This window comes from Pseudochryseolinea flava (genome assembly GCF_003286915.1).
Lineage (GTDB): Bacteria > Bacteroidota > Bacteroidia > Cytophagales > Cyclobacteriaceae > Ohtaekwangia > Ohtaekwangia flava.
In genome coordinates this window covers 288,358-382,393 of sequence record NZ_QMFY01000006.1, presented here as the reverse complement: position 1 = coordinate 382,393, position 94,036 = coordinate 288,358, and the positions used below count along the sequence as shown (strand labels likewise).

The following is a 94,036-nucleotide window of genomic DNA, read 5'->3' as shown; positions in this document are numbered from 1 at the left end:
GTTGTCGATCGCCTTGGGTGACGATGTCAGGTACGTGGATTGACGTTAGCAAGTTCGCGCGGAGTGCCTTCGCGATTTTTCGGCTATCAACCGGATCGGTTTTGCTGGACGCGTCTTTATCGGATGTTGGAATATCGGCAGCGTTTACGACAAGGCATTCAAATCCGAAAGCTTTGAGCTCCCTGTAAATCCAGTAGCCAAGTTTGGTGGCTTCGTAAGCACAGATGACCGCAGCGCCAGGGAAGTTTCGATCAAGGTATGCTTTCAATGCCTCCGGCGAAGGCGGTTGCGTGAATGTACGATGATGTGCCGCGTCAGTGAAGATGCTGACACTCCACTGCTTCTTATGCACGTCAATACCGACATACAATTTGAATAGATGTTGAGAAAGTGTTTCCATATCTCCGGTGTTTTGAACAAATTTACGAACGCACAAACGGAGCCGGGATGATTACATGGGAACTATAATCCATAGCGCTGATAAGGAGGATATTTTTTTATTTTTGCTCAGCGCCACGGCTTATACATAAACGTTTGTAGAGCATTTACTAAATGGCACAGCAAGAATTTAAAACTAAATGGGCGAGTGAGTTGCCTCCTTGGGGAGCGTTTGACGACTATGTAATTCTTGAGTCATCAATTACGCATGATAAATTTATTACTCGACCTGAAGAGTTCAACTTTATGATGGATAATTTATTCGCTAAATGGCAAGAGAAAAAAATCGAATACATACAGGTTTTAAAAGACTGGAATGAATGCCTTGGAGCTTGGAGTGTCGAAGCAAGTCTCACTGTAATTGAGGATTTGCCAAATTTTATTGACACAATTAAATTGATAGACGGTGTTGACAATGGAGAAGCATATGGGATATTGGAAAATCGGGACCTCAAACGCTTGATGGAATTCTTAATTCATCACCAGGACGAAAGAATTTCAATTCGAGAGGAGTAAAACGCTCTACAATCGAGTAGACGGCCCCGCCACTAAATAGCAGCGAGGTTCGCCTCTCACACCATCCCGAGTACTCGGGACGGTTCATTAAGTTGTGGAGATACTTTTTCGTAATACGAAAGTAAAGATTCGTAACCGCATTTTGCTAGTCGTTCTACGATCGTCGCCCCTACTAATAACAGATTGTTGGTTACTGACCTTGTGAAGTTGTGCTCACTTATCCTTTACTATCAGCTCACCAACTCGCCAGTGAGAGACTTTCACCCTCTGGAATATTAAAGGTTTCTTCCATACCTTGCGCATGCTGGGCGCACACAAAAGCTATAAGTCATGGCGGCACGGTTGATGTTTAATTTTTATATTTCGGTGTGCCTTATAGCTAGACGTTGTACGCAAGGCGTTTGGACAAATCGATCAATACATAAATGACTGACAAGGAGAAACAAAATCAAGACACTTGGAACATTGTATTAATGGCAACATATTTTTTCGTTCCGTTTTATGGACTTCGTATTGCTGCCGAGAATTATTTAATGGAGGAGGACTTAGGAATGGGTTATAGTATGCTATTTGGACTTATTGGAGGCATTGCAGTTACAATCTATCTGACTGTTCTTGCAAAGAAGTCAATGAAAATAAGACTAATTGGACTTGGCGTTATCCTATTATTAGTGACCTTGGTGAATGTATTGACGAATTGACGTGTGACTAATGCCCAGTCCACAATCGAGTAGACGGCCCCGCCACTAAATAGCAGCGAGGTTCGCCTCTCACACCACTGTACGTACGCGCCTCTTATACAGCGGTTCACTAAGTTGTGGAGATACTTTTTCGTAATACGAAAGTAAAGATTCTTAACCGAGTTTTGCTCGTCGCTCTGCCGTAATCGTTGTTCCAGTATCAGACTTTGAGCCACTGCTCAGCCTCCATTTTTGTTCTGCTCGCGCATGACCTTGCCCCTTCCACGGATTTCTAACCGAATCAGATTATTTATTTTTCGTTCACGAACGCATATAAATCATAACAGGCAGAGTTTGATGATTAATTATTAATTTGGTGTGCCTGCACGCTTTACATCCAAGCGTTAACGCTCATACCTATGAGACAGTGTTTAGTCATATTGATTTTTTTGATAGTGTCCGATGTCCTTGGACAGACTCCGTTAAACAGACACAATCGTTTGACAAAGGACGAATTTACTGAGCTGAGAAAAAGTAAGGACCAGTTTTTACCGACCGATATAAAAAATGACACGCTAGTGATTGTCAAATATAGCCCATCTCATTTAGGACAACTTCAAACAAAAGCACGAAACACTGAATTTGCTTCGAATGGAGAAGACACGACCGGTTATACGGACGAGAAATTGTTGGGGCCTAAGCAAGCTGAGCGTGGACGACTAGCAATGAAAAAGATGTCAGGCAACTTCCCTGCTGACCAAGCTAAAGCATTTAAGAAAAAAGGAATAATGTCAATTATTGTTGACGAAGCCGCACTAATGACCACCGATAAGTATCAGAACAAGTACTGGCTGACGACGGTGTATTTGTGCGATCAAGATGGGTTTAAAGGACCCTGGGTCACAACAATAACGAACAGAATCTATGACCCTCGGACGGGAAAGTATTTCGAGACATTTCTTCCGATGAACTATGAGCTAATAGACTTGGTGGACTAAGTCCGCGCACGAACAACAGCCCCCATGACGAGTTTACATTTTCTATTCTCCGGATGCATATTAACGTTCATTTTCCAGCCAATGCAGTGTTCGAAGCAAATGAACGATCTGAGAGAATTAATTCTAATTTGCCGACGGAAAAGCCTATTACATAGCATTATTGGTTTCAACATCATGCAGGACTGGAAAGAAATAAAAGACGAAAAAGATATTGAGACGTTACTCGACTTATACGGTCACTTCCACGACGGCTGTTTGAGAGAGGTTCACATCGTGACCAGAGAATCTATTACAAAGGAACTTTCAATGACTTTTGACGGGCACCTGACTGCGACATTATTGTTTCAAAGACAGTACAAAAACCCGACTGTTATTGAGTTAAGGTTTGACAACGTTGAAAAATTAAACTTTAATCCGCCCGCCTCACAATTCAACTCAATAATCTATGACGTCACATTTAAGAAGGTCGACAATTTGTTTTATTGGGCGAGTGAAGATAATTGGGAGATTGGCGACAATGACGCAGTTTGGATCTCGGGCGAAAGCGTTTTTTGGAGAGAACGACCGGAACTAATTGGACAAGTAAACAGATTAAATGACGAGTAGAAATTAAATCTGCACACTACAGCCATAAATCATGCCGACGCTCGGATTTATTATATTAGCAGTGCCACAATGCGCAAACTCAAACGTTGAGACTCATTTAAAAAAACACCTTTCAAACGAGATGGTCAACAAAGAATTCATAGCGGAAATCAACATTAGATTAGAAACATTGGCCATTCTTAATTCATTTATAGATGACGGAAAAACCTATTACATCGCATTATTGAACAAAGAAGAAAATGACATTACCCTGACTTTACGAAAACATTTTAATGTTAAGCGTTGGACTTTCGATTTGAAAGAAAATCCGACAGATTGGAATGTAGTTTTAAAGGATGAATTGTTAAGCTATTTCGGGCAATACATTTTGCAAGCAAAACAACCGTACATTAAAAATGAATATGAAGGAAAACGAAATGATGAATTTGACGACATTTCAAGACGAATAATACTCGAAAGTCAAACAAATTGCGAGTTCCTATTAGACACTTTTTTAATCAGCATAAAAAAGATCATTGGTGATCGTTATATCTTCTATAAAATGAAAGTCAATTGGAATACCCCTAAAGGATATGAAGTGTGGTATGAGTGCTATGAAAATGATTATCTGTTTGATCTAGGTGAACAAGTATTGTTTCTACATTTTGGAGGAAGTGACTGATTAAAAAAAGTGACGTTTAGAGAATGGCACTTTGACACTGCTATCAAGCCGGTCTGAAAGAATTCTTATAAAATCGACAGAACATGAAGACACATTCAACAAACTATTTTGACACTTTTATAGAAGTTGCCGAAGATACAAAAGCAGACTCGGGTACAAAGCCTCCAAGTAAGGAAACGAAGACCGTCGCAGAGATGCAGTATGAGTTGATTGCAAAAAATCCTTATAAGTACACGTCTGATGATGTCTTATTTCAAGTTTATGCGAACAGAAATGACCTGACTAAAGCCGAGTACAAACAAGCAAGAATAGATTTTTTCTCAAAAGGACAACCCTGTTTTCGCGCATCACCCTTAACAAAAACCTATGGATTTGGCATTCACAGTAATGGTGAAGGAAAAATTGCACTCTTCGGAATGGAAACAACCGCGTATCAAAAGTTTTTAGACGACAAAAAAGTAAAAAAAGTTAAAGCTATGAGAACAAGTAAGTGAAGCATAGTTGAAACAATTAAAGCGTCATTGCGTTGGCTTGATACAACTGCCGACGATTCGAAGTGAGCACTCCAACCGTTGTCCTTATAAAAATTAATACATGAATAGAACAATCGTCTTCAAAATACTTCTTCTTATCAGCTTACGTACGCAAGCTCAAGTCAGAAAAGAACTCTTCGCGTTTGACTTTGAAGGTGTCGTACTGCATGGTGTACTGAATATTCCGGAAAACAAGGATTCGAAAGGGGTCGTACTCATTGTACATGGTTCCGGCCAGACAAATGCCGTGGAACAAGAGTGGTATGATGATGTTCGGAAGACAATTGCTGATGCCGGGTACACCACCTACATGTGGGATAAGATGGGATGTGGCAAAAGCGGTGGTACCTTCAATTATAATCAGTCCGTTGAAAATAGTGCATCAGAAGTTATTGCCGCGATCAATAGCCTCAAGCAAAAACGAGTACCTGGTTTCAACAAAATCGGACTGTGGGGAATTAGCAGAGCGGGCTGGATCAATCCAATAGTGATAAACCGATATAAAGACATTGCCTTCTGGATTTCTGTCAGTGGTGTCGACGATAAGGAGAACTTCAAATATTTGTTGCAAGAGAATTTACGAATCAATGGACATCCAAAAGATTCTGTCGACTTAATAGTTGGTGAATGGTTGGCCGGCACAAAGATTTGTCATTCGGGAGGCAGCTTTGAAACTTATCGACGCGCGACGACGAACCTTAGCAAAAACAAATTTTGGTTACGATTTACCAACGGCGGCATCACCGCAGACGCTTACGATGATTATCAAAAGATTTTCATGAAAGAAGAACTCGATACAAGAACGGGATTGCAAGTATATATTAAAGATTTTGAATCTTATTTATCTAACATACGCTGTCCTGTCTTGGCTTTGTTTGGAGAAAATGATATGAATGTTGATTGGAAGAAAACTAAGTTGCTGTACGAAAAGACCATGGCCTCCAAGACCAACCTGACTATAACGTCATTTGCGCATTGCAACCATAATTTGTTCAAAGCGCCAACGGGAGGTTTTTACGAGATTGAAGACAATAATCTACCTTGGACGAGATGTGATGGTTTCTTGGATAGTTTGTCCGAGTGGATACATGAAAGAGAATAACCACGCAGTTCATGCTAACAAAACATTTTAAGATGAAAAATAGAGTATTCTTTCTGCTGTTAACTCTTCTTGCTCTTGTAATCGCGTGCTCACCATCGACAAACAACCCTCAAGATAATTTTTCATTTCAGGTTAATGATGTATTCGAACTCTCTTCCGGGCAACTTGTGTTGAGTGGGCAGATTAAAAGTGGCGAAATCAAGAAAAGCGAAAAACTTAAAATAACCATCGATAACAATGCCACAACCGTGACAATCGAGAATATGGAAGTTTTCGCAAAGCCAAGTCAAACCGACGTTGGATATAAAGACGATTATGCCGCCTTTACGATTTCTGGATTATCGAAAAGTCAGATCACAAAAGGCATGATAATCACAAAATAGAAGTTTGAAGCATCGCGCGAATTTGCCTATTGGCAATACGCTTTCTATACAAGCATAGCCTCACGCTGAACCTTCGATTCAAAATTCAACGAACTAAAGAATGAAATACCAAAAAATCTTGCCATCAAAAAACATTCAGGGTATCGTTGATTTCTTTTGGGACTTTGAAGGAGACTTTTCAACCTCCGATATTTATCATCATTCGACCACGGCTTCAATCAACCCAAAGCTCGCGTTTCAATATCGGCGTGGTATGAAAATCGTTGACGGAGAGAACAGCAAGGAGTTGTTTACAAGTGGGTTTCAATGTCAGACGAAATCATTCTACAACATCTCCGCTAGCCAAAAAACTGGCGTATTTGGTATTTGCTTCAAGCCTTACGCCATTTCATTACTTTTCAATATTCCAGCATGGATACTCACCAACCAGAATATCGAAATATCAACACTGTTGGGACGTGAGGGCGAAATACTTGAAGACAAGATGTTAGCTTGCCCACACACCGATGCGCGGATAAAACTTATTACAGGCTTCATTGAAGACAAACTAAAAAAAGCAGACAACAGACAAGACAATGTCGTATTCTCGATCGATCAAATCTTAGCGCACAAAGGAAACATCAACATACCAGCATTGGCCGAAGAACATTTTCTATCACAAAGACAGTTTGAGCGACGATTTAAAGACTTGGCTGGTTTTAGTCCAAAGACGTTTGCCAGAATTGTTCGTTTCGAAGACTGCCTCACCAAAACCTATAACACAAAATACTCTCTTACAGAGATCTCGCTTTTATCCGGGTATTATGACCAATCTCACATGATCAAAGATTTCAAAGAATTTACCGGTAGTATTCCTCGCGACATTCCATTCGACGCCAACGCCATATTCGTCTAAACTTTGTCGAATTTTTACAATTTTCAATCCATCGTCTTCAACAGTTTTGCTCGCTGTAAAGATGGTCGCGGATAGATTCACTTTCATTTGCACATCCATTGTTGCCATGAACTTGTGACTGACTACTCTTCCATTTTTTAATAACACAACTATCAACCAACGCAAGCATTAAGATGGAAAGTCAACGCATCTCGGTATCTGCAACAATACACGCAGATAAAAAAACAATTTGGAACTATTATACAGATCCTGTGCACATTGTGCATTGGAATTTTGCAGATCCGTCGTGGCATTGCCCGGCGGCAACGAACGACATTCAAGTAGGCGGAAAATTCTCAGCAAGAATGGAAGCCAAAGACGGTAGCTTTGGGTTCACGTTTGAAGGCGTTTATATCGAGGTAGAAAAAAGTGAAAGACTTGTTTACACGATGACAGATGGAAGAAAGGCAACCATTACTTTCACCGGTTCGCATCTTGACACAACGATAACAATAACATTCGACGCAGAACTTGAGAACCCAGTCGATATGCAACGAGACGGTTGGCAAGCAATCCTCAACAACTTTAAAACATACGTTGAAGCTAACCGTAGCGCCATTTAAAGAACCAGTTCACTCATTACAATCTATCAACATGAAAATCTTAATCACTTGGTGCGTGGCATTATGCGCCAGTACATTATTATCTATTCCTTCATTAAGCCAACAAACGCAAGCTTTCAAAAGTGGATACGTGAATGTTAACGGTTTAAAAATGTATTATGAAACACATGGTCAAGGTGAACCGATGATCTTATTACATGGTGCATACCAGAGTATAGACAAAATGTTTCGCAATGTGATTGCCAAATACGCCGGAAGTAGACAAGTAATTGCGTTCGAATTTCAGGGGCATGGACGAACTGCGGACATTGACCGAGACATTACCTATGAAAACCTCGCGACGGATGCATACCACCTTCTTGAACACCTTAAGATAGACAGCGCGGATGTCTTTGCCTTTAGCATGGGCTCGAATGTAGGAATTCAATTGGCGATACAGCATCCGGAGAAAGTAAAAAAAATGGTTCTGATCTCGGGCGCATATAGCCATGAAGGATACCAACCCTCATACACAGCAATCGTACCGAGCTTAACGCCTAGTATGTTTGAAGGCTCGACGTTTAAAAAAGAATATGATAGCCTCTCTCCTCGCCCAGACAAATTTCCGGTGCTGGTAGCGCGGATGAAGAAGTTGGACCTCGCTCCTTTCAATTGGGAGAAAGCATACGTTAAAATAAAAAATCCGATGTTTCTTATATACGCAGATAACGATGTCGTTACGCTCTCACACGTGAACGATATGGTAACAAAAGTTGGCGGTAACGTCATGGGCGACATGGATCCATGGCCTCGTGTTCGATTAGCTGTGGTACCCAACTGCTCTCATGTCGGATTGATGACTCGATTCAAGTCTATTTATCCAATGATCGACGAGTTTCTGCAGCAAGGGAAGCGTTGATCAAATTACGAAGTCTAGTACACGAAAATGCTCAGTGGTAAGTAGGTATTATCAGAACCAATTTGATGATTAATTAGTAATTTGCTGAAGACGAATCGCATCAAGCTGAATACTGCGTGATGCGTTAAACTGATTCACTACCAAACACGCAAATAAAAAATGTCGGTCTATGCAATTGGAGATATCCATGGAAGTATCGAAGCATTAAGAACGATTTTTAACCAAGGGCTCATTAAGCGTGACGATAAAATAATCTTTCTCGGCGACTATGTAGACAAAGGTTCTAACAGCAACGACGTTATTGAGTGGCTGCTTACCCATCGTAAATTATTTGACTTTGAATTTATTCTCGGGAACCACGAAATCATGATGAATACTGCTAGAAGGTCTCCTGAACGACTTTTAGAATGGCTATATTTCGTGGGTGCAAGTACTTTAGATTCATATCAGATAGGCGATGACAAAAATTGGGCAGATAAAATACCTAAATCCCATTGGGCATTTATCGATTCTTGTAAACACTATATAGAGATTGGAAAATTCATTTTCGTTCACGCCGGACTTGAAAGCGGTAAAACACTAAACGATCAGGACCAGGATCATCTCTTTTGGAAGAAATTTGAAGAGCCCGAAGCGTATTCGTCTGAAAGAATTGTAGTCTGTGGTCACACTTCACGAAAAGACGGTGAGATTGCAAATTTTGGACACACGATTTGCATCGATACCTATGCACATGGCGGCATGTGGCTGACTTGTCTGAATGTTGAGTCCGGAGAATTTATAAAAGCAAATAATAAACGTGAAACTGTAATAGGAAATTTGAATATTCAACACGCACCATCCAGCAACAATTTCATATAGCTACTACACACATATGATTAAGCCTATTCTTTCAATCATTGTATTCTGTTTCATAGTGCGTTCGGTAAATTCACAAACTAGCGATAAAGGCGTAGGGCTGGACGTATTAACTTACACCGTAAACCTTGACGTTGACATTGAGAACAAATCTATTCAAGGTGATGTAGTCATTGCTTTTGAATTGGAACCGAAGATTACTAAAGTGATTTTCAATTCAGGTAGTTTAAAAATCACCAACGTTTTTGGAGCCACGGTGACGAACTATGAAGCACGTGATCAAAAATTAATTATAACATTAGCGAAGAGAACCACAAGCGCAGGTCAGGTGCAGATATTTTATAATGGCAAACCCAGCAATGGTCTCGTGTTCCCTGCACCGGGTCAAGCGCACACAGTTTACTTTACGAGTGAATGGATGATCTGCAATGACACACCTTCGGATAAGGCGAAGTGTGCGTTAAACTTAACGGTACCCGCAGCGAAAACATGTGTTGCAAGTGGTACGTTTGTCAATAAAAAAATGACCGCCGACAAAGTTTTATATTCTTGGAATCAAGATTATGAAACACCGCCTTACACCTATGGTTTTGCGATCGGCACGTTCAATACATTCGAAGAGAAACACGGTGCGGTTGTATTGCAACATTATTCCGACAATTATACGCCACGCGAATTAGAAACAATCTTCCAGAAGACAGGTGACATGATTGATTTTTTCGAACAACGATCCGGAATCCGTTACGTTCAAAATTCCTATTCACAAATTCTTATCGGAAATCATTATCAAGAGATGTCGGGGTTCGCCGTATTGCGAGACTCCTATGGTAAGATGGTACTACAAGACAGTACAGAAACAAGCCTCATTTCGCATGAACTTGCCCATCAATGGTGGGGCAATTCGATCACGTGTGCAAGTTGGAATCACTTTTGGCTCAATGAGGGATTCGCTACGTTCATGTCGGCGGCGTACAACGAGCATCGCTTCGGCAAGCAAAAATACACCGCAGACATAGATTCTTATTTCAAAGTTTACAAGACAATCAAGGATAGTGGGAAGGACAAATCATTGGTATTCACGGATTGGTCACGTGCAACAAAAGATGATCGAAATCTCGTTTACTTCAAAGGCGCGTATGCACTCCATTTGCTTAGAATAGAATTAGGAGAACAACATTTCTGGGAAGGGATCAAACGATACAGTCAAAAGTATTTTGGAAAATCAGTGGATACTTTTGAATTTCAAAAAACCATGGAAGAGACCTCCGGCCGAAGTCTACAAGTATTCTTTGAAAAATGGGTATATCTGAAACGAACACAACACTAATACTTTATTGGGCAATGTGAAGAAATCCTTACTTCTTACTTCTTACTCCTTACTCCCTACTTCTTACTACTTCCCTCTTCCTTAAACGCCAACAGCGGCACCTTGCTATGGAACGCCATCCGCCGCGTGATACTTTTATCAAACAGCCTCTCGTAGAAATTCGGCTTGTGCGTAAACATCACCAATAGGTCAGCTTTGTTGATGCGAATGTAATCGGCAATGGCATCATCAATACTTGCATCGGCTAAGACCATCGTCACAATTTTATCATAGCCTGCGCGAGCAACCGCTTTCTCCATCTTCTCATCAACCTCAGCAAATGACTCCCCATTGGTAACGACGTGAACGATGTGTATGGTGGAATCAAAAATGGTAGCGTAAGGAATGAGTTGTTTCAGCTCTTTCTTAATGTTTCGCATATCGCACGCATAAACAATATTGTGCAGCCCTTTGAACTCGGCTTCCGCGGGCACGGCTAATACAGGAATGTGGCTATCGCCAATCATAGCTGTGGTGTTGCTGCCCATTACCACTTTCTTCAATCCACTTGCACCTTGCGTTCCCATGACAATCAAGCCTGTATGTAATTTCTTTGCTTCGCGCAGGAGTGTTTCACTGAAAGGTGATCCGATAGCGACATCGTATTGAACGGGCGCCGCGAATCGAACATATTTCACTACAGGTTTTAACGATTCAATCATTTCTTCCTGTGTCCGGCGGAGTAGACCTTCCTCCTCTTGCTTCAGCTGGCGTTGGTACGCGCTGCGAACGGGAACAACAATCGTGACGACGTGAATTAAGGTTAGGTTTGCCTCAAGCCTATTGGCCATCTTCACGGCATAATTCGCGGCTACTTTCGAAACGTCTGACAGATCTGTTGGGACAAGAATATTAACCATGTAAAAATGTTTCCTTCAAGATACATTCTTCAACTTGTTTTTCGGCACTACTTAAATCTTTATTTTCACGCCGATCATTAACCTTTTTTCATGATAAAGACTTTTGCAAGTGACAATTACGCTGGCGCGCATCCCGACGTGATGCAGGCAATCATCAACGCAAATGTAGGCCATGCAGCAGCCTATGGCGCTGATGATTATACGACCAGCGCAATCAATAAATTCAAAGCGCTGCTCGGCGACGATATTGAAGTCCATTTTGCTTACAACGGCACCGGTGCAAACGTGCTAGGGCTCGCATCCCTCACCAACGCTTACAACTCCATCATCTGCTCGGACTTGGCCCATATCAACGTTGATGAATCCACGGCGCCTGAAAAATTCACGGGATGTAAGCTTGTTACCGTTCCGACAAAAAATGGTAAGATTTACCCAGAACAAATTGAAGAGAAAATAATCCGTATCGACGACCAGCATCATCCGCAGGTAAAAGTTATTTCGATTTCGCAGTCGACGGAGTACGGTACAGTCTACACGATCGACGAGATCAAAGCCATTAGCGCTGTAGCGAAGAAAAACAATCTATATCTTCATATGGATGGTTCGCGTATCGCGAATGCTGCGGTAAGTCTGCAAGCAGAAATCAAAGCGATCACGCGTGATGCAGGAGTAGATGTACTTTCCTTCGGCGGAACAAAAAACGGTATGCTCTTCGGGGAAGCTGTTGTGTTCTTCAATACTTCCGTAGCAAAAAACTTCAAGTACATCCGAAAACAAAGTATGCAACTTCACTCGAAGATGCGTTTCATCAGTGCTCAGTTCGATGCATTGTTAACAAACAACTTGTGGAAGAAGAATGCTACGCATGCAAACAAGATGGCGCAAATTCTTAAACGTCGATTACAAGAAATTCCTGGCGTAACCATCACCCAATCTGTCGACGCGAATGGGATCTTCGCATTACTTCCGCCAGCCATCATCGCCAAACTTCAAGCCGTACATTATTTCTATGTTTGGAATGAAAAAACTTCCGAAGTGCGATTGATGTGCGCATTCGATACCACGGAAGAACAGGTGAATGCTTTTGCAGATGTAGCGTTAAAGTTGGCTACGCAGGATACTGGCCTGTAGACATCTGCTACAAGCAACGCTATACGCAAAACTGATTAACCAGAAACCGGCTAACAAGGCACTGGCCAACCAGAAACTGACTAACCAGAAACTGGCCAACCGGAAACCGGCTAACCAGAAACTGATTAACCAGAAACCGGCTAACAGGAAACTAACTAGCTGCAAAACGGACACTCCACCAAGTAAAATCGTACAGTTCGCGCCATCGAACATGCATTTCATGTCAGTTTTAGGAGAAATTCATCGTGGCATGATTTGTATGTATTAAGGGCAAACAAAAAATCCTTGCTATGAAAAAAGTTATGATTATCCTTGGCGTGTTCTGCGCTGTCGCCGTTGCTGTGTTCGTTATCCGAAAGAAATCAGATCAAAATATCAGCATCTCTATTGCAGAATCGCGCGATGCAATAGCGCTCACGGTATCGTACCCGGAAGAGAAATCGGCGATGGTACACGACTATATAAGAGAACAAATGAAAGCAGATTTGCCCGACCTAATCGACGCTTTTGTAAATCATCCACGCACAACGGAAGAACCACTACAATTTGAACTCACCTCAAGCGACGGCGATCTGAAAATCGTGATGGACAAAAACGAAAATAGTTCTGCTGCGTGCCGACATCTTAAACAAGTGGGTAATGAGATCGGCGCTATTGTGAGTCGGTAAAAAACGAATCCCGATAGTCAAGTTTCGGAATTCGTTTTTCAGTTTTAAGATTACAACTTTGCAAGCCGAATACTAACGGAGTCATTTTTAAATGTACCCGTAAGCTGCACTTCCCCTTTCCCGAGTTGCTGTAACACACCTTGGAATTGTCTGTCGATTGCCGACGGAGGATAATGCCACTTCGTTGACATAGAACCTTTCGTTTCTTCCAATGCATATGTCCCATACATGCGGCGTTTTTGCCCATTAAATTCAAACACACATTCATTGGCGATATCAAAGTACACGAGTGTGAGCAAGCTGTCCGTACAGGTTTGTGCGATGCCTTCCGTACCATTGACAATCATATTTTTTACGGCGTACTTTCCGGTGAGTGTAGGATGCTTATCGGGCGAACCAAACAGTGCTATCAAAAAAAGCGGAATGATTAGCACCGACAATCGTGCTGCTTCCTTAACCGAACGCGGCATTTGTAGCGACGTTTCCGCTGAGCGAAATCTTAAAAAGAAATCCACGAGCCGCTGATAATCGAGTGCGAGTAGATATACAATACCCAGGAACAAGATTAGCGCATGAAGCATTACGCCCGGATCTAGCTCATAGAAGTAATCGATCAATATGATATTTAGCATCACCGGGAAAAGTACCACAACCCCCAACAGTCGCGTTCGATTAAACAATAGCAACAGTGATCCAGCGATCTGCGATAATGCGATGACGCAGGCAAATCCATAAGAGCGCCCGAAATAACTCCACGTAAGCCACTGGCGTGAAAAACTACTGAAGGGTTCATCCAACATTGCCAATGGTGCGGTGAACTGCAGATGAAATATTTTTTGGAAACCGAACATGATGAGGTCGAAGGCGATACCGTAGCAAATGGCACCCACCCAAAAGGCAAAGACTTGCTCCGATGCTACACGCGTTTTCTTTTCTCGCGCATGCCAGATGACCGCGTGGAGTAGTGCGCCGACTGCCATGGCTACAGAAATTCCGATGACGATGGGCACGGGGATAAAGGCGCCTAAAAATCGATCGCCGACCCGTAAAAAGGTTTCGCCACACACCAATCCGGCCATGAGACAAATCAATAGTTTTTGAATTAAGGATTTTGGTTTCATCACTTTAGCATTTACGTAATGCTCAAAAGTGACTTGAATCTGCGTCGTTTTCGTTCAGCTTTATCCATCTGAACATCATTTTGAACGTTTTACGCAGCTTTTTCCGTGTCAGGCTTTGCTGACGTCATAAATTCAGAAGGTGAAACGCCCGTGAGTTTTTTAAACGTAGTATTGAACGTCGACTTAGACCGGAATCCACACTCATAGGCAATCCCTAAAATATTCAGGTGCTTATGATTTGGTGATGTCAGCAACACCTTTGCCTCCTCGATGCGATATCGGTTGATAAATTGAAAGAAGTTTTCGCCAAATCCTTCGTTAATCAAATATGAAAGATCATGTGTTGACCATTGAAGTCGTGCCGCCAGTTGGGGCAATCCTAAATTCGGATCAAGGTATAGCTTCTCAGATTCAACGGTCTGCACGAGTTGTTGTTTTGCCACGCCTAGCCGTTCCGTTGTGAAGCGCTGAACACGGGGAGCCTTATCATTCCCTTCAATAAGATTTTGAATGTCGGCGACGGCTTGTGGCTGATAAGGATAAACTTCTTGTTGGCGAAGTGAAAAGTATGCCAGGTAAAAGGTAAGCGCGAGGTATCCAAAATGAGTAAACGGAACCAGTGCCGGTATCCAAAGCAAAACATCATTTAACGACAACACTAATACGGCACCAAGACCCAGCAGAAAATAGCGAAGCCACGAAAGCGAGATGGATTCTATTGTCGACGCAAATAGTTGAACGTTTTTAAAATGTCGCCGAAGACTTACATACGAGAGCACCCAATACACGATCATCTGAACTTTGAGCGCCACAAATATGCCGAAGCCGATGCCACGACGTAGTTCTAACGATAATGTGTAGTACCAGGAGAATAGTCTGGATTCATTTAATCCTATGACGATCGCCAAAACAAACAGGATGAATAGCGCGGCAGGAACAAAATGCAGATAGTCGGGCCGTTGAAACTTACGTTCAGGTGTTGTGAAGTAACATACGCTGAAGTACAATGCTGGGGCCATCGCGAAACGTGTCACTTCAAGATATCCCGCCAACATGGGATAAGCTCTGTATACCTGCAGATCATACAACGCATGGTCGAGCATAATGCACGCGAACGAAAACAGAAATAAGGCTAGCCAAAAGTTAGCTGACACGTTGACTTTGCGCGGTGTTGCAAGCGTGGCAAGAAGCAAAAGAAATAAGCTCCCGGAGGTGATGGCGTAGACGATGGTTGATTGCATGAAGATGCTTCAAAAGGGCAAGTTACTAGTTGAGAGATCAAATTTAAATAGTTGCGAGCTGCAAGTTTCAAGCTGCAAGTTTCAAGCTGTCGAGTTTCGAGCTGCGAGTTTCGAGCTGCGAGTTGCGAGCTGCGAGCTACGAGAAAAAAGGAAATGGTCATGATGGTTAGTATCGATTCAATGTGGCGTAAATTTGTAAAGCCCCACGCGCAGCGCGATAAGTGGAAACAAAAAAGACCACTGTTATATGGTCTTTCAATTATAGTTCGGTCGTGCTCGTAGCACTCACCTTTTCAAAAACTTGTATGTACCGCGGAAGTTTAGTTTTTCATCGCGTACGGCAATGAGGTAATACCCTGTCGCGAGGTCTTTTACTTTGACACGGAGTTCGTGCTCATCAACGATGTCGGTCTCTACAGCGACTTGGTTACCGATAATATTATGTAACGTCAATTTCACATCGGCAGAATTTAATCTATCGACACGAATGTGCACAAATTCAATTGCAGGATTTGGAAATAGTTGAACGCTCTTGGCCAGATCAACAGTTTCTGACTGAGTTTCTTGAGGCGTCGTCCGATCTTGCGCAAAGAGTTCGAAGCACAAGAGGATCGCGATCACGGCAGCAGTAAAATTTCTCAATAATCTCATGTTAGTGTTTCAAATACTTCTTCAACGTCAAATATTAAACCAAAGTTGGCGTTATAGGTTGCCAATTGTTGTATACCTATAGATGTGGTAACGGCCGAAAAGGTTTAAAGCTTTGCTATAAAAACATCTAAAATCGCCTGCCAGGGCTAAAACAACCGTTTTAAGCCTATTTTGAGTATTAAATTAGCATATAATTTAATCAACTTGCTCCGGAAAAATCCCGGATGTCGGCCTACATATCCGTGGAGTTGACGGCAGCGACCGGTTTTTCCATCTTTAAGGTGATTACGTATTCAGCCCTAATCTGCGGCATCACTACGATGAAGAAGACCACTATCCTTTCATTTCTACTCCTTCTCACTTCGATTATCGTTCTCCAGGCGCAAGGCGTTCGCGTAGCGCGGATCATTGCCATGAAAGGCAACGTGACTGTCGATGACGACGCTGCCAGCATTGGCCAAGAGATATTCGCGCACAACAAGAAAATCATAATTAGCGGAAAGGGAAGCTATGCGACTTTACTATCATCAGAGGGAGACGTAAAAACGTTCGATGCAGCAATCCTTAACGTACGAAGCATCGTCGCATCGGCCAGAACACGTCGTTACACAAAGCCATTTCATAGCCACGGTACGCCACTTGGTTGGACTTGTCACAACTTGTATCAACCTCAATTTATGGTTGGCGATTCCTTGTTGCTTCATTGGAAAACAAAAGTGCAGCCTCCTTTCATTGTTAGGGTACAGTCCATCTTCGGCGACGAACTGCGAACGATCACAACCGATAACGACTCTATCTACATGTCGTTAGTTGATTTATTTGCAACGGAGCAACACCTCCTGCTAACGGTTTCCGCCGGGCCTCATCACAAAACAGAAGTATTCTTACAAAAGACTACACCAGAAAAAACAATTCAATTGAACGAAGAACTCGCGGCGATAAATGCGAGTGCCGCAGATAAGAAAGTCATCAGACTTGCCTTACTCATCAAGCATAAGTTTATCGTCGATTATCTTTACGAGAAGTCAAGGCTCACGGCAACAGACATTGCAGCTTTATCTTCAGATACCAAGCAATTCGCACTAAAATCAGATTTGTATAAGTTCTGAAATGATGATCGGCTACACCAGCCTTCCATTGAGGATAACACGATCGACAACGTTGCTTCCATAAGCATAAGGTATGTATGCGAGCGATGGAATAGGTCGCGTGATAAATAGGTTAGCAAGTTTTCCTTTGCCGATGCTTCCCACATGATCTTGTAATTCCAACGACCATGCTGTGTTCACGGTTGTGGCATTGATGGCTTCTTCGGGAGTCATCTTCATTTTGATGCACGCGAGTGAAATCATTTGCGGCATATTGCCCGACGGAGAGCTTCCGGGATTAAAATCAGAAGCGATCGCGACCGGTAGGCCTTCCGTTATCATCTGTCGCGCCGGCGGAAATGGTAGCCCGAGAAAAAATGCGGCGCCAGGAAGTGCCGTAGGCATCACGTTGCTATTCTTCAATAACTGAATTTCTTCATCGCCTACATTTTCTAAATGATCAACACTGAGCGCATTCGTCTTCACTCCTACTTGCACACCACCTGATCGATGTAGCTGGTTCGCGTGAATGCGAGGCTTCATCCCAAATCGTTTTCCAGCTTCGATAATCGTCTCCGTTTCAGTCGGTGTGAAAAATCCGTCCTCACAGAAAACATCAATATAATCAGCGAGTTTCTCGGCTGCTACGGCAGGAATCATCTCTTCGAGGATAGACTGAATATAGTCTTCTTTTTGAATCCCTTGAGGCACAGCGTGCGCACCAAGAAATGTCGTGCGAACCGTGAGTGGTGTTTCGCGACCGATACGGCGGGCTACGCGAAGCATCTTCAATTCATCGCGTGTCGTAAGTCCATAGCCGCTTTTAATTTCAACGGTACCGGTACCGGTTTTGATGATCTCGGCAATACGTGGTAGCGTGCGTTGAAAGAGTTCGTCTTCAGTAAGTTCTTGTAGTTTTCGCGCCGAGTTCAAAATACCGCCACCTTTGGCTGCTATGTCGGCATAGGAAGCACCTTTAATCTTCATCACGAATTCTTCTTCACGACTTTGAGCAAACACAAGGTGCGTGTGCGAGTCTACAAATGCTGGTAGCACAAATGCACCTGAGACATCAATTGTTTCCTCAGCATCAAGAACAGGACATTGATCCATCGTTCCATAGTCGGCGATGCGATCGTTTTGTATCAAGAGCCACGCGTTGGAGATCGTTGGCAGGATGGCCATGGCATCGCCGCTTACGGGATGCTGGATTTTTTCTCTGACCTGCACCAGCGCTTTAATATTGATGATCAACAGAGCTGCCACAGGCCAGAGGTAATATTATTTTCCGAAGGATTCTACTTTGTAGTCGAGGTTTGTTCCAAAAACAGGGAAGGCAATTTTAAGTAGCGCATAGAACGTTCTGCCTTCGATGGCTGGGCGATAACCGACTTCGGCACCATAAGCCCAACTGAGTTGACGGTTAAAACGTCCGTCGATACCGAGGCGGAAGCCAAAGCTTTTTGTTTTTACAGCACCGATATCATAGCGGTGACTAGCTTCTGTTTTTGCGCCTGTTGTTGAATTCTTGGTCGTATAAAAAATATCATCCATTGTAATCATTGGCGAATAAAGGATATCGGCATAGGCCGTGAAGATCAAATCGTCAATACCTTCTTCAAACTTATCAAAGTTCACAGCAACGTTTTTAATCCATGCCATAGAGCCACCTACATAAAGACCGGCTGCATTGATATTGGTAAAGAGTCGCACATCCTGCATCTTGCCTTTGAGACCCATTTCTTGATCCGGAATAATCTCGCCGCCATCTTCGGGTTTGAGGTCAGCAAAAGTTAAATCTTGTGCATCGAGGGCGCGATTTAAATCGGTAGAGCTGTCCCAGATAATTGCACCGAGACGAATGCCATAGATTTTGCGGACTTTACAGGGAACATCTGCTGACAATGGTACGCGTGCAGCCCACTTGTCGCCTTTGTAGCTTTTTTTATACAGGAACATTTTGGTTTTAGAACTCTCTTCGAAGTCCTTTACGTGGTATGTTCCGCCGAATTCAAAATAGTTGAACACGTTAATATCGTTGTCGTTGCTGGCCTGATGGCTGGCAAGGTCTCTGGAAAAATCAAAAAAACGTTCGCTGTAAGTTTTTCTGAAATGTACTCGAAAATCGGCCTTATCGCGTAGATAATAAGCCGCTTCAGCACCAAATCCTGCGTTTACGTTAGCAACAAAGAGTTCACCATAGAGGGGCTGAATGCCAACAAAAAGCTTGTTGACCGAATAAGGCTCGTCGTAGATTTCTTCATAGGTGACGGCCGTTTTATCCTTTCGTTCGCCCTGCGCAAAAAGACTGGTGGAGCACACCAGAAACGCAGCCATAGAGACTAAAAAGCGATGGTTCATAATCCGGGTAATTAATAACAAGTAGTAAAAATAGTAAATATCAGGCGAAAAAATATCGTCCCTGCCTGAGGGTCGTCAATGTGATGTAATACTCCTCCTTAAAAAATAGCTATTTATTGCCTTTTTCCATCAACTTTCTCAACTCATCCAGTTCCTTCAGCTTGGCCTCGACATCGGCTTCCTTACGTTTTCTATCGGTGATGTCTTCAAACATCCCCAACACAGCGACCACATCTCCATGATGGTTAGTGACTGGTACTTTACTGGTCAGTACCCAACTTTCCTTGCCATCGCTATTCACGTTTTTCTCTTCCTGATCGAGTCTCGCCTTTCTGCTTTTCATCACGGCCAGGTCATCGGCGCGGTATGCATCGGCATGATCCTTCCAAGGCATCTCGAAGTCGGTTTTACCGACCAGGTCGCGTGTTGATCGAAGCCCAGCGACCTGTGCAAAAATGCGGTTACATCCTTGAAACTTCAGGTCTTTATCTTTCCAGAATACGGCACGCGGTATATTGTCGATAATGGTTTGCATCGTTTCCTGCGCATCATTCACCTGGTCGAGCATCTTATTGATCTTCGACGCGTTGTGCGTTACGGTAACGACGTCGGCGATGGCTTTCAAGAATTCCACGTCTTCTTCCGTCCAATCTCTCGTTTCATTTTGTTGTTCACAAATGATTGCTCCGGCGAGTCGGCCTTCACTGTAGTACGGCACAGCCAATAGCGACTGGATATCATTTATGTCGAGGTACGATTCACCTAGTTCTTTCGTCGCCGGATGTTTCGTTGCATCTTTTGCGACAAGCACTTCTTCCCGGGTAATGGCTTCAAAAAAGTCAGGCGCATCTTTTCCTAAGAGCTCGGCCTTGGTGTCAAAAGATTTCGCGCGCAACATGTACAACTTCTCGCACGTAAGCTTATTCCGAAGTTGGTTTAAACTCCATACACTACTGCGGGAAACATTCAGCTGCTGACTCATTGTGCTGGTAATCTTTTCGAGTGCATTGTTCCAATTACCAGACTGGATGTCGGCATTCTTAGAAATTTCCATCAACACCTTGCGATTGCGCTGACTGATTTCATTGCGCGCTTTTTCGCTGTCGAGCATATTTTGAATATGCTTTTCTTTCCGACGCATCTCTTCCTGAGTCGCTTCGAGCTCCTCCATATTTTGACGCATCTCTTCTTCTTGCGCGCGCATTTCCTCCGCTTGCTGTTGTGTTTTTTCCAGCAAGATGCGTGTGCTCTCGTTAACCCTTACCGTCGAAATGGTCGACGCGATACTTTCGGCAAGTTTTTCAACTAAGTCGATTTCATAGTCGTGATATTTTCCAAACGTTGCGAGTTCCAACACGCCGTACACTTTATCGTTGACTTTTAAGGGCACAATCAACAATGCATTCGGATTCGAGCCGCCCAATCCCGATGTTATGGTGATATATTCACGCGGCACCTCTTCGAGATACATTTTATCAGCTTCCAAGAAACATTGACCGATAAGCCCCTCGCCTATGACAACTTTTTTGGTGAGATACTTCTTGCGCTCAAATGCATAACACGCCATCAACTCGAGGAAGTGATCGCTCTCGTTGTCTTCATTCAGAATAAAAAGTCCACCTTGATTGCTATTGGTATATTTCACCACAAAGCGGATGATATTATCGAGGAGCTCTTCCGTTGTTTTTGCGGGTGTACGTAAAATCTCACCGATCTGCGCGAGCCCGGTTGTTGTCCAGTTGCGCTTACGATCATTGTCGGCGTTGTCGCGAAGTTTATCGCGCATCGTCACGAGTGTTCCCGTGAGATTGCTTTCGTCGTTATCGATCGTGATGTCGACAGTATAATTTCCACTCGATACAGACTCGATAAAGTTTGTTAGAGACGACACGGCGCGACTCTGAGATTCTAACCTTGTTTTAGCCTGAACCGTTAACTCATCGTTGCTACGCTGCGCGAAATAGAGCAACACGCCAAGCACGGCGAATGCGGTGACAAGGAGGGCTATCGACACCCATGAAAGAATATTTAAGAAGTTTGTATCCTCAGACACTTGTTCATTGATGTGCGCGATGAGGCGGTCCATGACTTTTTGAAAAGCCGAGTAACTTTTATCGAAACCATCATCCAAATCCATTTCTGCCGCTTTCGCGGATGCTGCCGATGCGCTATCGGCGCTTGCAGACTGCTCGTGCATTTTATAGCGTTCCTGCGCTGCTTCAATTAAATTATCGACGCCAACAATGGCCTCTTTGAGTGTTGCTTTAGTTTCTTCGTCAGTGATTTTGGCGAATGTTCCGATGTTTGTTTTCTCGCCATCGTAGGCGCTCTGTAAGATGCTGCGTGAGTAGTTTAGCTTGCCCAACACATCGCGATTAAATTCCCTTTGTGCTTCGCCCCCCAAAATTTCCTCTAACCATAAGTGCGCTTCGGTTGTGCTGTTCTTGACGCTCTCCCCCAACCGGATATAAGGGAGATTGGCGTCGTATGTCCGCACCGTGTCGCGTTCTACATAGGCGATGAGCAGAGACAAAATGGAACCAACTAAAGCAAAAATGAGGGTGTACTTGAGCGCGCGGTTTCTCATGCGTGAATGACAGATTTAAACCATTAACACAATGGCATTGGTCAAAAGTTAACAATATTAGCCTTGAAAGAAAAGGTATTACAACCATTTCGATTCGTGGCGGTTAAGATAGAAACTTCAAGCATTTCTAGAAACTGCATGTAATGTATCGGCGCAACGGAAAATAATTTGGATATTGAATGGCAAAACACTTCCTCATGCGACCACTTCTCGCCCTGCTAACCCTATTTTTTATAATGATCGGCTCTTCCGTAACGGCGCAGGAAACACCGAGCCAGAAAGGGTATCACCTGTTCAACCCGACCCCGCGGGAGAACATGCGTGATTTCAGTATCGACCGCCCGGACGTTACAGAGTCGCCCATCACCGTCGATGCGGGACATTTTCAGGTGGAAGCTGACATCGTAAAATATACACTTGATGATCGCGGCGACGGCTTTAGAACACTCACCTTTTTAAACGGCCTCTACAAAATGGGACTGTCCTCTTCGTGGGATATTCACGTGGGTGTAGATTTTTATAATACCTATCAAACACCTGACGGTAAATCCATCGATGGGTCAGAAGAATATGCAACGACCACCACGATCCGACTCAAACATAATTTCTGGGGTAATGATGGCGGATCGAAGACCGCGCTTGGCATGATTCCCTATATTGCATTATCGCGTTTCGGAGACGCGACGTTTGGACTCGGAATTCCTTTTTCTTATGGCATCAGCGAGAAATTAGACTTCGGCGCGCAGGCCCAATTTGATTTCATTCCGGGGAGTGACGATGGAGAAGACACCTACAACATGAGCTACTTCCAAACTATCGTAATGGGTGGTCCTCTCGTTGGTGATTTTGATTTTTATGTAGAGGGGATGGCCACGTTCTTCGAAGGTGAAGAATATATCTCCGCGAATGGCGGCCTCATCTACAATGTTAGCCCAAATGTAAAAATCGACTTAGCCACGAATACGGGGTTAACCGAAGGAACACCGACGCGTGTGTATCTCGGGTTCTCTTTTAGAATTTAAAAGCCGAGATGTAAGAAAAGAAACGTAATTGAACGCTAGACCTTCAGCTGAGCAAAAGCTTTTTCGCTACTTTCCAAAATACGATTTACGATGGCGTCGTCAACTGAATTTGAAATGAACATTGCCTCGTATTGTGACGGTGCCATGTAGATTCCTTGCGCCAACATCGCTTGAAAATACTTCGCGAAGGTTTGTGTATCGGAAGTTTTTGCCGTGTCGAAATCAATGACATGCTGATCGTTGAAAAACAAAGTGAACATTGACCCAACTGCATTGATTGAATAATTCAATCCTGCCTTTTTAATCTGCCCGTTAAGTCCATCAACCAACGTTGTAGTTTGTTTGTCGATATTGGTGTACACAGCAGGATTTGCTTTCAAATATTTCAACATTGCAAGACCTGCCGCCATGGCCAGGGGATTTCCTGAGAGTGTTCCCGCTTGGTAAACAGGTCCTACAGGCGACACGTGATCCATAATCTCTTTTTTGCCGCCATAAGCACCCACTGGTAAGCCACCACCGATAATTTTACCCATCGTTGTCATGTCGGGGCGAACGTTGTAGCGTTGCTGCGCACCACCGAGAGCAAGTCTGAATCCAGTCATTACTTCATCGAAGATGAGCACGACGCCATGCTTGTCGCAAATTTTGCGTAGTCCTTCGAGATAACCCGGTTGCGGAAGAACAGTTCCCATGTTCCCGACGACCGGTTCGAGAATGATTGCCGCGATTTGATTTTTATTTTGATCGATGATGTGTTCGATGGCTTTCAAGTTATTGAAAGGTGCGATCAACGTATCTTGCGCGGTTCCTTTTGTGACGCCAGGGCTATCGGGTGTTCCGAAAGTAAGGGCACCGCTTCCTGCAGCAATTAAAAATGAATCGCCATGGCCATGGTAGCAGCCTTCCATCTTGATGATTTTATCTCGGCCGGTAAAACCACGCGCTACACGAATAGCAGACATGGTTGCTTCTGTTCCTGAGTTGACCATGCGGACACGTTCTACCGATGGCAAGATTGAACAGATCAGTTCCGCCATTTCAACTTCACGCGCTGTAGGTGCTCCAAACGATGGCGACCCTGACAAAGCGGACTTCACTGCTTCTTCCACGATGGGATGCGCATGCCCAAGAATCATGGGGCCCCACGAATTGATCAAGTCTACATATTCATTGCCATCTTCATCATACAAGAAAGCGCCTTTCGCCTTTTGCATGAAAATGGGGTTTCCTCCTACTGCACGAAATGCTCGTACCGGAGAGTTTACACCACCGGGAATAAATTGTTTTGCCTTTTCAAAAAGGGACTTGCTCTTCGTAGTATCTGCCATGATCAGTGAGTAGACAATTATTAGTGTTTGACAACGTACGCGATCTTTCCGCGCTTAAAATTCACAAAGGAAAGATATTGGTTATCACGACTCAGTTGAAAATTATATCCTTGAACCAACGAGCCAGGGAAGAAAGATTTTTTATTGAGGTTGTCCTGGAAGTAAACACCGCCATCTCTGAATTGGTATCCAGCAAACAACATAAACTCATACCCGATGCGCACATAGGTATTGGGCAACTTGCCATGTGTCTTAACAAACTTCTTAAAGAAAGCTTGATAATAGCGATTGGTTTCGATGGCCGCATTTGGCGAGGTGAGAATGACGCCGAGAGTTTGAAATTTCTCGATATCGACAGCAGGTTGATCTAACCAATTTTCAGAACCCACAACAACGACAGAGTCGCCCCGTGTTTCTACACCACTTAATACCTTCGCATAAATCAACGCATCATCGGACGCGACAAAAATACTTCCCAAGCTATCTTTCTTTAGTGTGAACTGCTTAGGGTATTTAAATTCATCAAACTCTGTTGGAGACGCTAGCGTAGTCATAATTTTCGACACGCCTTCTTTGGTGACTTTATTAGACGAAATAATTTTTAAACCTTTTGCTGTTGCCGACTGAACGAAGTTCGCCGCCATGATCGAGTCACGTTTAGTGGTGCCATAATAGACGATGCAATTTCTCTTCTTTAGCTTATAGTTCGCCAAGAATTCACCGGTACGTTTTCCGATCGTTTCATTAGAAGGTTGATACAAATAACCATAGGGATTCAAGCCGTTGATCTCACTGTTGTTCGATAGTGGGTTAAATACATTGATTTGGTTGGCTTGCGAAAAATCTTGAATGAGTTTATTTTCTTCTTGAAAGAACGGACCGACGAGCAAGTCTGCACTTTTGAGTTCATCAGTCGTTAAGATCGTTTTTATTTTCTCAGGGCTTCGCTCTGTATCATACGCACGAAGGCTAATTTTCACGCCTTGTTTCGCGAGTGTATCGGCGGCCAATCGCATACCTTCATAAAGATCGAGTACAATTTGATTGGGTTTCCGACGGGGTGATGGATCGAGCGTATTAACCATAAAAGGTAACATCACGGCAACGCTGTAAGTATCTTTAAAAAAAGTCTTTGGTGCTTCCGGGATATAGGTTGCCTTATCAAGGTTGAATTGACGGATCAGCGATTCTAATTGCGCTTTGCTTTGGAGGTTGGCCAGATCCTTCGAGAGGATTGCTGCTAAACTTTTCGCGATGGCTTCATCTTTTGGATACGCTTCGTGCAGGCGCTTCAAAGTTTCAGCATCACCCACGGCACTCAGTGTTTTTTCTTTCAGTGCCATGATATCTTTTTCCATATCTTTGTCGCGGATCGCTTCGAGCGATTTTAATCCTTGGAAGTAATCTTTTCCTTCAAGATGAATTTTACCCAGCCAAAAATTCACTTCGTTGATCTTGTCCCACGTTGGATGTTGCGACTTGACTTGGTTGAACATATCTTTTGCTACCGCCGGATATTTTTGGTTGTAGGCTGACAAGGCGTAGTAGAATCCTGCATATGCCGAAAACTGATTACGTTGGTCATAGATCAACAACGGTTTGAATGTTTCCATTGCCAGGTTGTACTTGCCTTCACGAAAGAACTGCTTTCCTGCGAAGTACTGTTTGTTGTAATCAACAACCTGCGCTGTGGCTGTTTCACAGGTGAGCACGAGCGCTAACAGAACGATGATGAAACGGACGCATCGCAATGCAGATGCGTGGCATAATAAGATCATTTTCTCCATGAAAATTGAAATCTAAAACTACAATCCTATTGGGTATACAAACAATAAGCTAAAACTAATGCCATGGCACCAGCAATATTCGATTAATCGCCGAGCCGGTCGCGCAACAAGAGTTTTAGGGCCTTTAGGTTTACTCCCACTCGATGGTTGCAGGTGGTTTAGAGCTGATGTCATAAACGACGCGGTTCACGCCCTTTACCTTGTTAATGATATCGCTGGAAACATTGGCTAGAAACTCGTAAGGGAGGTGTGCCCAATCCGCAGTCATACCATCTGTACTCGTCACTGCACGGAGACTTACCACCTGCTCGTAAGTTCTTTCATCGCCCATTACCCCTACAGATTGTACGGGCAGCAAAATCGCGCCAGCTTGCCAAACCTTGTCGTATAATCCGGCGTTGCGTAAACTACTGATGAAGATGCTATCGACCTCTTGAAGAATTCTAACCTTTTCGGCCGTGATATCACCTAAAATACGGATGCCAAGACCTGGGCCTGGAAAAGGATGACGGCCTAAGATCAGCGGATCGATTCCGAGTGTTTTTCCGACAACGCGCACTTCGTCTTTGAAGAGTGTATTTAACGGTTCTACTACCTTAAGTTTCATTTTCGCAGGCAATCCACCCACATTATGGTGAGACTTAATGGTTACGGACGGCCCCATCACCGATACCGACTCGATTACGTCGGGGTAGATGGTACCTTGCCCAAGCCATTTTACATCGGTAAGCAAATGAGATTCTTCATCGAACACATCGATAAAAGTTTTACCGATCGCTTTGCGTTTTACTTCCGGATCGGTGTGCCCGTTGAGCGCTGTGTAGAATTTGTCCTTTGCATCGACACCTTTAATGTTCAAGCCCATGTGTTTGTATGAATCCAATACTTGCTCGAATTCATTTTTACGCAGGAGTCCGTTGTCGACGAAGATGCAATGAAGATTTTTTCCGATCGCTTTATGAACAAGAATAGCGGCCACGGTTGAATCAACGCCACCCGAAAGGGCCATGACAACTTTGTCGTTACCCAGCTTCTGCTTTAGGTTTGCGACTGTACTTTCGACAAACTGATCGGCAGTCCAATCCTGTGCGCATCCGCAGATATGGACGACAAAGTTTCTGAGTAGTTCCTTTCCTTGAAGCGTGTGCGTAACTTCTGGGTGGAACTGAATACCGTAAACTTGTTTTCCTTTTACACGGTAAGCTGCAACGTCAACAGAAGGTGTAGATGAAATGATTTCAAAGCTATCCGGAACGGCTTTGATAGTATCAGCATGTGACATCCATACTTGGGTGTCGAGAGAAATTTCTTTGAGTAGTTCGTTATGATGGTCGACTTTAGTGAGTTTCGCACGACCATATTCACGGCTGGTTGAGGCCATTACCGTACCACCTTTTTTGTGTGCAATGAGTTGGGCTCCGTAGCACACACCGAGCACGGGGATCTTGTCTTCAAAAAGCGAAAGATCGACATCGGGGGAACCTTGATCTCTTACCGAGCAGGGGCTTCCTGAAAGGATAACGCCCTTAATATCAGCACTAAGCGCTGGAATCTTATTAAAAGGATGAATTTCGCAATAAACATTCAGCTCGCGGACCCGACGGGCAATAAGTTGGGTGTACTGGGATCCAAAATCAAGGATAAGTATCTGTTGTGGCATAGGGTGCAAATATAAGAAAGCTGTTGGCTAATGATGGGGTTGCGGAAACCCATCGAAAAAAATTATAGAAACCAAAGCTTCCGGTCACCCGGATACCTTCAAAAAAGGAAAACGATGTTATCGACGGTTCATCAACAGGAGCCCTAACTGAAAGCCAGCGGTTCTAAAGCCGTCGAGCTCAAAGTACTCGCTTTTGTTGGTGGTGTAGTCGTACGTAAACGATAGAAATGCGCCGACAGAGCGTCCCATTCGCGCGGTGATGCCTACTTCCGGACGTGCCAAGAAACCCCACTGCTCATCACCTTCGGTGTAGATGTTGTAATAAAGCGCGTACTCATTGTGAACCGCCCCCAAGCCAAGACCCGCATAAGGAGAGAAGCGATCATTGTTGAGTTTAAAATGATATTGTCCACTAGCAGCGATGCCGAAAGAATAGATATACGCGAAGTAGTCGGTAGTCATATGCCCAGAGGTTGTTTCATATGTCGCGGTAGGCTCATAATGGTCATAGGTATTTCGGTTGAAATCCAAACCGACGGAGAATTTCTCGTTGATTGCATACCGATATCCCAACTTCACGCCACTTGAACTGGTTGATGTTACAAAATCAGGAGCGCTTGGTTTGCTCACATCCAATCCTACATATATATAACTACGTTGCGCTTTCGCGGAGACACCCATCGCCAGCAATGCAATAATGAAGATCTTTTTCATCACTTAAAGAGGTAAGAAGATTGTTTAAAAGCTTGTGCGATAGCGTCCACTGATTGTTTTTCATAGTCGACCGAACTGATGACATCGCCCATGTAGGCGCTCCACACGACCCGCACTCTATTTTGCGCATCTCTATTTTTCAAGTCGACCATTTCCACTACGAGCGTTGCAGTATTTTGGGCATAGGTGAGCGTGTAAGGGTAATAGTATCCTGAATATCCTCCGTAATATCCATAGGTTGGATACACTACTTGCTGATAGAGGTTCAACTCCGAAACAACATAAATGTTAATCCCAACGTCAGGATCTTGATCGATATTTTTTTGTTCGAGGTTTGTACCGATCGCTGACTTCACGGCATTGATCACTAACCGTGGGTATGGGAAATCGCCTTTGTACACACGAATTGTGTCCTTTGGATTGCCAGAGACGTAGCCTATTGTATCGGTAGCGATCGCATAACTTTGATATGCACTGAAATCGGCATCATTGTCGTATTGCGTTGAAACCACCAGTTCATCATACAGCTTAATGTCATCTGGCTCGTTTTGACAAGAACCGAGTACAAATACGACAGCAGGAAACAGGATAAATATCTTTTTAAACATTCGGTTGTAGTTACATTGACGCTTTCGGTGTAATCAAATAGGAACGTCCTAGGGAGTGTTAAAAGTATACGCCATGCGACGTCCATTAACAGCAGCAACGCGATCCTCTAGATTTAAATTATAGACACACAAAGGCGGCCATAGGTTTAAAACGTTCTGGCTAAAATTAGGCCTACACCAAACAGCACGACAAACATTAATGTTGAGATGGCCATTTGTTTGAGATACGGGTCTAATTCTTCAGATGGTCTCGATGCAACAGCCCTACCATTTTTTATAAAAAGCGGTGCCGATAACAGAAATAAAAACTGCCATGGCGAGGTATATTCAAGAATTGAGAATGAGAGCGCAGCAAGTTGACCAGCAATGAGTAAAAACCAATGATACCGAACAGCGGCATCACGACCTATCCTAACGGGTATAGAGTACTTACCAGCTTGTCTATCGGACGCTATGTCTCGGATATTGTTAATGTTAAGTACGCCCATTGAAAAAAAGCCGCAGCTGAGTGCAGGGAGTACATGTGTCCAACTGAGCTGCTTCGCGAAGAGGTAGTACGATCCCAAAACACCTACCAACCCAAAAAATATCAATACAGAAAGATCGCCCAACCCGATGTATCCGTACGGTCTCTTTCCTACCGTGTATGCGACAGCCGCGCCAATACTTACTAAGCCAAGCGCTAGAAAAAAGAGAATGCTATTCCAGTTCAGCCCGAATGATACGAGCAACAATGCAATGCCACTGGCAAGACAGAGCACGACAAACAAAAACACGGCGGCCTTCATTTGCTGCGCGCTGATTGCTCCACTTTGAACAGCACGAGAAGGTCCTTTACGAGAATCGCTATCGGCACCATGGATAGAATCTCCATAGTCGTTGGCGAGGTTTGAAAGGATTTGCAAGAAGATCGTCGTGGTTACACACAACAAAAAGATATCCCAACGAAAGGCGCCATTCGAAGCTGCTAGAAAGCCTCCCATGGCGATGCATGAAAGAGCAAGCGGTAGCGTTCGGAGGCGGAAAGCCTGAAGCCAAACTTTGGAATTCGTCATTGCGCTATAATTTTTTGTAAGATCTCGTCATCCATCGGCTTTACTTTCGAGGGATAAAACGTCACAACGTTACCACTTTTATCGACCAAATACTTACAGAAATTCCAACTTGGCGTTTTACCCGTTTTTGTCGCGAGCCATTCAAAGAGCGGATGCTGATCTCTTCCTTTCACCGAAATTTTTTCAAACATTTGAAAAGTGACGCCATAGTTGATCTGACAAAACTCGGCGATGTCTTGATTTGATCCGGGTTCCTGCCATAGAAAGTTATTCGCAGGAAAGCCGAGTACTGTTACTTTGTCGCCGTATTGATCGTGAATTTTCTCAAGTTCCTCATATTGATAAGTGAACCCGCACTTGGATGCCGTATTGACGATCAACATCGACTTACCCTTGTATTTTGAAAAATCTATTTCCGTTCCATCGAGCGCCTTCATCTTGAAATCGTAAATAGAACCTTGCGCGGCCGATGGTGTTTTATCGGGAGTAAATATCCTGGAGATGTAAGCAACAATGCCCATGATAAAAATAACGCCTGTGAATACTTTAATTGATCGCATCAACAATTTGTGGATCGAGCGGGCTAACCTTTGACGGGAAGAACGTTACCGTGCCATCTGCCTTCACAAGGTACTTGCAAAAATTCCAAGACGGCTCTTGCCCTGTCTTTTCTTGCAACCATTTGTACAGTTCGTGTTGGTCGTCGCCCTTTACAGATACCTTTTCAAACATCTGAAAAGACACCCCATAATTCTTTTGACAGAACTCAGCGATTTGAAGATTGCTTCCTGGCTCCTGCGCACCAAAGTTGTTGGCCGGGAATCCCAAGATTGTAACCTTATCGCCGTGGAGTTCATGTAGTTTTTCGAGATCGCCGTATTGTGGTGTATAGCCACATTTAGACGCAACGTTTACAATCAGCAAATTCTTGCCTTTGTATTTTGCAAAATCCACAGACTTTCCGTCAATGGAATTGATTTTAAAATCGTAAATAGAATTGATTGACAGTACAGCCATAATGAGGGTTAAGCTTAACAGTTTCATAAGTTGATTTTTGACAAAACTAAGGCTTTAACCAATTGACTTGAAATATTGTTCGACTAGCGGCTACAAATTTCCCGATATGGACACAATTTGCACTTCTTGTCATCCAAAGTTTGGTCGAACGGTACGGCAGGGTCGAACATTTCCTGGAGCAAGGCTTTCAAACCGTCTTCAAATTCAGCTAACATTGGCGTCGCATCGTCGACAAGAACACGATCCTTTTTCAAGCCAAACGTAAAGCTGTCATCAAATAGATTGACACGGTTCATTAAACCTGGAACGATCTTAACGGCCTCGGTCAGTTTCTTTGAATTTTTGTAGAACAACAGCGCATAAACCATTGTTTGAAACGCTGCCTTATTACGATCCACGTCTCGGTTCATCAAGTCGCGCACATCGCCGAAGAAACTGATGTCATCTTTACCAGTTTTATAATCGATCACGCGTATAACATTATCCTTCCGATCCGTTCGATCGATCGATCCGCTGATTAGCACTTCCGGATTTCCCTCGAGGTCAAGTCGAATAGCGTACGTATCTTTTTTACTTTCCACACCAAGTAACTCGAACGGTGCATACGCCTCATCTTTTTTCAGAATCTCGTGTGCGAATCGTTTCACTACTTCCCTTACGACAACGCGTTGGCCCTCATATTCAACCGCAGCTTCCGGATCGAGGTGATAGGTTTTCTTAAAAACATGATCAATCAACGCCTCAATAGTTTTTTCGGGATGATGAATATCCTCCTTCTCAATGAGGGCGTTTTTCTTCTGATCGATAAGGTCTTGATAGAATTTCTCCATCACACCATGTAAAAAATTTCCGAGCATGCGCGCATCGAGATCGTCTTCAACCTCACGTGCCTCGCGTATGCCAGCTACATACTTGAAATAGAAACGCAAGCGACATTCGATGTAATCGTTCATAGCCGTTGGCGACAATCCGTCTGACGCCGTACTCCCTGCAATAAATCGAGACAATGATTGAAATACGCGTTGATCTTTCACCACCGTAATCGCTTCCGATGGCTTGGGCTGCAATGCATTGTGCAGAATGCTGCGTTCACTCTTAACACCCGATTCGTAAAGCACTTGCTGGAGGTAGCGACTCATTTCTCCTTCACCCAAATCATCCGTTTCGGTCGTATAAAAAAGATGTACATTTTGTGCCCGCTGTAAGACTCGATAAAAAAGGTAAGCATACATCGCATCTTGATGATCCGGTGTTGGCAACCCGTAGGCGCTGCGTATGTTGTGTGGAATGTAAGAACCTTTACTCGCAAAGGAAGGAAATGCGCCTTCATTCAGCGACAAGATCAACACATTCTTGAAATCGAGATTACGTGTTTCGAGTACCCCCATGATTTGCAATCCACGTAACGGCTCACCCGTAAATGGAATTTTCTCGGCACGAATCAATTGTCTGAATAATCGTAAGAATGACTTCAGACTCTGCCGCTCTGATTTTGCCGTAACCTCTTGGTGAGATTCACTTTCTCCGATCACTTCCTCAATGCGGCTAATCAGTTTCAGAAAGTGCAAACAATACTCACGATCAATGTCGGTGAGAAATTTCAGATTGCCCAGTGCGACGATAATCTCACGAAGGTAATGAACCAGCGGCTTCACAATACCTTTGCCCGCGACTTCGTTCACCGGCACAAACATCAACTGATGTAACGGCGTGGTGGTGATCAAAAAACTTGACGGAATGCTGACCCAACTTTTATGAACGATCTCCTTCACTTTCGAACGGGCCCCGGCGGGGTCGGCTGCCACAACATAGGGATGCCCCAACAATGCTGTTACCGCACGGTGATTAAATTCATTCCCCTTCTTTATTAACTGCAATTCGATTAGCAGTTCAATCAAGTTGAACAGTGGCGTTGACGCCAATGGAAATCCCATGGTAACATTCAACTTTTCTACGGTCCCTGTTACGCTGTGCAGCACTGGCATCAGCAATTTTTCATCCGGTAGAACAATGACTGTATCTTCGGGAACGGCACCTTTGGCAAGAATATCCTTAACGATCTCGGCAGCCGCTTTAGCTTGCCCAACCGACTGTGACGCGCCAAAAAGCTTTACGTTACTGGTAGCATGATCGCCACGCATGTGGTTCAAAAAATTCGCTGGGATATCGGTATCAAAAGTTCGCTTGAGAACTTTGTGCTGCTCGTACTCGCGAAAGTATCTGCCTGCAACCTGCGTGTTGTTGTTAAAATAGTAAGCGTCTAAATCCCAGTGTACGTGTGCAACGCCGGCTTCAACAAGGGAGCTAATAATAACTTCTTCGGCTTTGGTTAATGCATTGAAGCCTGCAAAATAAATCGTCGGTGTAGCCGTGGCCGCTATTTTCAATTCCCCTGACTTGAATCGTTCTGCCACCGCGCGATGAACCATTCCATCGTAGGCATAGTTTGCGGATGCCAGCTCTTGTTTGAATGCATCATAAACTTCCGGAAGCTTGCGCCAAAGTGTTAAGAACTTTGCCTTATTCGCGGAATCCTTTTCATCAAAATTCAGCCAAAAACTTTTCAGAAATTCAATTTGCTCCGGCGTAAGAAAGTCGAACGTAGAATCTATTTCCTTTTGATGCGACAAGTCTTTAAACAAAAATCGCGCATCGACCATATACTTATCCACTTCTTCGAAATCACGAAGAAGCATTTCTCCCCAAAAATAAAATTGGTCGAACGATTCCCGTACTTGGTCGGCTGTGGTGATGGTCGCATAGACTTTGTGTAGCCTGTGAATCAATTCCAACTTATCAGGAACTTGCCAAGCAGAATAACCGCCAATAAAATCTTCGATGGTTAAAAACTTAGGGCTAAAAACTGGGCGATCGAGTTTTTCACTGAGGTATTTTCTAAAATAAAGTATGGCGCGGCGGTTTGGAAAAACCAACGTAATTCCATCAAGCGCGTGCCGATGTTTTGCGTAAATGCTTTCTGCTAATTCTTCCAGAAATGCCTTCATTGCTATAGTCCCAGACCAAGTTGTTGGTCGTCTTTCTTTTTAACTGCCTTAACTTTCTTCTGCACAACCGATACAAGCTCACCACTTTTTACATAGAGGAGGAAACCTTCCACTTCTGTAAAATTCATCTTCTTCAGTGTATCGATATAATCCAGTACTTGTCGCTGATCCGTTTTCTGAGGTTCGCCGGTTTTGAAATCAACGACCACAGCTCTTTTATTTCGTATCATGAGGCGGTCGATACGACTTTCGACGCCCGCAGGAAGAATGATCGGCACTTCAGTTCGAACTTCCCATTCTTTCGAAAACCAACTCGCGATCTCCGGATTCTTCAGCAACTCATCCAATTGATCCTTGAGATTTGCCTTGTCTGATTCAGCAATCATACCTTCGGCAACAAGATCATCAAACTTTTGTTGCATGTCTTCCGCATAATGCATACGCGACAAAATAGCATGCAAATGAATACCGTAGTTAATACGATCGCGTTGTGTAGACGTGCCTTGAAAAAATTCTTTCGCCGATTGTCGAATGACGAGTTTATCGCTCCACGCACTTGAGTGATAGTCCGACAAATGAATCATCGCTGCCGACGCTTCCGTTTTAGAATCCGCATAGGCCACTTGCGTCCCAACACGATAGAGCTGCGATTGAATATCGTAATCCTTTGCAAGGTTTTCGCTATCGATGATGCTGTTGTACAAGAGGTGCGGAATTTCGGTGACAGCCTTCGCCGTACCTTTCTTCCACGTTTCCTTCAATGGCGCCATCACCAACAAACCTACCTCTGCACGCGTCAATGCGACATATAATAAATTCAAATTATCTAAATACGAACGCGTAAACTCTTCGTCATAAAATTCTTTGAAGTAGGAATTTTTCAACCGGCTGGAATATTTTACTGGAATATATCCAGCTTGATTGAAAGGAGGCTCATTGGATTTCACCCAAAGTTTCGGCTCGCGCATATTTTCGTGATCTAACTTCCATGAACAGAATGGAATGATCACATATTTAAACTGAAGCCCCTTCGATTTATGTATTGTGAGGATCTGTGCACCATCAATATCGTCTGGCACTTTGATCACAACCTCGTGTCGTTTCGCTTCCCAGTATTCGAGAAAAGCACCGAGGTCATTTCGTTCGCGCGTTGAAAATTTCAATACAGCATCTTGAAATGCTTGCATATAGGCAAACTCACCAGATTGATGTTCAAGTTCGAATATTCTGATTAAGGCTTCGGTGAGTTCGAATAGTGGAAGTTTTTTTAAATACGCTTTTTGCTTGCCGAAAGATGGTGGCAATAATGAATCGAATACGGTCTGATTCGTAACCGAAAACATCTCCGTGAAGACGCGCTCTATTTTATGAATGCGATGATATTCGTAGGCAACTTCTGCGCGCGCGATATCGTCTTCCGGATTCAAAAGAAATCTCATCACCGCGGTGATCAATCGCACGGTGGCCGCACCATCGACGCGTAACGATTCATTGGACACCACGTCGTATTGATAATTCGGCTTCGCTTTATCCGAATTCTTGAAATCAATAAGATATTTTACAATGTCTTGGCCTTCTTCACGTCGACGTACCAGCAACGCAATATCTTTAAGACGCACGCCGGTATCTTGAAGTTTTTCCAACAATGCTGGAATCGACTCAAGGGCGGTTGCGCGCCAGTCATCATCTTTATTAGAATCGACAAATTGTACTTGTACAAATCCTTCATACGGTCGTGCTACCTGTTGTGCTACGTCTTGATATACACGATCACTAATGCTATTCGATGTTTCGCGCGACACAATAGCCGCCGCTGTTTTAAACAATGCATTATTGAAGTAAATCACCGCCGCAGAGCTACGATAATTTTTGTCCAGCAATTTTGGATCAATACGGTCTTTCCCGATTTGCGCTTCTACTTCTTCTTGGAGTAGCCGAAGGTCGCCACCACGCCAGCGATAAATTGCTTGCTTTACATCGCCTACCAACAAACTTCGATAACCCTGATCTAGGCTGTTCGCCAATAGCGGAAAGAAGTTTTTCCATTGTAAACCAGAAGTATCTTGGAATTCGTCGATCAAATAATTTCTATAAAATGATCCGACCTTTTCATATATAAAAGGAGTATCGCTGTCTTGGATTACGCCGTTGAGAAATTTCGGCGCGTCTGCGAGCAGCATCAAATTATTTTCGTTCTTATACTCACGAAGTTTACGCGACAAGTCTGCAATCAGCCCGAAGGAATAAAACTCATTCAGGGCAATCTCGGTAGAAACGGCTTTCACCAGGTTGGTCTTCGCATAATCCACAACCTCATTCAACACTGCGATGAGGCGTTCAGCGGCGAGGTTATTAATTGTATTGCGATGGGGCGACTTATCGCTACCCCAGTTGGCGCTTTTTTGGTACTCATTTGAAATACGTGCACCGTCTAACAAGTCTATGAACGCCGAGTTTAACGTGTTGTTCTCATATAGTTTTCGAAACACGTTGCTTACGCCGCCTGCCGCATATTTAAAATCCTTCGGTTCAAAACCATGCTTGTCGAACAGCCGCACCACCTCTCCTGCTTTTTCGCGAATAAATCCAACGTACTGGTTACGCGTCTTTAGCAATTCAGGAAGAAGTTTATTAAAGAAGTTCGGTTCGGTGATCTTCGTTTCTACCTCATCCTCGATGCTTTTATACCCCTCCTTGAAGATCTCCTTTGCAAAATCGCCAAGGCTTCTGCGGATATCCCATGCGCGTTCATTTTCGAGGTTGTCGAGCGCAAAACGCACCACCCATTCCGTGAGTTGTTGATTACTTCCAAGCTCATCGATCAGATCATCAATTACTTCCACCAGTACTTCATCTTGACTGATCTCGAGTCGGTAGTCACCGGCAAGTCCAGCTTCGCGCGTGAACGAACGAATCACTTTCTGAAAAAACGCGTCGATGGTGCTAATCGAGAACTGCGAGTAACCATGCAAAATAGCCTGCAGCACATCTAGCGATTGCTGTTGAAAGGAGAAGTCGTCGAGGTTGAGCTCGCGTTTGAGCTCTTCGGCCAAATCATCGGGAACACCATTTGCAAATTTGTTGAGATAACCGAGAATTCGATCCTTCATTTCCTGCGTCGCCTTGTTGGTAAAGGTAACCGCCAGAACGTGTTTAAATTCTTGAGACTTAAAACGCAAGGCTAGCAGCAAATATTCCTTTGCCAGGGTTCGGGTTTTACCAGAACCTGCAGAACTTCGATAGATGATGAACGGCTTAGACAAAGTCTTTGGAAGGATAATAAGTTGCGAAAATCGAAAACAACTTCGCAAATCTAAAATTATTCGGAAGCAAATCTTTTAACGTGAAAAACTTCGTAAATTGATTATACTTGTCTATGCTGCGAAAGCTCTATTTTTTAGCACCCCAGGTTGCATACTCCTTCCCTGTTCAGTTGTTGTTGAACAACTTCAAGCGTAATCATGTGTTGATCTTATGCTGGATCATTCTTTTTGCGATGATTACAGGAAGCTTTGGAAAATATTTAGGTATTCCCTACCTCTTTCTTGACCCTGAGTACCTCAACAAAGTAAACTTTACGAGCTTCTTCATCATGGGTGTTGCCTGTGCTGGATTTATCACCGCATTTCATATCACATGCTATATCAACGATGGTCACCGATTCTCCTTTGTAGGCACATTGCCTAAGCCTTTTACAAAATTCGCCATCAACAACAGTACGATACCAGCGCTGTTTATGGGGACGTATATTTATGAGATCATTCGTTTTCAAATCAACAACGAATACACAACGGGCAGCGATCTAGCCTGGAATCTTACAGGGCTAGTCACGGGTTTCTTCTGTATGACGCTGCTGTTTTTCGTATACTTCTGGCTCACCAATAAAGACATTTTTAAATATGTTGTCTGCCAGATCGATGAGAAGCTGAAGCAAAATGTAAAAGTGACGCGCGCGAGTGCGATGAAAAAACTCGATATCGCCCGGAAAAAGCAAGTCCACGTCGACAACTACATCGACTATAATTTAAAGATCAGAAAAGTTGAAGATTATCATTTCTACGATCGCGCAACCATCGTTCAAGTGTTCGACCAAAATCATTTCAACTTAGTGGTGATCGAATTGTTGATCTTGATCACGGTTATGATCCTCGGAATTTTCAAAGATTATGCTGCGTTCCAATTGCCAGCAGCGAGTAGTTTCATCATCTTCCTCACCATATTCGTCATGATGGCGGGCGCATTTTCGTATTGGTTTGGAGGATGGTCTGCAACTGTAGCTTTGATCCTTTTCCTCTTTGTAAACTACCTGGTTGGTGAAGATTATTTCACCAAGCGTTACGAAGCCTTCGGATTGAATTACCTGCGCGAACATGCCGAGTATTCTACACAAACCTTACAGCAACTCAACGACAGTGCACACATTGAAAAAGATCGACGGGCTACGCTGGTCATGTTAGAAAACTGGCGGGCGAAATTCGGCGCACAGGCAAAACCTAAGATTGTATTTTTATGTGCCAGCGGTGGCGGAAAGCGTGCTGCCCTGTGGACGCTAACAACGCTGCAGACAGCAGATAGTCTAACACAAGGTAAACTAATGAACCAAAGTGTTTTGATCACTGGCGCTTCTGGCGGACTGATCGGCGCGAGTTATTATCGCGAGTTGAAGCTGCGCGAAATAAAGGGAGAGCAAGTTCATCCATACTCAGTGTCACATCGACAGAAAATAGCAACTGACAATCTCAACCCATTAATATTTAGTTTGCTTGCCAACGACCTATTCGTAGGCTTTACGAAATTTGAGTATAGTGGCAATTACTACTATCGTGACCGCGGGTACACGTTTGAAGAGCAATTGAATCAAATCACCGAGCGCACGATGGACAAGCCAATTGCTGCATACGACAGCGCCGAACTTGCCGCGCAGATTCCGATGATCATTTTGACGCCCACCATTGTAAACGATGGACGTAAACTATACATCGCTGCACGCCCCGTAACATTCATGAATGCCGATATTGCCACGCTTCCCGGTTATCACGCATCCAAAGTGAGCGGCATTGATTTTCAAACTATTTTCGAGAACCACGGAGGAAGCAATTTGCGTTTCCTTTCGGCACTACGCATGAGCGCAACCTTTCCTTACATCACGCCAAATACCACGTTACCAACAAATCCTCCCATACAAATTATGGATGCTGGTATCTCTGATAATTTTGGACTCTCCGATGCCGTGCGTTTTATGTATGCCTATCGGGAATGGATAAGTGAAAATACATCGGGCGTAGTCATTGTTTCAATTCGTGATTCTCCAAAGCTTGCAGCCATTGCACCGAAGGCAAAACAAACGGTCATCGACGCTATCACACAACCCATCAGCAGCGTTTACAACAACTTCGAGAATTTTCAAGACATCACCAGCGACATGTTGATTAGTCATGCGGGCTCATGGTTCAAGCAACCTATTGATCGTGTCGATCTTCAATACCAAGCGGAAAGTTTCATTCCCATCTTGCAAAAGATGGACAGCATCCGTCAGAATAATTCACGTGCATCACTAAGCTGGAGACTCACGACTCGCGAGAAGCAGGGTATCGAAAACTCCATTCAATCGCGGGCTAACGAAGAGCAAATTCGAAGGCTTGTTCGATTGTTGGAATAGCGAGTATTCACTTTCGACCTTCGATTGTTTATCCATTCCGTAGGAAAACTTCATGCGGCTTGCCTTTGCGAAATGAATGGCCGCATTTGTATAACCATGGCCTTGAAACGTTTGCTGTTATTTTTGTTTGTAAGCCGAAAGGGTTAATGTTGCAGGTTTACTCGCTTTTACAACACGATTAACTTGTTTCATCCATGAATAGCCAACACCAGCTCGCTCATACGTTTGAATTGATCAAACTAGAACGGCAAGCTGACCTTGAATACTATCGTCAAAAAGTACTCCTTCGTTCACTGCAGCAACGCACGCAAGACGGAACGACTTGGTATCCGGTGAAACTAAAACGCGACTACATCGGCACGGGAGAGCGATTGATCATCGAGATTGAACGCACGAACCATTTAGAAAAACCACATGCTTTTCAAAGTGGAAAATCAGTGACCGTATTTTCAAACGCCGCGGGGAAACCACAAAAAGAAAACGTTCATGGTGTTGTGAACTATGTTCGCGACAATACGATGGTCATCACCGTGAATGGCGACGAATTACCTGAGTGGATTTACGACGGCATGCTTGGCATTGATGTAATGTTCGACGAGATGAGCTATCGCGAGATGGAATTTGCGTTGAAGGAAGTGATGAAAGCGGAAGATAACCGTGTGGCGGCGATCCGTGAAATTTTATTGGGAACGGCAGAAAGTGAAGTGCGTCGCGACGATGTTCCTGCACTTACTTTCTCTTCCATCTTAAATGAAAGTCAGCAGCGCGCGATTACTAAAATTATTGAAACCGCCGATGTTGCTTTTGTGCATGGCCCACCGGGCACAGGAAAGACCACGACGCTGGTTCAGGCAATTGCGATGACAATCAAGCAAGAGAAACAGGTACTCGTTACAGCACCGAGTAATGCAGCAGTTGATCTCCTTGCCGATAAGCTCAGCGAACAAGGATTGAATGTTCTGCGCATCGGGCATCCTGCACGCGTGACGGAACAATCGCTCAGTAAAACATTGGATGCACGCATCGCACAACATCAAAACTACGGCGAACTCCGTGAGTTGAGAAAGCGCATGGAGCAAGTTCGTTCGACGGCGCTCAAGTTCAAACGTTCTTTCGGCTACCACGAGCGGGAGCAGCGAAAGCAAATGCTACAGGAAGCAAAGTTATTAAAGAACGATGCCGACATGCTTGAATTCTATATCATCAACGACCTCCTTCAAAATTGCGAGGCCATATGTTGTACACTTGTCGGTTCCTCTCATCCAACGTTGCGCGGGAAGAAATTTAAGACCGCCTTTATCGACGAAGCTGGACAAGCCCTGGAACCGGCGTCATGGATTCCCATTCTCCGTGCCGAACGTGTCATCTTCGCAGGCGATCACTTGCAACTTCCGCCAACAATCAAGTCTAACGAAGCAGCAAAGTCGGGGTTAGCCGAAACGCTTTTTGAAAAAGGTATTAGAAAACATCCGGAACGTGCAGCCATGCTCCAAGTACAATACCGGATGCACGAAGACATCATGCAATTTTCTTCAGAACATTTTTACAAGGATGAATTGATTGCGCACGACTCAGTAAAGCGAAGAATACTCGCCGCGAATCAAGTCCCTGTTGAATTCATCGACACTGCCGGTGCCGGATATGCCGAAGAACAAGATCCAGAAACCCTCAGCCGTTTTAACAAAGAAGAAGCAGACCTGGTGATTCGTAAAGTTGAGAAGCTAATTCAAGAGATTGGTATTGAAGAATGGCATCAGCAAGGGTTCACTATGGGAATCATTACCCCCTATCGTGCGCAAGTCGACTACATCGTAAAATTAGCCGACGCTTCCGCCATTCTTGAGCCTATTCGTTCCTTGATCTCAATCAATACGGTTGATGCTTTTCAGGGACAAGAAAGAGACGTTATCGTTATCGGTTTTGTAAGAAGTAACGACAAGGGTGAAGTCGGTTTTCTCGGTGATATTCGTCGGACGAACGTAGCCATGACAAGAGCAAAGAAGAAATTGATCATGATTGGCGACAGCGCTACATTGGGTTCACATCCATTTTACCTTGCGCTACTCGACTTTGTTCAAGCGAAGGAATTTTATCGAAGTGTATTTGAAGAAACTTTTTAGTTTACCAGTGAAGACATACGCATGTTCAGCGACGACATTCTAAAGTTTTATAAATCATTAGAAATAACGGAACCCCTACCTGCTGAGTTGGATGTCATGAATCCATATCAAGACGACACGGCATGGTATTTAAGTTCGGCATTCTATAAAAAATTCTATGCAGACACCAATCGGCGGCGCTTAATCGTGGGCATCAACCCAGGAAGATTTGGTGGTGGGATTACCGGCGTTCCGTTCACAGATCCCGTGAAGCTCGCCGTTGAATGTGGCATTCCAAACGACTTAAAGAAAAAAGTAGAACTGTCTGCAGACTACATCTATGCAATGATTAATGCTTATGGTGGCCCAGCTAAATTTTACGCCGACTTTTACATCAGCGCCATCAGCCCCTTGGGATTTACCCGCGAAGACAAGAATCTTAACTACTACGACATGCCTGAACTTCAACGCGCGATTGAACCCTTCGTCATTCGCTGCTTTGAACAGCAACTTACATTCAATATTGATACGCGTGTTTGCTTCTGCTTAGGTGAAGGTAAAAACTTTCACTACCTGAGTGCCTTGAATACAAAACACAAATTCTTTAAATCGGTCGTACCCCTCGCTCATCCACGATTTATTATGCAATACAAACGGAAGATGGTGGCCACCTATATCCAATCATACTTGAAAGTATTGCAAGCAGACTATTGATGCCGTGTGTTTTTCGTCCGAATTCGAGCGTCTACGTTCACCATTGGTCGCCCAAAATTAGGCCGTATTGATTTTTGCTGTAAAAACGCTGTTTTAAAATGGCATCATCTTAGTATTGCTATTATCAACAGCATTAAGTAATTCTGTTTATAAACCTGGCCTATGCTACGCAACTTTCTTTTAATCTCACTTCGTAACCTGACGAAGAATGGTGTCTTCTCATTCATTAACATTTTTGGCCTAGCCGTTGGGATGACCAGCTGCGTGCTCATTATGTTGTGGACTGAAGACGAGAAGAGTTACAACCTTTTTCATGAGCATAGCGAGCATATCTACAGCGTTAAACGAAATGTGTTTGCGAACGATGAAATTGTTACCGATGATGCAATGCCACTGCCAAGCGTTGAAGCACTGCGAGCCGATGCGGGTATCCGGTACGTTGTGCCTACCGATTGGGCCGTCGATCATTTATTGAATTACAAAGATCAAAAGGTCATTCAGACCGGGATGTACGTTGGACAAGAATTCCTACAAATGTTCACGTTCCCCTTGCGCTCCGGTAGCATAGCCACCGCGTTGAAAGATCCATCGGCCATCGTGCTCACGGCATCAACAGCAGAAGCGCTTTTTGGAAAAGAGGATCCCATGGGAAAGGTCGTACGACTCGATGACATTCACGACATGACCGTAACCGGTGTATTGGACGATGTTCCTTCTAATTCTTCGTTATCATTTCATTATCTGATGCCCTTCTCGGCTTATGAAAATGCACAACCCTGGGTAAGAAATGTATCGACACAATGGGAGACCAATGCCTTTTTAGTTTACATACAACTTCACGATGCCGCCGCGATCAATGATGTCGCCAAAAGGAATAAGAATCTGATCAAACAAAATGCAACCGCTTCTTTGAGCGAACTGTATTTTCATCCATTGAAAGATTGGCGCTTGCTCTCGCGTTTTTCGAACGGACAACCTGTAGGCGGATCGATCGAGTTTATCAATTCGTTGATTATCGTTGGAGGCTTTATTTTATTAATTGCATGTATCAACTTCATGAACTTGGCAACAGCAAGGTCAGAGCGCAGGGCGCGTGAAGTGGGCATTCGTAAAACGATCGGTTCTATGAGAATACAACTTATTGCGCAGTTCATTTTGGAATCTATTCTCATCGCGGCCATGGCTTTCATTCTTGCTGTTGGATTCACCGAAATATCACTTCCTTTCTTCAACAACATCGTCGGCCGAGACCTGACCATTCCTTATGACAGCTTTACTTTTTGGAAGTATGCCCTCATCGTTGTATTTATTTGTGGCGTGGTCGCGGGAAGTTACCCTGCATTTTATTTATCATCTTTTTCTCCTGGGAAAGTTCTCAAAGGACTTACCGGTGGAAGACGATCTGCGTTACCGCGAAAAATTTTAGTTTCCTTACAATTTAGTTTTACCATTTTTCAAATTGTAGGTACGATTGTCTTTTATCAGCAAATTAAGCATGGCATGGAAAGATCACTCGGGTACGATCGCGATAACCTGTTGATGATCGATCAAACAAAAGATATTACAAAAAACATCACACCCATTAAAGAAGAACTACTAAGCCAGGGACTCATTACGTCGCTGACATCTTCTAATAGTCCGATCACTTCGTTATATGCACACATGAATGTGACATGGCCAGGGAGAGAAACGTCTACGAAAGCATCCTTTGCAACGGTAGCGGTATCGTACGACTACATGAAGACGATGGGAATTCAGCCGATCGAAGGTCGCGACTTCGATCCTGCACATCAAGATTCCGCATCCGTTATTATCAATGAAACAGCTGCAAAACTCATGAACCTGGAAAAACCTCTGGGCGAACGGGTACTTTGGGACGATAAAGAACTCACCATTGTGGGCGTCGTTCCAGATATCATGATGACTAATCCTTATGCGGCCGTAGATCCAACAATGTTCATCTTCGATCCGTCGTGGGTTTCGCACTACACGTTGCGTATTCCAAAAGGAAAAGATCTTCCGGAAACGCTCGCAAAAATCGAAACAATCTTTAAAAAATATAACCCAGCATATCCATTCACCTATGCATTTGCTGATGAACAATTCGACCAGAAATTCTCGACCATTCGTTTTATCGGCACAATGGCTAACATCTTTTCTTTTCTTGCCATCGTCATCTCGTGTTTGGGCTTGTTTGGTTTAGCTGCATTTACCGCAGAAAAACGCACGAAGGAAATTGGGATCAGAAAGGTTTTAGGCGCATCGGTGACCCAAATGGTGATGCTCTTGTCGAGGGAATTTTCCAAGTTGGTGTTCATTGCATTCCTGTTCACAGCGCCAATGGCATGGTTTGCTTTCAACATGTGGCTCAACAGATTTCCATATCGCATTGACATCCATTGGATGATCATCGCTGGGGCGGGCATCATTGCGTTGGCACTTGCCTTGATCACCGTAAGCTCGCAAGCCCTGAGAGCTGCCCTTGCGAACCCCGTAAATGCGCTGAAACGCGAGTAAAACCAACTTACAACGCTAGTCCTATGGGCTGAGGCTATCGCGAAAAATCCTATAGCGTTGTATATTGCGTACGGTTTTTTCGCTATGATCAAAAGCTATTTATCGGTTGCGCTGCGTTACATGGTACGTCATAAAGGTTTTTCTTTGATTAACCTCGCAGGACTTACTTTGGGAATTGCCTGTAGCCTATTGATCACGCTTTTTATCTATGATGAACTATGCTATGATACCTTTCACGCAAATGCCGACAAAACATATCGTGTAGGCTTCCGCGGAACGCTGCAAGGAAAAAAAATTGAATCGACGATGACCGGCTTTCCGTTGGCACCTGCGATTCAAAAAGATCTTGCTGACGTAGAAATGGTAACCCGAATTGCGAGCTGGGCTACCTTTCCGATGCGTTTTGAAGACAAAACTTTCACCGAGCCCAACCTGCTGCTTGCAGATTCTAACTTCTTCCGTTTTTTTAATTTCAAATTGATTGAAGGACATCCAGATAGTGTGCTTCATGGAAAGAAAAAAATTGTCATTTCTGTTTCTGCAGCTCGAAGGTATTTCAATTACCGAGGCGCTGGCGATACAACGCCAATTGGAAAAACAATGGTGCTCGCACAAGGATACACGGCACAAATTAGCGGAATCGCCGAAGACGCTCCTTCAAACAGCCATTTTCACTATAGCTTCATCCTCTCGCTAGACAGCTGGGATGACGAGCCTCACGTCAGTTGGATAACGGGCAAAGTCATTACATATGTCAAACTTAAGGACGGTGTAAACGAAAAAGTACTCACGGATAAACTCTCACAATTTGTAAAACATAACATCACGCAAGAATTAGAAGCAATGCGGCGTGTCAATGTTGATCGCTTCAAAATTCAAGGTAACGAACTTGGTTATTTTTTGCAGCCCTTAAAAAGAATTCATCTGCATTCTCACCTAACAGACGAGATCGAGGTAAACGGAGAAATTCAATACGTTTATTTATTCACCGCTATCGCCGTGTTCATTACACTCCTGGCATGTATCAACTTTATGAACCTTTCTACTGCGCGTTCGGCGAGTCGCGCAAAAGAAGTTGGCGTACGAAAAACCGTTGGCGCACAGAATATACGATTGGTTGGGCAATTTTTACTTGAATCATATTGCTATGTAATCGCTGCGGTTTGTCTTGCGCTTTTCCTCGCACTTGTTTTCATAACACCATTCAACCTACTTACACATAAGCACCTTCATGCCGCGACTTTACTTTCTGCACCTTTCCTGACAATCATCGTGATCTTTGTGGTGGTGTTAGGCGCGCTCGCCGGTAGCTATCCATCATTTTATCTCACCACATTCAGTCCAATCGACGTAATGCGCGGAAGAATAAGAACGCGTATGCGTTCCTATGGCATCCGAAACGCCCTGGTTGTTTTTCAATTTTTTATCTCATCAGGATTAATCATAGCAACGTTAACTGTGTATGATCAACTCCAGTTATTTCAGAAAGTGAGTCTAGGATTTGACAAACGGAATATTATCAATCTATTACATACCAAGAATCTCGGACAAAACGGCGTTGTATTCAAGAAGGAACTACTGAAGCACGATGCCGTTATTTCAGCGAGTTACTGCAACCGACTTCCTCCTAACATCGATTGGCAAGATGTATTTAGCACGACTGCACCTTCGAAAGATTATATCCTCTCCGTATATGAAATGGATTATGATCACCTGAAAACAATGCAATACAAGATGGTGATTGGAAGATTCTTTTCGCAAGAGTTCCCCACCGATACTGCGGCAATCATCTTAAATCAAAAAGCGATAGAAAAGTTGGGACTCGAACATTTTGGGCATCTTCGATTATTCAGTGCTTACGGCGGACCACATGGTGCAGAGAAAGAAGTAATCGGCGTGATGCAAGACTTCAATTTCCAGTCATTAAAAGATCCGATTCAACCCATGGCGATTGTACTCGGGAAACAACCGAATTGGGAGATGGCCGTGCGTATTAAAGATGGGCGCTACGATGAAATCATTTCTTACATGAAATTTCTTTGGAAGAAGTACGCGCCGAATGCACCATTCGAATACACATTCTTAGACAAAAACTTCGAAGCAAAGCATCGTACAGAAAAGCAAATTGGTTTTCTATTTTTCATCTTCACCGCATTAGCGATGGCTATTGCTTGCTTGGGGTTGTTCGGCCTTGCAACGTTTACTGCAGAGCAAAGGATTAAGGAAATTGGGATCCGAAAAGTTGTGGGTGCTACAACGACCAGCATCGTATTAATGCTCAACAAAGATTTTCTACGACTTGTACTCATTGCAAATCTCCTCGCCATCCCAGCTGCATGGTGTTTATTAACGGAATGGCTGTCACAATTCGCTTACCATACTCACGTACAATGGTGGATGATACTGATGGCCTTGGTCACTACAACGGCCATTGCATTTCTATCCATTAGTTTTCAAGCGATCCGGGCTGGCCGGGGCAATCCGGTCAATTCGCTGCGGAACGAATAAAATTCAAAACATCGTAGGGGTATTTCGCGGGGCGGTTGTCTCTAAGCAAACAATCGCACTATGAAAAAACTCCACGCTATACTGATCCTTGTGGCCGGATGGATTCCTGCCTCATTACATGCCCAAGAGATCACCCGTGACCTTCGCTCGTTCACCAAGATTATTGCGTCGCCGAAAATCAATCTTATCCTCGAAAAAGGTGAAACAGAACATATTCGGTTGGTCTATTCGAATGTTGCTGAAGACAAAATAAACATCGAAGTAAAAGGTAGCACCTTACGAATTTACCTTGATGACGCACGAGTAGTTGAAAAAACATATCGGTCTGATGGACGTCAACGCAAAAGCATTTACGAGGATGTGAGCATCACAGCTTACGTGACCTACACCGAGCTCAAACATTTAGAGATACGCGGACATCAAGAACTTACTTGCAAAGATGAAATTGAAGCTAAAAAATTCAAGCTTAAAGCTTACGGCGAGAACGAAATTAGACTCACATCGCTGAAAACAGAATATTTCAAAACAAACTTATATGGCGAAAATGATTTACGCATCCGAGGGGGTGTGGCTGAATATCAGAAGTACAAGTTGTATGGAGAAAACAAGATTGATTCTCGCGACCTAAAAAGTTTTGTTGCAACAACCACCATTTTCGGTGAAAGTAAAATCAAATTGGCGATTCAAGATAAACTTAACGTCAATTCTTTTGGGGAAGCGCAGGTTCGCTATGATGGCGATGCGCGAGTCAACCGTGGGCTCGTTTTCGGGAAAGCTGAGATCCGAAAAATGAATTAAACGATTGGCGGACCGGATACTTCACGGTGTCCGGTTTACTTTTTCAATTTTGAGTACATCGATCATAAATTTTTCCATGGCGCGATATACACCGTCGAAATCTTTGGATGTCATAGCACTACCGATTACATGTGCTCCCGCATTCGGAAAAGCTATCGCTGATTTTAATTCCCTCGGGGTCCCCAACTGCTCGTGCATTTCCAACATCGCGCTCACTTTCACTTCCGGATCTTGTGATCCTTCATCTTTATAGTAATACAAGGTGAGTGACGGTTGTTTTACACGCGAAAATGTATTCTTGGTCATGGTTGTTTCCAGTAGTTCCTCAAGCTGCGTAAGCGACTCTATACGATACTTCTTATTCCAATATTTAGCGTGTTCCGGTGAAGCGCCTGTCGTTCTATACCGATCACCAAGAACCGTACGTGCTATATACAACCCATAAGGATCATTCAACAAAAAGGCAGCACCATCGTTGATTGCAATGTTGGGTGAAAGATTGATTAACGCGTGCACGTCTTCAGGATATTCGGCCGCCAACTTCAACGCCAACGTTCCTCCAGTTGAAGTACTCAACACGATCACCTTATCCCCGATTTGTTTTGCAATTGCAATGGCCTGCTTGGCACTTTCCCAAGAACGATCTGCGGAATAGTACAGCAATGTCTCGGTAGTATCTACACCGTGATCAGCAAGTCGCGCAAGGAATAAGTTACATCCGAATGCCTTCGCAAGATTTCGATGCGCCGGCTCTCCTTCCATTTTACTCGCAGAGAAGCCGTGAAGGTATACAATGCCGTACGCAGTTTTCGTGCGACTACTGTCAACCCAAACAATCTCGGCTTCATTGCCTGGCTTGATCTTGTGCTTTGCATCTTCCGCACGTACAAATCTCTCCAACGCGACAGGGTCAGACGGTAGCGAAGGTTTTGTCAAGATATATTTCGGTTCCTCAGGCGTTGGTCCGAGAAAATAAATTCCTACCAATACAAGAATCGGAAAGGAAATTTTCATGAAGCGCTTAGATGTCATGCTCGTCATTAATGATTCGAATACAAATTCATTTTACAATCTCCCACTGCGGGTTTAAAATAAACGGTACGCTGTCACCGACTATTGTTTGTACAATTTCACCCGTTGATACATCAAAAGACCTAAACAGAAGTTCGCCGCTCACAGACAACTTTCTACCTACCATATTATTTTTCCAGTGGTCAATTCCGTCGAGGTAGTATCGTGCACTATCGGGTAACGAGATTACGACAGCACCTGCTTTACAATCGACCGCCATGCCTGTTACGGTTATGTTTTCACCAACTTGGCAAAACAGCATCGTGATTAGATTAACGATCGGCATATAAGAATATTTCTTTCTTACAATTTAGCTGATGTTATCGTGGATTGCAATGCCGCATGCGTATCGCTCGACACACAACGTATGATGATTTCGTTACGCTTTCGCTGATATCACCTTACGAACGGGCCGTGGGTCGTATTTAAGGCATCTTCAAGCCAATGTGGATTGATCAGCGCCATGGATGTGGGAAGGTGTTCTGTTGGAAAGAACTTAACCGCCATCGTCTCCTCGTTTGAAACATTTTTTGGGATCGCGGTTAGCAATTTTATTTCAAAGTATGTCGTTACGAAATGTACGATACGTTCATCATAATGATACGTTGCCGAATTTGGCGCAGAGTAAACGCCAATCAATCGCACAATCTCCGCCTCTGCATTCACTTCTTCTTTTATTTCTCTTAAAATCGCGTCTCTTACTGATTCACCAAATTCAACATGGCCAGAAATAATCGACCATTGTTCGACATCTCTTCTTTTGTGAAGTAGAACCTCTCCTGCTTCATTAAATATCACCGCCGCTACGGCTGGACGAATTTCTTTATTCATAACATTCACATCAAAATCCGAAGCGAAGACCTTGCTTTACAGCCTTTGCATATTTCTTTTTATCAAAACGATATAGATAGGGTGCTTTATGAGCGCCGCCAGTCTTGCGTTCTTTTAACCGTTCTAAAATTTTTAACGACAACATCTTCTTTTGGAAATTTCTGCGATCGAGTGTTTTATCCAACACAGTTTCGTAAAGACGCTGAAGCTCGGGCATCGTAAATTTCTCAGGCAGAAGATTGTATCCGATCGGGTGATCATTTAAACTTCGCCGCAATTCTGCCAATGCTTTACGCACGATATCCTGATGATCGTAAATGAGTTTCGGAAGTTTATGTATGTCTACCCATTTACATTCTTCGCTGAGCCAATCTGGTTGCGGGCTTACTTTTGAATATTCTACCAACGCATAATAACCAATCGTGATAAATCGTTCCATGAGCCACTTACCGCTTTTGCCTTGTATGCTGAGCAGCTCTTTATTCCGATCTCGAAAAGGATCACCAAAAGCATGGAATTGTTGAAGAAAAATATCATCGAGTCCCGTACGATCTTTTAGAATCCGGGTGGCCGAGTCATCGACGGCTTCATTTTTTTTTACAAATCCCCCCGGTAAACACCAGTGCCCACCGTCTTTCCATTTCAGTAATAATACTTTTAGCGAATCGTCGTGAAATCCAAAGATGACGCAATCAACAGAAAGATGACGAAGATAGAGGCGTTCACCCTTCGATACGAATTCTTGGAAGTCACGAATTTTCTTCATCATCGTAAATATCGAAAAAGCAAACAATTGTAAGCACGACTCTACCTACTTTCTTTAGGGCACATCATTGTGTTTGTTCAACACAATAATTAAAAAAATCCCTTGCATCATCGACATTAGCCGTCTAACTTGCTTGCATCCAATTCGAAACCAAACATTTCCATGAAGCTTTTTTTGCGAACATTATTACTCACATTACTTTGTGCTGCTGGTGCTGCTGCACAAACGCTACCCTCAGGACCTCAGGTGGTCACTTTTTTTTCTGATGCCGATGACACTGAGCAGCCTTATGGCTTGTACATACCCAAGAACTACGATGCCAATAAAAAATATCCGTTGGTCATCATGCTTCACGGCGCGGGTTCAAATCACCGGTTAGCACTTCGCCGCGTATTCGGAAAGAGTAACGCTGCTGGTGAGACCGATGTAGAAGCTACACGCTACTTTCCCGAGTGGAAAGATGTTGATTACATTGTTGCATCGCCGTACGCACGCGGCACGGCAGGGTACCAAGGCATAGCCGAAAAGGATGTGCTCGATGTTCTCGCCGATGTAAAAAAGCGATTCAACATTGACGAAGATCGTACATACCTTACCGGACTTTCTATGGGCGGTGGCGGAACATTGTGGATCGGCATGACACGTCCTGATATTTGGGCAGCCATCGCACCAGTTTGTCCTGCGCCACCCAACGGTACAGACGCACTGATGATGAATGCACACAACTTACCCGCTCATTTTTTTCATGGCGATGCAGATCCTGCTGTGAAAGTAGACATCTCGAGAACATGGGTAAAAACCTTACAAGAGTCTGGCGCCACAGTCGCGTATGCCGAATACCCGGGCGTATTTCATGACAGCTGGGTTAATGCATATAAAGATGGATTCATCTTTGATTGGTTCAGCAAATTCAAACGCAACCTATTTCCAGATCAAGTGAAATATGCGACAACGCAATACAAATTTAATCACGCTTACTGGATTACTATCGATCAGCTTACACCCGGTACATTAAACTCGATCGATGCAAAGTTCACCGACGTAAATAAAGTTACCATCACGACCAAAACACTGAACGGTTTTACACTGACACCAGATGGCCACAGCAAATTCAAAAAAAGTGAGCCACTCGAAATATTGATCAACGGAAAAAAAATAAAAGCTCCGGCGTCGGCGGTATTCCACTTCAAGTTTGAGAATGGCAAGTGGTTATCCGGCAAAATACCGAGTGAAGCAACTTCAAAAAAGCAAGGCGCAGAGGGTCCAATCAGCGCCGCATTTTCGTCTCGTCATATCTACGTTTTTGGTACGGGTGGTAATCCGTCCCCCGAAGAACTCAAAAATCGTGTAGCGCTTGCAAACCAAGCCGCCAATTGGTCCGAGTATAGAAATGCATTTTTAGGACGCATCATGTTTTTCCCGCGCATTGTTGCCGATCGCGAAGTGCGACCTAGTGATTTAGAAAGTAGTAATCTTATTTTATTCGGCACGGCGGAAACAAACAGCGTCATCGCAAAATACAGCGACCGCCTCCCGATAACGCTCAACAATAATGCGTTAAGCGACCATGGTCTATTCTACGTGTTCCCGATCGACGGACATTATGTTGCCATTAATTCCGGATTGCCTTGGTGGACGAATGTGCAACCGCAAGGATTTCCATTTCTACCTGCGCCATATCTTTCGCTCGGCGGGTTTAAAGATTTTCTTCTTTTCAAAAACTCCGGCGCGAATGTTATTGCCGATGGCTACTTCGATCACCAGTGGAAGTTCGATGAGAACGCGACAAAAAAATTAAAAGACTCTGGCGCGGTTACGATTAAGTAAAAATTCTGATCAACGCTATCAGATAGTCGATACAGGTTTAGAAAGGCTGGTTATGGTGACCAGCCTTTTTTTATTGTGCGGTTCCGAACAGTAAAGTCACGCGGTTCGAACATCACCACAATAGGATGTTGCGTTTTCGATGAGTAATGCAACTTTTAAAAATTAGTCTGGTCTTTGCATAAACGATTGCTTTAAAAAGTAGTATCACCTCCTACTACCGCTAAATGTAAACCGATGATTAAGAATTATCTAAAAGTAGCTATCCGTTCTATTTTCAGGAACAAGCTCACCGCATTTATAAACATCGCAGGTCTTGCACTGGCCATGGCTTGTGCGCTCCTCATCTTTCTTTTCATCGCCGATGAAATGAGCTATGAGAAATACCATGCGAAGGCAGATCGAATATATCGTGTTACCAGAAGCTTTCATTCACCTGAAGGAGATGTGAGTTTACACCTCGCGAATGTTGCGCCACCAATCGGTCCACTCTTAAAAAATGATTTCGGTGAAATTGAAGTACTCGCGCGCACACTGAACTATGGCGGACTGGTGATCGGGCTTGAAGAAAACGGCGAGCTCAAAATGACAAACACGGAAAACTTCATATTCCTCGCAGAACCTTCTATCTTTAAAATCTTCGATATCGAAATTACTTCTGGCGATCGTGAAAAAGCACTTGAACGACCATTCACACTTCTACTTTCGGAACGCACAGCGAAAAGATATTTTAATGAAGCCAATCCTGTAGGGAAACGACTACGCGCTAATAATCAATTCGATCTTGAAGTAACGGGTACCTTTAAAGATTTACCTGCGCAATCGCATTGGCATCCAGAATTTTTGATCGCTTTCAGCACATTAGAAAATGATCAAGTGTACGGCAAAGCGGCGTTGGAAACCAATTGGGGAAACAATGCCTTCGGTACATACATGGTACTACAACCTGGAACCGATGCACAAAAGTTGGAATCGAATTTTCCGGCTTTCATGAACAAACACTTTGCAAGTTACGTGAAGGCTAACTTCGGCGCTCCGGCAGATTTCGATGCATCAAAAACCACCTCACTCTATCTACAAAAATTAACAGACATTCACCTGCATTCACATCTCGATGATGAGCTGGAAGCGAATGGAAATATCAACAATGTATACATGATGGCTGTGATTGGTTTGTTTATCATTTTGATCGCCTGCTTTAACTTTATAAACTTATCAACAGCCCGCGCCACGAAACGAGCAAAAGAAGTGGGACTACGCAAAGTCGTTGGTGCTTTTAAAAATCAACTGATTGGTCAGTATCTAAGCGAATCCATCCTGATCGCATGCATGGCACTCGTTCTTGGGCTCGTTATCGCTCGCATGGGACTTTCATGGATGAACGCCTTCACGAGTAAAACAATCGCGCTAAATTTAGCCGAACAACTACCACTTTTTGCCGGACTTGTAGCCTTCGCTGTAATCGTGGGCATCCTTGCTGGGATATATCCTGCATTTGTGATCTCTTCTTTTAAACCTGCGTTAACGCTGAAAGGCAAATCGAATTCAACAGGCGGAAAAGGTAGTATCAGAAAAATTCTAGTCGTAGCACAGTTTAGCATTTCAATCGTGCTGATCATCGCTACGCTGATTACGTTCCAGCAACTCGACTTCCTAAATAATCAAAATCTTGGTTACAATAAAGATCAAGTGATCACACTCCCTTACTATAATGAGGTGGCCGAAAACTATGATGCATTTTACAACGAACTGACGAAGTCGAGTGCGATTGAAAATGTAGGACGATCATCACGCGTACCAACGGGGAGACTACTGGACTCCTACGGAAACCCAAGAATTACGAAAGGTGACAGTCTCGTGAACCTCACCATTAATCTAAAAACAATCGTTGCTGATCATGAATTCTTCAAAACGTACGGCATTGATTTGGTGGCCGGAAGAAATTTTAACCGGTCTATTCCAACAGACGACTCACTCGCTTTTATTATCAATGAAAAGGCAGCGCAAGAAATTGGGTGGACAAACTTCGAGACAGCCATCGGACAAGATTTCCAGTACAATGGTCAAAAAGGAAAACTGATTGGTATCGTCAAAGACTTTCACTTTGAATCACTTCATCAACATATTGTTCCGATGATATTCTTGCCACTCAACGGAAGTTACAATACGATATCGATCGCGATCGCGGGGACCAATACGCGCACGGGCATCGACCATGTAGAAAAAGTGTGGAAATCGTTTCTTCCTGCGCGCCCATTTGCTTATCAGTTTATCAGTGAACGATACAAGAACCTCTACGAAGCCGAACAGAAACAAAGCCAACTCTTTACCACATTTGCATGCCTTGCCATCTTCATCGCGAGCCTCGGATTGTTTGGCTTGGCAACTTTCAACACCATGCAGCGCATTAAAGAGATTGGTATTCGAAAAGTACTGGGAGCATCCGTTCCCAATATTCTGGGCTTGCTGTCGAAAGAGATCATTATCCTTATCGCCGCTGCGAACGTGCTCGCTTGGCCCGTGGCATATTATTTTACTGAAATGTGGTTGAGTTCATTCGCCTATCACATCGACTTCGATGTGCTGGCATACATCATCGCTGCAACGGGTGCGATACTGCTCGCTTTATTAACAGTGAGCGCGCAAACTATTAAAGCGGCCATGAGCAATCCAGCCAATACACTGCGGTATGAGTAGGAAATGGAATTTTAAATATGCATCAAAAAAAGCGTCCGTAATGACGCTTTCTTTGTTTTAAGCCAGCGACGAAAATAAAAATGTTAGTTCAGCTGATTAATCAGTATATTGTAAGACACCTGATCTAAACTAATGACATCCGCACACAACCTTACGCTTACGGATCCTGTTTTCAATCCCCACATTGCCTATAATCGCTTTGATAAGTTTTGGATTTCTAGACTGAAGGATGAACGTGATCTCCCTTTCGTCTACCTCACCATCAAGATCACAATCTTCATGCTGCCCCTTGGGATCTTGTTGTTCATACCATCGATCACCGGATGGCTTTGGTGGGCAATCGTTTTTGCCTATCACTTCGTGAACAACTTTGTTTTTAAAGGTCCCTTTGGATTAATGCTGCACTGCACGAGTCATCGGCCTTGGTTCAATGAGAAGATGAACTGGATGAATCATTACCTGCCTTGGGTGGTGGGGCCTTTTTTCGGTCAGACACCCGAAACGTATTCAGCACATCACCTGGCGATGCATCACCGTGAAAATAATCTAGAAGACGACTTGAGCTCAACCATGCACTATCAGCGCGATAGTTTCGTGGGATTCTTAAAATATTTCGGCAGTTTCTTTTTCACCGTTATCCCAACATTGGCACTTTACTTCGACAACAAAGACCAATTGAAGTTGAGAAATCGTGTAATTCGAGGAGAGCTTTTCTTTTGGTTGGTTTGCGGCGCACTTTGTTTTGTACGCTGGCAAGCAGTGCTGGCTGTATTCGTGATTCCGCTTTTGATTTCACGCCTGATCATGATGGTCGGAAATTGGGCGCAACATTCATTCGTCGATGCTGATGATCCTGGCAATTTCTACAAGAATAGCGTCACCTGTATTAACACGAAATACAATAACAAATGCTGGAACGATGGATACCACATCAGCCATCACATCAAGCCTAACTTACACTGGACATTACACCCTGAACATTTGCTCACCAACATCAACGAATACGCAGAGAACAAAGCTTTGGTATTCGAAGGAATTCACTTCCTGCATGTGTGGTGGTATTTGATGACAAACAATTATGAATCGCTGGCGAAACGTGTAGTCAACTTGAATGGAATGTTTTCCTCGCAAGAAGAGGTTATCGCATTGATGAAGGCGAGGACGCGGAAGATAGAACGTTAGCGTGTAAAGGTGTTACCGGTTTCCAGTGGCCAGTTTCCGGTGTTGGTTATCGACAAATGCAGAGACAAAAAAAATCACAGTCAATAATTGACGGTGATTTTTTTATCCTTATGATATTACGGGTAAACTGTATTCACTACTATTAACTGATAACAGTTAACCGATAACTTCCAAACCTAACGTTTGCTTCCGCCCCACTTGCCGCCTCTAGAAGAAGATGAAGAACGTTTACCGCCACTGCTTTTTCCGCCGCCTTTACCGCTGTAGCCGCCACTTTTTCCGCCACCAGAATATCGGCCTTTGCCTGAACCCGATGACGAGCGACTTCTGCCTGACGACTCTTTGCGTTCTGTAACTTCAACTCTGATCTGTCGACCTTCAATGGTTACGTTTTCAAAGCCCTTCAAAATCTCGTCTGCTTTTTCCTTTTCTATTTCAAAAAACGAATACGCACCTTTCAAATCGATCTTACCAACATAGCGCTTTTGAACGCCGCAATAATCATCGAGCATTTCCAGCAAGCCAGGAACATCGATGTTATCCATTTTACCAACATTGATAAAGAAGCGCGTACCAGTCGAGTAACGATCCTCACGTCCATCCTCAGCTGCGCGTTTGAACTCTTGATTCAAATCCGGCGCGTTGCGATAATAATCTAAGAAACGGTTAAACTCGATCGATGCGAAACGCTTGATCAAATCATTCTTCGTGATATCCTTAAACTCTTCGTAAACCGCAGGCAAAAATTCTGCAATCTCTTCTTCGTTCACTTTCACTTCATGCACCTTATGCATCAAGTTCAACAACTGCTTTTGACAAACTTCCGGGCCAGTAGGTACGAGCATTTTTTTGAATGGTGACTTCAACGTACGTTCAATCTGTTTTACTTTGCCCAACTCATTTCTGTTGATCATCGCGATTGAAACGCCTTTCTTTCCGGCACGTGCAGTACGACCACTACGATGCGTATAGAATTCCATTTCATCAGGAATGTTCAAATGAATCACGTGTGTGATATCATCGACATCGATACCGCGCGCTGCCACATCGGTAGCAACAAGGATCTGTAATGTTCTGCTTCTGAACTTCATCATCACACGATCGCGTTGCTGCTGCGTGAGATCACCATGAAGCGAATCAGCATTGTAGCCATCCTTCATCAACATCTCAGCAACTTTTTGCGTGTCAATACGTGTGCGGCAAAAAATCAATCCAAAAATATCAGGTGTGTAATCGAGGATACGTTTGAGTGCAAGATGACGATCACGGTCCTGAGTAACAACATAACAATGTTCGATGTTCTGATTGCCCGTGTTTTGTTCACCTACCGTGAGCTCAAAAGGATTACTCATGTAATTCTTCATGATCGCACGGACTTCCTTCGGCATTGTTGCAGAGAACAGCCACGTATTTTTATCATCTGGTGTGAACGCGAGAATTTTATCAAGATCTTCTTTGAATCCCATGTTCAACATCTCATCGGCTTCATCCAACACAACATACTTGATGGTGTCGAGCTTAATGGCGCGGCGGTCGATCATGTCGATAAGGCGGCCCGGTGTAGCGACGATAATCTGCGCACCTTTCTTCACCTTACGAATTTGCTCGCTGATGCTAGCGCCACCATAAACGGCAACGATGTTGAAGTTTTTGAATTTCTCAGAGAAGTTCTCCAAATCACTGGCAATCTGTAAACCTAACTCACGTGTGGGAGCAAGTACGAGCGCCTGAGTGTCTTTGCTTTTGTCGTCAACTCTATCGAGTAGTGGTAGGCCAAAAGCCGCAGTTTTTCCAGTACCGGTTTGGGCTAGTCCGACAAAGTCTTGACTTCCGGTGAGCAGCACAGGAATAGCTTTTTCCTGAATTGGTGTTGGTGTTTCAAAGCCAAGCTGCTGAACTGACTCTACCAACCCCTGAGATAGCCCCAGGGATGCAAAAGATTTCATTATGAATTTTTAATTGAGCCGCAAAGGTACGTTTTAATAACCACATTATGGCATCAACTTCAAAAGTGACTAAGCCCAGATCGTTGTTTTCAATCACATCCCAACATTATACGGCGATCATCGCCATTTACGATCGAATGGCCCAGTAATTCTAAACTTCTCGGTCAAATTCAGCGGACCATTCTTTAAATTCTTCTTTATATTCACGGCCGCAGAGCGGACTGCAATCGTCTGTTCACACTAAAATCGTCAATATCATACATCATGAAACTGAAACAAACATGGCGCTGGTTCGGACCAAACGACCCAGTTTCGCTTCAAGATATCAAGCAAACCGGAGCCGAGGGAATTGTTACCGCGCTACATCACGTGCCACATGGCGAAGTATGGACCATAGATGAAATTAAAAAGCGTCAAGCTGAACTGAAATCGGGCGGCTACCATTGGGACGTTGTCGAAAGTGTCACCATCCACGAAGATATCAAGACGCGCTCAGGCGACTACAAAAAATACATCGAACAATACAAAACGTCGTTACGCAATCTTGGTGCATGCGGTATCGAGATTGTAACGTACAATTTTATGCCCGTTAACGATTGGACGAGAACAAACCTCGATCTGATTATGGCCGATGGATCGAAAGCCCTTTACTTCAATTGGTTCGACCTCGCCGTGTTCGACATCTTCATCTTGAAACGAAAAGGGGCCGCAGATAACTATAGTTCAAAAGTGGTAGCCGAAGCTGAAAAACGATTTAAGCAATACACGCCCGAAGAACTGGAAGCCCTTACTGGAATTATTATGTTCGGCATCCCCGGTGAAAAGAAAAGTACGCTCGAAGGCATGCGACAAAAGCTCGCGTTATATGATGACATTAACCATAACGCGCTTCGAGAAAACTTGAAATATCTTCTCTCCGAGATCACACCGGTAGCTGCTGAATGCAACATCAATCTTGCCATACATCCAGATGATCCTCCATTCGACATTCTCGGATTACCACGTATCGTAAGCAACGCCAGCGATCTCGACTTCATTTTGAAAGCTGTTCCGATAGACAACAATGGAATTTGTTTTTGCACCGGATCGCTTGGCGCAAATCCTGAGAACGATCTTCCAACGATGGCACGAGACATTGGAAAGAGAATTCACTTCGTTCACCTCAGAAATACAAAGCGAGATGAAGATGGCAACTTTTTCGAAGCAGACCACTTGGGTGGTGACACTGACATGTATGCTGTGATGAAGGAAATTTTAAAGATTCAGCAAACGGTAAAAAATAAAATTCCATTTCGACCCGATCACGGACATCAAATGATGGACGACCTGAACAAAGTAACAAATCCCGGATATTCGGCTATTGGCCGTATGCGAGGTCTTGCAGAGTTACGCGGATTGGAGTTGGGAATTTGTAGAGAGAACGGATGGGAATGAAGCTTAATCGTTAATAGTGAAAGCGAATAACGAGATATTGTAGCAGTCTTTACATTGGTAAGAGGTATTATCGATCAAGATTTTTTTTACACAGAGACGCAGTGACGCCGAGGTTTCGCGGAGAATTCGCTGATGCTTCTGTTGTATAGGAGAAAATTATAATATATTTGCCGCTCAATCAGGGGGATTAGCTCAGCTGGCTAGAGCGCTTCCATGGCATGGAAGAGGTCATCGGTTCGACTCCGATATTCTCCACAAAAAACAGGCTGTCTCAAAAGGCAGCCTGTTTTATTTATAGTGATTAACGATTAACTAACCAACAGCAGCCGCATTGTCTCCAGAACAAATTCACCTCGCTACTACTGAATCTGATTCTTGTCAATCAAATCTTTAAATGCTTTGCGATAGGTATCGCTAATTGGAATCAGTGCTTGTCCGATTTGAATTTCTCCTTTGTGAACGGCATCGATCGCGTGAAGGGCGACAATAAAAGAATGGTGTACTCTGATGAATTGATCTGCCGGAAGTTGTTCTTCCAATGCTTTCAACCGCTGAAGACTTACAACCTTCTGTTGTTTCGTATGGATTGTAACATAGTCCTTCAACCCCTCAACAAACAGAATATCTTCCCACCTGATCTTTACAAGTTTGGTACCGTCTTTCACGAACACAAAAGGTTGTGATGGTAATGACGATTCACTGCCAATGTCCTTCGTTGTTGCTGGTGTTGGTCCTGCGTTGGCCCGTTGTGAGGCTTTATCTACTGCACGTAAAAAACGTTCGAACGTAATGGGTTTCAAAAGGTAATCTACCACGTCGTGCTCGTATCCTTCCAACGCGTATTCAGAATAGGCTGTGGTGAGAATGACCAATGGTTTTTTATTCAACGCTTTTAGCAGCGACAGCCCAGTAATCTCTGGCATTTGAATATCGAGAAACAATAAGTCTACGTGGTTCTTTCGTAAAATCTCTATTGCCTCTAGCGGATTCGCGCACGCGTCTATCAAACTTAAATAGGGTACTTTTCTGACATAGTCAACCATGAGGCTGCGAGCCAGTGGTTCATCTTCAACAATGACGCAGGTTAAGTTCAAGACAACATCAATTTTAATTCTACGGCGTAAGATTTCTCCGTCTCGTGCACCGTTAATTGATGACGCTCCGGATAACTTAAAGCTAATCTACGTTGAACATTTTGTAATCCAATGCCTGATTTTTCGCCTGTTTCCGTAGCACTTCGCTGAACTTTGCTGTTATCGACTGTAAACACGCAAGTGTTGTTTTCCACCTTCACAGCGACGTTTACCCATGCATCCTTACTTGTATTCGACACGCCATGTTTGAATGCATTCTCCAAAAAAGTAATCAATACGAGGGGCGTGATCCATACGTCATTCACATTTCCAGTAATCTTAAAATCAATCGGAATTTGGTTGTTGAGACGTAGTCGTTCAAGGCTGATATAATTCTGCATGTACTCTAGCTCTTTCGATAATTGCACCCGTGGTTGATTGGTGTCGTAAATCATGTAACGCATCATCTGCGACAGTTTCGCGATGATCTCCGTTGTATTGGGTGATTGTGAATATGCGAGATAGTATAAGTTATTGAGCGTGTTGAAAAGAAAATGAGGGTTGATCTGCGCTTTTAAAAAATTCAACTCTGCCGTGAGCTTCTCGTTTTCAGACATTTTTTGTTTCGCATCGAGTTCAAACCACTCGACAGCAAAGCGAAGCATGCCCACAAAAATGGCAATGAGAAACGTTACGGCAGAAACTTGAACGATGAAAAAACTTGAATAGAAGTAATCGGTTTTGTGATGATGACCGTCTACCAGCCAACGTTGCAAATGAACCCGCGCCGTAATGAATAAAGCAAAAGGCACAGCAAATTCTATTAAATAACGCCAAAGGTTTTTGTGCTTCAGAAACCGCGGAAACACGAAGAAATAGTTAAAGTAAGCGACGGCAGCGGTGAAAAAAATTTCAATGCTCAACCCCGACAAAGTCCTGCCCCAATCGACGTGGTTATCGCGACGGGTCTGCCACTGGATAAATTGATAAAGTGTAAACGAAATGTATACAGCCCAGTGCGAAAGGTGTACCAACAGTACACGATGACGTTGGAGAAAAAATTGCATAAAAACAAAGTAGACATGTAAATGTACGGAGCTCATCCTTGAACAGGCATGTTTCTGATGAATTTTCTACCGTTAACGGAATTCTATCGACCATTCCGTTTGCGACGCTATACCTTTGAGTTGTCGAATAATTTACCGGAGAGTCGAATCAAATGCCCCAACAATCTAATTGTAAATAGCAATCGCCAACTAACGTGCAATTTTGCCGTATGAATCCGTGAAATCGAATCGTGAGTAGTAGTCCACCTAATTTTAACATGAAACATTTTTTACCATTCTTCGCATTGATGATGTCTTGCGCTGTTGTATCGGCCCAACAATCGGCCTTCAGTACCGGCACTACCTCATCTACAACTACTGGTGTTACGCCAAAAGGAAATACAAAAATCTCTGGCCAAGTCCTAGATTCTTTGTCCAGTAAACCAGTCGAGTTTGCAAACGTAGCCCTCATCGACGTCGTCACCAAGAAACCTGTTAACGGGACTGTTTGTGATGCTGACGGAAAATTTACCATCACTAAAGTTGCTGAAGGAAACTATTCCATCGACATTTCTTTTATCGGGTACGAAACAACCACGATCGGCAACATCAGCGTTGAAGAAAAAAAGAACGAGATCAATCTCGGCACGATCACTTTAAGAATGAAAGAAGAGATCCTCAAGGAAGTTGTCGTTGAAGGCCAGAAAGCAATTATCGAAGAAAGAGTTGACCGCACTGTTTACAATGCTGAGAATGATCAGACGGCGCGCGGTGGCGATGCAACAGATGTATTAAAACGTGTACCCATGCTGTCTGTTGACCTTGATGGAAATGTGTCGATGCGTGGAAGCTCGAATGTTATGGTGCTTATCAACAATAAGCCATCAACAATTGTCGCGTCAAGTGTGGCCGATGCCCTGAAACAAATTCCAGCAGATCAAATCAAATCAGTCGAAGTAATTACGTCTCCTTCTGCGAAGTACGATGCCGAGGGTACAGGTGGTATCATCAATATCATCACCAAGAAAAATACCTTGCAGGGTGCTACACTCAACGTGGACGCCGGTGTTGGTTTGAGAGGATCGAACCTCGGCTTAAATGGAAATTACCGCACGGGCAAGATGGGATTTTCCCTCGGCGGATGGGGTCGCGCGAACTATAATGTAAATGGTCGCTTTGAAAATGAACAGACGTCCCTTAACGATGGAAACACAACCGTAAGTTCTCAGAAAGCTGATACACGAAATCAAGGTCTCTTTGGGAATTATACCCTCGGTTGGGATTATGACATCAATGAAAAGAACTCACTCGCCGCCTCTGTAAGACTTGGTGCTCGTAACAACAATTCATGGCAAGATGATTTGTACAGCCAGAATTTATTCAACAATACGTCATCATCGTCATTACAGAATGTGAAGACCATCGATGAGTCCAATAACGTCGATGTGAATTTGACTTACACGAAGACATTTGAAAAGCCGCAGAAGGAATTTAGCATCCTCGGATCATATAGCAGAAACAATCGTAACAACGACTTCACCAGACGTACGCTGGAAGTTAATGAAGCGGCGGCGCTATCGGGTATCAAAAACAATAACGATAGTTACAATGAAGAGATGACGATTCAGGCGGATTATGTTTCTCCGATCAACACCAATCAGATTGTTGAATTTGGCGCGAAGAATATCACGCGAAAAGTATTCAGTGATTTTAAATACGCAGAAGACCCTGAAGGTGACGGAAGCTACACAACAATTGTTGATGCTATCCGATCAAACAATCTGAACTACAATCAAAATGTGACGTCAGGGTATCTTTCTTATACATTGGCGATGCAGAATGGTTATAGTATCAAGGCCGGATCGCGCTATGAGTATACAGTAATCGATGCCTACACCAAAACAGAAGATGATATTGACATTCCAGCTTACGGTGTGTTCGTACCGAGTGTAAACCTGTCTAAAAAGTTGAAACAAGGCAACATGATCAAGGCTTCCTATAACAGAAGAATTCAACGTCCGTCTATTCAATTCCTCAATCCTAACATACAAAACTCGAACCCGCTAAGCCAAAGTGTTGGTAATCCTCAATTGGATCCTGAATACACCAATAACTTTGAAATTTCTTACAGCACATACATTAAGGGTACTTCACTTAACTTCTCTACGTTCTGGAGAAATACGAATAACTCCATTCAAAGTATCAGAACACCAAAACTGCTTTTGTCAGGACAAGAAGGTATCGAGACAACTTACGCTAACATCGGACAAGAAGACGCATATGGCTTGAGTACGTTCGCGAACGTAAACATCGGCAAGCTTTCATTGAATGGAGGTTTTGATGTGTATTACTCGATGCTGGATAATAATATTGAAACCAATCCCGATGCGGGCGCTTACAGTGCAAGCAACGAAGGATGGGTAGCCAGTTACCGACTCTTTGGTAACTATAATCTGAGCAAAGGCTGGGGCTTTCAATTCTTTGGATTCTATCGTGGTCGCCAAGTACAATTACAAGGCTATCAAACAGGTTTTGGAATTTACAGCTTAGGACTGAAGAAAGATTTCAACAACAAGAAAGGCAGTGTAGGATTTGGCGCAGAGAACTTCTTCACACCAGCATTTAAAGTAAGAGGTGAATCGTCATCGCCAGTATTCGAACAGAAAAGCTTGAACGTGTTTCACAACATGAGTTTCCGTGCAAACATCAGCTACCGTATTGGTAAAATGAACATGGACGCTAGACCGAAGCGCAGAAGATCGATCAACAACGACGACTTGAAAGATGGTGGCGGCGACGGTGGCGGTGATATGGGCGGTGGCCAACAACGTGGCGGAAATTCAAGTGGATTTACGCCTCAAGTAACGCCAAAAGCTAAAGCGCCTGCGGCGGCAACTGCAAAACCAACAACGCCTGGCGACTCAACCGCGGTTGTGAAAGCTGAAGGTAAATGGGCCTACACCATCGAGTCTCCACAAGGTGGCGAAGGGGTTCTTACAATCACGAAAGAAGGTGAACAATATGCAGGAACGATATTCAACAAGCGTTTCAATTCAAACCTTCCCTTAACGTCAGTGACTGTTTCAGGTAATGAACTCTCCTTCTCTTACCATGTTTCGTTTGGCGGAAATGAGATGGACATCATGGTTAAAGCAATTATCAATGGTGATGCCTTTAGTGGCAACATGGCTGTTGGACAATTCGGAACATTCCCGATCAACGCAACGCGCGAACCTTAAACGTATCTTGGTAAAAAATAAAGAGGCTGTCTCAACAATTGAGGCAGCCTTTTTTATTATTCCGCATTGCTTATACTACTACAATATCGCGGCATCGTACCCGCTTGGCTGTGATTGATGCTGAACTCGACGTCATTGCAACATCATCACATGGTCCGTAATCTAATGCAGTGGTTGCTATCCTATAAGAGACCTCACGCTTTTGATAATCTGTGGATCGACGGTTCTGAGCATATACTCTGAACCTTCGTCGGATCCCATTCCCGCGATGTTTGGATTTTTATATTGCATGGCACCCGGGCGACATGCCACTGCCGAAAAGTGTATTTCGCTAGCTTTCGTTTTTGCTACTAGCTCTTTTACGTTACCCTCATTCACGCCAGAACCCGGCATAATAATAATTCTTCCTGCGGCTTTCTCTACGAGTTCCGCAAGAAGCGAAACGCCTTGGATTGCCTTTGCTTGATGTCCAGAGGTAAGAATGCGATCAAAACCAACTTCAATACAATCTTCAAGTGCTTCGAACGGATCACGTGTCATATCGAATGCGCGGTGGCAAGTAACTTTTAACGGGCGCGCTTTATCGATCAACTCCTTACAACGTTTCTTATCGAGTGTTCCATCTGCATTTAAAATGCCTAACACAATGCCATCAACACTCAACTTCTGACACTGGGAGATATCACGTTTCATGGCGTGATATTCGTAATTGGAATAATGGAAATCGCCTCCTCGTGGGCGAATCATCACATAGACATCAATACTCACATTTTGACGAATAGATTCAATGGTGCCATACGGTGGTGTGATGCCGCCTTCGCCGGGACTTGCACATACTTCGATACGATCCGCTCCCCCTTCTTGCGCACGTAACGCTGATTCTATGTTGTAGACTACAATTTCGATCTTCATGCAAACTTGCTTTTACCGTCGTATAGATTATTTCCGGAAATGTCGTGTACAGCGTAAGTAAATCCTTTTTGCAAGCAGTAGGCACCGTATTCACCTTGCTTGTTCAACGCTAGAAATCCGACTTGAACTTCTTTTGCTTTCTTGGGATTCTTTGTCGCGATGCGCTCAACGGCCAGTCTACACGCATCTTCCGGTGAATTCCCTTGACGCATCAACTCCACTACAAGATGACAACCGACGATCTTAATCACCTCCTCACCTACGCCAGTTGCCGTTGCTGCGCCTATTTCGTTGTCGACGTAGAGACCAGCACCAATGATGGGGGAATCTCCGACGCGACCGTGCATCTTAAACGCCATCCCACTAGTCGTACACGCCCCCGATAAATTTCCAGCGGCATCAAGCGCGATAATACCAATGGTGTCGTGATTTTCAATGTTGGCAACAGGCTTGTATTCCGCTTTCTTCAACCATTCGCGCCAAACCTTCTCCGACTCTTTCGTTAATAGTTTTTCTTTTTTGAAACCATTGGCCAATGCAAACTGCAGTGCACCATCACCAGACAACATCACGTGTGGTGTTTTTTCCATTACTAATCGGGCAACAGAAATAGGATGAACGATATGTTGGAGATAGGTAACTGCACCACAGTTTCCATGCTCATCCATGATGCACGCATCTAAGGTAACTTTACCATCACGATCAGGCAAACCTCCCAGACCAACCGATGTTTCCTTGGGATCACCTTCGGGCACACGCGCTCCTGCCTCAACGGCATCAAGTGCACGCCCATTCTTCGAAAGAATTTTCCATGCTTCAACATTCGCGGCCATGCCAAAATTCCAAGTCGACAGCACGATAGGCTTCGATGCCGACGAGTTTTTTTCAATAAGTTTTGGCGCTGCTAACAACGACGTACTCAGCGCCGCTGTTTTTAGAAAATCTCTTCTGGTAGTCATGGCCGTCGGGATTGTTTGTTAAAGATCGTCGTTCCTCAATTCAATATTCAAGTATAGAAACAGTTTTTGAAACTTCTCAGTACACACGAGAACACGATGCTATAAAACAAAAAAAGGAACTCTCGTGGAGTCCCTTGATATCGTTAGCGCGTAAACGTGCTTATAAAATAACGCGGCGTGCGCCACGAAAACGCTTCTGATAATATTCTGCGTAAAGGTTGGTTTCAACCACACCCAACGAACTTGATGCATGAATAAACTTCACGTTGTCTTTACCCTTGCATTCGGTAACAAGGCCAACATGTGTAACACGTTTACGTTTTTTTCCTGTTGCAAAGAACACAAGATCACCAGGCTGTAGATCACTCATCTTAATCTCCTCGCCAATTTTGCTTTGATCTTCTGAGCTACGTGGTAAACTCACCTGAATTTCGCGAAACGAATTCAACAATAAACCAGAGCAATCCATGCCAGACCGGGTTGTTCCACCGTACTTGTAGGGCGTTCCTAAAAAGCTTCTCGCTGTAATGATAACTTTGTCGATTTTCTCTTCACGCACAGGCATGGAGCGATGTGACGCACAAGAGAGCAAAAAAACTGATGATATAACAAAGGCCGCGAGACGAAGCTTTTGCTTACTTTTAATGCCGAAAAATTGCTTCATAACTTAGATCAAAAAGTTTCCAAATATACCAGATTCATGCCATTTGCAGAAGTTTCGACCGACATCATTACCCAATTTACGGCCATCGTGGGCAACGAAAACGTAATTGTTGACGCTGAAAAGCGGTTTGCCTACTCGCACGATGAAACTGAAGATTACTCTTTTTTACCTGATGTCGTGCTAAAACCAACTACGCCGGAAGAGATCAGCGCCATTATGAGGCTCTGCAACCAACACCATATTGCGGTTACACCTCGCGGTGGCGGAACAGGATTGAGTGGCGGTGCATTGCCCATTGAAAAGGGAGTTGTTATCTCGATGGAACGTTTCAATAAAATCATTTCGATCGATGAACTCAATCTGCAAGCGACAGTAGAACCCGGCGTCATCACCGAAGTTTTTCAAAATGCAGTTAAAGAGAAAGGATTATTTTACCCGCCTGACCCTGCCAGCAGAGGTTCGTGCTTTATTGGTGGCAACGTTTCTGAAAATAGTGGTGGCCCGAAAGCGGTGAAGTATGGCGTAACCCGCGATTACGTTCTAAACCTGGAAGTCGTGCTTCCTACAGGCGATATAATTTGGACTGGCGCGAATGTTCTAAAAAATTCTACAGGCTACAACCTCACGCAATTGATGTGTGGCAGTGAAGGAACATTGGGCATTATTACCAAGATCGTTTTCAAGCTACGCGGTCTTCCTCAAAAATCCGTGCTGTTGCTAATGCCTTTCGTCACCAATGAAGAAGCATGCAAAGCGATCGCAGAAATCTTCCGTGCTGGCATTACACCTTCAGGCATGGAGTTCTTTGAACGCGAAGCGGCAATGAAAACGATTGACTATTGCGAAAAGATTTACGCTGCAAAAGTTACAACTCAGTTCCCAGAAAATATGGATGCCTACCTTCTCTGCGAGCTCGATGGCAACGATGATGAAGTGCTCATGCGTGATGCTGAACGTGTAATGGCCGTCGTCGAAAATTTTCAGGCAGGAGAAATTCTATTCGCGGATTCTGAACTACAAAAAGAAGAACTGTGGAAGATCAGAAAAAATATTTCACCAGGAGTACAAGCTTATTCGCTTAACAAAGCCGAGGATGTTGTTGTACCGCGCGCCAACCTACCGAAATTGATCGTCGGCATCAAACAGATCGGCCATCGTTATGGTTTTAACTCTGTTTGCTACGGTCACCTTGGCGATGGCAACCTGCACATCAATGTATTAAAAGAACAAATGAGCGACGAAGATTGGAATACAAAAGTGAATGACGGTATTGCGGAAATCTTTTCGCTCGCGGTAAGCCTCGGAGGCACACTGTCAGGCGAACATGGCATTGGCATTGCCAAAAAACCGTTTATGAATATTGCCATGCGAGAAGCAAATCTTCACGTGATGCGCGGGATTAAAAAAGCATTTGATCCAAACGGCATTCTCAATCCCGGTAAGATTTTCTAAATTCACAACCATGCAGCTTATCCTCATCATTATCGTCGTTGCACTTGTAGTGTATATTCTGTTCAAGGCAGCAAAAGTCATGATTAAAGTCGTCGCCGTATTAGTGATCCTTCTTGCCGCATATTTTACCAATCCAGATATCGATGCACACCGTGACGCGGCTATTGTAAAAGCTTCTCATGAAGAGATTGAACTCGCCCGGCACGATATTGCAACGAAGGACTTAAAGATTATTTCCTTCACAGAAAGTCCAAAAGGAATTATTGGTGTTGGTGCTTTTACAAAGGTGTGGATATTTAGACTATAAGAACAAATCATAGCACCATCCTACGGAATACATTTAAGTACATTAGCAAAATATGAAAAAGATCGCTCTATTCATTTTCATCGTAAGTTGTTTCATGGCTTGTCAAAAAGCAAAGGTTAAAGAAGAGATAAATCCTGACACTGAAAAAGAAATAAAGCTTACCGCCGACGCTGTTGTGGCTGACAACGAATTAACAGCAGAAGAAAAGGATGCCGGATGGAAATTACTTTTCGATGGAAAGACACTCGACGGTTGGCGCATGTATAAAGATAAGGAGAACAACAGTTGGGAAGTTGATCACGGCACATTGCATTGCAAAGCGTTCGAACCAAAAACTGCGGAGAAAAGAGCAGACCTTATCACGACAGATCAGTATGATGACTTCGAACTATCCTTCGAATGGAAAATTCAAAAGCAAAGTAACAGCGGCGTCATGTTCCGGGTGCGAGAAGATTACGAAGAGCCTTACGCTACAGGACCGGAGTATCAAATTCTCGACGATGTTGCCTATGCCGATGTACACGAAAGTAATTTCACAGGATGCTTATTTGGAATGTACGCCGCCGGAAAAAAAACGCTCAATCCGGTTGGTCACTGGAATCAATCACAAATCTTGAGCAAGAACAATCACGTTGAACATTGGCTTAATGGAGAAAAAGTGCTGCAATACGACATCAATTCTCCCACATGGAACGAGGTGAAATCGGCAAGTAAATGGAAAACATTTAGCGATTACGCAAAAGCGGAAAGCGGGCACATCGATCTACAAGATCATGGCAACGAGGTTTGGTTTAAGAACATAAAAATCAAAACAAATTGATCGCCGTATCATTCCATCCGATAACCACAAAGCGAGCTGTCTTCGGGGTCGTTCTGATGGAATGTTTGATTATTCTTCACGCTATTGTCGCGTATGATCACGCCACCGAGGTTTGGCAAGCTATCGCACGTTTATCCGGACGATTATCGCTTCTTGTATTTAGTGCCATCTTTGTTTTAAAAGGAAGCACATCATCGCAGTGGCTGCCTCCAAGAGCCTTTTTTGTTTTCGCTATCGCGCATGGCATTCATCTTATTGAACTGTTGATATATATTACGCTGTCGCAACGCGAATTGATTCCGATTCGACTTGCAGGAGGATTCGTGGCTTACCTCATTGTATTTGTGATGCCCTGGATTGAACATCAATTTGAAAAGGGGAAACTATCATCATCTGCGATGGAAATCTATGAGAACGTAAGTCTGTATTACATTTGGTTCATCTTTTTGATGGCTTACATCCCGCGCGTACTTGGAAAACTTCCCGGCGTCGGTGGAAACATGATTGAGTTCATTACTTTGCTCGGCATTACACTGGCCATTTTCGTTTGGCGTTTCACCCGGCAGATACGCAATTACATCGTCAAAAAGTAAAGCCGCTTGAAAAGCATTCGGTAATTGCCACGCAGCTGTTGTCGAAATTTTATCGCGATTCCAATTCAATCCATTACCTTTCAAACATCAAAATATGTCGTGACACTATGTGTGGTATTACCGGAATATTCGCTTTTAATCTTGTCGGAAAATTTAATCGCATTCATGTCACCAATGCGACCATGGCCCTTCATCAACGCGGTCCCGACTTTCAGGATATTTATACTGATGAATGGATAGGCTTAGGCCATCGTCGCCTTTCCATTATTGACACACGTGCTGTTGCTAATCAGCCCATGTGGGATGAATCGAATCGTTATTGCATTGTCTTTAATGGTGAAATTTTCAACTACAAGCAACTCCGAGCTTCACTAGAATCAAAGGGAGAAAAATTCAATACTACGTCCGATACCGAAGTACTGCTAAAATTGCTCATGCATGAAGGCACTGAATCACTGAACGAGCTGAACGGATTCTTTGCTTTTGCATTTTATGACAAGCAAGAACAAACGATGATCGTTGCACGTGATCGGTACGGCGTGAAACCGTTGCTCTATGTTTTTGATGACGATAAATTCCTGTTCGCCTCTGAGATGAAAGCCATCTTACAATACGGACTAGAAAAACAAATCGACTACAATTCTCTTTACACCTATCTCCAACTCAATTACATCCCAGCTCCCGATACGATATTCACGCATGTAAAAAAACTTCTCCCCGGGCATTATCTTGAAATACGCCGGCAGAAAATGTCGGTTCATCAATACTATTCGATCCCCTATTCACCGGGGAACTATCAAAATATTTCATACTCCGAAGCGCAATCGACATTTGAGCGTTTAATGGATGAAGCTGTTCAACGGAGATTGGTATCAGATGTACCGCTTGGCGCATTTTTAAGTGGTGGCTTAGATTCTTCTGTTATAACCGCATTAGCTTCTAAACACAAACCAGATCTCCACACATTTTCGATAGGATTTCGCGATGAAAAGTTTTTTGATGAAACTCATTATGCAGAACTGGTTGCAAAGAAGTTTAACACAAAGCATACTGTTTTTTCGTTGACGAATGATGATCTCTACCGACATGTTCACGACATATTAAACTATATCGACGAACCTTTCGCGGATTCATCGGCAATCGCCGTCTATATATTAAGTAAAGAAACGCGCAAACATGCAACGGTAGCCCTATCTGGCGATGGTGCAGACGAGTTACTGGCCGGTTACAACAAACACGCTGCACATTATCGCGTGCTTCATCCCGGTCTTAAAGAGAAACTAGTTCAAAGTACGGCATCGCTTTGGGGCTCGCTACCACAGTCGCGCAACAGTGCTTTTGGTAATAAGATTCGGCAGCTATCGCGATTTGCAGAGGGTGCTAAACAGAATTCGAAGGATCGCTATTGGCAGTGGGCAGCATTGGCAAGCAACGACGACGCGCTTAAATTATTGCATCCCGACTTGCGCCAAAATAAATGGCTTGGAGAATATGTTGGTCGACGAAAACAAATCTTACAGCACATCCCTTCGCACGAAAACATCAACGACATTCTTTATACCGATGTGCAATTGGTATTGGCGAATGATATGCTTACAAAAGTCGATTTAATGAGTATGGCTAACGGGCTGGAAGTGCGCACGCCATTCTTAGATGTTGAGGTTGTAAACTTTTTATTCAGCCTTCCTGAAAGCTATAAGATTAACCGCGCTATTCGAAAGCGTATTCTTCAAGACACCTTTCGCAACGTACTGCCTACTGCACTTTACAATCGTCCGAAGAAGGGTTTCGAAGTTCCATTGCTGAAATGGTTTAGAAGAGAGATGAAGACTTACATCACGGAAGATTTGCTCGGCGAAAAGTTTATTCAGGATCAAGGACTCTTCGATATTGCTGAAATCAGTAAACTAAAACTACAGCTATTTTCAGCTAACCCCGCTGATAGTCATGCTCGTATATGGGCACTTGTCGTATTTCAGGCATGGTGGCGGAAATACGTCGGTTAGCCTTTATAATGAAGAAAACAGATGAGAATGTGCGATAAAGTACCCAAACCTTACACTACTTGAGATCAGCCATTTAACGGGGTTTTAACGCATTTTGACTGGATTGCACCCGTTTTCATAAATATGGCCATTTATCTATTTCGATTTATTACACACATCGGTTATGGACCGTGCCCGTTGTTTGTTCAGTGCCGGAATAGTGCGTGCTTTGCCCTACCTAAAAACAAAAAACAACATGAAAAAAACGTCTATCCTATTTTTTCTTGGCTTTCTGATGATTTCAGTAGCAGCCAACGCCCAGGAATTGAAAAAATTTAGAGTTGGTCTTGGTGCCGGTTATGCATCTCCAAGCGGAAGTGGTGCTAAAGGTGGTGTTCTCTTCTATCTTGAACCTGGTTATAGAATCAGCGACATGCTTCTCGTTAACCTACGCATGGAGTGGGCAGCAATGGCCAGAGGTACAGTAGATGCCTCAAGTTCAACTGCCGATTTTGATGTATCAACTTCAGGTTCATATACAGTTAACGGACAGTATTACTTCAAAGACGCTTCATCAGGTTTCCGTCCTTTTGCTGGCGTTGGTTTCGGTATCTACAGCATCGCGGCAGTAAGCTTAGAGGACGCTAGTGCCGGTGGTAGTGGAAACAACATTGATCTTGGAAAAGACGAATCTAAATTCGGTTTTTACCCAAGAGTGGGTTTCGACGCTGGTCACTTCCAATTATCAATTGACTATAACCTTGTTGGTAAAACTTCACAAGAGACTCCTATTTTCGAGTACAATGAACAGACTGATGAATATGAGCAAATTGGTGTTGCGAAGAGCGAATTCAAAAACAGCTACCTCGGTATCCGTCTTGGTGTAACAATCGGTGGTGGTAAGAAATAATCTTAACCGCTTTAATATTAAAAGAAGGCTGCCCTCGGGTGGCTTTTTTTATTTCTTTTGAAAATTAGCTTGCGAGTTGTTGTTTCGCCGGGTTTAAACCCGGCGAAAATTTGTCTACTACGTTTCGTTGTGGAGTATTTTTTTTTTTTTAAAACACGGTGAAACGTTGGGAAAACCTTCAATGAGTAGTAAGTAAAGCCTCGTGTGGGAGAAGTAGATACATCATTAGCATTTCGTTGTCGGAGGATTTCGCCGCGTTTAAACCCAGCGAAACTTCTGGACGAAGCGTAGAGATGCCAGTAGCCATTAACTAGCCAGGAAAAAAAGAAGCCGGACATTTCTGCCCGACTTCAACTACAACCAGACGCCCTGAAAGAAAGTTTTTACGATCCGTTCGCTGTGGCGTCTTGAACAGCGGCGGCGTTTACAGTTTCATCCTGATTGGTTACAGGCAATGATTATTTACCGTTCACTGTGGCGTAAGCAGGAACAGTCTTTACTGTTTTAATAATTCTAGCTGCAACTTTGTAAGGATCTGCTGCAGAGTTTGGTCTTCTGTCTTCTAACCAGCCTTTCCAGCCGTTCTCAACAGTAGCAATCGGAATACGGATAGAAGCACCGCGGTCAGATACACCGTAAGAGAATTTATCGATAGACTGAGTTTCGTGTTTACCTGTGAGGCGGAGGTGGTTATCAGCACCGTATACAGCGATGTGTTCTTTCACTACAGGAGCGAAAGCGCGGCATACTTGATCGTAAACATCTTTAGAACCTGCTGTACGAAGGAGGTTGTTCGAGAAGTTTGCGTGCATACCAGAACCGTTCCAATCGGTAGCACCGAGAGGTTTGCAATGCCAGTTGATCGCAACACCGTATTTCTCAGCTACACGCTCGAGGAGGTAACGAGCAACCCAAACTTGGTCACCAGCTTCTTTCGCACCTTTCGCGAATACTTGGAATTCCCACTGACCAGCAGCAACTTCAGCGTTGATACCTTCTACGTTGATACCTGCATCAAGGCAAAGATCCAAATGCTCTTCAACTATTTCTCTGCCGAAAGCATTTTTAGCACCTACTGAGCAATAGTATGGACCTTGTGGTGCTGGATATCCGTTTTCTGGGAAGCCAAGTGGTTTGTTAGTTTCAGGATTCCAGAGGAAGTATTCTTGTTCGAAGCCGAACCAGAAATCTCTGTCATCATCTTCGATTGTTGCACGGCCATTAGACGCGTGTGGTGTTCCATCTGCGCTGAGTACTTCGCACATTACGAGGAACGCTTTTTTACGACCTGGATCTGGGAACAAAGCTACTGGCTTCAAGATAAGATCTGATGATCCACCTGGAGCTTGTTCAGTAGAGCTACCATCGAATGACCATGCTGGACAATCTTCGATAGTGCCTTTGAAATCTTTAACAATTTTAGTTTTACTACGGAGGCTTTGCGTCGGAACATAACCGTCGAGCCAGATGTACTCTAATTTAGTTTTTGACATACGAGCGTTGTTTGTTTGTTGGTTGTTTTTCTTTCGTTGTAGTTTCTAAGATCCCTGGATGGAGTATCCCATCCATCCAGGTCAGGTATATTAAAATTTGTAGACTGCTGCGAGGGTAGCCGACAACATTTGATCTGTTGGCTCACCATCTTTGTCTGTGAATGAATCTTCTGACGTCTTGTCGAGACGCAACTCAGGAATGATTGTCAATCCACCAACTTTCCAGTTGCCAGAGACTGTGAATTCGATAACATCTCCGTCGCCAGCATCGAGTCCGAAAATATCAAGGTGTGCATTTTTCACGCTAAAATATTCACCTCTTAATCCAAGCGCGAAGCTTTCCGAAAGCGTGAACTTAGGATACACGGCTATGCCGAAGAACGACGATGCATCTCCATCAACATCGGCAATAGTACCAGGCGCTGTAAATGCTTCGCCAGTAGCCGTCTGTTGCAATGATGTGTTAACACCGAGATAGAATGATTCGCTGATGTTGAAGCCTGCAGTAAGATCGACTTGGAAGGTTGACCCTGCTGATGTTACGAATTCGCCGTCTTCATCAAGGTGAAAATCGTCTTCATCCAATGTGCCGTCCTGATCACCATAGAGGAAGTTCAACCAAACACCACCGAAGTCGCCAGTCTTACCGATTTGTGCGCCAAGCGTATATGTATTCACTGGATTGAATTCAACGATGTCTGTTGGGTTCATGATTGACAATTTACCAACGAGCCCATCACCGAAATCAAAGTCTGCGCGCAAGCCTGTGTGGTTGAATGGTCCGTAAGAGAACAGGTAAGATGTAGAATAGTTTACGTTAATTGTTGGAGAAATTACTTCGTATCCAAGGAAAGTATTGAACTGTCCCATGTTCAGTGTTACTTTATCAGACAGTTTGTAGTAACCATACATCTGGTTGATGACAGCCTGGCCTGAAGCAGTACCGAACACGGCAGCTTGACCTCTCGGACCAAATACGATGTCTCCAACAAAACCAGACCGCTCACCTGAGTACGAAGCGATCAGGTTAAACATACCAAGGGAAAAACCTTTTAGGTCAGCGAATGAAGATGAAGGACCGTATCCTGCAAAGTTGTTTGTAGTTCCGAGCGCTGTGCGAACATAAGTATCAACAGATCCGGAGAGTGTGAACGTTTTTGTGGTATCCTGGCTAAAGGCCGAGAATGAAAGTGTGATCAATGCTAAAGCTAGTACAATTGATTTCTTCATACGTGAGGATTGTTTGGTTTGTGTGATAGGGTAAAAGAGGGCTTTAAAAGAGGCCCTGTTACGTGCAGGGCCTCGTATTCAGGTTAGGCTATTTCTTCTTTCAATGTGCTGAAGTCTGAAGGGTAAAGATTTTCGCCGTGCTGGCTGTAGTCATTACCGACTTTCATTTCTTCTGCAGTTACTTTAAGCGGAGAGATAAGGTCTGTGAGTTTCAACAAGAGAAGTGCTCCCAAGAAGCTGAATGCAATCACGATCACCAATGCGATCACGTGCATCGTAATAAGGTGTGTACCACCGTCGATGAAAAGACCTTGGTTATCACCAACCAAACTGTTAACACCTTTCGTTGCCAACAAACCAGTCATGATCATACCGACAGCTCCACCTACACCGTGGCAAGGGAATACGTCGAGTGTATCTTCCAATGAAGTTTTAGATTTCCAGCTAACCACAAGGTTAGAGATGAGAGCAGCAAATGTTCCGATGAACAAGCTTGAAGGAATCGTTACGAAACCAGCAGCAGGCGTGATCGCAACGAGACCTACTACAGCACCGATACAGAAACCAAGTGCAGATGGTTTTTTGCCACGTACAGAATCGAAAAGGATCCATGCGAGACCGGCAGCAGCAGACGCAGTGTTCGTCGTAGCGAAAGCAGATGCAGCAAGTGCGTTTGCAGCTAAAGCGCTACCCGCATTAAAGCCGAACCATCCGAACCAGAGAAGACCTGTTCCAAGCAATACAAATGGAATGTTTGCTGGAGAGATGTGTGATTTTTCTTCCTTCTTATTTCTGAGGTAGATAGAGGCAGCAAGTGCAGCGAAACCAGCCGACATATGTACAACTGTACCACCAGCGAAATCTAGGACACCCATTTTGAAAAGAAATCCGTCAGCATGCCATGTCCAGTGACAAAGCGGAGCATAGATCAATAAAGAGAACAATACGAGGAAGAGAATATAAGACTTGAAGCGAATACGCTCAGCAAATGTACCGGTGATGAGAGCAGGTGTAATGATCGCGAACTTCAATTGGAAGAAAGCAAACAAAACCAATGGAATAGTACCCCAGAGTGGCGCATCCAATACGTTTTGGAACATGAAGTAAGATCTAGGGTCGCCAATAAGGCCCCAGCCATTTAAGTCAGTTCCGAATGCAAGGCTGAAACCAACCACTATCCAGAGGACAGAGATCACGCCCATGGCAACAAAGCTCTGGAGCATGGTAGAGATAATGTTTTTGGTGTCGATCATACCGCCATAGAAATAGGCAAGACCCGGCGTCATGAGAAGTACCAAGGCTGCTGAGCAGAGCATCCAGGCCACATCACCGGAGTTCATACCCTCGGTGTTGATGGTCGTAGGGATCGCAGGCATGATTACGCCCATGATGCTAATGACGATCAGCAAGATGAATGGAATTAGCGCTTTTTTCATAGTTATAGTTTTGGTTATAGGTTTGTAGGGTTTAAGAATTGCTATGGGCGTTAATGAGGGTCATTTTTTAACTAACAATGTTCAAATATGGCCTCATTTTTTTAACAATAGGGTAAAAATGAGGTCACTTTCGAAAAAAAATTAACGAAAACGTTGTAGTTCGGCCATAGTTTCAATGGGAAACGTAGTTTTATTGAAAATTTTGTAAAGATTGCAATGGCAGGATTCAGAATTGAATTCTATAAAACGGACACAAATCCCAATAACATTGGGTTAAAATCGAAAAACGATACCAAATATTTCAAAATGTGCGTCCATGCAGCAAAATTAGGAGGCGTTGCTACAGTTGGCAGGTAGGTTTAATAAGCTGCGTTCGTGCATGTGCTGTGTTCGGAGGAAGTGTTCAGGTGTCCGATGTCGGAATGTTAGGTGTTTCGGTAGCTTGTTAGAAAGCTGCGTGCTGCGAGTTAGGAGCTACGAGCAATGCGTTATTTGTCGGTATGCTAGGTTCCGGCAGAATTTCATGTATCCGACGTTGCCGACAAAAATGGTTGAAGCGTAAACTAGAAAATCAAATTTGCGATTTGGACCAACTAATCGACAACCTGCGACCTCAGACCGTATGTTGTTTAATTAATCCTAACGACTATTCTCAATGGGACATCTTCGAGATTCGAAATGAAACTGAGTTGAAAAAAGAAGATGAAATGATAAGATATCGCGACAAAGAAACAACTTGGACAGAGTATAAGAAAAGTATTGAGGCTTCCCTAAGAAAAGGATACCAGATTCATTACGCCCCCAAAAAAATAAAGGACGAATTAACGCAAACGCCAATCGAGTAGACGTCCTCCCCTATTTCTCCCGATGAGGTTCGCCTCTCACCACCCGGACTTTGCACAGCCCATCAGCCCATTCTTGTTCTGCTACTGGCTACCACTTCCTACAAATCGCATCAACTCACTTTCTACTTTTTCTCGGTCTTTCCAAAAGTTTCGACTATACACGGTGTGATAACGCCAACGTTTCTGATTCAGCAACGACGGCGTATAAGCATAAACATCTTTGACTGACAACGCTTGAAAATAACGCGCGTCATCGGTTAACACTGCACCGAGGTATTGATCGCCTTGACGAACACTGATATCGGTATAGGGCAGCACGTTAACGTCAAAATCATATCCTTGCAATCGCTGTTTTACCCACGACTGCAAATGCGGTGACAAGTACCACGTAGGATTGACCGGCAAGTTAATTTGAACCGCAGGCACAAATTTCCGATGATGAACATCGCGGGCAAACGCTAGATATTTTCGCAGCAACTCTGGTCCATCATTTTTCAACGATTCCGTTTTGAGCTGCTCGGGCAAAATGCTCGTGATCACCACTACCTTTTCCCTTGCACGGGTAATCGCTACGTTTAATCTGTTCTCCCCTCCTACGGCATTAAGACTTCCAAATTGCATCACCATTTTGCCTTTCTTATCTGGCGCATATCCAATCGAAAACACAATAACATCTTTTTCGTCTCCTTGCACATTTTCGATGTTCTTAACAAAAAGCGACGACGGAATTGAAAGCTTTAGTTTCGCAGCCTCACTTTCCAACAGGTCAAGAATTAGTATTTGCTGCGGTGCATTAAAAGTAACTACACCGATGCTTTTTCCAGGCTGTGTTTGGAGTAATGACATCACGCAATCAACGACAGCTTGTGCTTCCACCTGGTTGGTGTGATTCTCCCAAAATCCGGGCACATGATGATATTCAATGGCAGCTTGATTCTGATTAATCATCGTTCTATCGGGTAGCAATTGCAATCTACCCTCGTAAAAATAGCGATTAGAAAAATCGATAAGCTCTAAGGAGTGACTGCGATAATGACCTTGCAAATGGACTGTCGATACGTATCGCGCAGTTAGCGCTAATAATGAATCAACCTCCACATCGGGTTCCTCCAATTCATCATCCCATCGAATTTGATAGAGCTCATTCGGACGAAGCTGTTTGTCATCGCCGGCGACAACAATTTGTTTTCCACGATACATGGCCGGAATACCACGCTCTGTAAAACACTGAGAAGCTTCATCAAAAATCACCACGTCGAACAATTGCTGCATGGGAAAGATTGCTGAAACCGATTCGGGTGAGGCCATCCAACAAGGTATCAACTGAAATACTTCATCTTTAAAGTCAGAGATCACCTTACGCACGGGCCAGATTTTTTTCTTCTTCGTAACCTGGTGCAGCAGATCGCGATAAGTAACACGGTTATTGAGTCTATTATATTCTAAATTTTCATACGCCCTTTCGCGCGCCTTTACCAATAAAATTTCTTCACTGATCTTTTCTTTCTCTTTCACACATCGTTCAAGTTCAGCTTGAAGCACGTCTAGCCGAGATGTAGACGCCGCACGGAGAATAGGATATTTTGTTTCGATGTGATCGATCCAGCAAAGTCTCAGACTATTTTGAAATAATTGTTCTAGCAATACAGGATCCCATTGATGGATGTGATCATGGAGTTTCACTATAACCTCTTGCTCGAAAGGTTTTAGTTCTTCCTTTAACACATCATACGCACACAAATTCTCGAAGTCGCGACGCAAGGCTTGTAGATACTCTCCCTCTTTTGTCGGATCCTCAATGAGCTGGCGAATCTGAAATGCAGAAAGATATGTTCCCCAATACTGTTTCTTTTCCGGCAATTGTTTTACAGCTGCAAGCAAATCGTTCATCAACTTCATGAACTCAACTTGGCTTAAGCTGTGAACATGAATCGATTTTCGAATGGTGCGCAAGGTGTTAAACACCAGCTTTGAACGCACGGCCAATCGTTGTTTGTTAAACCATGAGCGCATGCGCCCTTCGTCATAGTCTGTTGGTAGATCGATCAGCCATGGCTTTCGCTTGAGTGCGGTGAGGTGATGTTCCAAATTCAGGCGACAATCTATACGTTTTTCAAGTCGCAAGAATCCTTCTTTATTGTAGGGAAGGTTATTAAGCTCAAGTACACTTTTTAGAAGCTGCTTTTTTTCGGAGAAGAACTCCCATTTAATTCGGCGAAAAATATTGCGTCGCGCTTCCATACACTGGTGCAGCGCTTCTTGCAATCTTCCGATCTGATCGCCAACGACGGTACGTTCAGGACCGTCATCGATAAAACAGTTTAAAGCAACGCGCTCTGTATTCGACAGCCATAGCGAACTCGTCTCATCATCCGACTCTTGACTCATCGCCTGAAAATATTGATACACCTCAGGATCTTTCAAGAGCGTAAGCATTCCCAAAATCTCCTCCTCTTGCGTTAAAAATGATTCGCTATCCGTCAAGTCTAACTGAATACCAATCAACCTGAAGATTACTTGCGACAATTGTTTCTGATAGGTGGCTATATCAGTGACTGCTTTCTCTACTACCTTCTCGTCGGAAGGCTTAAGTGCTGCAAATGATTTTCGATCACGCCACGGATAGTCACGCCCATCTAACCATGATGCGTAGTTTGAATACAACTTAAGTTGTCGAATAAAATTATCGAGTTCGTAGAAGTTAAAGTAGTGATACTCCTGTCGGATGTTGATCGCAGGACGATGGGGATCGCAAGTCAAGTAGAGTTCTTTGATTGGAAGCCCGCACTCACGTTCATCAAACAATGTCTTACGAAATTCTTCTAACTCTTCTGAAACCTGATCGATTGTACGCGAAATTTGGAGAAACCTTCTCTCCTTCTGAATGACATCTACAGATCTGTTTTTTGTCTTGAAATCGTCGACGCTCTCGATCTGCCGGGCAAGTTTTCCAAAAATGTCTTTCCGATCATTTCTAAAGTCATGGATGAGGCCTAGAAAATCACCGAGGTCTATTTCTTTCAACCGCTCATAGACAACATCAAGCGCAGCACGTTTTTGACATACCAATAGCGCTCGTTTTCCAGAAGCGATGGCGTCGGCAAGGAGATTGCAAATCAATTGAGATTTACCTGTTCCTGGTGGGCCTTGAACCACGATGGATTGGCCGCGCTTCACGGCACGAATTGCATTTTCTTGATGTGCGTCTAACACGAATGGCGCAAACAATTTCTCTTCCGGAATAGCAGATAATCTTGATATTCCTTCACTCCCAGGAACAGCACTCGACTTGCTTTCAAAAAACTCTTCTAAATCGCGAAAGCCATCTTGTTCGATAAGATGTAGGTAATCAGGAACAAGCTGCGAGCCTGCCTGCGGAAAGATTCCCAACACAGCCTCCGGAAAAAGTTTTATTTCTCCATTGCGATGCTGTTCATCAAATTCATCCTTCTTAAAAACCTGAAACGGCGTCAACTCGTCTCTGAAATTATCTGGGTTGAAGTTGATTTCAACTTTGTCTTTGATGTGCTGATAAATTTGCGTTCGAAATACAGTGCTGTCTGTATCAAAATCTTCAAAGTTGATATCGAGCAATTCTTCATCGACGCTTACTTTGTTGTAGAATGAATATGCCAGAAGAAACGCTTTGTTAAATGTAATACCGGCATCTTCGCGCGCACGCAAAACCCAATGTTGTCCTTCTTGTACAATAGAAACAGGAAAAAATAATAGCGGGCATCGCACCATCGTTCCGTCAGCGAATTTGCCGCGTACGAAAGGCCATCCGACGTGCAAATCGTTAGAACCACGTTCTTCAAAAATAAACTGATCGATCCTTTGTAAGGCTTTTAATTTTTTACTCGCCTCATTATTTGCTTCAACGCGGGCATCGAGCACCTGACATAGTTTCTTGTCACGCCCAGCAATGAGTGCGTTGATTACTTCGAAGGAGCGGTCTCCGTTAAGGAAGCTTAGCTCATGAACGTCCATGAGTTGTTCGGCAGGGAGACGTAATAGAAAAAGAGATCGGTTATTTCCGGAAAGGTTGGTTAACCTGCGCAAATACGCTTGTAAAATAATCTTTGCTTGAACAGCCATAATGTATCGCGACAGGGATAAGGTATGCGCTGCGGCGATGAGTTGTTTCTATTTTTCGAACTCCAAATATGGAGTGATTTTCTGAATGGTTTCGGATTTCAGCGTCGGTATCTTGCGAAGATCTTCAACATTGTGGAAATCACCATGCTGAAATCGATAGGCAACAATTGCTCTGGCGACAAAACCCGAAATATAGGGATGAGTGGACAGCTCTTTTTCGTTCAACCTGTTGACGTAGAGTTTTCGGGGTCGAAAATCAACCGCGATAAATCCGTTATCTTTTAAAAGTTTCACCACTGTGGTATCTAATCCAAACACTTCTCCCAGCTGATTTTCATTCACAAATCCTCCCAAGGCATCACGATACTTAAGTATTCGTATCGAAAGCTTGGTTCCTATTCCTCTAATCAATTTTAGTTGCGTTGTGTCGGCAACGTTTAAATCAAAACTGCTTAACGCAGATTTCTGAAAACGCTGTACCATCGGTTTTTTAAATGTGGTGGTATCGTAGGCGCGTTGAACAGAAATTGGCAAATCGATGTAAGGATACAGTCGACGATAAAACGCAGAATCCATTCCAAAAATTTTAAGGAGATCATGTTTCACGCGAAAGCGACCTCCTTTTTTACGGTAGTTTGTAATTCGAGAAGCCAAAGCATCAGAAAAACCCAATGAATCAAATTCGATTGTGGTAGCACGATTCGGATCGAAATGAAACATTTTACTGCGCTGGGCAGCTCGCGGATGATCGACCGGCAATTTTTTCCACAGTGCGGCAATACTGTCGAGTTTTCCGATATCACTCGATAAATCAACGGTATGTTGCAATTGAAAAAAGTGATAGATCGGCTGCGAACATAACGCAACAACCATCAATGGAAGCATGATCAAGAATGCATTGATGTGGGCACGCGGAAATCCGAAGAAGTCGCGTACCAAACGACGGAGTTTAAACATAACAGCTAACGGTTTGAGATAACAAAATAAAAAATTTTGTCATCGAAGCGAAATCCAAAACAAAGTGAAGGTTCGTAGATCTCGAAAACAAAGAAACCTCACCTATGAAAATGTTGAAAGTAACGACCATGCTATTGGTCGCAGGAATTCTTACGCTCTTCAGTTACGCCAATCTTCGCGTACGCTCGGAAGGAGAAAAACAAAAAAGTGTTGAGCTCACGTCATTTCTGTTGACGGGTAATCTTGATTCCGTAGCATTATATACACTAGAAAAGAAAATTCAATCGACAAAAGGTGTGCGATCATGTTCAATCAATGCGCGCGGGAAAGCAGCTTGTGTGATCTACTATAAAGACATGATAAGCGAATCTTCTGTGGCATCGCTGCTCACCGAAGGCTCAATTTCAAAGGTTACAAAGAAAGATTTGTCTGCTACGCGCGGCGGATGTCCGGTACACCAACTTGGTGCTTCCTTCAACAGATTTATGACCTTGTTGGATGTAAGAACGCAATAAAAATTAACGTAAAACCAAACAAAAAAAAGAATGAAAAAAAATGTTTTAAGAAGCATCTCTGCGATGCTTATGATCTCCGTATGTACCGCCATGATTGGCTGCAGCGATGACGATGAAAAGAAAGAAGAAACACCTACGCTCTATACCAGGCTCGGTGGCATCGATGCCATCAGCACGGTAGTCGATGATTTCCTTACGAACGTTGTTGCCGACACGGAGATCAACGATAAGTTTGAAGCAACAGTGGCTGATTCGTATAGAACACAATTGCTTCGCGCCAACCTCATTGATCAGATTTGCGCCGGCGCAGGCGGACCTTGTTCGTACAAAGGAAAAAGTATGAAAGAAGCGCATGCTGGAATGGGCATTTCAACAGTGGAGTTTAATGCATTGGTTGGCGATCTTGTAAAGGCGTTAGATAAGAACAGTGTTCCCACGGCAGAAAAAAATGAGTTGTTGGCAGTTTTAGGACCGATGAAAGCTGATATCGTAGAAGACTAAATTTTATGATCCTAACATCCAACCAAATAGCGCTCTGCCCGTAAAACGGTGGAGCGTTTCGTTACTCCTTATTTATACTGATTCTAAATTGACAATCAGGTGACTTTTATCATGACAGATGTTCTCCCAGGTTTTACTTTTGTAGTCCCGCATGACACAGAATTTTAAAGCATTAGTTTTAACGTACAAAACAGCGCCTGTTGCCCTTAGAGAGCAGGTATCGTTGAATGAAACGGGCGCGAAAAAACTCCTGAATTTCATCAGGGATTACGTTTCTGCCACTGATGTGCTCGTCGTATCTACCTGCAATCGCACGGAAATCTATTATTTGGCCGAAAAGGACCATTCTAGCGATATTTTGAAGGGTTTGAGCCTGATCAAAAATCTTGATGCAGGTTTTGAAAAGCATTTCACAACATATGCTGGCCAGGCTGCCGTTCAGCACCTTTTCGAGGTCGCTATGGGCTTGGATGCCCAGGTAGTAGGTGATTTCCAAATCTCCGGACAGGTAAAGAATGCGTATCAATGGAGCGCCGATGAAAACATGGCGGGACCATTTCTCCATAGACTTTTACACACCATTTTCTTTGCTAATAAGCGCGTCGTTCAAGAGACGTCTTTCAGAGATGGTGCTGCCTCGATATCATACGCTGCTAAGGAATTAGCAGAAGACCTCACCGCCAGTGTTCGCGAGCCGAAAGTTCTGGTTGTTGGTGTGGGTGAAATAGGACAAGATGTGTGCTTAAATCTTCAGCATTCGAGAATCAAGAATGTGATGATCTTAAACCGCACGGTTGAGAAGGCAGAGAAATTAGCGGTCCGCTGTGGATTCAACTTTGGCGGTATTGATCAATTAGAAAGTGAACTTGCAAAAGCTGATGTAATTATTTCATCGGTATCAGGTCAAGAGCCTTTGATCACATCAGCTATGATGCGTGAGGTGAAAATTCTTTCACACAAGTTTTTGATCGACTTGTCTATTCCGAGAAGTATTGAGCCTTCGGTAGAAGAAGTTCCTGGAACGATTGTTTACAATCTCGACGACATCCAAGAGAAGACCAATGAAGCTGTTGAAAAACGGAGAGCTTCAATTCCAAAAGTGCAGGCGATCATTCATGAAGCGATGGCCGAATTTGAGGACTGGTCGAAAGAAATGGTGGTGTCACCAACCATTCAGAAATTAAAGAATACGTTAGAGCAAATTCGTAAAGAAGAGCTTGCGCGTTTTTTGAAAAATGCAAAACCTGAAGAAGCAGAAAAGCTTGAAGAAATGAGCCGTTCGCTGATGCAGAAGATATTGAAATATCCGGTGTTACAATTGAAAGCAGCGTGTAAGCGCGGCGATGCAGAGTCACTCACCGAAGTTCTGCATGAGTTATTCAATCTCGAAAAAACTGCAGAGAAACACTAAACAGATATTGTTATCAATAAAAAAGTCCGGACCTCAATCCGGACTTTTTTATTTTATACTCGAAGGGCTTATGCCGAAGCGACGCTTAAACGCCGTCGAAAAATGATTTGGATTTTTATATCCCACAATCGACGACACCTCATTCACAAACATTTTATTATCCCGCAATAAGTGGTTGGCATGAATCATCCGCAAGTCGTGGATATAGTCGAAGATGGTAGTTTCGAATTGCATCTTGAACCCTTTCTTGAGTTTGAATTCATTTAACCCAAAGGTGCGCGCGATGCCCCGTAGCGAAAGATCATCGGTAAAATGAATGTCTAAATATTTCTTGATGTCATGAAAGACATCTGCATCGGATCGTTTGGTCGATTTAACAATGGCGGTGCTTTGTCCCAACTGTAGCGCGATCAACTCCAGCACCTTCCCTTCTATAAACATCGATTTTAGTTTTCCTTGCAACGGGGTCGAAAAAATATCGTCGAGCGATTGACGCATGGAAGCGTTTACCGAATGACTTCCACTCCACGTCATTTGTTGGCGATAAAGACTTTCCTTCAGCTTTCCTGTGGTTCTATCCAGGTCGCACAAGAGTTCCGCGTAATAGTCGCGCTTGATGGTAAAATGAAAGCCGTGAACATTTCTATTCACTAACAAATCATAACGCGGTTCTGGTGCATAAATATGGTGATGTTGAAAATCGGCCAGCGCCGTTTGGAAATTGTACTTTGGAAAATGTAGCGCCACCTGTCCTTGCATCGTGAAGCAAATGTTGATATTCTCGACCATCTGCTCTTCGTTGTACTCGATGCGGAGATTATCATCCACGACCGATTTATATTGGAGTATCGTACCGATTTCGTGTTTCAATTCACGTGTCTCCAGTGCGCCCAATTCCTTTTTCACCATTCGGTATTCGTTATAGTCAGGATCGTCGTTATGTTTGATGACCGTTGACAACTCCATCAGGTTGTCCATTGACAGCGTCTTGTAGGGTGGCATGGGTATTCTCGAATTGCGTGGTTTAACGGAGCGAAACACAATTGGTTAGTCGTCCTCCATCATCATGTAGTCGTTTCGATGCAAAGCAAGTAGGTTACCTCACATGATCCGCCAGGCGTAGACCTTGCTCCTTTTAGCGTAGTCCAAAAACAGTAGACCACCCGTTATTGCGTCTAAAATTGTTTTCACTATTTATGTTAAAGAAGATTTTAAGGGTTACAGGGATCGTGCTTGGAAGCATCGTTGTGTTGGCCATCGGATATTATGTGAAGGTATGCATTAGCGTTAACAATCGGCATACTAAAACCTACACTGTTACACCACAAGTCGTAAACATTCCCACCGATTCAGCGTCGTATGCATTGGGAGGAAGGTTGATTAAAGCCAAAGGGTGTACAGATTGTCACGGTGACGACATGGGCGGAAAGAATTTTATTGACGACCCCGCGTTGGGACTTATTGTTGCGCGCAATCTTACGAAAGGCAAAGGAGGTCTTCCGCAAGATTATTCAACCGCAGATTGGGTTCTTGCTTTAAAGCACGGTTTGGATCGTGACCACAAGCCTTTGATCATCATGCCTGCGCATGAATACACGATGCTCAGCGAACAAGATATGGGCTCGATCATCGCCTATTGTCAGACGCTTCCTAATGTGGATCGTGAACTTGAAGAATCATCCATTGGTCCGTTGGGAAATATCTTAACTGACGCTGGTAAGATTGCGTTGTTCCCTGCAGAGGCAATCGATCATAATAGAACATTGACAAAAGAAGTTGTGCCTGCAGTAACTGTTGCCTATGGAGAATATGTTGCGGTAGCGTGTCAAGGTTGCCACCGTAAAAACATGAAGGGTGGAGAACCCGTTGCGCCAGGCTTCCCCGTTGTAGCTGACATTTCGTCGACAGGTCATCCAGCAAATTGGACTGACGAACAATTCATCGCGACTTTGAGAACAGGGAAAACACCAGAAGGCAAGGTTCTCAATCCGAAGGAGATGCCTTGGACGATGACAAAAGAATTGACCGATGTTGAATTGAAAGCACTTCACTTGTATCTGAAGAGCATCTAATAAAATACCGGCTGTCGCATCAGATGAGAGGGTAGTTGAGTTTGCGGCAGCCCGGTTTTTCTTGTGTTTTAAATTTTGTTTTCACTTCCTGTAATTTTCTTGGCTATCTTCGACTTATCCTAAAAGTCTTCTCCTTTGGCCATCGAGGAAGAAAAAAGATTCATATCCCTGATCAACGAAAACCAGGGCCTTATCCACAAGGTCTGCATCATGTATGAAAATGATCATGATGCACGGAACGATCTTTTTCAGGAAATCGTCCTTCAGCTTTGGCGTTCATTCCCAACGTTCCGTGGTGAAGCGAAGATCACCACCTGGATGTATCGTATCGCTTTGAATACAGCGATCTCAGGTCTTCGAAAGCATACCCGAAATGTGAAGACTGAAGATCTAAGAGAAGTACATTTTAATATATCGGAGCATCATGTAGACGAACGCGAGGACGATTTTCAACGGCTACAGTGGGCTATTCGCCAATTAACCGAAGTAGAGCGCGCAATGATCATGATGGCGCTGGAAGAAATTCCATACGATGAAATCGCAGAAACTATTGGTATCACCCAGAATAACGTGCGTGTAAGAATGAATCGGATCCGCGAAAAACTTAGAAAACTCATGGGGTAGTTGACATGGAACTAGAAGATTTAAAAAATATTTGGAAGAACGGCGAAGCTTTTAAACTCAAGAATGAAGTTGAGTTGGCAAGTATGCTCCGAGGAACGAGCCAATCGATCATTTCAAAGCTTAAGAAAAGCGTTTGGTTCGAGCTGCTATTTACCATCGGCGCAGGAATAGCGCTGTTCATTTATGCGCTTACACTTCCGTCTGGCGCATTGAAATGGACGTCACTTTCTATTTTGATCATGCTCGCGGGGTACTCTTTCTACTATATTAAAAAACTCGTCTTACTTATTCGTTTTGATTCGTCAAGTGAAAACATCAAGAGTAACTTAGAAAAATTATACCTCACCTTTTCGAGCTATTTAAAATTCTATAAGCGCAGTTATACAATCCTTTATCCCGTATACTTCTGCCTCGGTTTGATTTTCGGTGCACTGGAAAGAGGTACCGACGAATTCCTAGAGGCACTCATTCAAACGAAAACAATTATCTACTTGGTATTTGTCGCTGCTGTGTTTTTCTTTTGCAGCACATGGTTAACGACATGGTATCTGCGAAAGCTCTATGGCAATCAAATGGATAAGCTGCGCGATGTGTTATACGAATTAAAACAAGATTTTCCGGCAGCTTAGCAGGTCGCGGCAATGCTTCTAGAAAGCTCCGCTGTGATTTTTTGAAGGGCTGGCGTATCTACAAATTTTTGATTGATTTCGATTTCGATACCTGCATATTCCTGATCTCGAAAGTGCGTTCTTAAAAAAGTTGTGAAGCCATCATCGATGCCGCGATACGGTTCGTTCATTTTAATCTTATACCCGGCCAGGTTCTTCTTCAACATCGCACTCATACGGGCACAACAATCAGATTCTAATTTTCTTTCCGGGTCGAAAAGCAAGCCGATGTCTACGTCTCGGGTCTCACCATTCCACATTGGTGTGAATGTATGAATTGAAAGATGAACGACTGGCGCACCGATATCGAGAATGTTGGCGACAACGGCGTGCCTGTAAGCCACATATATGTTTTGGACGAGGTGATCTTTTTCAGCATTAGACAGGTCTGCTGAGAACTCAGAAAATAAGTCATGATTTCCCAGGGAACGGTTGGGCTCAATAAGCAGTCTGGTGGTTCGACAGGTATGCAGGGGTGCCTTGAGTTGTAAGGCCAATTGGTGTGCAACGCCTTCGGCACCGGGATCCCATCCTCGGTGTGATTCTAACACGCTTTCAACCCCATGAAACAATTTTGCATACCTTTCGGGTACCGTATTGCCGGCGTGTTCACAAGTTATGATAGGCGCGAGCTTCATTTTTTTGTACAATTTACCCCAAACTAGCTCAATTTGCCACAGGGGTGGTTGGTGCGCATAGAAATACCGTTGCGGACATGAAAAAAAACAACCTCCCGGTTAGGCAATTCGTAATTTTACAGACATGAACCGATGGATCGATAAGCTCAAATCACCCTTTCCGTTCTATCTCGACAACGACCGGAAAAATTTTGTCCTCATTGTCGGACTAAGTCTTTTCGTTGTGCTTTTCTTAAATATCTATCGGCCCCACACCGATCATATCGATCTAACCGTACCGCAACAGTTCCTATTCGGCGCTGTGACTTTAGTAATTCTCACATTCAACATCATCGTTCTTCCAAAGATTTTTCCTGGTTACTTCGATCAATGGACACTGGGCAAATATATTTTCATCACTTTTTTGCACATGCTATTTATTGGTATTGCATCCTCTTTGATCGACATCTACTTTTTGAGGCCCGATCGCACGGTGCTTCAGAACATTTTCGGTGCCAATCGCCAGGTGATCATGACGGGGGCGTTTCCGATTACATTTCTATTCCTGTTCTTAAAGAATATCATGCTCAAGCAGAACCTGAAAGACGCTTTGTTAGCAAATCAGGAGCTTGAGAAAATCAAGACGTTGAAGAAAGAGACACCTGTGAAAACGGTGGCCAGCAACGCGTTAACGATCCACTCCGATACCAGTGAGACGTTAAGCCTTCACTTACCGGATCTACTTTTTGTAGAAGCCGACGATAATTACTCCACGTTTTATTGGAAAAATGGTGCCGGTATTCAAAAGAAGCTGCTGCGTGTCAATCTCAAGAATATTGAAAGTCAAATCAATAATAGCTTTGCCATACGTTGCCACCGTTCTTACATCGTGAATGTAAATGCAATCAGCAACATCACCGGGAATACGAACGGTTATAAGCTTCAAATACTGGACACGGAATTTTTCATTCCGGTATCACGACCTAAGGGAAAAGAAGTGATCGAAAAGATCCAGCAACTGAAAAATGTAATGGAACTGGCCTAGCATTTCACCCCAGGCCATGCATTATTGACCCCAATACCGCACCACTCGCGCCAACACCAACACCATTCGCTCCATTGCCCAATTTATGAAAGATACATGCGCTTTCTTTGTGTCATTAAAGTCACAAAACGCCAAGCTCATGAAAAATATAATGTTTACCATTTTGTTTGCAGTTGCAACCACGGTAGTGTTTGCACAAGAAAAAACAACGCCGAAAAGTGAATTTACGGTCGAGCTTTCTACAACAACCGTTAGCGCAAAACCGGGCGAGACTACTTCTGTTGACATTACTTTAAATCGTTCGAAGTCGTATTCAAAATCAAATGCAAAACTCGGTTTGTCGTCAGGACTTCCAGCAGGTGTAACCATTGAATTTGAACCAGCAGAGGGAGTGATTGAAAAAAGTACCGCGAAAATTTCTTTGAGCCGCGAAGTAAAAGCCGGTTCTTATACGATTATTTTGAATAGTGTTATCCAAAATAAAAGCAAGGGAAAAACGCTCAAGCTTGTTGTTAACGACGACACCAACGCTGTGACGCTTAATTAGTCTGGCCTTCAACCTGTGGCCGAAAGAATATATCTGTTGATTGAAGGAAATACCTAAGCTGAGTTTTAAATGAGAACGAAGCAAGCCGGATGAGAAATCGTCCGGCTTTTTTATTGTCACCGGATTCTTACCCCAGGAACATTTTGTTTTGCGCCAGACATGACGACAACTTTTTATAGACTGAAACAACGCGCGCCCTGTCGGGCTGCGTTCCTAAAGCTTTTTTGATTCGATATGCCAATGTTCCATGTTTTAAAATGATATCGAGTTCAGGTTTCCACCGTTGAAGCGCACCGTGGCCATTTGCAATTAGTTTTTGAAGAATGTGCTCCCATACTTCATTTGCTTGTCGTGTAGTCGACGCCATGCCGAATACATTCAAATATGCGGCATCATCAATAAGTGTTTCATGGCCGTTGACAATCGTTTTATCGAGTATGTTGGCCAACGAATCGGCGGTCCATTGAATTTGTTCGCCGTATGAAATAAACTCACCCTTCACGAGCGCACGGAGCGTTTCAATGACTAAAGTAACAATGGCGAGATCAGCCGTAGGACACTCTTGGATATCCATGACGCGAATTTCGATTGAACCACGATCGAAGCGTGGTATGGCGCCGCGTGAATTCACCCAAATCGGATCAAGGATTTCTTCCTTATCGTAAGGCGCGATGTCTACTTTTATCTTTTCGTAAACACCGTTAAGGTAGTTTCGTTTCGAGAACAGTTGTTCAGGAATAACTTTCCCCGTGATCGACGGAAGTTTAGCTTGGTTTGTTTTATAGTAGTGTAATCGCGTATCGTGCAGGCCAGAATATTTTCCATCCAACATTGGCGAGCTTGCACAAAGCGCCGGAAGCATGGGCAAGATTAATCTCACAGCCGCATGAAGGCTAGCGAATTCTTCGTCATCGTAAAATGGAAGATTAAGGTGCGTACTTTGCAAGTTCGACCACCCATGTCCTCGACAATCAAAGATCCGATTATAAATCTCATACACGTCGTTATTATCGTGCGGCCACAGCTTCGTTTCAACATGAGGATTCATGAACGGGTGTGCTGCTGTCGGCATTAGCATAGCATTCCATCCCAAAAGTATGGCGTTTATTCTGCGAACATTTTCCGCAAACTGATGTTCAAGCGCACTGAAATTGATTTCCGGATTTGAAGATTTCAACTCTACCACGTGCAGCACCAATTCATTCGACCAAGTAACCATCCCGTTGTCGTAGTCGCTACCATACGTACCAAGAACGTGCTTGAGTAATTCGTCCGTCAATGGTTTCACCATCAAAGAGTCTTTGTCTACAATCATGTATTCGAGCTCTACACCGAAAGCTTGAAAGAGATGAAGTCGCGTCATTTGATCAATCATTTAAAGTGCCTTTACCTTGTCTAGGAGTACTTCCATAATTTTCGCATACAATTTTTCTTTCAAAATCTTATCCTCTACACCGGCATCGATATTCGGATTGTCGTTGATTTCAATCACATAAAACTTTCCATCCACTTCTTTCATATCCACGCC

80 protein-coding genes and 1 tRNA gene (1 of these 81 cut by a window edge) are annotated in these 94,036 nt (G+C 43.7%); 44 read left to right on the top strand and 37 right to left on the bottom strand.

The features are described 5' to 3' along the window. The coding region (locus tag DQQ10_RS14335) for an IS110 family transposase (RefSeq protein WP_165823932.1) at positions 1-400 on the bottom strand (400 nt) is incomplete at its 3' end. Positions 401-552: 152 nt separating this feature from the next. Here DQQ10_RS14335 and DQQ10_RS14330 point away from each other — a divergent pair. From DQQ10_RS14330 to DQQ10_RS14270, 13 genes are all read left to right on the top strand, one after another. Continuing rightward, on the top strand, positions 553-954 hold the full coding sequence (locus tag DQQ10_RS14330; protein WP_112747556.1) for a hypothetical protein: 402 nt from the start codon (positions 553-555) through the stop codon (positions 952-954). Positions 955-1,379: 425 nt separating this feature from the next. Further along, positions 1,380-1,655 carry a hypothetical protein gene (locus tag DQQ10_RS14325; RefSeq protein ID WP_112747555.1) on the top strand — a complete coding sequence of 92 codons (276 nt, stop codon included), beginning with the start codon at positions 1,380-1,382 and terminating at the stop codon, positions 1,653-1,655. Positions 1,656-2,134: 479 nt separating this feature from the next. Next, the gene (locus DQQ10_RS14320) at positions 2,135-2,632 is read left to right on the top strand and encodes a hypothetical protein (RefSeq protein WP_133259655.1); all 498 of its coding nucleotides are present in this window, start codon (positions 2,135-2,137) and stop codon (positions 2,630-2,632) included. Positions 2,633-2,806: 174 nt separating this feature from the next. Next, complete coding sequence (locus DQQ10_RS14315) at positions 2,807-3,238, top strand: hypothetical protein (protein WP_133259654.1); 432 nt, start codon at positions 2,807-2,809, stop codon at positions 3,236-3,238. Between the two features lie 121 nt (positions 3,239-3,359). Next, positions 3,360-3,899: a hypothetical protein gene (locus DQQ10_RS14310; RefSeq protein ID WP_112747552.1), complete on the top strand. Its 540-nt coding sequence runs from the start codon at positions 3,360-3,362 to the stop codon at positions 3,897-3,899. An 83-nt stretch (positions 3,900-3,982) separates the two neighbouring features. Continuing rightward, positions 3,983-4,393, top strand: a complete 411-nt coding sequence (locus tag DQQ10_RS14305) for a DUF6157 family protein (RefSeq protein WP_112747551.1) — start codon at positions 3,983-3,985, stop codon at positions 4,391-4,393. A 100-nt stretch (positions 4,394-4,493) separates the two neighbouring features. Beyond that, positions 4,494-5,534 carry an alpha/beta hydrolase family protein gene (locus DQQ10_RS14300; RefSeq protein ID WP_112747550.1) on the top strand — a complete coding sequence of 347 codons (1,041 nt, stop codon included), beginning with the start codon at positions 4,494-4,496 and terminating at the stop codon, positions 5,532-5,534. A gap of 32 nt (positions 5,535-5,566) precedes the next feature. Beyond that, on the top strand, positions 5,567-5,917 hold the full coding sequence (locus tag DQQ10_RS14295; RefSeq protein ID WP_112747549.1) for a hypothetical protein: 351 nt from the start codon (positions 5,567-5,569) through the stop codon (positions 5,915-5,917). 100 nt (positions 5,918-6,017) lie between these two features. Next, positions 6,018-6,812, top strand: coding sequence for a helix-turn-helix domain-containing protein (locus tag DQQ10_RS14290; protein ID WP_112747548.1), 795 nt, complete (start codon positions 6,018-6,020; stop codon positions 6,810-6,812). A 173-nt stretch (positions 6,813-6,985) separates the two neighbouring features. Then, on the top strand, positions 6,986-7,414 hold the full coding sequence (locus DQQ10_RS14285; RefSeq protein ID WP_112747547.1) for an SRPBCC family protein: 429 nt from the start codon (positions 6,986-6,988) through the stop codon (positions 7,412-7,414). Between the two features lie 31 nt (positions 7,415-7,445). Then, entirely contained in the window at positions 7,446-8,312 is an 867-nt protein-coding gene (locus DQQ10_RS14280) for an alpha/beta fold hydrolase (protein ID WP_112747546.1), read from the top strand. Positions 8,313-8,471: 159 nt separating this feature from the next. Beyond that, positions 8,472-9,173, top strand: coding sequence for a metallophosphoesterase family protein (locus DQQ10_RS14275; RefSeq protein WP_112747545.1), 702 nt, complete (start codon positions 8,472-8,474; stop codon positions 9,171-9,173). A 13-nt stretch (positions 9,174-9,186) separates the two neighbouring features. Beyond that, positions 9,187-10,497, top strand: a complete 1,311-nt coding sequence (locus tag DQQ10_RS14270; protein ID WP_112747544.1) for a M1 family aminopeptidase — start codon at positions 9,187-9,189, stop codon at positions 10,495-10,497. A 56-nt stretch (positions 10,498-10,553) separates the two neighbouring features. Here DQQ10_RS14270 and DQQ10_RS14265 read toward each other — a convergent pair whose 3' ends face one another. Next, the gene (locus DQQ10_RS14265) at positions 10,554-11,396 is read right to left on the bottom strand and encodes a universal stress protein (protein WP_112747543.1); all 843 of its coding nucleotides are present in this window, start codon (positions 11,394-11,396) and stop codon (positions 10,554-10,556) included. A 90-nt stretch (positions 11,397-11,486) separates the two neighbouring features. Between DQQ10_RS14265 and DQQ10_RS14260 the strand changes: the two genes are divergently transcribed. Further along, the gene (locus DQQ10_RS14260) at positions 11,487-12,527 is read left to right on the top strand and encodes a threonine aldolase family protein (RefSeq protein WP_112747542.1); all 1,041 of its coding nucleotides are present in this window, start codon (positions 11,487-11,489) and stop codon (positions 12,525-12,527) included. Between the two features lie 290 nt (positions 12,528-12,817). Further along, entirely contained in the window at positions 12,818-13,195 is a 378-nt protein-coding gene (locus DQQ10_RS14255) for a hypothetical protein (RefSeq protein ID WP_112747541.1), read from the top strand. Between the two features lie 50 nt (positions 13,196-13,245). On the opposite strand, the gene DQQ10_RS14250 is transcribed toward DQQ10_RS14255, so the two are convergent. The 3 genes from DQQ10_RS14250 to DQQ10_RS14240 form a co-directional block, all read right to left on the bottom strand. Then, positions 13,246-14,316 carry a hypothetical protein gene (locus DQQ10_RS14250; RefSeq protein ID WP_133259653.1) on the bottom strand — a complete coding sequence of 357 codons (1,071 nt, stop codon included), beginning with the start codon at positions 14,314-14,316 and terminating at the stop codon, positions 13,246-13,248. Between the two features lie 89 nt (positions 14,317-14,405). Further along, positions 14,406-15,557 (bottom strand): helix-turn-helix domain-containing protein, encoded by a 1,152-nt coding sequence (locus DQQ10_RS14245; protein WP_112747539.1) that lies wholly within the window; start codon positions 15,555-15,557, stop codon positions 14,406-14,408. A gap of 285 nt (positions 15,558-15,842) precedes the next feature. Next, positions 15,843-16,208, bottom strand: coding sequence for a T9SS type A sorting domain-containing protein (locus DQQ10_RS14240; protein WP_112747538.1), 366 nt, complete (start codon positions 16,206-16,208; stop codon positions 15,843-15,845). Between the two features lie 224 nt (positions 16,209-16,432). Between DQQ10_RS14240 and DQQ10_RS14235 the strand changes: the two genes are divergently transcribed. Continuing rightward, on the top strand, positions 16,433-17,317 hold the full coding sequence (locus tag DQQ10_RS14235) for a hypothetical protein (RefSeq protein ID WP_112747537.1): 885 nt from the start codon (positions 16,433-16,435) through the stop codon (positions 17,315-17,317). 12 nt (positions 17,318-17,329) lie between these two features. On the opposite strand, the gene hutI is transcribed toward DQQ10_RS14235, so the two are convergent. From hutI to DQQ10_RS14220, 3 genes are all read right to left on the bottom strand, one after another. Continuing rightward, complete coding sequence (gene hutI, locus DQQ10_RS14230) at positions 17,330-18,562, bottom strand: imidazolonepropionase (protein ID WP_245970417.1); 1,233 nt, start codon at positions 18,560-18,562, stop codon at positions 17,330-17,332. Between the two features lie 15 nt (positions 18,563-18,577). Next, entirely contained in the window at positions 18,578-19,657 is a 1,080-nt protein-coding gene (locus tag DQQ10_RS14225; RefSeq protein ID WP_133259652.1) for a hypothetical protein, read from the bottom strand. 109 nt (positions 19,658-19,766) lie between these two features. Next, the gene (locus tag DQQ10_RS14220) at positions 19,767-22,244 is read right to left on the bottom strand and encodes a GAF domain-containing protein (RefSeq protein WP_112747535.1); all 2,478 of its coding nucleotides are present in this window, start codon (positions 22,242-22,244) and stop codon (positions 19,767-19,769) included. 197 nt (positions 22,245-22,441) lie between these two features. Here DQQ10_RS14220 and DQQ10_RS14215 point away from each other — a divergent pair, with 197 nt between their 5' ends. Then, a complete protein-coding gene (locus tag DQQ10_RS14215) occupies positions 22,442-23,266 on the top strand; it encodes a transporter (protein WP_165823931.1) in 825 nt (274 codons plus the stop codon). Positions 23,267-23,301: 35 nt separating this feature from the next. Here DQQ10_RS14215 and hemL read toward each other — a convergent pair whose 3' ends face one another. The 10 genes from hemL to DQQ10_RS14165 form a co-directional block, all read right to left on the bottom strand. Beyond that, positions 23,302-24,597: a glutamate-1-semialdehyde 2,1-aminomutase gene (gene hemL / locus DQQ10_RS14210; protein ID WP_112747533.1), complete on the bottom strand. Its 1,296-nt coding sequence runs from the start codon at positions 24,595-24,597 to the stop codon at positions 23,302-23,304. A 20-nt stretch (positions 24,598-24,617) separates the two neighbouring features. Then, positions 24,618-26,384, bottom strand: coding sequence for an ABC transporter substrate-binding protein (locus tag DQQ10_RS14205; protein ID WP_112747532.1), 1,767 nt, complete (start codon positions 26,382-26,384; stop codon positions 24,618-24,620). Positions 26,385-26,514: 130 nt separating this feature from the next. Continuing rightward, the gene (gene guaA, locus DQQ10_RS14200) at positions 26,515-28,044 is read right to left on the bottom strand and encodes a glutamine-hydrolyzing GMP synthase (RefSeq protein ID WP_112747531.1); all 1,530 of its coding nucleotides are present in this window, start codon (positions 28,042-28,044) and stop codon (positions 26,515-26,517) included. Between the two features lie 117 nt (positions 28,045-28,161). Next, positions 28,162-28,758 carry an outer membrane beta-barrel protein gene (locus DQQ10_RS14195; RefSeq protein WP_112747530.1) on the bottom strand — a complete coding sequence of 199 codons (597 nt, stop codon included), beginning with the start codon at positions 28,756-28,758 and terminating at the stop codon, positions 28,162-28,164. Next, positions 28,758-29,366, bottom strand: a complete 609-nt coding sequence (locus tag DQQ10_RS14190; protein ID WP_112747529.1) for a DUF4136 domain-containing protein — start codon at positions 29,364-29,366, stop codon at positions 28,758-28,760. Before DQQ10_RS14190 ends, DQQ10_RS14195 begins: the two co-directional genes overlap by 1 nt. Positions 29,367-29,512: 146 nt before the next feature. Beyond that, entirely contained in the window at positions 29,513-30,421 is a 909-nt protein-coding gene (locus DQQ10_RS14185; protein WP_112747528.1) for a 1,4-dihydroxy-2-naphthoate polyprenyltransferase, read from the bottom strand. Beyond that, positions 30,418-30,981 (bottom strand): glutathione peroxidase, encoded by a 564-nt coding sequence (locus tag DQQ10_RS14180; RefSeq protein ID WP_112747527.1) that lies wholly within the window; start codon positions 30,979-30,981, stop codon positions 30,418-30,420. Before DQQ10_RS14180 ends, DQQ10_RS14185 begins: the two co-directional genes overlap by 4 nt. Next, a complete protein-coding gene (locus tag DQQ10_RS14175; protein WP_317047943.1) occupies positions 30,968-31,438 on the bottom strand; it encodes a glutathione peroxidase in 471 nt (156 codons plus the stop codon). The genes DQQ10_RS14180 and DQQ10_RS14175 overlap by 14 nt, the downstream gene beginning before the upstream one ends. 83 nt (positions 31,439-31,521) lie before the next feature. Next, positions 31,522-34,443 (bottom strand): PD-(D/E)XK nuclease family protein, encoded by a 2,922-nt coding sequence (locus tag DQQ10_RS14170; protein WP_112747525.1) that lies wholly within the window; start codon positions 34,441-34,443, stop codon positions 31,522-31,524. A 2-nt stretch (positions 34,444-34,445) separates the two neighbouring features. Further along, positions 34,446-37,706, bottom strand: coding sequence for a UvrD-helicase domain-containing protein (locus DQQ10_RS14165; protein WP_133259651.1), 3,261 nt, complete (start codon positions 37,704-37,706; stop codon positions 34,446-34,448). 113 nt (positions 37,707-37,819) lie between these two features. Here DQQ10_RS14165 and DQQ10_RS14160 point away from each other — a divergent pair, with 113 nt between their 5' ends. The 6 genes from DQQ10_RS14160 (at position 37,820) to DQQ10_RS14135 (ending at position 48,738) form a co-directional block, all read left to right on the top strand. Then, positions 37,820-40,102, top strand: coding sequence for a patatin-like phospholipase family protein (locus DQQ10_RS14160; RefSeq protein ID WP_245970416.1), 2,283 nt, complete (start codon positions 37,820-37,822; stop codon positions 40,100-40,102). Positions 40,103-40,296: 194 nt separating this feature from the next. Further along, entirely contained in the window at positions 40,297-42,222 is a 1,926-nt protein-coding gene (locus tag DQQ10_RS14155) for an AAA domain-containing protein (protein WP_112747523.1), read from the top strand. Positions 42,223-42,243: 21 nt separating this feature from the next. Next, positions 42,244-42,915, top strand: a complete 672-nt coding sequence (locus tag DQQ10_RS14150) for a uracil-DNA glycosylase family protein (RefSeq protein ID WP_112747522.1) — start codon at positions 42,244-42,246, stop codon at positions 42,913-42,915. Between the two features lie 162 nt (positions 42,916-43,077). After that, the gene (locus DQQ10_RS14145; RefSeq protein ID WP_112747521.1) at positions 43,078-45,432 is read left to right on the top strand and encodes an ABC transporter permease; all 2,355 of its coding nucleotides are present in this window, start codon (positions 43,078-43,080) and stop codon (positions 45,430-45,432) included. 84 nt (positions 45,433-45,516) lie between these two features. Then, positions 45,517-47,940: an ABC transporter permease gene (locus tag DQQ10_RS14140; protein ID WP_112747520.1), complete on the top strand. Its 2,424-nt coding sequence runs from the start codon at positions 45,517-45,519 to the stop codon at positions 47,938-47,940. Positions 47,941-48,000: 60 nt separating this feature from the next. Next, positions 48,001-48,738: a GIN domain-containing protein gene (locus tag DQQ10_RS14135; protein WP_112747519.1), complete on the top strand. Its 738-nt coding sequence runs from the start codon at positions 48,001-48,003 to the stop codon at positions 48,736-48,738. Between the two features lie 21 nt (positions 48,739-48,759). Here the strand turns inward: DQQ10_RS14135 and DQQ10_RS14130 are convergent, their stop codons facing one another. The 4 genes from DQQ10_RS14130 to DQQ10_RS14115 form a co-directional block, all read right to left on the bottom strand. Further along, positions 48,760-49,752 (bottom strand): alpha/beta hydrolase, encoded by a 993-nt coding sequence (locus tag DQQ10_RS14130; protein ID WP_112747579.1) that lies wholly within the window; start codon positions 49,750-49,752, stop codon positions 48,760-48,762. Positions 49,753-49,798: 46 nt separating this feature from the next. After that, the gene (locus tag DQQ10_RS14125; RefSeq protein WP_133259650.1) at positions 49,799-50,029 is read right to left on the bottom strand and encodes a hypothetical protein; all 231 of its coding nucleotides are present in this window, start codon (positions 50,027-50,029) and stop codon (positions 49,799-49,801) included. A gap of 176 nt (positions 50,030-50,205) precedes the next feature. Next, positions 50,206-50,640 carry an NUDIX domain-containing protein gene (locus tag DQQ10_RS14120; RefSeq protein WP_112747517.1) on the bottom strand — a complete coding sequence of 145 codons (435 nt, stop codon included), beginning with the start codon at positions 50,638-50,640 and terminating at the stop codon, positions 50,206-50,208. A 10-nt stretch (positions 50,641-50,650) separates the two neighbouring features. Continuing rightward, positions 50,651-51,409, bottom strand: coding sequence for an NUDIX hydrolase (locus DQQ10_RS14115; protein ID WP_317047942.1), 759 nt, complete (start codon positions 51,407-51,409; stop codon positions 50,651-50,653). A 159-nt stretch (positions 51,410-51,568) separates the two neighbouring features. Between DQQ10_RS14115 and DQQ10_RS14110 the strand changes: the two genes are divergently transcribed. The 3 genes from DQQ10_RS14110 to DQQ10_RS14100 all read left to right on the top strand — a co-directional run bounded on the left by DQQ10_RS14110 (position 51,569) and on the right by DQQ10_RS14100 (position 57,109). Beyond that, complete coding sequence (locus DQQ10_RS14110; protein ID WP_112747516.1) at positions 51,569-53,233, top strand: carboxylesterase family protein; 1,665 nt, start codon at positions 51,569-51,571, stop codon at positions 53,231-53,233. A 234-nt stretch (positions 53,234-53,467) separates the two neighbouring features. Further along, on the top strand, positions 53,468-55,927 hold the full coding sequence (locus tag DQQ10_RS14105; RefSeq protein WP_112747515.1) for an ABC transporter permease: 2,460 nt from the start codon (positions 53,468-53,470) through the stop codon (positions 55,925-55,927). Positions 55,928-56,059: 132 nt separating this feature from the next. After that, on the top strand, positions 56,060-57,109 hold the full coding sequence (locus DQQ10_RS14100; protein WP_112747514.1) for a fatty acid desaturase family protein: 1,050 nt from the start codon (positions 56,060-56,062) through the stop codon (positions 57,107-57,109). A 176-nt stretch (positions 57,110-57,285) separates the two neighbouring features. Here DQQ10_RS14100 and DQQ10_RS14095 read toward each other — a convergent pair whose 3' ends face one another. Beyond that, complete coding sequence (locus tag DQQ10_RS14095) at positions 57,286-59,055, bottom strand: DEAD/DEAH box helicase (RefSeq protein ID WP_112747513.1); 1,770 nt, start codon at positions 59,053-59,055, stop codon at positions 57,286-57,288. Positions 59,056-59,319: 264 nt separating this feature from the next. Between DQQ10_RS14095 and uxuA the strand changes: the two genes are divergently transcribed. Both uxuA and DQQ10_RS14085 read left to right on the top strand, forming a co-directional pair. Then, complete coding sequence (gene uxuA, locus DQQ10_RS14090) at positions 59,320-60,489, top strand: mannonate dehydratase (RefSeq protein WP_221409732.1); 1,170 nt, start codon at positions 59,320-59,322, stop codon at positions 60,487-60,489. 181 nt (positions 60,490-60,670) lie between these two features. After that, a tRNA-Ala gene (locus DQQ10_RS14085) sits at positions 60,671-60,744 on the top strand. 104 nt (positions 60,745-60,848) lie between these two features. Here the strand turns inward: DQQ10_RS14085 and DQQ10_RS14080 are convergent. Both DQQ10_RS14080 and DQQ10_RS14075 read right to left on the bottom strand, forming a co-directional pair. Beyond that, complete coding sequence (locus DQQ10_RS14080) at positions 60,849-61,583, bottom strand: LytR/AlgR family response regulator transcription factor (protein WP_112747511.1); 735 nt, start codon at positions 61,581-61,583, stop codon at positions 60,849-60,851. Further along, positions 61,580-62,629, bottom strand: coding sequence for a sensor histidine kinase (locus DQQ10_RS14075; RefSeq protein WP_112747510.1), 1,050 nt, complete (start codon positions 62,627-62,629; stop codon positions 61,580-61,582). The genes DQQ10_RS14080 and DQQ10_RS14075 overlap by 4 nt, the downstream gene beginning before the upstream one ends. A 257-nt stretch (positions 62,630-62,886) precedes the next feature. Between DQQ10_RS14075 and DQQ10_RS14070 the strand changes: the two genes are divergently transcribed. Continuing rightward, positions 62,887-65,847, top strand: coding sequence for a TonB-dependent receptor domain-containing protein (locus tag DQQ10_RS14070; protein WP_245970414.1), 2,961 nt, complete (start codon positions 62,887-62,889; stop codon positions 65,845-65,847). Between the two features lie 177 nt (positions 65,848-66,024). Here the strand turns inward: DQQ10_RS14070 and DQQ10_RS14065 are convergent, their stop codons facing one another. The 3 genes from DQQ10_RS14065 to DQQ10_RS14055 all read right to left on the bottom strand — a co-directional run bounded on the left by DQQ10_RS14065 (position 66,025) and on the right by DQQ10_RS14055 (position 68,382). Beyond that, positions 66,025-66,759 carry a copper homeostasis protein CutC gene (locus DQQ10_RS14065; RefSeq protein WP_112747509.1) on the bottom strand — a complete coding sequence of 245 codons (735 nt, stop codon included), beginning with the start codon at positions 66,757-66,759 and terminating at the stop codon, positions 66,025-66,027. Continuing rightward, entirely contained in the window at positions 66,756-67,718 is a 963-nt protein-coding gene (locus DQQ10_RS14060) for an isoaspartyl peptidase/L-asparaginase family protein (protein ID WP_112747508.1), read from the bottom strand. The genes DQQ10_RS14065 and DQQ10_RS14060 overlap by 4 nt, the downstream gene beginning before the upstream one ends. Positions 67,719-67,878: 160 nt before the next feature. After that, positions 67,879-68,382 (bottom strand): C40 family peptidase, encoded by a 504-nt coding sequence (locus DQQ10_RS14055; protein ID WP_112747507.1) that lies wholly within the window; start codon positions 68,380-68,382, stop codon positions 67,879-67,881. A 36-nt stretch (positions 68,383-68,418) separates the two neighbouring features. On the opposite strand from DQQ10_RS14055, the gene DQQ10_RS14050 reads away from it, so the two are divergent. The 6 genes from DQQ10_RS14050 to DQQ10_RS14025 all read left to right on the top strand — a co-directional run bounded on the left by DQQ10_RS14050 (position 68,419) and on the right by DQQ10_RS14025 (position 74,449). Continuing rightward, complete coding sequence (locus DQQ10_RS14050) at positions 68,419-69,834, top strand: FAD-binding oxidoreductase (RefSeq protein ID WP_112747576.1); 1,416 nt, start codon at positions 68,419-68,421, stop codon at positions 69,832-69,834. Between the two features lie 10 nt (positions 69,835-69,844). Then, positions 69,845-70,141 carry a hypothetical protein gene (locus tag DQQ10_RS14045; protein WP_112747506.1) on the top strand — a complete coding sequence of 99 codons (297 nt, stop codon included), beginning with the start codon at positions 69,845-69,847 and terminating at the stop codon, positions 70,139-70,141. 52 nt (positions 70,142-70,193) lie between these two features. Continuing rightward, positions 70,194-70,961: a 3-keto-disaccharide hydrolase gene (locus DQQ10_RS14040; RefSeq protein WP_112747505.1), complete on the top strand. Its 768-nt coding sequence runs from the start codon at positions 70,194-70,196 to the stop codon at positions 70,959-70,961. Next, positions 70,958-71,554 carry a hypothetical protein gene (locus DQQ10_RS14035; protein ID WP_112747504.1) on the top strand — a complete coding sequence of 199 codons (597 nt, stop codon included), beginning with the start codon at positions 70,958-70,960 and terminating at the stop codon, positions 71,552-71,554. The genes DQQ10_RS14040 and DQQ10_RS14035 overlap by 4 nt, the downstream gene beginning before the upstream one ends. 107 nt (positions 71,555-71,661) lie before the next feature. Further along, positions 71,662-73,560: an asparagine synthase (glutamine-hydrolyzing) gene (gene asnB / locus DQQ10_RS14030; RefSeq protein WP_112747575.1), complete on the top strand. Its 1,899-nt coding sequence runs from the start codon at positions 71,662-71,664 to the stop codon at positions 73,558-73,560. 235 nt (positions 73,561-73,795) lie between these two features. After that, positions 73,796-74,449: an outer membrane beta-barrel protein gene (locus tag DQQ10_RS14025; RefSeq protein ID WP_165823930.1), complete on the top strand. Its 654-nt coding sequence runs from the start codon at positions 73,796-73,798 to the stop codon at positions 74,447-74,449. A 458-nt stretch (positions 74,450-74,907) separates the two neighbouring features. On the opposite strand, the gene DQQ10_RS14020 is transcribed toward DQQ10_RS14025, so the two are convergent. The 3 genes from DQQ10_RS14020 to DQQ10_RS14010 form a co-directional block, all read right to left on the bottom strand. Continuing rightward, positions 74,908-75,942, bottom strand: coding sequence for a glutamine synthetase beta-grasp domain-containing protein (locus tag DQQ10_RS14020; protein WP_112747502.1), 1,035 nt, complete (start codon positions 75,940-75,942; stop codon positions 74,908-74,910). A 90-nt stretch (positions 75,943-76,032) separates the two neighbouring features. Continuing rightward, positions 76,033-77,172, bottom strand: coding sequence for an outer membrane beta-barrel protein (locus DQQ10_RS14015; protein ID WP_112747501.1), 1,140 nt, complete (start codon positions 77,170-77,172; stop codon positions 76,033-76,035). Positions 77,173-77,255: 83 nt separating this feature from the next. After that, positions 77,256-78,608: an ammonium transporter gene (locus DQQ10_RS14010; RefSeq protein WP_112747500.1), complete on the bottom strand. Its 1,353-nt coding sequence runs from the start codon at positions 78,606-78,608 to the stop codon at positions 77,256-77,258. Positions 78,609-79,192: 584 nt separating this feature from the next. Between DQQ10_RS14010 and DQQ10_RS14005 the strand changes: the two genes are divergently transcribed. Then, positions 79,193-79,453, top strand: a complete 261-nt coding sequence (locus tag DQQ10_RS14005) for a hypothetical protein (RefSeq protein WP_133259649.1) — start codon at positions 79,193-79,195, stop codon at positions 79,451-79,453. Positions 79,454-79,534: 81 nt separating this feature from the next. Here the strand turns inward: DQQ10_RS14005 and DQQ10_RS14000 are convergent, their stop codons facing one another. After that, the gene (locus DQQ10_RS14000) at positions 79,535-83,551 is read right to left on the bottom strand and encodes an AAA domain-containing protein (protein ID WP_112747498.1); all 4,017 of its coding nucleotides are present in this window, start codon (positions 83,549-83,551) and stop codon (positions 79,535-79,537) included. A gap of 48 nt (positions 83,552-83,599) precedes the next feature. Then, positions 83,600-84,508, bottom strand: coding sequence for a ComEA family DNA-binding protein (locus DQQ10_RS13995; protein WP_112747497.1), 909 nt, complete (start codon positions 84,506-84,508; stop codon positions 83,600-83,602). A 104-nt stretch (positions 84,509-84,612) separates the two neighbouring features. On the opposite strand from DQQ10_RS13995, the gene DQQ10_RS13990 reads away from it, so the two are divergent. The 3 genes from DQQ10_RS13990 (at position 84,613) to hemA (ending at position 86,935) form a co-directional block, all read left to right on the top strand. Next, entirely contained in the window at positions 84,613-85,023 is a 411-nt protein-coding gene (locus DQQ10_RS13990; protein ID WP_112747496.1) for an RNA-binding protein, read from the top strand. Positions 85,024-85,053: 30 nt separating this feature from the next. Beyond that, complete coding sequence (locus tag DQQ10_RS13985; protein ID WP_112747495.1) at positions 85,054-85,524, top strand: group I truncated hemoglobin; 471 nt, start codon at positions 85,054-85,056, stop codon at positions 85,522-85,524. Between the two features lie 151 nt (positions 85,525-85,675). After that, on the top strand, positions 85,676-86,935 hold the full coding sequence (hemA, locus tag DQQ10_RS13980; protein ID WP_112747494.1) for a glutamyl-tRNA reductase: 1,260 nt from the start codon (positions 85,676-85,678) through the stop codon (positions 86,933-86,935). Between the two features lie 48 nt (positions 86,936-86,983). Here hemA and DQQ10_RS13975 read toward each other — a convergent pair whose 3' ends face one another. Beyond that, the gene (locus DQQ10_RS13975) at positions 86,984-87,937 is read right to left on the bottom strand and encodes a helix-turn-helix transcriptional regulator (protein ID WP_112747493.1); all 954 of its coding nucleotides are present in this window, start codon (positions 87,935-87,937) and stop codon (positions 86,984-86,986) included. A gap of 194 nt (positions 87,938-88,131) precedes the next feature. Here DQQ10_RS13975 and DQQ10_RS13970 point away from each other — a divergent pair, with 194 nt between their 5' ends. The 3 genes from DQQ10_RS13970 to DQQ10_RS13960 all read left to right on the top strand — a co-directional run bounded on the left by DQQ10_RS13970 (position 88,132) and on the right by DQQ10_RS13960 (position 90,260). After that, on the top strand, positions 88,132-89,007 hold the full coding sequence (locus tag DQQ10_RS13970) for a cytochrome c4 (RefSeq protein ID WP_112747492.1): 876 nt from the start codon (positions 88,132-88,134) through the stop codon (positions 89,005-89,007). Positions 89,008-89,142: 135 nt separating this feature from the next. Then, a complete protein-coding gene (locus DQQ10_RS13965) occupies positions 89,143-89,631 on the top strand; it encodes an RNA polymerase sigma factor (RefSeq protein WP_245970412.1) in 489 nt (162 codons plus the stop codon). Between the two features lie 5 nt (positions 89,632-89,636). Further along, the gene (locus DQQ10_RS13960) at positions 89,637-90,260 is read left to right on the top strand and encodes a hypothetical protein (RefSeq protein ID WP_112747490.1); all 624 of its coding nucleotides are present in this window, start codon (positions 89,637-89,639) and stop codon (positions 90,258-90,260) included. Here the strand turns inward: DQQ10_RS13960 and DQQ10_RS13955 are convergent. Further along, positions 90,257-90,937, bottom strand: coding sequence for an N-formylglutamate amidohydrolase (locus DQQ10_RS13955; protein ID WP_112747489.1), 681 nt, complete (start codon positions 90,935-90,937; stop codon positions 90,257-90,259). The two genes, DQQ10_RS13960 and DQQ10_RS13955, sit on opposite strands and share 4 nt — an antisense overlap. A 124-nt stretch (positions 90,938-91,061) precedes the next feature. On the opposite strand from DQQ10_RS13955, the gene DQQ10_RS13950 reads away from it, so the two are divergent. Then, entirely contained in the window at positions 91,062-91,961 is a 900-nt protein-coding gene (locus DQQ10_RS13950; protein WP_112747488.1) for a LytR/AlgR family response regulator transcription factor, read from the top strand. 139 nt (positions 91,962-92,100) lie between these two features. After that, on the top strand, positions 92,101-92,508 hold the full coding sequence (locus tag DQQ10_RS13945) for a hypothetical protein (RefSeq protein WP_133259648.1): 408 nt from the start codon (positions 92,101-92,103) through the stop codon (positions 92,506-92,508). A 127-nt stretch (positions 92,509-92,635) separates the two neighbouring features. Here the strand turns inward: DQQ10_RS13945 and DQQ10_RS13940 are convergent, their stop codons facing one another. Beyond that, the gene (locus tag DQQ10_RS13940) at positions 92,636-93,871 is read right to left on the bottom strand and encodes a carboxylate-amine ligase (RefSeq protein WP_112747574.1); all 1,236 of its coding nucleotides are present in this window, start codon (positions 93,869-93,871) and stop codon (positions 92,636-92,638) included. A gap of 12 nt (positions 93,872-93,883) precedes the next feature. Continuing rightward, positions 93,884-94,036: the end of a RimK family protein gene (locus DQQ10_RS13935; RefSeq protein ID WP_112747486.1), read on the bottom strand. Its footprint extends 1,290 nt past the window's final position; only the last 153 of its 1,443 coding nucleotides appear in the window; the start codon falls outside the window, past its right edge; its stop codon occupies positions 93,884-93,886.

What these genes read in the sequence shown, in the direction of transcription:
- DQQ10_RS14330 (WP_112747556.1), top strand. Translation starts at nt 553, where the DNA reads ATGGCACAGCAAGAATTTAAAACTAAATGGGCGAGTGAGTTGCCTCCT.
- DQQ10_RS14325 (WP_112747555.1), top strand. Translation starts at nt 1,380, where the DNA reads ATGACTGACAAGGAGAAACAAAATCAAGACACTTGGAACATTGTATTA.
- DQQ10_RS14315 (WP_133259654.1), top strand. Translation starts at nt 2,807, where the DNA reads ATGCAGGACTGGAAAGAAATAAAAGACGAAAAAGATATTGAGACGTTA.
- DQQ10_RS14310 (WP_112747552.1), top strand. Translation starts at nt 3,360, where the DNA reads ATGGTCAACAAAGAATTCATAGCGGAAATCAACATTAGATTAGAAACA.
- DQQ10_RS14305 (WP_112747551.1), top strand. Translation starts at nt 3,983, where the DNA reads ATGAAGACACATTCAACAAACTATTTTGACACTTTTATAGAAGTTGCC.
- DQQ10_RS14300 (WP_112747550.1), top strand. Translation starts at nt 4,494, where the DNA reads ATGAATAGAACAATCGTCTTCAAAATACTTCTTCTTATCAGCTTACGT.
- DQQ10_RS14295 (WP_112747549.1), top strand. Translation starts at nt 5,567, where the DNA reads ATGAAAAATAGAGTATTCTTTCTGCTGTTAACTCTTCTTGCTCTTGTA.
- DQQ10_RS14290 (WP_112747548.1), top strand. Translation starts at nt 6,018, where the DNA reads ATGAAATACCAAAAAATCTTGCCATCAAAAAACATTCAGGGTATCGTT.
- DQQ10_RS14285 (WP_112747547.1), top strand. Translation starts at nt 6,986, where the DNA reads ATGGAAAGTCAACGCATCTCGGTATCTGCAACAATACACGCAGATAAA.
- DQQ10_RS14280 (WP_112747546.1), top strand. Translation starts at nt 7,446, where the DNA reads ATGAAAATCTTAATCACTTGGTGCGTGGCATTATGCGCCAGTACATTA.
- DQQ10_RS14275 (WP_112747545.1), top strand. Translation starts at nt 8,472, where the DNA reads ATGTCGGTCTATGCAATTGGAGATATCCATGGAAGTATCGAAGCATTA.
- DQQ10_RS14270 (WP_112747544.1), top strand. Translation starts at nt 9,187, where the DNA reads ATGATTAAGCCTATTCTTTCAATCATTGTATTCTGTTTCATAGTGCGT.
- DQQ10_RS14265 (WP_112747543.1), bottom strand. Translation starts at nt 11,396, where the DNA reads ATGGTTAATATTCTTGTCCCAACAGATCTGTCAGACGTTTCGAAAGTA.
- DQQ10_RS14260 (WP_112747542.1), top strand. Translation starts at nt 11,487, where the DNA reads ATGATAAAGACTTTTGCAAGTGACAATTACGCTGGCGCGCATCCCGAC.
- DQQ10_RS14255 (WP_112747541.1), top strand. Translation starts at nt 12,818, where the DNA reads ATGAAAAAAGTTATGATTATCCTTGGCGTGTTCTGCGCTGTCGCCGTT.
- DQQ10_RS14250 (WP_133259653.1), bottom strand. Translation starts at nt 14,316, where the DNA reads ATGAAACCAAAATCCTTAATTCAAAAACTATTGATTTGTCTCATGGCC.
- DQQ10_RS14245 (WP_112747539.1), bottom strand. Translation starts at nt 15,557, where the DNA reads ATGCAATCAACCATCGTCTACGCCATCACCTCCGGGAGCTTATTTCTT.
- DQQ10_RS14240 (WP_112747538.1), bottom strand. Translation starts at nt 16,208, where the DNA reads ATGAGATTATTGAGAAATTTTACTGCTGCCGTGATCGCGATCCTCTTG.
- DQQ10_RS14235 (WP_112747537.1), top strand. Translation starts at nt 16,433, where the DNA reads ATGTCGGCCTACATATCCGTGGAGTTGACGGCAGCGACCGGTTTTTCC.
- DQQ10_RS14225 (WP_133259652.1), bottom strand. Translation starts at nt 19,657, where the DNA reads ATGAACCATCGCTTTTTAGTCTCTATGGCTGCGTTTCTGGTGTGCTCC.
- DQQ10_RS14220 (WP_112747535.1), bottom strand. Translation starts at nt 22,244, where the DNA reads ATGAGAAACCGCGCGCTCAAGTACACCCTCATTTTTGCTTTAGTTGGT.
- DQQ10_RS14215 (WP_165823931.1), top strand. Translation starts at nt 22,442, where the DNA reads ATGCGACCACTTCTCGCCCTGCTAACCCTATTTTTTATAATGATCGGC.
- hemL (WP_112747533.1), bottom strand. Translation starts at nt 24,597, where the DNA reads ATGGCAGATACTACGAAGAGCAAGTCCCTTTTTGAAAAGGCAAAACAA.
- DQQ10_RS14205 (WP_112747532.1), bottom strand. Translation starts at nt 26,384, where the DNA reads ATGGAGAAAATGATCTTATTATGCCACGCATCTGCATTGCGATGCGTC.
- guaA (WP_112747531.1), bottom strand. Translation starts at nt 28,044, where the DNA reads ATGCCACAACAGATACTTATCCTTGATTTTGGATCCCAGTACACCCAA.
- DQQ10_RS14195 (WP_112747530.1), bottom strand. Translation starts at nt 28,758, where the DNA reads ATGAAAAAGATCTTCATTATTGCATTGCTGGCGATGGGTGTCTCCGCG.
- DQQ10_RS14190 (WP_112747529.1), bottom strand. Translation starts at nt 29,366, where the DNA reads ATGTTTAAAAAGATATTTATCCTGTTTCCTGCTGTCGTATTTGTACTC.
- DQQ10_RS14185 (WP_112747528.1), bottom strand. Translation starts at nt 30,421, where the DNA reads ATGACGAATTCCAAAGTTTGGCTTCAGGCTTTCCGCCTCCGAACGCTA.
- DQQ10_RS14180 (WP_112747527.1), bottom strand. Translation starts at nt 30,981, where the DNA reads ATGCGATCAATTAAAGTATTCACAGGCGTTATTTTTATCATGGGCATT.
- DQQ10_RS14175 (WP_317047943.1), bottom strand. Translation starts at nt 31,438, where the DNA reads ATGGCTGTACTGTCAATCAATTCTATTTACGATTTTAAAATCAATTCC.
- DQQ10_RS14170 (WP_112747525.1), bottom strand. Translation starts at nt 34,443, where the DNA reads ATGAAGGCATTTCTGGAAGAATTAGCAGAAAGCATTTACGCAAAACAT.
- DQQ10_RS14160 (WP_245970416.1), top strand. Translation starts at nt 37,820, where the DNA reads ATGCTGCGAAAGCTCTATTTTTTAGCACCCCAGGTTGCATACTCCTTC.
- DQQ10_RS14155 (WP_112747523.1), top strand. Translation starts at nt 40,297, where the DNA reads ATGAATAGCCAACACCAGCTCGCTCATACGTTTGAATTGATCAAACTA.
- DQQ10_RS14150 (WP_112747522.1), top strand. Translation starts at nt 42,244, where the DNA reads ATGTTCAGCGACGACATTCTAAAGTTTTATAAATCATTAGAAATAACG.
- DQQ10_RS14145 (WP_112747521.1), top strand. Translation starts at nt 43,078, where the DNA reads ATGCTACGCAACTTTCTTTTAATCTCACTTCGTAACCTGACGAAGAAT.
- DQQ10_RS14140 (WP_112747520.1), top strand. Translation starts at nt 45,517, where the DNA reads ATGATCAAAAGCTATTTATCGGTTGCGCTGCGTTACATGGTACGTCAT.
- DQQ10_RS14135 (WP_112747519.1), top strand. Translation starts at nt 48,001, where the DNA reads ATGAAAAAACTCCACGCTATACTGATCCTTGTGGCCGGATGGATTCCT.
- DQQ10_RS14130 (WP_112747579.1), bottom strand. Translation starts at nt 49,752, where the DNA reads ATGAAAATTTCCTTTCCGATTCTTGTATTGGTAGGAATTTATTTTCTC.
- DQQ10_RS14125 (WP_133259650.1), bottom strand. Translation starts at nt 50,029, where the DNA reads ATGGCGGTCGATTGTAAAGCAGGTGCTGTCGTAATCTCGTTACCCGAT.
- DQQ10_RS14120 (WP_112747517.1), bottom strand. Translation starts at nt 50,640, where the DNA reads ATGAATAAAGAAATTCGTCCAGCCGTAGCGGCGGTGATATTTAATGAA.
- DQQ10_RS14115 (WP_317047942.1), bottom strand. Translation starts at nt 51,409, where the DNA reads ATGATGAAGAAAATTCGTGACTTCCAAGAATTCGTATCGAAGGGTGAA.
- DQQ10_RS14110 (WP_112747516.1), top strand. Translation starts at nt 51,569, where the DNA reads ATGAAGCTTTTTTTGCGAACATTATTACTCACATTACTTTGTGCTGCT.
- DQQ10_RS14105 (WP_112747515.1), top strand. Translation starts at nt 53,468, where the DNA reads ATGATTAAGAATTATCTAAAAGTAGCTATCCGTTCTATTTTCAGGAAC.
- DQQ10_RS14100 (WP_112747514.1), top strand. Translation starts at nt 56,060, where the DNA reads ATGACATCCGCACACAACCTTACGCTTACGGATCCTGTTTTCAATCCC.
- DQQ10_RS14095 (WP_112747513.1), bottom strand. Translation starts at nt 59,055, where the DNA reads ATGAAATCTTTTGCATCCCTGGGGCTATCTCAGGGGTTGGTAGAGTCA.
- uxuA (WP_221409732.1), top strand. Translation starts at nt 59,320, where the DNA reads ATGAAACTGAAACAAACATGGCGCTGGTTCGGACCAAACGACCCAGTT.
- DQQ10_RS14075 (WP_112747510.1), bottom strand. Translation starts at nt 62,629, where the DNA reads ATGCAATTTTTTCTCCAACGTCATCGTGTACTGTTGGTACACCTTTCG.
- DQQ10_RS14070 (WP_245970414.1), top strand. Translation starts at nt 62,887, where the DNA reads ATGAAACATTTTTTACCATTCTTCGCATTGATGATGTCTTGCGCTGTT.
- DQQ10_RS14065 (WP_112747509.1), bottom strand. Translation starts at nt 66,759, where the DNA reads ATGAAGATCGAAATTGTAGTCTACAACATAGAATCAGCGTTACGTGCG.
- DQQ10_RS14060 (WP_112747508.1), bottom strand. Translation starts at nt 67,718, where the DNA reads ATGACTACCAGAAGAGATTTTCTAAAAACAGCGGCGCTGAGTACGTCG.
- DQQ10_RS14055 (WP_112747507.1), bottom strand. Translation starts at nt 68,382, where the DNA reads ATGAAGCAATTTTTCGGCATTAAAAGTAAGCAAAAGCTTCGTCTCGCG.
- DQQ10_RS14050 (WP_112747576.1), top strand. Translation starts at nt 68,419, where the DNA reads ATGCCATTTGCAGAAGTTTCGACCGACATCATTACCCAATTTACGGCC.
- DQQ10_RS14045 (WP_112747506.1), top strand. Translation starts at nt 69,845, where the DNA reads ATGCAGCTTATCCTCATCATTATCGTCGTTGCACTTGTAGTGTATATT.
- DQQ10_RS14040 (WP_112747505.1), top strand. Translation starts at nt 70,194, where the DNA reads ATGAAAAAGATCGCTCTATTCATTTTCATCGTAAGTTGTTTCATGGCT.
- asnB (WP_112747575.1), top strand. Translation starts at nt 71,662, where the DNA reads ATGTGTGGTATTACCGGAATATTCGCTTTTAATCTTGTCGGAAAATTT.
- DQQ10_RS14025 (WP_165823930.1), top strand. Translation starts at nt 73,796, where the DNA reads ATGAAAAAAACGTCTATCCTATTTTTTCTTGGCTTTCTGATGATTTCA.
- DQQ10_RS14020 (WP_112747502.1), bottom strand. Translation starts at nt 75,942, where the DNA reads ATGTCAAAAACTAAATTAGAGTACATCTGGCTCGACGGTTATGTTCCG.
- DQQ10_RS14015 (WP_112747501.1), bottom strand. Translation starts at nt 77,172, where the DNA reads ATGAAGAAATCAATTGTACTAGCTTTAGCATTGATCACACTTTCATTC.
- DQQ10_RS14010 (WP_112747500.1), bottom strand. Translation starts at nt 78,608, where the DNA reads ATGAAAAAAGCGCTAATTCCATTCATCTTGCTGATCGTCATTAGCATC.
- DQQ10_RS14000 (WP_112747498.1), bottom strand. Translation starts at nt 83,551, where the DNA reads ATGGCTGTTCAAGCAAAGATTATTTTACAAGCGTATTTGCGCAGGTTA.
- DQQ10_RS13995 (WP_112747497.1), bottom strand. Translation starts at nt 84,508, where the DNA reads ATGTTTAAACTCCGTCGTTTGGTACGCGACTTCTTCGGATTTCCGCGT.
- DQQ10_RS13990 (WP_112747496.1), top strand. Translation starts at nt 84,613, where the DNA reads ATGAAAATGTTGAAAGTAACGACCATGCTATTGGTCGCAGGAATTCTT.
- DQQ10_RS13985 (WP_112747495.1), top strand. Translation starts at nt 85,054, where the DNA reads ATGAAAAAAAATGTTTTAAGAAGCATCTCTGCGATGCTTATGATCTCC.
- hemA (WP_112747494.1), top strand. Translation starts at nt 85,676, where the DNA reads ATGACACAGAATTTTAAAGCATTAGTTTTAACGTACAAAACAGCGCCT.
- DQQ10_RS13975 (WP_112747493.1), bottom strand. Translation starts at nt 87,937, where the DNA reads ATGCCACCCTACAAGACGCTGTCAATGGACAACCTGATGGAGTTGTCA.
- DQQ10_RS13970 (WP_112747492.1), top strand. Translation starts at nt 88,132, where the DNA reads ATGTTAAAGAAGATTTTAAGGGTTACAGGGATCGTGCTTGGAAGCATC.
- DQQ10_RS13960 (WP_112747490.1), top strand. Translation starts at nt 89,637, where the DNA reads ATGGAACTAGAAGATTTAAAAAATATTTGGAAGAACGGCGAAGCTTTT.
- DQQ10_RS13955 (WP_112747489.1), bottom strand. Translation starts at nt 90,937, where the DNA reads ATGAAGCTCGCGCCTATCATAACTTGTGAACACGCCGGCAATACGGTA.
- DQQ10_RS13950 (WP_112747488.1), top strand. Translation starts at nt 91,062, where the DNA reads ATGAACCGATGGATCGATAAGCTCAAATCACCCTTTCCGTTCTATCTC.
- DQQ10_RS13945 (WP_133259648.1), top strand. Translation starts at nt 92,101, where the DNA reads ATGAAAAATATAATGTTTACCATTTTGTTTGCAGTTGCAACCACGGTA.
- DQQ10_RS13940 (WP_112747574.1), bottom strand. Translation starts at nt 93,871, where the DNA reads ATGACGCGACTTCATCTCTTTCAAGCTTTCGGTGTAGAGCTCGAATAC.